The sequence below is a fragment of the Nocardia jiangxiensis NBRC 101359 genome, from assembly GCF_000308615.1.
GTDB lineage: Bacteria > Actinomycetota > Actinomycetes > Mycobacteriales > Mycobacteriaceae > Nocardia > Nocardia jiangxiensis.
The window spans coordinates 1-88,930 of the sequence record NZ_BAGB01000045.1; the positions used below are offsets into that span (position 1 = coordinate 1).

Genomic DNA, 88,930 nt, shown 5'->3' on the forward strand with positions numbered 1-88,930 from the left:
GGGTTAGGGCTGAGTCGGTGTGGCGGGGGTGAGCGGAAATGTTCGCCCCTGCTTTGCTGTGGCGGGGAGTAGGTAGCGGGTGTTCGCCTCCGCAGGCTCCGGCGGGGGTAGGTGAGGGGCTGGCGGCCTCCGCAAGCTCCGGCGGGAGTAGGTCTGTATTTTTGGCCTCCGCTTCGCTCCGGCGGGTTTTCGGCGTTGTAAGGCTCGTCGTTCAGCCCTCGAGACTCGGCCTTCGGCCATGCGCTTCGAGGGCTGAACGACGAGCCCGCGCCGAAAACCTTGGAGTTGGCCTTGCTGAGCCTTTCGCTTCGCGGGCGACTACCAGCGGGACGGAGACGCTTCGCCGCTGGGCACGCGGGAGGTGGCGGGGTGGGCTCGGTCCCTCACGTGGGAGGGGGCTCGCCTGCGGCATCGGGGATGCGGTGGCTCCGGGGGGTTAGAAGAGGGTGTGGCCTATTGTGTGCCAGCCGAGTACGGAATCTACTGCCAGGCCGCAGAATACGACGGCCAGGTAGTTGTTCGACTGTAGGAACAGGCGGAGGGGTTTGACCGATTCTCCGCGGCGGACGCCGGAGTACAGCTGGTGGGCCATGAGTAGGAACCAGGCACCTGCTACCAGGGCTACGGCTGCGTAGATGACGCCGGTCGCGGGGATCAGGGCCAGGGTGGCCAGGACGGTGAGCCAGGTGTAGATCACGATCTGTTTCGTGACGGCCTTCTCGGTGGCGACCACCGGCAGCATGGGGACTCCGGCGGCGCGGTAGTCCTCCTTGTAGCGCATGGCCAGGGCCCAGGTGTGTGGCGGCGTCCAGAAGAAGATCACCAGGAACAGCACTACTGCGGGCCAGCCGATCGTGCCGGTCACTGCCGACCAACCCACCAGCACCGGCATACATCCGGCCGCGCCGCCCCAGACCACGTTCTGTGCAGTGCGGCGCTTGAGGCCGAGGGTGTACACGAAGACGTAGAACAGGATCGTCGCGACGACCAGCAGGCCGGACAGCAGGTTCGCCTGCCACCACAGCCAGGCGAACGAGCCCGCGCCCAGCGTGACGCCGAAGACGAACGCGTTGCGCGTCGGCACCGCCTCGCGCGCCAGCGGGCGCTTCGAGGTCCGCTTCATGACCTTGTCGATGTCGGCGTCGGCCACACAGTTGAGGGTGTTCGCGCTCGCCGCGCCCATCCAGCCGCCGAACAGCGTCGCCAGGATCAGCCCGATGTCGACATGACCCCGATGCGCCAACAGCATCGTCGGGATCGTCGCGACCAACAACAGTTCGATGACGCGCGGTTTGGTCAGCGCGATGTAGGCCAGCACGCGTCGGGTGAACGCCGACAAAGGCCCGGTACCGGTGACTCGATCAGCGAGCACCGTCCCGGAGGAACCATGCGCGCCACCCGGCTGTTGCCCAATCCGCACTGTTTCTCCTCGCAGGTGGTGCTCGATCCGGTCACGGAACTCCAGCGCGCCCGGCTCGGCGGTATTACCCTGGACCAGGGCACACCACCGGCGGCGCGGCCGACTACTACACAAGATGGTAGACCCAGCCGTGATGCGCTCCGGCACCGCCCGCCGCGAATCATGCCCGGCCGCAGGCACGCCACGGCCACGAGACATCGCCGTCATCGCGGCGATCGCCCTCGCGCCGCAGTCGATTCGGACACGAACGCCGATCCAGCAGGGTTCCTGCCACACGCCGACACGCGGCCTCTAGGGTGGTGGGCACAACAGCCCGAACCCGCCGCTCAAGCAGACGAGAACGTCAGGAGAACTCCGGTCGTGTCAGTCACAGACGACATCCGCTCCCTCACCCAGCCGAACCACCCGGACGACTGGACCGAACTGGACACCAAGGCCGTCGACACGGTCCGCGTGCTCGCCGCGGATGCTGTGCAGCAGGCCGGAAATGGCCACCCCGGCACCGCGATGAGCCTCGCGCCGCTGGCGTACACGCTGTACCAGCGCGTCATGCGCCTGGACCCCAGCGATCCCGAATGGGTCGGCCGCGACCGGTTCGTCCTGTCCTGCGGACACTCCAGCCTCACCCAGTACATCCAGCTGTACCTGGCCGGCTTCGGACTCGAACTCGTCGACCTCGAGCACCTGCGCAAGTGGGGTTCGCTGACCCCGGGTCACCCGGAGTACCGGCACACCGCGGGCATCGAGATCACCACCGGCCCGCTGGGCCAGGGTCTGGCCTCCGCGGTCGGCATGGCGATGGCCGCACGCCGTGAGCGCGGCCTGTTCGATCCGGCCGCCGCCACCGGCGCCAGCCCGTTCGACCACTTCGTCTACGTCATCGCCTCCGACGGCGACATCGAAGAAGGCGTCACCGCCGAGGCGTCCTCGCTGGCGGGCACCCAGCAGCTGGGCAACCTGGTCGTGATCTACGACGACAACAAGATCTCCATCGAGGACGACACCACCATCGCCCTGTCCGAGGACACCGCCGCGCGCTACCGCGCCTACGGCTGGCACGTGCAGGTCGTCGAGGGCGGCGAGAACGTCGCGGGGATCGAGGCCGCGATCGAGGCCGCCAGGGCCGTCACCGATCAGCCCTCGTTCATCCTGCTGCGCACCATCATCGGCTACCCGGCCCCCACCAAGATGAACACCGGCTCCGCGCACGGCGCGGCCCTGGGCGCCGAAGAGGTCGCGGGCACCAAGCGGGCCCTGGGCTTCGACCCGGACAAGTCCTTCGACGTGGACGACGCGGTCATCGGCCACACCCGCAACAACGCCGCCGACCGCGCCAAGGCCGCCCGCGCCGCCTGGCAGGACTCCTTCGACGCCTGGGCGCAGGCCAACCCGGAGAACAAGGCGCTGTTCGACCGCCTGCAGGCCCGGCGGCTGCCCGAGGGCTGGGTCGAGACTCTGCCGTCCTGGGACGCCGACCCGAAGGGCACCTCCACCCGCAAGGCGTCGGGCAAGTCGCTCGCGGCCCTCGCGCCGGTGCTGCCCGAACTGTGGGGCGGTTCGGCCGACCTGGCCGAATCCAACAACACCACGATGCCCGAGACGCCGAGCTTCGGCCCGCAGTCGATCTCGACCGGGATGTGGAAGGCCGACCCGTACGGCCGCACCCTGCACTTCGGTGTGCGCGAGCACGCGATGGGCGCGATCCTCAACGGCATCGCCCTGCACGGGCCGACCCGCCCGTACGGCGGCACCTTCCTGGTGTTCTCCGACTACATGCGTCCCGCGGTGCGCCTGGCCGCGCTGATGCGCGTTCCGGCGATCTACGTGTGGACGCACGACTCCATCGGCCTGGGCGAGGACGGCCCCACCCATCAGCCGATCGAGCACCTCGCCGCGCTGCGCGCCATCCCCGGTCTGAACGTCGTGCGCCCCGGTGACGCGAACGAGACCGCGCACGCCTGGCGGACCATCCTCGAACTGGACAGCGCCGAGCGGCACTCGCACTTCACCCCCGCCGACGGCGCGCACATCGACGGCCCGTCCGCGCTGGCGCTGACCCGTCAGGACGTCCCGGTGCTCGAGGGCACCAGCTACGAAGGCGTCCGGCGCGGCGGCTACGTGCTGGCCGAATCCTCCACGGGCACACCGCAGGCCATCCTCATCGCGACCGGTTCGGAAGTTCAGCTCGCGGTCGAGGCGCGGACTAGGCTGGAGGCGCAGGGCATCGGCACCCGCGTGGTGTCCATGCCGTGTGTTGAGTGGTTCGACGCGCAGGACAAGACCTACCGCGACCAGGTACTGCCGCCGGAGGTCAAGGCCCGCGTCACCGTCGAGGCCGGAATCGCGATGCCGTGGCACCGGTTCTCGGGTGACGCCGGTGAGAACGTCTCGATCGAGCACTTCGGTGCCTCGGCCGACTACAAGACTCTGTTCCGCGAGTTCGGCATCACCGCCGACGCCGTGGTCGAGGCCGCTCAGCGTTCACTCGACAAGGTGAAGGGATAAGCGCAGTGACACAGAATGAGAACCTCGCCGCACTGTCCGCAGCGGGTGTGTCGGTGTGGCTCGACGATCTGTCACGGGACCGCATCCGGTCCGGTAACCTCGCCGACCTCATCGCCACCCGCAGCGTCGTCGGCGTCACCACCAATCCGACCATCTTCCAGGGCGCCCTGAGCAAGGGCAACGCGTACGACGACCAGGTCAAGGAGCTCGCGGCTCGCGGCGCGGACGTCGATTCCGCGATCCGCACCATCACCACCGACGACGTCCGCGCGGCCTGCGACTTGTTCGCCTCGACCTTCGAGGCCAGCGGCGGCGTCGACGGCCGGGTCTCCATCGAGGTCGACCCGCGCCTGGCCTTCGACACCGACCAGACCGTCGCGCAGGCGATCGAGCTGTGGAAGATCGTCGACCGGCCCAACCTGCTGATCAAGATCCCCGCGACCGAACCGGGCCTGCCCGCGATCACGAAGGTCATCGCCGAGGGCATCAGCGTCAACGTGACGCTCATCTTCTCGGTGCAGCGCTACATCAGCGTGATGGGCGCGTATCTGGACGGTCTGCGCAATGCGAAGATCGCCGGACACGATCTGGCCAAGATCCATTCCGTCGCTTCGTTCTTCGTCTCCCGCGTGGACTCCGAGATCGACAAGCGACTGGAGACCATCGGCACCCCCGAGGCGCTGGAGTTGCGCGGCAAGGCCGGAATCGCCAACGCGCGCTTGGCCTATGCCGCCTATCAGGACGTCTTCGACGGTGGCAAGCACACCTCGACCTTCGCGCATCTGGCCGCCTCGGGCGGCGCGAACGCACAGCGCCCCCTGTGGGCGTCCACAGGCGTGAAGAACCCGGACTACCCGGACACCATGTACATCACCGAACTCGTCGGCCCGAACACGGTGAACACCCTGCCGGAGAAGACCCTCGAGGCCTTCGCCGACCACGGCACCCTCGACGGTGACGCGGTCTCCGGCAAGGGCGCCGAGGCGCAGGAGATCTTCGACAAGCTCACCGTCGCCGGCGTCGACCTCGCCGACGTGTTCGACGTGCTCGAGCGCGAGGGCGTGGACAAGTTCGAGAAGTCCTGGGAGGAACTGCTCACCGCCACCACCGCCGAACTCGACGGGAACCGGTAGCACCGGTGGCCGGCCAGGAGACGACGGCCGTGCCGGGAAATCCGCTGCGCGAAGAGCGCGACAAGCGGCTGCCCCGGATCGCGGGTCCGTGCAGCATGGTGATCTTCGGTGTCACCGGTGACCTCTCACGCAAGAAACTCATGCCGGCCATCTACGATCTGGCGAACCGGGGGCTGCTGCCCCCGGGTTTCGCTCTGGTCGGCTTCGCCCGCCGCGACTACAAGGACGAGGATTTCGCCGAAGTCGTCCTGGACGCGGTGAAGGCGCATTCCCGCACCCCCTTCCGTCAGGAGGTGTGGGAGCAGCTGGCCGAGGGCATCCGCTTCGTCCAGGGCACGTTCGAGGACGACGCGGCCTTCTCCCAGCTCGCGACGACCCTCGCCCGGCTCGACCAGGAACGCGGCACGGGCGGCAATCACGCGTTCTACCTGTCGATTCCGCCCAACGCCTTCCCGCAGGTGCTCAAGCAGCTCTCCCGCACCGGCCTGGCCAAGGCCCAGGACCCGGGTCCGGGCAGGCCGCAGCCGTGGCGGCGAGTGGTCATCGAGAAGCCGTTCGGGCACGACCTGGAGAGCGCGAAGGAACTCAACGCGCTGGTCAACGAGGTGTTCCCGGAGGAGACGGTCTTCCGGATCGACCACTACCTCGGCAAGGAGACGGTGCAGAACCTGTTGGCGCTACGTTTCGCCAACGAACTGTTCGAGCCGATCTGGAACTCCAGCTACGTCGACCACGTGCAGATCACGATGGCCGAGGACATCGGATTGGGCGGGCGCGCAGGCTATTACGACGGTATCGGCGCGGCCCGCGACGTCATCCAGAACCATCTGCTGCAGCTCATGGCGCTGACCGCGATGGAGGATCCGATCAGCTTCCACCCGCGTCAGCTGCAGATCGAGAAGATCAAGGTGCTGCAGGCCGCGAAGCTGGTCGAACCGCTGGACGAGACCACCGCCCGCGGTCAGTACGCGGAGGGCTGGCAGGGCAGCGAGCACGTCGTCGGACTGCTCGACGAGGAGGGTTTCGACCCGCAGTCCAGCACCGAGACCTATGCGGCGATCACCCTGAACGTGGAGACCCGGCGCTGGGCGGGTGTGCCGTTCTACCTGCGCACCGGAAAACGCCTGGGCCGCAGGGTGACCGAGATCGCGGTGGTGTTCAAACGCGCGCCGCATCTGCCGTTCGACCAGACCATGACCGAGGAACTCGGGCAGAACGCGCTGGTGGTGCGGGTGCAGCCGGACGAGGGCATCACGCTGCGATTCGGGTCCAAGGTGCCCGGGTCGAGTATGGAAGTGCGCGACGTCAACATGGACTTCAGCTACGGCGAGGCGTTCACCGAATCCTCGCCGGAGGCGTACGAGCGGCTCATCCTGGACATGCTGCTGGGTGTGCCGTCGCTGTTCCCGGTCAACGAGGAGGTCGAATTGTCCTGGCGCATCCTCGATCCCGTGCTCGAGCGCTGGGCCGCGGACGGCAAACCCGAACCGTACGAGTCGGGCACCTGGGGTCCGTCCTCGGCCGATGAGATGCTCGCGCGCAGCGGGCGGGAATGGCGGCGTCCGTGATCGTCGACATGCCGGACACCGACACCCAGGCGGTCAACAAGCGTCTGATCAAACTGCGCGAGACCAGCGGCGTGGTGACCATGGGCCGGGTGCTCACGCTGGTGGTGTGCACGCTGGACAGCTCCGAGGCCGAGGACGCCATCGCCGCGGCCAACGACGCCAGCCGCGAACACCCCTGTCGCGTCATCGTGCTCGCCCGCGGGGACCGGTTCGCCGAGACCAAGCTGGACGCGCAGATCCGCGTCGGCGGTGATGCGGGCGCGGCCGAGGTGATAGTGCTCCGGCTGCAGGGTGAGCTGGTCAATCACGAATCCAGCATGGTGATCCCGTTCCTGCTGGCCGATACGCCGGTGGTGGCGTGGTGGCCGCGCGGGGCCCCGCAGTTCCCGTCGCAGGATTCGGTGGGGCGCTTGGCGATTCGGCGGATCACCGACTCCACCTTCGCCGCGGACCCGCAGGCCGCGATCAAGGGCCGGCTGCAGTCCTACGCCGACGGCGACACCGATCTGGCCTGGAGCCGGGTGACGTTCTGGCGCGCGCTGCTGGCCTCCGCGCTGGACGAGCCGCCGTTCGACCCCGTCGAATCGGTGACGGTGTCCGGCCTGCAGGAGGAGCCCGCGCTGGACATCCTGGCCGGATGGCTGGCCGCGCGGCTGGGCTGCCCGGTGCACCGCCGCATCGGTGAGCTGCGGGTGGAGTTGCACCGGCCGAGCGTGTCGATCGCGATCTCGCGGCCGCAGACCGGTCGCACCGCGACGCTGACCCGCACCGGCGAGCCCGGTCAGCGGTTCGCGCTGGCCCGTCGGGAGACCAACGACTGCCTGGCCGAGGAGCTGCGCCGCCTGGACTCCGACGAGACCTACGCCGAGGCCCTCGCGGGTATCGAGAAGGTCATCTACGAGTAGGTTTCCTTGCCCGGATCTGTTGCGGCACATGCGGTCTCGCAACAGTTCCGGGCGTCACCCACAACCGGAACCGAGAGGTGATCGATGACCGAACCGACCGTCGAAGTCCACGCGAGCACCGAGGATCTGGTGGCAGCCGCCGCGGCGCGTTTCGTGGCCGTGGTGACCGCGGCGCAGGCCGAACGAGGTGTCGCCTCGGTCGTGCTGACCGGTGGCGGCACCGGAATCGGGCTGCTCGAGGTGGTCCGCAAGGCCCCGGGCGGGATCGATTGGTCACGCCTGGAGGTGTTCTGGGGCGACGACCGGTTCGTCCCGGCGGGCGATGCGGAGCGCAACGATCTGCAGGCCCGCCAGGCCCTGCTCGATCATGTGCCGCTGGATCCCTCGCGGGTGCATCCGATGGCGGCCTCGGACGGCGAATATCCGGATCCGGTGGAGGCAGCGGCCGAGTACTCGGCGACCGTGCACGCCCACCTGACCGAATACGGCGCCTTCGATCTGCATCTGCTCGGCATGGGCGGTGAGGGACACGTCAATTCGCTGTTCCCGCACACCGATGCGGTCCGCGAGGAGCACGAACTCGTTGTGGCGGTGACGAATTCACCCAAACCGCCGCCGGTGCGCATCACCCTGACCCTGCCCGCGGTGCACCGCACCCGCCACGTCGTCCTGGTCGTCGGCGGCGCCGCGAAGGCCGAGGCGGTCGCCGCGGCCGTATCCGGCGCGAACCCGGTCGATATTCCGTCGGCCGGGGCCATCGGATCCGAGACGACCACCTGGTTGCTCGACGAGCCCGCCGCGGCGAATCTGCCGCGCTGATCGTCCGCTCCTATCGGGCGGGTGCGGTCCACCCCTACAGTGGCGACCACACCCGCCCGATTTCGTTCGCCGACAACGGCATTCGCTCTCCCCCGCACCGCATCGACTGTTGCCTGCCGACTCGACAGCCCGAGCGCGCTCCGTCTCAGCTGTGCGCCGGATCGAGGGCCTTCAGGTGACGAGTGAGGAATTCGTTCACCGCGTCGGTGCACTCCCATTGCACGAGATGTCCTGCGCCCGGGATCATTTCGACCGCGCGCAGGTCCGGCACGTTGGCGCGCAGCGTGGCCAGCGGGTCGCGACCGCTGAAACCCTCCATATCCGGGTCGTTCTCGCCGTAGAGGAAGTAGGCGGGCACCGGCACAGCGGTCGGCAGGTCGGCGGTCAGCTCCCAGTTGCGGTCCAGGGCGCGGTACCAGTTCAGGCCGCCGGTGAATCCGGTGCGCTCGAATTCCGCTACCTGGGCATCGAATTCGGCCTCGGACAACCACGACCACGGCAGGGCGGGAGCCTGCGGCAGTGCGTCGAGATAGCCGATGCCCGGCGGATTCTTCCAGGTGTCCAGGTAGTGGTAGTCGCCGCTGAGCGAGTAGTACACGCGGGCCAGGAATTCGCGCGGACGCGCGGCCAGTTCGGCGTCGGCGACGCCGGGTGCCTGGAAGTAGGACAGATGCAGGAAATGCTTTTCCGCGGCCCTGGTCCAGAACGCCGACGGCGGCCTGGGCGGACGCGGCGCGTACGGATTGTTCAGCACGAACACCGCCGCGACACGCTCGGGGGCGCGCAGGGACAGTTCCCACACCAGTTGCGCGCCGAAGTCCAGGCCGACGAAGACCGCGTGCTCGGCGCCGATGTCGTCCAGCAGACCGAGCAGATCACCGGCGACGGCCTGATTCGTGGTGGCCTCGGGCCACTCGGGGGCCTCGGTTCGGCCGTATCCGCGCAGGTCGGGGGCGATGGCATGGTATCCGGCCGCGGCCAGTGCCTCGAGCTGCCGTCGCCACACCGACCAGCCGTGCGGGAATCCGTGACAGAAGATCACCGGATATCCGGCGCCCTGCTCCGCGATGTGCATCCGGATTCCGTTGGTCTCCACCTGCCGATGTGTCGGCTCCACTCCGCCTCCATAACTAGAACGTGTTCTCATCTCAAGGTAGTGTCCTGAAGTCGTGAACGGAATACTCGCCGGAAAGGTCGCGGTCGTCACCGGTGCCAGCCGCGGCATCGGCAAGGGCATCGCACTGGAACTGGGCGCCGCGGGCGCGACGGTCTATCTCACCGGCCGATCTGCCACACCGGGCCGCCTGCCGGGCACCGTGGCGCAGACCGCGGCGGAGATCGGCGAACTCGGCGGCATCGGGGTGCCCTACGTGTGCGACCACGCCGCCGACGATGCGGTGCAGGCGCTGTTCGACAAGGTCCGCTCCGACGACGGCCGCCTCGACGTGCTGGTCAACAACGTCTACAACGCCCCCGCCTCCTCGCGCTGGCTGGGCCGCCCGTTCTGGGAGGTGCCCCCGCAGGCGTGGGACGAGAGTTTCGACATCGGCGTCCGGTCCCACTACGTGGCAAGCGTTTTCGCCGCGCCGGCGCTGATCGAATCGGGCGGCCTGATCGTGAACATCTCCTCCCCCGGCGCGGAGCACTACACCCACAACACCGTGTACGGCGTCGCGAAGTGCGCGGTGGACCGGCTCACCGCCGATATGGCCCACGATCTGGCCGATACCGATGTCACCGCGGTCTCGCTGTGGCCGGGCATCGTGAATACCGAACTGCTGCAGATGGTTCCGGCCGACGCGCAGGGCCGCCGGATGATCACGCTGCCCGGCGAGGGCACCTTCGACCTGAACGAAGCCGAGACGCCGCGTTTCCCGGGACGCGCCGTCGTCGCCCTCGCCGCCGATCCGGACCGTCGCGCCCGCACCGGAAAACCCTGGCGGGTACGCGATCTCGCCGACGCCTACGGTTTCACCGATGTCGACGGTCGGATCCCGCGGCTGGGCTGAAATTCCGCCCCGCACTTGACCTCCGACGCGGCGTCGGCTTAATCTGGCCCGCATGACTGCCGGGTCGGCTTCCAGCCGCGCACAGACAGGATTCCCGGCCGCGAAGTGATCGCGGCGCGGGCCAGAGGCCCGCCCTCCGAACGCGTCCCGTTGTACTTCCAGGGACTGCGAGAGGAGGTGAATCACATGTCCCACGAACCAGTTTCGCCATCGGAATGGGCGGCGTTCCGCGCCGCCCACACCCCGGGTGACGCACTCGCGGCGACCGTCGTCTCGGTTGTGCCGTTCGGTGCGTTCCTCGAGGTGGCTCCGGGCATCCACGGCCTGCTGCACACGCAGGAGTGGCGGGGCGAGCCGCAGGTCGGCGCCACCCTGAACGTCCGGATCCGGCAGCTCGACGACGAGAACCGCCGTCTGAGCCTGGCCCAGGCGTAGCAGTGCGGGTGTGGGGCCGGGATCCGTCCGGCCCCACACTTGTTCAGCGTAGAACCCGCTTCCCGCTGCTCGATCGGTGACCGGACCGCGTTCCCCGGGTGGTCCGATCGCATCCCGGTCCTGCGTCAGGATGAGAATTCCGCAGCCCGGGGTTACAGCTGAGGTGAATCCTGTGTCAGCGTTGCTCGATGCCGAACTCCACATCGCCGGATCGACCATCCTGTGGCGTGAGGTGGTCGGCAACGGTTTCGGCCTCGCCTCCGCGATCGGCGGGATGCGTCGGCGGGTGTGGGCCTGGCCGGTCGGGATCGCCGGGAACGCGCTGCTGTTCACCGTCTTCGTCGGGGGCGTGTTCAATACCCCGCAACACCTGAACATGGCCGGTCAGGCCGGACGACAGCTGATGTTCATCGCGGTCAGCGGCTACGGCTGGTGGGGGTGGTATCGGCATTCCCGGCGAGAAACCGGCCTCGAGCACCGCGCCGTGGTGCCGCGCTGGGCGAGCACCCGCGAACGCTGGATTCTGGTCGCCGCGATGATTCTGGGCACCCTGGCCTGCACGAAGCTGTTCGCCTGGCTCGGATCGTACGGACCGTGGGCCGAGGCGTGGATCTTCACCGGCTCGTTCCTGGCCACCTACGGTATGGCCCGTGGACTCGCCGAATTCTGGCTGCTGTGGATCGCGGTCGACCTGGTCGGTGTGCCGCTGCTGCTGCGGGCCGGGTACTACCCGTCGGCGGTGCTGTATCTCGTCTACGCGGGATTCGTGGCCTGGGGTTTCGCGGTGTGGGTGCGCACCATGCGCCGGGACGCGACCGTCGCGCCCGATACCCGGGCCCGCGAACCGCTGGGGATGTCGGAGTGAGCACCCGGCACGGTCACGCGATGTCGATGAAGCGCTGCACCGATCGCGGCGGGGCGGGTTTGGCACGCCAGACCAGATAGAGCCGGGACGGTGGCGCGTCCGGGACGTCCAGATACGTCACGCCCGGATGCGGTGCGCGGGTGCGAGCGAGTTCGGGTACCGCGCCGATGCCACGGCCGGCGGCGATCAGTTCGATCCACTCGTCGAAATTCGTGCAGGTGACGATCTCGCGACCGGAATCGTCCGCGGGCCAGGATGTTTCGTCGGTCGTTCCGGAGATCGTGTTGACCACGAGCGGATGCCCGGCCAGATCCTGCCAGCGCGGTGTGGCCCGCACCAGCGGCGAATCGGCCGCCACCGCCAGCACCCGGCGCTCGGTGGCGATCAACCGGGCCGCCGTCGTCGACGGGAGCCGAATATTCTTGCGGTACAGGGCGATATCGATCGCGCCCGAGGTCAAGGCCGCGATCGGATCATCGACGCGATGGATGGCCAACCGGCCGCCGATCTCCTCGAACCGGGTGCGAGCGGCGGCGAACCAGGTGTCGGGCAGCAACCAGGCGAAGCCGACGGCCACGGCCGCCCGTATCCGCAGATCGGCGCACACCGCGTCCACATCCGCGATGATGCGCCGCGCATGATCCGCCAATTCCGTTCCCTCCGAGGTCAATTCGAAGTGCCGGGAGCTGCGTTCGAGTAGCCGGGTGTCCAGGATGCGCTCGAGCTGCTGCATGGTGCGGGTGAGCGAGGGCTGGGTGATGTGCAACCGGGCGGCCGCGCGGGTGAAGTTCCGCTCCTCGCACAGCGCGAGGTAGGCACGCAGATGACGCAGCTCCAGATCCATGCGTCCAGCGTATACATCGTGCACAGGAAGCATTTCACAACCGTCGCATGAGGCAATAACGTCGCACGGTGTGACCACTGTTCTGACCAGCCGACCGGCCGTGAGCCCGTTGCGCGCCGCCGCCGGACTCGCCGCGGCCATGGGCGTCGGCCGATTCGTCTACACACCCCTGATGCCGGTGATGATCTCCGCGGGCCGCATCGACGCACGCGCGGGCGCGACCATCGCCGCGGCCAACTACGCGGGTTATCTGATCGGCGCGGTCCTGCTGGCACGCCGTCCCGATCTCAACGGCCGCACCGCATTTCGCACCGCGGCCGCCACACTGATACTCAGCGAGGCGCTCATGGCCTGGCCCGCGCCCGCCGCGGTGGCGGCCGTGCTGCGGCTGATCGCGGGCATCGCCAGCGCGGTGCTGTTCATCGGGTGCGCGAGTGTCGCGGCCGGGCACGAGAATCGCAGGCGCGCAGCGGGAATCGCATTCGGTGGCATCGGCGGCGGCATCGCGCTGACCGGCCTGCTCGCCATGGCGGCCGGGACCGCCGTGCCCTGGCAGGTGATGTGGCTGGGCACCGCAGCTCTGACGGCGCTGCTGCTCGCCCCCGCGCTACGGCTCGAGGTCCGGCCCGCGACCCGCGCCGCCGCTGCCGCCGCGCGATCCGTGCGAGCCTGGCGGCTGTTGCAGGGCACCTATTTCCTCGAGGGCCTGGGCTACATCGTCATCGGCACATTCCTGGTGGCCGCACTGCAATCCCCGGGACATCGATCGCTCGGCACCGCGATGTGGGTGGTGGTCGGCGTCGCCGCGGCACCCGCGACCCTGCTGTGGGATCTGATCGCCCGCCGCTGGTTCCCCGAGATCGCGCTGGTCCTCGCGCTGGCACTGCAATGCGTCTCGGCGATTCTGCCCGCCGCGTCCACCGGCATGGTGTCCGCGCTGATCTCCGCGGCGCTGTTCGGGGCGACGTTCACCGGAATCACCATGCTCGCGATCGAGGTGGGCGGCGAACTGACCGGCCCCGGCGCCGCCGCCACGCTCACCGCGGGCTACGGCCTGGGCCAGGTCCTCGGTCCATTGGTGGTGACGCCGGCGCTGGGCGACGGATACGGGACGGCCTTCGCGATCGCCGCGGTCATACTCGCCGTGGCGACCGCCGGGGCACTGCGGATCAAGCGAACTTGATCTCCAGGCCGATGCCCAGAATGGCGATCAGCCAGATCAGACCGGTGAAGATGGTGATGCGGTCGAGGTTCTTCTCGACGACGGTGGATCCGGACAGGCTCGACTGCACACCGCCGCCGAACAGGTTGGACAGGCCCCCGCCCTTCGCGCGGTGCAGCAGCACCAACAACACCAGCAACACACTGGTGATCACCAGGAGGATATCCAGGAACATGCGCATGCCCGACAGTTTATGCGCAACCCCGCAATACCCCCGCATCAGGTGATCCCCCGCACGGTCGACGACCCGATTCACACCCGCCCGACGCCACCGTGCCGGTCGACGACGGCTGCCCGGTCCGGGCCACAGGGCATCAGGAGTCGCGCTCGGCACGCCTGTTCGGTTGCCGGGCGACACCTGTCCTCGCCGGTACCATCGCGGCATGTCGGCCCCAGCGCGATCGCAGTCCCCCCGCCGAACAGGCCGAGCGGCCAGACTCTTGTGGACTCCGGTCATTCTCGTGTGCGGACTCCTGGCGGCCTGTTCGAGCGGATCCGGACCCGCACCGACGCCGATGGGGCACACCTACATCTCCACCGGAGTGCAGGGAACACCGATTCCGGGCGGCGGCCCCCTCACGCTGAGCTTCCAGGACGGCCGGGTCTCGGCCGATTCGGGATGTAACAGCGGCAGCGGACCGGTGACCTTCGACGGGTCCGTGCTGCGGGTCTCGCGGATGGCGACGACCATGATGGCCTGTGTCGGCGACAAATCGGGTGCGGACGGCTGGCAGACCGCGCTGTTGCAGTCCGCGCCGAAGTGGTCGCTGTCGGGCAGCACGCTGACTCTCACCGGTCACGACGTCACGGTCACCCTGCGGGACAAGCGCGTGCTGCATCCGGATCTGCCGTTGACCGGCACCGCGTGGGTCGTCACGACATTGCTCCGGCAGGAGGGGCAGGTCCGATCGCAAGCCTTGGACGCCGCGCGGCCCACCCTCACCATCGCCGCCGACGGCCAGGTCTCCGGCAGCGCCGGATGCAACCGGATGACCGGGACCGCCGAGATCTCCGGCTCGAACGTCACCTTCCATCTCGGCACCACCCGGATGATGTGCGCGCCCGATGTCATGCAGGTCGAACAGCAGGTGCTCGAAGCCCTCACCGGCGCGACCGAGGCCACCGTCGATTCGGACACCCTGACCATCCGCAACCGGGCGAACGACACCGGCCTGATCCTGCGCTCCGAGTGAAACCGGCACCCGGCGACCTGCCGAAGGGCAGCATGGGACGGTGATCAACGAACGGGAAGCAGAGCTCGATCGACGATTCCGCGCGGCAGTGGCAGCCGCGCGGCCCGGATCTCCCCGCGCCGCAACCGAATCCGTCCTACCGGGCAGCCCGTACACCGCGGGGGCGGTGCTGGAACTGTTCGAAGCGCAGGCCATCAGCCGACAGCTGGATCTGGCGGCCCGCGCACTCACCGCCGCCGGGCACGGGTACTACAGCATCGGATCGTCGGGGCACGAGGGCAATGCCGCACTCGCCGCGGTGCTGCGCCCCACCGATCCCGCACTGCTGCACTACCGTTCGGGTGCGTTCTTCGTCCACCGATGCCGCCGGATCGGCGGCACCGATCCCATCCGGGACGTACTGCTGGGCGTGGTCGCCGCGGCCGCGGATCCGATCTCGGGCGGACGACACAAGGTGTTCGGCAGTAAGGCCGCCGCCATTCTGCCGCAGACCTCGACCATCGCCTCACATCTGCCACGGGCGGTCGGGCTGGCGTTCGCGCTGGACCGGGCCACTCGGCTGGGCAGGTTCACGCCCTGGCCGTCCGATGCGGTGGTGCTGTGCACGTTCGGTGACGCATCGGCGAATCATTCGACCGCGGCCGGGGCGATCAACACCGCCGTGCACACCGCCCATCTGCAAGTACCGATGCCGGTGCTGTTCGTCTGCGAGGACAACGGGATCGGCCTGAGCGTGCCCACTCCCCCGGACTGGATCGCCCGCGCCTACGGAACCCGGCCCGGCCTGCGATATTTCGAGGTCGACGGTTCCGATACGCTTGCGGCGCTGACGATCTCGGCCGAGGCCGCGAACTGGGTGCGGGAGAATCGGCTCCCGGCCTTCCTGCGCCTGCGCACCACCCGGCTGCTCGGCCACGCGGGCTCGGACGTGGAGTCCGCGTATCGCCGGGCGGGCGATATGGCCGAGGAGTTGCGCCGCGACCCGGTCACCGCCACCGCGCGCCTGCTGGTCTCCTCGGGCAGTATCGGCGCGCCGGAACTCCTCGCCCGCTACGACGCCATCGCCACCGAGGTCGCGGCCGTCGCCGCACAGGTCACCGGTGAGCCGACGCTCGACTCCGCCGCCGCGGTCATCGCACCCCTCGCACCGGCCCACCCGGACCTCGTCCGCGCCGATGCGGTGCGCACCGAGCCACTGCCCGAATCCGCACCGCCGCCGGGAGTCCGCGTCTTCGACGCCCGCAAGCACGCACCGGCCGACTCCACGAAGCCGGATCGCGTCGGCGATGCCGACGACGCGGAACAGTCCTCTGAACATGCTGTGCCAGTGGAGAATTCACCCGAGGAAAAGCCGCTCACGACGCTCGCGCAGTCGATCAACCACACCCTGGCGCAGCTGCTCGAACGCGATGGCGACCTGCTCGTGTTCGGCGAGGACGTCGGCCGCAAGGGCGGGGTTTACGGGGTGACGAAAGGTCTGCAACGCCGATTCGGCGCGCGGCGAGTCTTCGATACGCTGCTGGACGAGCAGAGCATCCTGGGCACCGCACTCGGCGCCGGCCCGGCCGGATTCGTGCCGATTCCGGAAATCCAATATCTGGCCTATCTACACAATGCGCTCGACCAGATCCGGGGCGAGGCCGCCACCCAGCAGTTCTTCTCGGCCGGGCAGTACCGCAATCCGATGGTGGTGCGGATCGCCTCCTACGCCTATCAGAAGGGTTTCGGCGGACATTTCCACAACGACAATTCCGTGGCGGCCCTGCGGGACATCCCCGGAGTGGTGATCGCCTCCCCCGCCCGCCCCGACGACGCCGCGGCCATGCTGCGCACCTGCGTCGCCGCGGCCCGGGTCGACGGCCGGGTCTGCGTCTTCCTCGAGCCGATCGCCCTCTACCACACCCGCGACCTGCACGAATCCGGCGACGACGGCTGGCTCGCCACCCCGGAACAGGAATCGATCGATATCGGCCGCGCCCGAATCCACGGCGACGGAACCGATCTCACCATCGTCACCTTCGCCAACGGCCTGCGCATGAGCCTGCGCGCCGCACAACGCCTGTCCCAGCGCGGAATTCACGCCCGAGTCCTGGACCTGCGCTGGCTGGCGCCACTGCCCGTCGAAGACATCCTGCACCACGCCCGCGCCACCGGCCGGGTCCTCGTCGCCGATGAGACCCGCCGCACCGGCGGCATCTCCGAATCGGTCTGCACCGCCCTGATCGACGCCGGATTCACCGGTTCGATCGCCCGGGTCACCAGCGCGGACAGCTTCGTCCCGCTGGGCCCGGCCACCGCACACGTCCTGCTGGACGAGGCGACCATCGAAGACGCCGCCAGCTCACTGGTCACCGCTTCTTGATGAGGTAGCAGCCGAACGTGCGCGGTCATGGAGCCGACAGCGACCTGCCGTCAGCGTCGGGTGACCGTGGTGGGCAGGGCGGTGAAACCGCGGTTGTTCGAGGAGTGGATGCGGCGCAGTCCGGCCGGGTCCACCTCGAAGTCGGCGATGCGGGACACCATCTCCTGCAACGCGATACGCAATTCCAGCAGCCCGAGATTCGACCCCAGACAGTGGTGTCGGCCACTGCCGAAAGCCACCGCGTCGCCCGTATCGCGATCCAGATCGAACCGGTCCGGATTCTCGAACACCCGCGGATCGCGATTCGCCGAACCGCTCAACAGCAGAATCCGCGCGTCGGCGGGAATCTGCACCCCGTGCAACTCCACCGGCTCGGTGGTGGTCCGCAGAATCACCTGGTTCGACGGGTCGTACCGCATCGCCTCATCGATCCAGTCCTCGATCCGGCCAGCCGGTGACTGCGATCCGACACCCAACGCGAGGCGCCGCTGATCGGGATGCTGCCAGGCCGCGTGCCACAGATTGCCCAGGGTCAGCATGGCCGTCTCGATACCCGCCCCGACCAGCAGGATCACCACGCCGACGATCTCCTCCGGGGTGAGCCGGTCGTCACCGTCGGCTGCGCCGAGCAGGGCCGAGAGCAGATCGTCACCGCGGTTCGCGGCCCGTTCGATGGTCAACTCGGTGTAATAACCGACCAGGGCGCCGATCGCCTGCATGGCCTCGGGCCGCAGATCGGTGGACTCCTCCTCGGTGTACATGATCTCCATGCCGAGCTTGCGGACCATTGCCCGATCCGCCTCGGGCACTCCCACCAACTCGGAGATCACCTCGGTCGGGTAGGGTCCGGCGAAATCGGCCATCAGGTCGAAACTGCCGCCTTCGAGCAGCGGTTCGAGCAGACCGCCCGCGATCTCCCGCAGCCGCGGCTCGAGGGACTGCACGCGGTGCTGGGTGAACGCCCGCACCACCAGCCCGCGCATCCGTGTGTGCTTCGGCGGATCCATCGCCACGAAGGAGAAGAACCGCTCCGCCTGCGGCCCCCAGAACGCGGGCTCCATCCGAAGTCCGTTCGCGCTGGAGAAACGGTCCGAATCGCGCAGGGCTGCCAAGACGTCCGCGTGCCGGGACAACGCCCAGAAATCGTCCGTCTCGTTGCGGAACACCGGCGCCTGCTCGCGCAGCCGTTCGTAATACGGATACGGATCGTCGTGGACGTCGAAATCGTATGGGCTGTACTGCAACTGCATGAGGGAGCCTTCCGGACGGTGCGGCACAGCCGCTACCGGTTCACTATCCGAGCTGACATGATCACAGTAGTCGACAGGAAAGAGGACGTCGTGAACTCCGAAATCGCACCTGCCGGGATCGATGTCACCACGCCACATCCGGCCCGCCGCTACGACTACTGGCTCGGTGGCAAGAACAATTTCGAGGCCGATCGGGAATCGGCCGAACTCGTCGCCGAGGCATTTCCGACGATCCGCTTCGCCTGCCTGGAGAATCGCAAATTCCTGCGCCGTGCGGTCACCTATCTCACCGAGGAGGCCGGAATCCGGCAGTTCCTGGACATCGGTGCCGGGCTGCCCACCGCGGGCAACGTCCACGAGATCGCTCAGGCCATCGCGCCGGAGTCCCGCATCGTCTACGTGGACAACGACCCGATCGTGCTGATCCACGCGCGCACGCTGCTGGACAGCTCACCCGAGGGCGCCACCGCCTACCTCGATGCCGATGTGCGCGATCCGGCGAAAATCCTGTCCCATCCGGATCTGCTGTCCACCTTGGACCTGAGCCAACCCGTCGCGCTGATGCTGGTCGCGGTCATGCATTTCATCACCGACGAGGAGAAGCCGCAGGAACTGGTCCGGCAGCTGTGCGCGGCACTGCCGCCCGGCAGCTACCTGGTGATGACGCACGCCACCGACGACCACCTCACCCAGGAGGATCTGACCGAGACCCGCGAGGCCAACGAGCGCAGCGGGATCCCGTTCCGGTTACGTTCCAGCGCCGAATTCGAAAGTTTCTTCACCGGCCTGGATCTGGTGCCGCCCGGGATCGGCTCGGTGATGACATGGCGTCCGGAAACCTGGCGCGCGCACCCCCGGCCCGAGGCCGTCTCCATGCTCAGCGCGGTCGCGCGCATCGAGTAGGCCCGCTCACTTCCTGGACGTCGTACAGATAGTGACGGCTGCCTCGCCCCACGAGGGCGGGAAATACTCGGTCAGCAGATCTTCCGCGCCCGGCGGAAGGTCGCCGTTGATCGGATCGATGCCGAGCGAGAATGATTGCGCCGGTTGGTAATACAGCGCCCAATACACGCGCAGCCCCGGAGACTGCTCATCGGGGATGAGCATCAGCATGGGGGGCGTGGCCGCCGGGATATGTCACGGTGACGGTCCGGCGGCGCAGTTCGTCCGGCATCGTCGGCGGGAGTTCACCGACCGGATAGCCGCCCCGCCACAGCACGTAACCGGAGTATTCCGCCGTCGCGGCCGGATCGACCAGTGCGCGGGCGGCGGACCGATAACCGTCCGCCCCGATGACGACGTCGAACCGTTCGGCCGTGCCATCGGCGTGGTGCAGCGTGACCGCGTCGGCATCGGGTTCGATGCGAGTCACCGGAACACCGTCGCGATAGTCGGTACTCACCCCGCCCAACGCTCGACCCGGGAATGGTAGCAAGTCGAGCTGCGGCGAGATCGCCTGGGACACAACGGGATCACATCCCGTTGGTTGTGGCCCGGTCGCGACGAGCGCGACCGGGCCTCGCCCCTTACGGCAGCGGACCGCCCGCGGCGATCGCCGAGAGGGTGGCGAACTCGTCGCCCTTGAGTGAAGCGCCACCGACGAGTGCACCGTCGATATCGGTCTGCGAGACCAGCTCGCCGACGTTCTTGGCGTTCACCGAACCGCCGTACAGCACCCGAACCGAGGCTGCCACCTGCGGATTCGTCAGCTCGGCCAGCTCACCGCGAATCGCGCCGCACACTTCCTGCGCGTCCGCGGGGGTGGCGACCCGGCCGGTGCCGATAGCCCAGACCGGCTCGTAAGCGATGACGACCTTGGCGATCTCCTCGGCCGTGAGGCCCTTGAGCGAACCGCGCAGTTGCTCGAGGTTGTAGGCGACATGCTCGCTCACCTCGCGCACACCCAGGCCCTCGCCGATGCACACGATCGGGGTGATCCCGTGCTTGAGCGCCTGCTTGGCCTTCGCCAGCACCGTGGCGTCGTCCTCGTTGTGGTACTGCCGCCGCTCCGAATGCCCGACCACGACGAACGAGCACCCCAGTTTGGCCAGCATCGACGCGCTGATCTCACCGGTGTACGCGCCCGACTCGTGCACCGAGACGTCCTGGGCACCGTAGGTGACCAGCAACCGGTCGCCTTCCACCAGGGTCTGCACACTCCGGATGTCCACGAACGGCGGAATAACCGTCACGTCGACCTTGTCGAAGTACTTGTCCGGCAAGGCGAATGCGATCTTCTGCACCAGAGCGATGGCCTCGAGGTGATTGAGGTTCATCTTCCAGTTGCCCGCGATGAGCGGTTTCCGTGCCACCGGCTCAGCCCTCCAATACCGCGATACCGGGCAGTTCCTTGCCCTCCAGATATTCCAGCGACGCACCGCCGCCGGTGGAGATGTGCGAGAAACCGTCCTCGGGCAGACCCAACGTACGCACCGCGGCGGCCGAATCGCCGCCACCGACCACCGTGAAAGCGCCCTTCTCGGTGGCCTGCACGATCGACTCGGCGACCTTGCGGGTGCCGTCGGCGAACTTCTCGAACTCGAACACGCCCATCGGGCCGTTCCAGAACACTGTGCGCGCCTCGGTCAGCAGCGCGCCGAAGCGGTCCGCCGAATCCGGGCCGATGTCCAGGCCCATCCAGCCCTCGGGAATCTCGTTGGCGGACACCACCTTCGACTCCGCATCGGCGGCGAACTCGTCGGCCACCACGATGTCACGCGGCAGGTGGATGACGTCGGCGTACCGATCCAGCAGGCCGCGGCAGGTCTCGATCATCTCCTCCTGCAACAGCGAGGAACCGACCGGAAGACCCTGTGCGGCAAGGAAGGTGAAGCACATGCCGCCGCCGATGACCAGGGTGTCGACCTTCGGGGCCAGCGCCTCGATGACCGCCAGCTTGTCCGAGACCTTCGACCCGCCCAGCACGACCGCGTACGGCCGCTCGGTTTCGGTGGTCAGCTTGCGCAGCACCTCCACCTCGGCCGCGACCAACGTGCCCGCATAGTGCGGCAGCAGTTCGGCCACGTCGTAGACCGAGGCCTGCTTGCGGTGCACGACGCCGAAGCCGTCGGAGACGAATGCGCCGTCGTCGCCGACCAATTCGACCAGCGCGCGGGCCAGCTTGCCGCGTGCGGCGTCGTCCTTGCTGGTCTCACGCGGATCGAAACGGATGTTCTCCAGCAGCAGCACATCACCGTCGGTCAGGCCCTCCGAACGCGCCAGCGCGTCCTGGCCGACCACGTCACCGGCGAGCTGGACGTTGCGGCCCAGCTCGTGCGCCAGACGCTCGGCGACCGGCGCGAGCGACAGCGCCGGGTCGGGCTCGCCCTTGGGGCGGCCCAGGTGCGCGGTCAGCACGACCTTCGCGCCAGCCTCGACCAGCGCCTTGATCGTGGGAACCGAGGCGATGATCCGGCCCGGATCGGTGATGACCCCGTTGTCCAAGGGAACGTTCAGGTCGGAGCGCACGAGCACGCCCCGACCCTCGACACCCTCGGCCAGGAGATCCTGAAGTGTCTTGACCGTCATCTGATCAGAGCGACTTGCCGACGAGACCGATGAGGTCGGCGAGGCGGTTGGAGTAGCCCCACTCGTTGTCGTACCAGGACACGACCTTCACCTGATCGTCGATGACCTTGGTCAGCGGCGCGTCGTAGATCGACGAGTGCGGGTCGGTGACGATGTCGCTGGACACGATCGGGTCGGTGTTGTACTTCAGGATGCCCTTCAGCGGGCCGTCCGCGGCGGCCTTGAACGCCGCGTTGATCTCGTCGAGCGAGGCCTTGGTACGCAGGTTCGCGGTGAGGTCGGTGACCGAACCGGTCGGAACCGGCACGCGCAGCGCGTAACCGTCCAGCTTGCCCAGCAGGTCGGGCAGCACCAGGCCGATGGCCTTGGCCGCACCGGTGCCGGTCGGCACGATGTTCAGCGCGGCGGCACGGGCGCGACGCAGGTCGCTGTGCGGGCCGTCCTGCAGGTTCTGGTCCTGGGTGTAGGCGTGGATCGTGGTCATCAGGCCACGCTCGATGCCGAAGCTGTCGTTGAGCACCTTGGCCAGCGGGCCCAGGCAGTTGGTGGTGCACGACGCGTTGGAGATGATGTTCTGGCTGCCGTCGTACTTGTCGTCGTTGACGCCCATCACGACGGTCAGGTCCTCGCCCTTGGCGGGCGCGGAGATGATGACCTTCTTGGCACCGGCGGCGAGATGGCCCTTGGCCTTGGTCGCGTCGGTGAAGATGCCTGTCGACTCCACGACCACGTCGACGCCCAGCTCGCCCCACGGCAGGGCCGCCGGGCCCTCCTTGATGGCCAGCGCCTTGATGCGCTGATCGCCGACCACGATGGTGTCGTCGCCGTCGAGCGAGACATCCTGCGGCAGGCGACCCAGGATCGAGTCGTACTTGAGCAGAGTCGCCAGGGTGGCGTTGTCGGTGAGGTCGTTGACCGCGACGACCTCGATCTCCGTTGTGCCGAGCGCCTTCTGCGCTTCGACCGCCCTGAAGAAGTTGCGCCCGATGCGGCCGAAGCCGTTGATGCCTACCCGGACAGTCACGTTATCGCTCCTCAGCTTTCTGCGGATTCTTCTCCGTTGTCGATCCACCCTAATGCCCGGCCGTCATGTCACAGACACGCCCCTGGTCACGGTGAGAAAACCGAGCATCACCCGACCTCGCGACACTGCGAGGTTCGCCCCCGCAGGATACCGATCCGCACCGACAGAAGATCGGGCGATCCACGCAGAAGTGACGAAAGCCGCCGTGGTGCAAGGAAACTCGCACCACGACGGCTATCGGCCGGCGTACGCCTCAGGCGTCTTCGAGCAATTCGGCGGTGACCGCCGATTCGGTGTCCGGAATGCCGAGTTCCTTCGCACGGCGATCGGCCATCGACAACAGCCGCCGGATCCGGCCCGCGACCGCGTCCTTGGTCATCGGCGGATCGGCGAGCTGACCCAGCTCCTCGAGCGAGGCCTGACGATGCTCCACGCGCAGCTTCCCGGCCGCGGCCAGGTGGTCGGGCACATCGTCACCGAGAATCTCCAGCGCGCGTTCGACCCGCGCGGCCGCGGCCACCGCGGCCCGAGCCGACCGGCGCAGATTCGCGTCGTCGAAATTCGCCAGGCGATTGGCGGTCGCCCGGACCTCGCGGCGCATCCGCCGCTCCTCCCACGTCAACCGGGTGTCCTGCGCGCCCATCCGGGTCAGCAGCGCGCCGATGGCCTCACCGTCGCGCACCACCACCCGATCGGTGCCGCGAATCTCCCGATTACGGGCCTGGATGCCCATCCGGCGCGCCGCACCGACCAGGGCCAGGGCGGCCTCGGGTCCGGGGCAGCTCACCTCGAGCGCCGAGGATCGGCCGGGTTCGGTCAGCGAGCCGTGCGCGAGGAACGCACCCCGCCACGCGGCCTCCGAATCGGCGATACTGCCGCCCACGACCTGCGCGGGCAAACCGCGCACCGGGCGGCCGCGCACGTCCAGCAGACCGGTCTGGCGCGCGAGCGCCTCGCCCTCCTTGGACACCCGCACCACGTACCGGGACGTCTTGCGCAACCCGCCCGCGCCCAGTACGTGCACATCCGAGCCGTAGCCGTACAGCTCGAAGATCTCGCGACGCAGGCGGCGGGCGATCGAGCCCATGTCCACCTCCGCCTCGACGATCACCCGCCCGCCGACGATGTGCAGCCCGCCGGCGAACCGTAGTAGCGCCGACAATTCGGCCTTGCGAGATGAGACCTGCGAGACGGACAGACGGCTCAGCTCGTCTTTCACCTCGGCTGTCATCGCCACGAGACCCGCTCCTTTCCACCCAACGCGGACCGCACATCCTGGCCCATGTGCCGTCCTTCGACTCGAAGCCCTGCTGATTCCGGCCGAGGCGCTCGGATCACCTGATCCAGTGCGGCAGCCAACTTTCCAGGGTGGTGCCGGTCCGTCCCCGCCTCGGCGACATCAGCGAAGGTTACTCGCGCACGCAGCTGTTCGGCAGCTCTTGCCACATGTTCGCGTTCCCTACCCTCCGGTACGGACCCGGAGTCCACCACCACGTGGTCCACCGCGAAATCCGGTGCGTGCTGGGACAATACATGCAAATGGCGCTCGGCGGAGAATCCGGCCGTCTCGCCGGGTTCGGCAGCGAGGTTCAGTACCAGCACTTTTCGGGCGCGCGTATGCACCAGCGCCTCGTGCAGGCCCGGGACCAGCACATGCGGGATGACGCTGGTGAACCATGATCCGGGACCGAGAATCACCACGTCGGCGTGTTCGATCGCCGACGTCGCCTCGGGACTCGTCGGCGGGTCCGAGGGGATCAGACGCACCCGCCGCACCTTACCGGGCGTGGTGGCCACCGCGACCTGTCCGCGGATGCACCGGCTCACCCGGGGGTCGGCCTCGAGCCCGGACACGTCGGCCTCGATGGTGAGCGCGGCCGGGGACATCGGCAGCACCCGCCCGGTGCAGCGCAACAGCGTACCCACGGTGTCCAGTGCGGCAACGGGATCCCCGAGGACCTCGGTCAGCGCGGCCAGGATCAGATTCCCGGCCGAATGCCCTGCCAGCGCGCCGGTTCCGCCGAAACGGTGCTGGACGGTGCGCGCCCACGCCCCGTCGGTCTCCTCGGCCAGCGCCGCCAGCGCCATGCGTAGATCGCCCGGCGGCAGCATGCCCAGTTCCGCGCGCAGTCGCCCGGACGAGCCGCCGTCGTCGGCGACCGTCACCACCGCGGTGATATCCGAGGTCAGGCGTCGCGCCGCGGTCAGCGTCGCGTACAGCCCGTGCCCGCCGCCCATGGCGACCAGGGCCGAATCCGGCCCCTCCGCACTCATTCGCGCCCCAGGTCTCGATGCACCACGCGCACGGGGTCCGCGCTCGATTCGCCGAGCGCCTCACCCAGCGCCTCCGCTACGGCCACACTGCGGTGCTTGCCACCGGTGCAACCCACTGCCACGGTCATATAACGCTTCCCCTCTTGGCGGTAACCGTCGGTGGTCAGGTCGATCAGGTGACGGCAGGTCCGCAGATAGTCCTGTGCACCCGGACGGGACAGCACGTACTCGCTGACCACCGAGTCCTGTCCGGTGTGCTCACGTAACTCCGGTACCCAATGCGGGTTGGGCAGGAAACGCAAGTCGAACACCATATCCGCATCCAGCGGCACTCCGTACTTGAAACCGAAGGACTGGATGGTGACCTGCAGCGCCTTGGGCGCACCGCCGCCGTACGCCTCCTCCAATTTGCGATGCAGCTGATGCACCGACAGGGCGGTTGTATCGATCACCAGGTCGGCGGCTGTTTTCGCCGAGTCGAGCCGGGCACGCTCGGCGGCGATGCCCGCGGACAACGTGCCGTCGGCGCTCTCGCTCTGCAGCGGGTGCCGCCGCCGCGCGAAGCCGAACCGGCGGATGAGCACGTCGTCGGACGCCTCGAGGAACAGTACCCGGGTGCGCACGCCCCCGGACCGCAACTGCTCGGTGACCGCCGAGAGATTTCCGGTGAAGAAGCGACTGCGCACATCCATCACCAGCGCCAGGCGCCGGATCGGTGGATCCGCCGACACGCCCAGCTCGATCATCCGCTCGATCAGCTCCGGTGGCAGGTTGTCCGCGACGTACCAGCCCAGATCCTCGAGCACCCGCGCCGCGGTGCCGCGGCCCGCACCGGACAACCCGGTGACGATGACGACCTCGACTCCCGCCGAATCGGGCGCGGGTGAGGACGCCGACGTATCCGCCGCACTACCGTTCGATTCCACGCTGGTCATGTCCTACCGGATCCGTTGCTGGCGCTCATGCGATCATCCTGCCTTTTTCCCATATCCGGCGCCGGATACGCGCGCCGGGCGACATCGAGACGTAACCGTGCCATCAGATTGACAGGCGGCGACTATTCGCCGTGCAGCGCCGCGAGCACCGCCTTCGCTGTTGCCACCCCGATGCCCGGAACCTGTGTGATCTCCTCCACCGTAGCCTGCTCGAGCCGGGCGACGGACCCGAAGTGCGTGACCAGCGCGGTGCGGCGCGTCTCACCGAGGCCGGGAACCGCGTCCAGCGCCGAGGCCGTCATGCGCCGGGAACGTTTGCTGCGATGGAAGGTGATGGCGAATCGGTGCGCCTCGTCGCGCACGCGCTGCAGCAGGTACAGCGACTCGCTGTTGCGGGGCATGATCACCGGATCCGGCTCGCCCGGGACCCACACCTCCTCCAGGCGCTTGGCCAGTCCGATCACCGCGACGTCGGTGATGCCGAGATCGTCCAGCACCTCCGCGGCGGCCGCGACCTGCGGCGCGCCGCCGTCGACGACGTACAGGTTGGGCGGATAGGAGAATTTGCGGGGTTTACCGGTCTTCGGATCGATGCCCGGCGTGGGATTGTCCTCGGCCTCGAACAGCTCCTGGTCGCGGCGCAGTCGCTGGAACCGGCGGCGGGTGACCTCCGCGATACTCGCGACGTCGTCCGAGCGGCCCTCGCCCGCGGCCTCCTTGATCGCGTAGTGCCGGTATTCGGATTTGCGCGCGAGCCCGTCCTCGAAGACGACCAGGGAGGCGACGACGTCGGTGCCCTGCACATGGCTGATGTCCACGCACTCGATCCGCAGGGGTGCGGAGTCGAGGTCCAGCGCCTCCTGAATACCTTGCAGCGCAGCCGATCTCGCGGTCAGATCGCCGGCGCGCTTGAGCTTGTGCTGCGCCAGCGCCTCGGCGGCATTGCGTTGGACGGTCTCCATCAGCGCCTTCTTGTCCCCGCGCTGGGGCACCCGCAGCTGGACCGCCGAACCGCGCAGACCCGAGAGCCAGCCCTGTACCTGTTCGGCGTCACCGGGCAGCGCGGGTACCAGGACCTCGCGCGGCACGACCGTGCCCGCGGGCTCCGCGCCGGCCTGGTCGGCGAACGCGGCCTGCTCACCGTAGAACTGCATGAGGAACTGCTCGACCAGCGCGGCCAGTTCGCCGCTGGACTCCGCCACGGCGTTCTCGCCGCCCGATTCGGCATCATCACCGGGCTCCGCGGAATCCGGGACGTCAGCGGAGCCCGCAGATGCCTGATCCGCACCGGAGTCCGCAGCCCGGCCGTCGCCGGGCTCGGCGGCGTCCTGCGCGACCAGATCGACCGCGTCACCGGATTTGTCGACCACCCAGCCACGCTGACCGCGGACCCGGCCGTCGCGCACGTGGAAGATCTGCACGGCGGCCTCGAGTTCATCGGTGGCGAAGGCGACCACATCGGCATCGGTGCCCGTGCCCAGCACCACCGCCTGCTTCTCCAGCGCGCGGCGCAGCGCCTGCACGTCGTCGCGCAGGCGAGCGGCGGTCTCGAAGTCCAATTCCTCTGCCGCGGCGTGCATCCGGCGTTCCAGCTCGCGCACCATGCGATCGGTCTTACCGGCCAGGAAATCGCAGAAGTCCTCGGCGATGCGACGGTGTTCCTCGGCGCTGACCCGGTCGATGCACGGCGCGGAACACTTGTCGATGTAGCCCAGCAGACACGGGCGGCCGATCTGACTGTGCCGCTTGAAGACTCCGGCCGAGCAGGTACGCACCGGGAACACCCGCAGCAGCAGATCCACCGTCTCACGGATCGCCCACGCGTGCGCGTACGGGCCGAAGTACCGCACCCCCTTCTTACGCGGGCCGCGATAGACGAATACCCGCGGGTACTCCTCGTTCATACTCACCGCGAGCATGGGGTAGGTCTTGTCGTCGCGGTAGCGGACGTTGAACCGCGGATCGAACTCCTTGATCCAGTTGTATTCCAGCTGAAGGGCTTCCACCTCCGTGGACACCACGGTCCACTCCACGCTCGCGGCCGTGGTCACCATCTGGCGGGTGCGCGGATGCAGCGCGGCGATATCGGCGAAATACGAATTCAACCGGCTGCGCAGACTCTTGGCCTTGCCGACGTAGATGACCTGCCCGAAGGAATCCCGGAACTTGTACACACCGGGATCTACAGGAATGGTGCCCGGCGCAGGCCGGTACGTCGCTGGATCTGCCACGCGACCAGATTAGCGAGAAGCACCGACAGGCGATCGGGCCCACTGCGGCCCGCTCATCCGGTACGGCGGGACAGGGACGCGTGCTCGCGCCGGGCGCCCGCCTCGATCGCATCGCACAGCGCCCGCTCCGGCTCGGACAACCGGCTGCGGCGGCGCAGCAGCACGAACTCCAGATCTCCCAGTTTCGGCAGCCGATCGTCCGCCACGGCGAAAAGCCCTGCGGGAAGCAGACTTTCCGCATGGACGATGACACCCAGCCCGGCCAGCACCGCCGCCCGCAAGCCCAGTTGACTATCGCTCACGCAGGCGATCCGCCAGGTGCGCCCCTCCCGTTCGAGCGCCTGCAGCGCCGCCTGCCGGGTCATACTCGGCTGCGGATAAGTCACCAGCGGCACCGGGTCGGTGAAACCCGTCGCTCCCGAGCGCCCCGCCCACACCAGCCGGTCGCGCCAGAGCAACTCACCGTGCTGCTCCCCCGGCCGCCGCTTGGCCACCATCAGATCCAGTTCCCCGGCCTCGAGCCGGGTCCGCAGCGTCTCACTGAGCCCGACGGTCAACTCCAGGTCCACGCCCGGATGGCTGCGCTGGAATTCCAGCAGCACATCGGGCAGTTCGCGAGCCATCAGATCGTCCGAGGCGCCGAGCCGGATCAGCCCGGACAGCCTCGACTCGGAGAAATAGCGTTCGGCGTGCGCCTGGGCATCGAGGATGCTGCGCGCGAAGCCGACCATCGCCGCACCGTCCGCGGTGAGTGCCAGATTGCGGGTGTCCCGGCGGAACAGCGCCCGCCCGGCCGCCTGTTCGAGTTTGGCGATATGCCCGCTGACGGTGGATTGGCGCAGGCCCAGGATGCGCCCCGCAGCGGTGAACCCACCGGCCCGCTCCACGGCGAGGAAGGTGCGCAACTGATCCGGATCGAACATATTCATCACGATACTCGTTCAGAGATATCAAATCGAACGACTTTCGCGATCATTCATCCGGAACGTATCGTTCATCTGTGCAGCTTCTCGCCAAATTCCGGATCGACGCCTTCATGCTCGGCCTGCTCGCCGCCGTGCTGGTCGCCGTAGTCCTGCCCGCTCGCGGCGATGCCGCCGGCGTCTTGAGCTGGGCCACCAAGATCGCGATCGGGATCCTGTTCCTGCTCTACGGCGCGCGATTGAAGCCGCGCGAGGCGCTGGACGGGCTCAAGCACTGGCGACTGCACTCGAGCGTGCTGGCGGTGACCTACCTGGTCTTCCCGCTGATCGGTCTGGCGCTGCGACTGCTGGTCCCCTCGGTACTGACCGACGACCTGTACACCGGGGTGCTCTACCTGTGCCTGCTGCCCTCGACCGTGCAGTCCTCGATCGCCTTCACCTCGATCGCGCGAGGCAATGTGGCCGGTGCGGTGGTGAGCGCGTCACTGTCCAATCTGCTCGGCGTCTTCGTCACGCCGCTGCTGGTCATGCTGCTGATGGACACCACCGGCCAGGCGACGGTGTCGATGGGATCGATCGTGGCGATCGTGTTGCAGCTGCTGCTGCCGTTCCTGGCCGGACAGGTGCTGCGCAAGCCGCTGCAGGTACTCATGCGTCACGCCACCGTCACCAAGGTGGTCGATCGAGGTTCGGTCTACCTGGTCGTCTACTCCGCGTTCAGCGACAGCATGGTGGAACACATCTGGGGCGGGATTTCGCTGCTGTCCCTGCTGGCGGTGGTCGTGGTGTGCGTCGCGGTGCTCGCTGCGGTGCTGGCGCTGACCACGGTCGCGAGCCGCCTGCTCGGATTCGATCGCGGCGATCGCATCGTGATGATCTTCTGCGGTTCCAAGAAGAGCCTGGCCAGCGGCCTGCCGATGGCCACGGTCCTGTTCGCCGGGCACCCGATCGGCCTGATCGTGCTACCGCTGATGATCTTCCACCAGATCCAGCTGTTCGTCTGCGCCTGGCTCGCCGGACGGTGGGAGCGGCAGGCCGATGCCGCCGCGGAGTCCGAACCCGCGGACGAGGAATCGGTCGCGACCGAGGTCGCCTGACGCTATCTCGTTGCGTCCATGGGGAATCGGCTCGATGCGGCGCCACCCGCCGGGATGATCGGCAGCACCACCGACGACGGATGGTCCGCGTCGTGCAGGATGGTCTGGGTCGCGATCCGGGTATCGGCACTCGCACCGAACGGCTGACCGGTATTGGGATTCGGGGCGAACTGCGGATAGTCGCTGCTGGAGATCTCCACGCGGATACGCGAACCGACCTTCACCAGATAGCTGGTCGGCCAGATCTTTATCGTGTACTGATACGGCTGGCCGGGCACCGTCGGGGTGGGATTGTCCAGTGAATCCCGGAACGGGGTGCGGATGATTCCGTCGTTCAGGTTGACCGTGGCCCCATCCGGTGCGACGGCGACCAGTTTCGCGGTGAAGTCGGTGTCCGGCGCGGTGGACGACGCCCACAGTTTCACTTCGGTCGGCCCGGTCAACTCGGTGTCCGCGGACATCGGGGCGGTGGTGTAGGTCAGCACATCCGAGCGCTGCTCGACGACGTACTGGTCGTAGGGCCCCTGCGGCCCCGAGGACGCGCCGCAGCAGGAGTGCCCACCGGCGCTGGGCACCGGATCGAGCGGATCGTAATAGTAGGTGTCGGGCTGCTGCGGATCCTTCGGCGGCGTGGCGCTCAGCGCGCCCACTCGGCCGGACAGCCCGTTGGCACCGCTGCCGGACAGGTAGTAGGTGGTCCAGCGGGTGTTGGGCAGCGGCCACGCGGTCGCGGTCTTCCACTTGTTCGCACCCATGAGGAAGTAGTCCACCGTGGGCTGCCCGGCGACCTTGTTGTCCTGCCCCTTCAGGAAGTGGTCGAACCAGGCCGGCATCAGATCGTTGACCGGGCTGTCTCCCGCGGCTCCGGCGGCGGCGAGCATCGGCGCGGAGACGCCGCTGCCCGGACGTCCCCAGCCCACGTGATCCCACGGCCCGATGACCAGCCGCTGATTACTGCGGGCCTGCGGGGTGCCGCCGTGGTGCACCATACCGCTGAAATTCTCGGTTCCACCGGCCAGGAACGCGTCGTACCAGCCCTCGAAATCGAGCACCGGAACCTGCACGTTCGGATAGTGGTCGCGAATGCTCCACTGCTTCCAGTAGTCGTCGCGCGCGGAATGCCGTATCCAGTCGAAGAACCACGGCGCGACCGCCGGATCGTCCGGATGCATCGGCGGGAACTGCTGATACGGCCGATATCCCATCCACCGGGTGTACTGCGACTGGTCGGCGGCCAGCTGTTTCGCGGTGCCGGTATCGCCGCGGTTGATCGCGGCGGTCTGCGCGATCGTTCCCATCGCCCAGGGCTCGACGAAGGCGAGCCGGAATTCCCCGCCCTCGTAGGTCCAGCCGTCGTAGTAGTCCGAGGCGGTGTTCGAGGGCACGATGGTGACCAGGTGCGGTGGCGCGGTGACCGCCGAAAGCCATTGTGTGGCACCCACATACGACGATCCGTACATGCCGACCTTGCCGTTGGAGCCGGGCAGCCGCGCGGCCCATTCGACCGAGTCGTATCCGTCGTTCCGGTCGTTGCCGAATTCGGTGAAGGTGCCGCCCGAGGCGCCTTGCCCCCGGATGTCCTGCACGACAACGAGATAGCAGTGCGAGGCGAACCAGTCCGGCGACTGGTAGCGATACGGCTTCACTTGTGCTTCGGCCTTGCCGTACTGGGTGCGCATCAGGATCACCGGCACCGGATCGGCGGTCTTCGGGCGGTACACGTCGGCCTTCAGTACGACGCCGTCGCGCATGGTCGCGGGGACGTTCTCCTGCTCGGCGACCGCACATTTCCCGCGCCCCTGCGACGGCGGCCACGCACCGGATACGGAGTGGCCGTCCGAGGGCGCGCTCGGTGATCCGCTACAACCGCTCAGGACCAGTGTCGCGGCGGCCAACAGCGCGCCTCCGCGCAGAATTCGATTGCGCCGCCCCCGATTCCACGACATTCACCGACGTTAGCACCGGGCGGCGGTGGGCATGATCGGGTTCGGCCGACCGGTCATGCGACTGCCGTCAGCAGAGCCGCCAGATCCCCGCGCTCCCCCACCTCGATCGTGTCCAATTCCAACCAGTCGGCGAGTTCCCGCAGGGACCGCGCCAGTTCGGCCGCGACGTGCGGGGTGTCCCGATCCGGCTCGGCGAAGGCACCGGGCACCAGCAGCCGCCCGGACGCCCGCTCGGCACGCAGATCCACCCGCGCCACCAATTCCCCGTCCAGCAGGAAGGCGAAGACGTAATAGCCGTGCACGCGTTTGTGTTCAGGGGTGTAGATCTCGATCCGGTAGTGGAAGTCGAAGATCCGCTCGGTGCGTGGGCGGAAGAAGATCAGCGGATCGAACGGGCACAGCAGCGCGGCCCCGGTGATCCGCCGTGGCACCCGCGCACCGGCACGCAGATACGCCGGGCGATCCCAGCCGTCCACCTGAATCTGTTCCAGCTCACCGGAATCCACCAGATCGGCGATGGCCGGTTCGGTCTGGCTGCGATGCAGCCGGTAGTAGTCGCGCAGATCCGGTTCGGTGCCGATGCCCAGGGCCGTGGCCGAACGGCGGACGAGTTCGCGCACCGCCTCGGACTCATCGAGCTCACGGGCGAGCGCCTGCGGCGGCAGAACTCGCTCGGTCAGGTCGTAGTGCCGCTGGAATCCGACCCGCTTGCCCACCGACAACTCACCGGTGGCGAACAACTGCTCGCACACGACCTTGGTATCGCTGTAGTTCCAGCCCCAGTGGTCCTTACTGCGCGGGCGGTCCAGTTCGAGATGCTTCTCCACCTCCCCCGCGGTGCTCGGACCGAATTCGCGGACGACTTCGAGCACATCCTTGGGCAGCGACGGATTGCGTTCGAGCACCTGACGTGCACCGCCCCACCGGCCGTTCCGGTACCGCGCCATCCGCCAGCGCAGCAGCGGCCAGTCCTCGACCGGCAGCATCGCGGCCTCGTGCGCCCAGTACTCCACCAGCCGACGGGGACGTCGCGCGGTGTGACTCCAGGCGGCCTCGTCCAGCAGCGTCCGATCGTAGGGGCCGATGCGGCTGAACACGGGCGCGTAGTGCGCCCGCACCACCGCCGACACCGAATCCAGTTGCAGCACCTGCGTTTTCTCCAGGACGCGCAGCACGGTCCGGCGATCGGGCGAGGCGGGGCGCGCCGCGCCGAAGCCCTGGGCGGCCAGGGCGGTCCGGCGGGCCGCGGCGGCGGTCATCGTACGCACCCGAAGAACCATGCCATGTGGTACCGACATTTTTCGCGGGGACCGCTCGCCACCTGCTCGGATCCGCACGCGCCGGACCTCGGAACCGGGTAACCGCGGCCGCTGGTCTGCTAGGTTGGGGACGAGCTCGATACATTCATGTATCCGATGCGCGGCGACCCGCCCGCGCGCACCCGACCCGGAGGAGTTCCCGTGGCATCGTCACCGCAGCCGGACGCCATCGTCATCGGGGCCGGTCTAGCCGGACTCGTGGCCACCTACGAACTCACCCGCGCCGGACGCCGGGTGCTCGTGCTGGACCAGGAGAATCGCAACAACCTGGGCGGACAGGCGTTCTGGTCGCTGGGCGGACTGTTCTTCGTGGACAGTCCCGAGCAACGCCGCCTCGGCATCAAGGATTCGTTCGAACTGGCCTGGCAGGACTGGCAGGGCTCGGCCGGATTCGACCGCGAGGACGAGGATCTGTGGGGCCGGCGCTGGGCCCGCGCCTACGTCGAGTTCGCCGCCACCGAGAAGCGGCAGTACCTGCACGATCTGGGTCTGCGGGTGACCCCGCTGGTGGGCTGGGCCGAACGCGGCGGATCCACCGCGGACGGGCACGGCAACTCGGTGCCGCGCTTCCACCTCACCTGGGGCACCGGACCGGAGGTTGTGCGGGTCTTCCTGGAACCGGTCCTGGCGGCCGAACGGCGCGGCCTGGTCGAATTCGCCTTCCGGCACCGGGTGGACGAACTGATCGTCGAGGACGGCGCGGTGGTCGGCGCGCGCGGCGGGATCCTCGAACCCACCGATCTGGACCGCGGCAAGGCCTCCTCGCGGAACGTGGTGGGCGAGTTCGAGTTCCGCGCGCCCGCGGTGCTGGTCTCCTCCGGCGGCATCGGTCACAACCACGATCTGATCCGCCGCAACTGGCCCACCGAACGGCTCGGCCCCTGTCCGGAGACGATGATTCCTGGCGTCCCTGCCCACGTCGACGGGCGGATGCTGGGCATCACCGAACAGGCGGGCGGGCGGATCGTGAACCGCGACCGCATGTGGCACTACACCGAGGGCCTGCACAACTGGGACCCGATCTGGCCCGACCACGCTATCCGGATCATCCCCGGACCGTCCTCGATGTGGTTCGACGCCAACGGAAAACGCCTGCCCGCACCGTCCTTCCCCGGCTTCGACACCAACGCCTCGATGCGCGACATCCTGGCCACCGGATACGACTACTCGTGGTTCGTGCTGAACCAGTCGATCGTGGAGAAGGAGTTCATGCTCTCGGGTTCGGAGCAGAACCCCGACATCACCGGCAAGGACCGCAGGCTGCTGGTCGAGAGTCGCCTCAAGAAGGGCGCGACCCCGCCCGTCGACGCGTTCCTGCGGCACGGCGTGGACTTCGTCGTCGCCGATACGCTGCCCGAACTCGTCGCGGGCATGAACAAGCTCGCCCGTGGCCCGCAGCTCGAGCTCGCCGACCTCGAGCGTCAGATCGTCGCGCGGGACCGGCAGGTGGCGAACAAGTACGCCAAGGACGCCCAGATCATGGCCATCGCCAACGCCCGCCGGGCGCTCGGGGACAAGATCGCCCGCGTCGCATCCCCGCATCGCATCCTGGACCCCGCGCACGGCCCGCTGATCGGCGTCCGGCTCAACATCCTGACCCGAAAAACCCTGGGCGGCATCCAGACCGATCTCGACTCACAGGTGATCGATTCGGCCGGAACACCTTTCGCGGGGCTGTACGCCGCGGGTGAGGTCGCCGGATTCGGCGGTGGCGGCGTCCACGGCTACAACGCCCTGGAAGGCACCTTCCTGGGCGGATGCATCTTCTCCGGACGTTCGGCCGGACGCGCGATGGCCCGCCTGCCGCGCTGAGCCCGCAGGTGGCCGGGCGGTCGTGCCGGACGAATACCATCCATGCCATGACCGACCGGCGCGCAGCGTATTTCCGCGGAACGGGTGCCGAGAACCGGACCGGCGAGTGGATCAGCGTCGCGTCGATCTATCGCACGGTGACATCGCGGGGTCAGAGCACGTCGTGGCGGGCCAGGGCATCGAGTAGACCGGTCCGGCGGTCGGCGGTGGGCGCCGGGTCCACCCATTCGTAGGCGCAGCCGAGTGCGGTTGCGGCGCCGTCGTTCTCGCGGCTGTCGCCCACCATCAGCGCGTCCTCCGGCGGGATGCCGAGGCGATCGAGCGTCCATTCGAAGATCGGCGGATCCGGTTTGACCGCACCGAGTTCGAACGACAGCGCGTACACATCGACGTACCGGTCCCAGTCGTGGTCGAGGAAGGCCGGTCGGATGTCGAACGGGATGTTGCTGACCACCGCGACGGGGATTCCGTTGCCCGACAACGCCTCCAGCACCTTGCCGGTGTCCGGATAGGGCGTCCACAGCGACGGGTCCACCATGCGGGCGTACAGCCGCCGGGCCGGATCCCCCTCGACGCCGCTCTGTCGCAGCACCTCCCGATACACCTCGCGGTGCTTGGCCGGATCCAGATCCCGCTGCCCCCAGGCGTGCTGATGGTGGGCGTCGAATTGCACCGCCTGATGAACCGGCGTGGTCATCCGGTCCAGGATCTCAGCCGATTCGGCCTCGTCGAAGGGACGGCCCTGGGCCGTCACCAGATCTGTGGCCCAGCTCTCGTCGGCCTCGAGCCGGAACAACGTTCCCGAGAAATCGAACAGCACCGCGCGAATCGTCACGCCGCACAGCGTACCGAAGTCATCCCATGACCCAGATCACCTATCAGCTTGTCTGAGGACTTGTTACCGTGGACACATGGTCGAGTCCCCTATCCTGCAGGTCGGCGCAGTCGATTTCGTGCGCAACGGCAACGCCATCCTGGCCGATATCTCGCTCACGGTGCACGCGGGCGAGCACTGGGCGCTGCTGGGCCCCAACGGCGCGGGTAAGACCACCCTGCTGAAGATGGCCGGCGCGTTCGAACATCCCACCCGCGGCACGGTCGAGGTACTCGGCAAGCGACTGGGCCGAGTGGACATGCGCCAACTGCGCACCTCGATCGGACATGTGGATCCGCGGCACACCCTGCCCTATCCGCTGCGGGTGTACGAGGTCGTGCTGACGGGTCTGACCAACACCGCCGATCTCCAGCAGCGCTGGACGCCGACCGCCGAGCAGATCGTCGAGGCGGACCGACTGGTCGAGCTGCTGGGCCTCGCCCACCGCCGCGACGCGCGCTGGCCCACGCTGTCTCAGGGTGAGCGCGGCCGCGCGCTGATCGCCCGCGCCCTGATGGCCGACCCGAGCCTGCTGCTGCTGGACGAACCCGCCACCGGACTCGACGTGGCCGGGCGCGAACAACTCATCGACCGGATCGACCGCCTGCAGGCCGCCCATCCGGACCTGGCCTCGATCCTGGTCACCCACCACCTCGAGGAGCTGCCGCCCGGCATCACGCACGCCATGCTGCTGCGCGACGGCCGCCGGATCGCCGCGGGCCCCGTCGACGACGTGCTGACCAGCGAGAACATCAGCGCCTGCTTCGACCATCCGATCCGGCTGACCCGGACCGACGGCCGCTGGCAGGTCCGCACCGACCGCAGCGTCCTGGCCTAGCGCTCCTCCCCGTCGACGGGGATGTTGGCGACGACGGGGAACTCCCCGGTGTACCCCTCGCGCTGGTGCGCGATGGCCAGCACCCGTTTGCGCGCGGCGAACCAGCCGATGACCAGCGCCGGGACGATGATCACGAGACTGGCCACGGTCCAGGTCCCGACCGGATAGTCGAAGGCGGTCAGCACCAGCACGGCCGCCAGGAACAGCAGCGTGGCGATTCCGGAGTAGGGCGCGCCGAACATCCGGAACTGGGGCCGTTCCACCCGCCCGGCGCGCGACCACCGCCACATCTGCAACTGGCACAGCACGATCGTCGCCCAGGACGCGAGGATGCCGAGCGAGGCCACGTTCAGCACGATCTCGAACGCCTGCGAGGGCACCAGATAGTTGAGCCCGATGCCGAACAGCGCGATCACCGCGGTCAGCAGGATGCCGCCGTAGGGCACGCCGCGCCCGTTCATCACGCTGGTGAACTTCGGTGCGCTGCCGTTCATCGACATCGAGCGCAGGATGCGGCCGGTGGAGTACAGCCCGGCGTTGAGGCTGGAGAAGGCGGCGGTCAGCACCACGAAGTTCATCACCGAACCGGCATGCGGCACACCGAGTTTGGAGAAGAAGGTGACGAACGGGCTCTCGTCCTTCGAGTAGGCGGTGTAGGGCAGCAGCAGCGCCAGCAGAATCAGCGAACCCACGTAGAACACCGCGATACGCATGATCACCGAGTTGATCGCCCGCGGCATGATCTTCAGCGGGTCCGCGGTCTCACCGGCCGCGGTGCCGACCATTTCCACTGCGGCATAAGCGAATACGACACCGGAGGTCACGGTCACCAGCGGCAGCGCGCCGGTCGGGAACCAGCCGCCGCTGTGGTTGATCACGCCCAGCCCGGTGGCGGCCCCCTGGATCGTGAACCGACCGGCCAGGAACACCACGCCCACGCCGAGGAAGGCCACCAGCGCGACGACCTTCACCAGCGCGGCCCAGAACTCCAGCTCACCGAACCACTTCACCGACACCAGGTTGATGCTCAGCACGATGACCAGCGCGATCAGCGCGAGGAGCCACTGCGCGACGGACCGGAACCCGCCCCAGTAGTGGAAGTAGGTCGCGATGGCGGTGGTGTCCACGATCCCGGTCATCGACCAGTTCAGGAAGTACATCCACCCCGCGACGAAGGCCGCCTTCTCCCCGTAGAACTCGCGGGCGTAGGAGACGAACGAGCCGGACGAGGGCCGGTGTAGTACCAGCTCGCCCAGCGCTCGCAGGATGAAGAAGACGAAGATGCCACAGATGCCGTAGACCAGGAACAATCCCGGCCCGGCACTGGCGAGACGACCACCGGCACCCAGGAACAACCCGGTGCCGATCGCTCCGCCGATGGCGATCATCTGCAATTGACGCGGTTTGAGGCTCTTGTGATAGCCGCTGTCCTCCGCGCCGAGGAATTCCTTACCCCGTACCTCGGTCATATGACAGTTGGGTCCTTCGCGGTCGATGGTCGACGCAGAGGTTACCCGGCCGATAGCCAGGCGCCACATATCGGCCTCTGCCGAGCGCAGCCACCGCCCGATGACAGTGGTGGCGGCGGTGAATTACGTCCGCACAAAAGTAGCCGAGCGCCAACACAATCGGCTTCCCGATGCTGGCAGCACCGCGACGACGACTCCCGCTACAGTCCGAGCATGACGCGCACTCGGTACCTCACCAGTGCAGCCGCGGCCGCCCTGCTGCTCATCGCAGGTCTGCTGACAGGTTGCTCGGATCAGTCCAACGGGGCGAGCGGTCCGTGTGCCGACCCGCAGAACGGCACCCACGTCACCGCGGCCGCGCCGACCGCTTCCGGCGATATCGCGAACAATCCGGAGGTCGGCACCGGATATCGCACCGATATGACCCCGGTCCGCACGCACACCTACGCCGTCTCGGCCGCCAATCCCATTGCCACCCAGGCAGCTTGCCGAGTGCTCGCCTCCGGCGGCACCGCCGCCGACGCACTGGTCGCGGTGCAGATGGTGCTGGGCCTGGTGGAGCCGCAGGCCACCGGCATCGGCGGCGGCGCGTTCCTGCTCTACTACGACGCCAAGACCAGGACCATCGACGCGTACGACGGCCGCGAGACCGCACCCGCCGCCGCGACGGAGAACTATCTGCGCTGGGTGAGTGACACCGATCAGACCACGCCGCAACCCAGCACCCGGGCCAGCGGCCGGTCGATCGGCGTACCGGGCGTCCTGCGACTGCTCGAGCGGGCGCACACCGATCACGGCAAACAGCCCTGGCACGACCTGTTCACCCCAGCGATCGATCTGGCCGACCACGGCTTCGCGATCAGCCCGCGGATGGCCGCCGAAATCTCCGCCTCCGCGTCGGATCTGGCCCGGGACGACAACGCCAAGGCGTATTTCCTGCGACCCGACGGCTCGCCCAAACCGGCCGGCACCACCATCACCAACCCGGGAATGGCCAAGACGCTGGGAGCGATCGCCGACGACGGCGCGAACGCCTTCTACACCGGCCCGATCGCCCGGGACATCGTGGCGGCCGCCACGACCACCTCGGCCGGACGCACTCCCAGCCAGCTCACGCTCGCGGATCTGAGCGACTACCAGGCGAAGAAACGCACGGCGATCTGCACGAACTACCGCACGCACGAGCTGTGCGGTATGCCCGGCCCGTCCTCCGGCGGCATCACCGTGGGCGCAACGCTGGGCATCCTGCAGAACTTCGACATGGCCTCGCTGGCGCCACAGCATCTCGATCGCAACGGCGGAATTCCCACCGCCCGCGCGGTGCACCTGATCTCCGAAGCCGAACGGCTCGCGTACGCCGACCGCGACAAGTACGTCGCCGATCCCGACTTCGTCCCGCTGCCGGGGAACTCGCCGGACACCCTGCTGAACGAGAACTATCTGAAACAGCGTGCGGCACTGATCGATCCGACGCACAGCATGGGCGCCGCACAGCCCGGTGACTTCGGACCGGTCCCCGTGGCGGCCGGACCGCAACAGCCCGAACACGGTACGAGCCACATCTCGGTGGTGGATCGATACGGCAATGCCGCCACCATGACCACCACCGTCGAATCGGCGTTCGGCTCGTTCCACGTCGTCGACGGATTCGTGCTCAACAACCAGCTCACCGATTTCAGCGCGACTCCCACCGCCGCCGACGGCACCCCCGTCGCCAACCGGATCCAACCCGGTAAGCGCCCGCGCAGCTCGATGAGCCCCACCCTGGTCTTCGAGCGCAATCCGGACGGATCCCGCGGCCGGCTCAGCTACGTCACGGGTTCACCGGGTGGCGGTATGATCCCGCAGTTCGTCGTGAAAACGCTTGTCGGATTGCTGGATTGGGGCCTGGACCCGCAGCAGGCGGTATCCCTGGCCGATTTCGGCGCGGCCAACACACCCGTCACCGGGATCGGCGGCGAGGATCCGGACATCGACGCCACATCCAACGGCGAGCACAACCCGCTGGTCGAGCAGCTGCGCGCCATGGGACATCAGGTCTCGGTCGTCCAGCAGTCCAGCGGACTCAGCGCCCTGAAACGAACACCGGACGGCTGGATCGGCGGGGCCGATCCGCGACGCGAGGGTGCGGTCATGGGCGACTCCAACTGATCGGTCACCCTGCATACGTCGCGCCCCGGGCGAACAGCACAGACATACCGAACGCCCGGGCGCGGCGTCCACCGGGATCGCAGTCGTTCCACCCGGACGCTGTCTCTTCCCGCGACCACGCCACACAGCAGCGATATCCAGATCGCGGATGCCACGGCTCAGCCTCGAATCAGGCCGTCCGGGATGGCATCCGGCGAATCAGCCGTCGTTCGCGCTCACTTGTCCTGGGCGGCAGTGTATTTCGCGCCGAGCTCGCGGAAGCGCTCCAACGACTGCGCGGCGTAGTCCTTGTCGTTGACCCGGATCGCCAGCATGGGCACGTACTCGTCGCCCACCAATTCCAGCCTGGCCCAGGCCTTCTTGTCCGGGATCGACACCCCGAGGATGTCCTTCCAGGCGAACTCGTTGTCCCCCAGGATGTTGCGCACGACCACACCCCGAGCGCCGACCCGCACGCGCGGCCGGGTCAGCAGCAGCACCGCGGCGGCCAGCAGCAGGCCGAACACGATCACCGCCGCCTGATCGGCGCCGCGGAAATTCACCCCGGTGCGGCTGTGGTTCGACAGCACCCCGGCCAGGACGAACACGATCGCGATCACCGCGGCGACGATCCGGGAGGTCCGCACCGCGCGATGCGGGCGCACCTCCAGATCCCAACCGGCATCGGCGGTTTCGGGCGCCGCCTGCGGTGTGCGCTTCCAGATTCGGACGACCGGCGTCATCGGATCAGACTGCCTGCCGCAGCGCGCGCAACGTCAGCGCCGCATCCAGAGCGGCCGCGGCGGCCTGCTCGCCCTTGTTCTCCGCCGAATCGGGCAGTCCGGCCCGGTCCAGGGCCTGCGCCTCGGTGTTCACCGTCAGCACGCCGTTGGTGACCGGGGTGCTCTCGTCCAGCGAGACGCGGGTGAGCCCGGCGGTCACCGCATCGCAGACGTACTCGAAATGCGGTGTCTCACCACGGATCACGACGCCCAGCGCGATCACCGCGTCGTGGGTGCGGGCCAGCGCCTGCGCGACGACCGGAAGTTCCATCGCCCCGGCGCAGCGCACCACGGTCAGCTGATCGACGCCCGCCTTGCGCGCCACCTGCTCGGCGTTCGCGAGCAGGGTGTCGCAGATCGTGCTGTGCCACCGCGACGCGACGACGCCGACCTTCAGGTCCTTGGCGTCGTCGAGATCGAAGGCCGGTACTCCGGTACCGCTCACGACTCCGCCTCGCTGGCGCTCGGCTCCGTCGTGCGCGGTGCGCACGGCGTCCATGATTCGCTCCGCTGCGCTGCGCTCATCGGATTCCTTTCCGTAGCCGTCACCGCCCGACGCGGCACGGCGGTTCTACTGTGCGGTCTCGCCCAGGTCCAGGTCGTCGAGCCCGACCAGATCGTGGCCCATGCGGTCGCGCTTGGTGCGCAGGTATCGCAGGTTCTCGGCGTTGGCGCGCACCGGCATCGGCACCCGCTCGGTGATGCTCAGACCGTAGCCGTCCAGGCCGACGCGCTTGGCCGGATTGTTGGTCAGCAGGCGCATCGAGGCGATGCCGAGATCGACCAGGATCTGCGCGCCGGTGCCGTAGTCGCGCGCGTCGGCGGGCAGGCCCAGCTCGATATTCGCATCGACGGTGTCGTGTCCGTTGTCCTGCAGCTGATAGGCCTGCAGCTTGTGCATCAGGCCGATGCCGCGGCCCTCGTGCCCGCGCATGTAGAGCACCACGCCGCGGCCTTCGGCGGCGACCATCTCCATCGCCGCGTGCAACTGCGGGCCGCAGTCGCACCGCAGCGAGCCGAACACGTCGCCGGTGAGGCACTCCGAATGCACCCGCACCAGGACGTCCTCGCCGCCGTCCACCGCGACGTCACCGAGTACCAGCGCGACGTGTTCGACCTCGTCGTAGATGCTCTTGTAGCCGACGGCCTTGAAATCGCCGTAGCGAGTGGGGATCCGCGCCTCGGCGATCCGCTCCACCTGCTTCTCGTGCTTGCGCCGCCAGGCGATCATGTCGGCGATGGAGATCAGCGCCAGCTCGTGCTCGTCGGCGAAGACCCGCAACTCCTCGGTGCGGGCCATATCGCCCTCGTTCTTCTGACTGACGATCTCGCAGATCACGCCCGCCGGGGAGAGCCCGGCCAGGCGGGCCAGATCCACCGCGGCCTCGGTGTGCCCGGGGCGGCGCAGCACGCCACCTTCCTTGGCGCGCAACGGAACCACGTGCCCGGGACGGTTGAACTGATCGGCGGTGGCCGACGGGTCGGCGAGCAGGCGCATGGTCCGCGCGCGGTCGGCGCCGGAGATACCCGTGGTGACGCCCTCGCGCGCATCCACCGACACGGTGTAGGCGGTGCCGTGCTTGTCCTGGTTGATCGAGTACATCGGCGGCAGGCCCAGACGGTCGCAGTCGATGCCGGTCAGCGGCACACAGATGTAACCGGAGGTGTAGCGGATCATGAAGGCCACCAGTTCGGGGGTGGCCTTCTCCGCGGCGAAGATGAGGTCGCCCTCGTTCTCGCGGCCCTCGTCGTCGACGACGACGACCGCTTTACCGGCGGCGATATCGGCGACTGCGCGCTCGATGGTGTCGAACCTGGTCACGTCTGCTGTGCTCCGTCTCGATATGGATGCCAATTACAGTACGGCGTCGGGCAGCTGGGTTGTTCGCCACCCGAACTATCCGCGCTGCATGAGCCGCTCCACGTATTTCGCGATGATGTCCACCTCGAGGTTGACCGTGGCCCCTACCGGCGCGGACCCCAGCGTGGTGAGTTCACGGGTCGTCGGGATGAGCGAGACCTCGAGCCAGTCGAGGTGACCAGCCTCACCCTCGGTATCCGTGCCGATACCCGACACCGTCAGCGAGATGCCGTCGATGGTGATCGAGCCCTTCTCCACGACGTAGCGGGCCAGCGCATCGGGCACCGAGACGCGCACGACCTCCCAGTTCTCCTGCGGGCTGCGCGAGAGGATGACGCCGGTGCCGTCGACGTGGCCCTGCACGATGTGCCCGCCGAGGCGGCTGTCGACCGCCGCGGCGCGCTCGAGGTTGACGTTCGCGCCGAGATCGAGTGTGCCGATGCTGGATCGGTTGAGCGTCTCGCCCATCACGTCGGTGGTGAAGCTGTCGCCGTCGACGACGTCGACGACGGTCAGGCACACACCGTTCACCGCGATGGAGTCGCCGTGCCGGGCATCGGAGGTCACGAGCTTGCCTCGAATGGTCAGCCGCGCCGCATCGGCCAGCGGCTCGACCGCCACGATTTCGCCGAGTTCCTCGACGATGCCTGTGAACATGCCCGCTCTCCTTCTCACCCGGTACCCGCCTTCGGCAACACCCCGGACCGCGGGCGATATTCCCTGCCGGACCGGTGCGTCCTCAGCCTAACCAGGCGGATCCGGCCGCGGTACCTCGCCGTCCCGCTCCACGGACTCCGGACCGCCAGACCGGCGGATCCGGCCGGAAGCCGACACCACGACCGGACCGATACCGGCAGGCCGAACATCGCTGCGGAATTCGTGGCGGAATCGGGAAATACCCATGCGAATTCTGCGCGAATTATGATGATCGGTATCAATCGCGGCAATTTATCGAAGCATCCGATCGATATACCGGGCCGGACAACGGCTCAGCAGCCCTATGTACCCATTTCGCGACGCGCTCACACCTCAGGCTTGCGTTTCGATCCGATCGGCAGCAGCATTGTTATGCAGTTGATTCCCACGGTTCATTTCACGTTCCGGCCGGAGGGAAATCGGGGTTCGCCCAGGCCGGAGCAGGGTTGACCGACTACACAGACGGGGGTGCGGCGTGACAATTATTCTCGATTCGACACTCGAAATTCGGTGTGTGCAATATTGCTCTGAATCCCACCTGCCCGCCTGGGTCGACCCGGCGTCGCACCACATCCTGCTCGAGGTCGGCTCCCGCTACGGCGCCATCACCATGCCGGCAGACCTCGGCGAACGCGTTCAACAGCGGCTCGAACGGGACGGCGTCGCCGGACCGGTCGTCCACCATCCCCGCGCCCGCCGCTGGACGTTCATCACCGGTCCGGGCAGCCCGAGTACCGCGGTCGCGGCCGAATTGTTCCGGCTCTACACGACGGTGGCCTGCGCGGGCAGCCCAGTGGTGCTGCCCTCGGCGGACGACGAGCGCACCGGATACCGGGTCTGGGTCCAGCCACCGGGCGGGGGCGATGCGGTGCCGCCGCTGGAGACGGTGATCGAGGCCGCGCGGACCGAGTCCGGCGCGGCGGGTCGAGCGCAGCGTCCGTGAGTCCGCCGGTCGGCTAGCGTCCGGCCTGGATCGCCTTGCGGCGCAACGCTTCCACGGTCGCGGCCCGATCGGTGGTGCCGTAGACCGCGGATCCGGCGACGAAACAATCCACGCCCGCCTCGGCGGACTGCTCGATGGTGTCCATATTGATGCCGCCGTCGATCTCCACCACCAGGCGCAGCTCGCCGGAGTCCACCAGACGACGCACGGTGCGCGCCTTGTCCAGGACGTGCGCGATGAACGATTGGCCGCCGAAACCGGGCTCGACGCTCATCACCAGCAGGGTGTCGAAATTCCGCAGGATCTCCAGATACGGCTCGATCGGGGTGTTCGGCTTGACCGCCAGCCCCGCCTTGCCGCCCGCCGCGTGGATATCGCGCGCCACCGCGACCGGATCGTCGGTCGCCTCGGCGTGGAAGGTGACGTTGTACACTCCCGCCTCCGCGTACGGCGGGGCCCAACGACCCGGGTCGGTGATCATCAGATGGCAGTCCAGCGGCAGGTCCGTCGCCTTCAGCAGGCTCTGCACCACGGGCAGGCCCAGGGTCAGATTCGGCACGAAGTGGTTGTCCATCACATCGACGTGCACCCAGTCCGCACCCACGATCTCCGCGGTATCCCTGGCGAGATTCGCGAAGTCGGCGGACAGGATCGAGGGCGCGATCATCGGGGCCGGACGGTGGAACTCCGTCTCGGTGCGCGGGGCGGTGTCGGTACTGGAAGCGTCGGAGGCGGGCACAGCGCGAAGTGTAGCGGCCCGGCATCACCCGCCGGGCCCGGCCGCCGCAGCCCGACCCTTGCATCGGCCGTATGCGACGGCACACCTTTCACCCCGCTCACGAGTACCGCGAATTCGGCCACGGATTCGATTGTGGCCGGGTTGTTTGGGTAGCCTTCACCTTGTGATCAATATTTCGGCGGAACAGGGACTGCGCGGCACCCCGGTGGAGATCGGCGTGGCTGCGGCCGTGTCGCAACTCCCGATTGTGCGCGGGCTCGCCGAAACCCTGGTTCTCCTCAGCGATTTCACCCTCGACGAGGTGGCCGACGTGCGCCTGGCGGTCGACGAGGTGTGCTCGACACTGATCGGCCTCGCAGCCCCCGACACCACCCTGCAGTGCCGATTCTCCGTCGGCGATACGGATCTGGTTGTGCGCGTGCGCGGTATCGCCGCCCTGGAGGGCCTACCCGACCAGCGCAGCTTCGGCTGGCACGTGCTGCGCACCCTCACCGACCAGGTGCAGGCCACGCAGGATCCCTTCGACCAGCTCGCTTCCGGCTACCCGACGATCGTGGAATTCCGGCGGGCCCGGGGGAAGGCATAGTGGCGGACGAGGACACCGTGTTCGAATCCGACGACGCCGTGGCATCTCCCGATCCGCAAGCCCCGAAGGACACGACCCCCGCCGGCGACCGCAAGCCTGGGGAGCCCGAGGAGACCACGTCCGAGGAGGAGGTGGCCGCCGACGAGGTCGAGGAGGTCACCCAGTCCGTTTCCGGATACGACGACGTCGCAATCCTTTTCGAGCGACTGGCCGCTACCGAGGAGGGCAGCGCGCGGCACGGGGAGTTGCGTTCCCAGCTGATCAGCCGGTGCATCCCGCTGGCCGATCACATCGCGCGCAAGTTCAGCGGTCGCGGTGAGCCTTTCGACGATCTGACCCAGGTCGCCCGGGTCGGGCTGGTGCACGCGGTGGACCGGTTCGACATCTCGCGCGGCTCGAACTTCCTGTCCTTCGCGGTGCCCACGATCATGGGCGAGGTGCGGCGCTATTTCCGCGACAACACCTGGGCGATGCGAGTTCCCCGCCGGGTCAAGGAGACTCATCTGCGCATCGGCTCGGCGATCGACGCGCTGTCGCAGTCGCTGGGCCGCTCCCCCACCGCCAAGGAGATCGCCGCCGAACTCGACATCGATCCGGACGAGGTGACCCAGGCGGTCATCGCCGGTAATGCGTACCAGCCCAGTTCGATCGACGCGGTGTCGGTGGGCCGCGACACCGAGGCATCGCTGCTGGACACCCTCGGCGAGGAGGAGTCCCAGTTCGACCGGGTCGAGGAGTACGTGGCCATCCGGCCGCTGCTGGCCGGACTCCCCGAACGCGAGCGCCGCATCCTGACCATGCGTTTCTTCGAGTCGATGACCCAGACGCAGATCGCCCAGCGGATGGGCATCTCACAGATGCACGTCTCCCGCATCCTCGCGAAAACCCTTGCGCGCCTGCGGGAACAGACCTCCCGCGAATAGTGGCTCCCCCTCTCCGCGCCGTCAGAGCGCGTCGGAGAGTTCGTTCATCAGGCGGCGTTTGGAGCGGGCGCCGACCAGGGTGCGGATCGGGGCGCCGTTGCGGAACAGCATGAGGGTGGGCATGGACAGCACGGCGTAGGCCGCGGTCGTGACGGGGTTGGCGTCGACGTCGAGTTGGACGACCGTGAGGCGGCCGGACTGTTCGGCGGCGATCTCGGTCAGGACCGGCTCGATCATCCGGCAGGGCGGGCACCAGTGCGCGGTGAACTCGACCAGGACCGGGAGCGAGGCGTCCAGCACCGTCCGGGCGAAGGTCGCGTCGGACACGGCGGTCAGGCCGGTGGTCGTATCAGTGTTCGTCATCATCTTCTCCGGGTATCGGTGTATTCGAGGGTTGACGGTCGCAATCGGAGGCGGACAGCGGCGGGCCGAACTCGCATCGCGGCAGTTCGGGGGCCGCTGATTCGACACCGGCCAACTGGGCGGCGATCCAACCCCGCACCCCGTGCAACTGCCCGATCAGCTCGTCCAGTTCGCTCAGCTTGCGGCGGTAGACCTCCGCCGAGGACGGACACGCATCACCCGTCGGGTGGCCCGCGCGCAGGCAGTCCACGAACGGCCGGATGTCCTCCAGCTCGAATCCGCAGTCCTGCAACGTGCGGATCTGCCGCAGGATCGTCAGATCCGCCTCGTCGTAGCTGCGGTACCCGCTGGCGTCGCGCCGCGTGGTCAGCAGGCCGCGTGATTCGTAGTAGCGCAACGCCCGCGGCGTCGTGGACGCCCGCCGGGCCAGTTCGCCGATCCGCATTCGTACTCCTCCCGGCCCGCATCCACCTGCGATGCGGCGCCGTATCCGACGGTAGAGGTTGACGCCGAGGTCAACGCAACCGCTCGGGTGCCGTAGATTTCAGCACGATCATGATCACCGCACCGCGGGTAAGGGGTTGTGGAATGCAGCTGCCGTTCGATTCGCTGTACCGGCACGGATTCGCCCGGGTGGCGGTGGCGGTGCCGCCGGTGCGGGTCGCCGATCCGGCCCACAACGCCGAGCAGACCCTCGCGCTCGCACGGCGCGCGGCCGCGGACGGGGTGGTGCTGACCGTCTTCCCCGAACTCGGACTGTCCACCTACACCGCCGACGACCTGTTCCATTCCGACGCTCTGGATCACGCCGTCGAGCAGGCGCTGCGGCGGATCGTCGAGGAGAGCACCGGTATCGACACGGTGCTCGTGGTGGGTGCGCCGGTGCGCGCGCAGGGGCGATTGTTCAACTGCGGGATCGTGATCGACCGCGGCCGGATCCTGGGTGTCGCGCCCAAGAGCTACCTGCCCAATTATCGTGAGTTCTACGAGAAGCGGCAGTTCGCGGCGGCGCGTGAGTCGCTCGAGGATCGGATCACCGTGGCGGGACAGCGCGTTCCGTTCGGCGCGGATCTGCTGTTCACCGCGACGAACGTACCGGGATTCGTCTTCCACCTGGAGATCTGCGAGGACGGCTGGGTTCCCTTGCCGCCCAGCGGTTTCGCCGCTCTCGCGGGAGCCACGGTGCTGGTGAACCTGTCGGCGAGCAATATCGTCGTCGGCAAGGCCGACTATCGCCGACAATTGTGCGCTTCGCATTCCGCGCGCTATATCGCGGCCTATCTGTATTCGGCAGCCGGATACGGCGAATCCACCACCGATATGGCCTGGGACGGTCAGGCGCTGGTGTGCGAGAACGGCGAATTGCTCGCCGAGGGCGCGCGTTTCACCGAGAGCCCGCAACTGGTGACCGCCGACGTGGATCTGCGCCGACTGGCCGCGGACCGGCTGCGGATGACCAGTTTCGCCGACACCGTGCACGACCACCACGACCGGCTGGCGAGCATGCGGCGCATCGACATCGAATTGCCGATCCCGGCGAAGGCGGTGACGTTGCGGCGCACCGTTCCTCGATTCCCTTATGTCCCGGCCGATTCCGCGGTGCGCAACGAACGCTGCGCGGAAGTGCACCACATCCAGGTGGCGGGCCTGAGCACCCGGCTGGCCGCGACCGGATCACAGCGTGTGGTGATCGGCGTGTCCGGCGGATTGGATTCGACGCTGGCACTGATCGTCGCGGTGCAGACGATGGACCGGCTGGGCCTGCCGCGCTCGAATGTACTGGCGTACACCATGCCCGGCTTCGCCACCGGTTCGCGCACCCGCACCGACGCGCATCGGCTGATGCGGGCGCTGGGCGTCTCGGCACACGAGGTCGATATCAGGCCCTCGGCCACCCAGATGCTGCACGATCTGAATCATCCTGCGGCCCAGGGCGTTCCGCAGTACGACGTGACCTACGAGAACGTACAGGCGGGCGAGCGCACCTCACATCTGTTCCGGCTGGCCAATCAGAACGGCGCGATAGTCATCGGCACCGGTGATCTGAGCGAACTGGCGCTGGGCTGGTGCACCTTCGGCGTCGGGGACCACATGGCGCACTACAGCGTCAACGCCTCGGTGCCCAAGACCCTGATCAAATATCTGATCGCCTGGACGGTACAGACCGGCGATCTCGGCCCGGACGCGGACGAGGTGTTGCGCTCGATCCTGCGGACCGAGATCTCCCCCGAACTCGTACCCGTTGCGGCACAAGACGATCCGGCGTCGCAGGACCAGCCCGGCCAGAGTTCCGAGGCGGTGGTGGGCCCGTACGAACTACAGGACTTCCACCTGTACTACCTGCTGCGATTCGGCTATCTGCCCAGCCGCATCGCCTATCTGGCCCGGCACGCCTGGTCCGACCACACCCGCGGGCCGTGGCCGGATCTGATTCCCGAGGACGACCGGCACGAATACGATCTGCCGACGATCAAGCACTGGCTGGCGGAATTCCTGCGCCGCTTCGTGCAGACCAGCCAGTTCAAACGCTCGACGCTGCCCAACGCGCCGAAGGTCGGTTCGGGTGGTTCACTGTCCCCGCGCGGTGACTGGCGCGCGCCCAGCGATGCCGTCGCGACCGCGTGGCTGGACGAACTGGCGCAGAACGTCCCCGACGCCTGAGCCCGGTCGCGCGACGATCCGCTACCTCGTCGCGCCGGGCGCGGGTAGCTCCGGCAGCGCGGTCTCGTACAACCAGCGGTTCCACAGTGGCCGCAGCGACGCGGTGCTGTAGCGTCCGGCCAGATCGGCGAACTCCTCGGTGCTGACCGTCGAATGCCGGTAGCGCGCAGTCCATTCCCGCAGCAGCCCGAGGAATCCGGGATCGCCCAGCGACAGTCGCAGGGCGTGCAGGGTCAGCGCGCCGCGCTTGTAGACGCGGTCGTCGAACATCAGCCGCGGGCCCGGATCGCCGACCACGATGTCCTGCGGCGAACGAGCCAGGTTCTGCCGTGCCGCGCGGGCCAGGTCGTCGGCCTCGGGGCCGCCGCTGGCCTCCGACCAGATCCACTCGGCGTAACAGGCGAACCCCTCGTGCAACCAGATGTCGCGCCACTGCCCCACGGTGAGGCTGTTGCCGAACCACTGATGCGCCAGCTCGTGTGCGACCAGGCGTTCCGCGCCACGCCGCCCGTCGCAGTGGTTCGCACCGAAGATGGACATCCCCTGCGCCTCGATCGGAATCTCGAGGTCGTCGTCGGTGACCACGACCGTGTACGACCCGAACGGATACGGCCCGAACCGCTCGGCGAACTCGGCCATCATCCGAGGCTGCCGGGCGAAGTCGTAATCGAAGTTCGCCCGCAGCCGCGCGGGCAGGATGGCCTGCATCGGCACGGCGTCGTCGTGCACCGAACCGACCCGGTACTTGCGATACGGCCCGATCTGAATCGTCGCCAGATAGCTGGCCATCGGCTCGGGCTGGTCGTACACCCAGGTGGTCTGGCTGGCCTTGGTCTGCTTGCGGACCAGCGCGCCGTTGGCGACGGCGTAGTAGGGCGAGTCGGTGGTGATCGAAATCCGGTAGCTGGCCTTGGAACTCGGGTGGTCGTCACACGGGAACCAGGATGCGGCCCCGTTGGGCTGACTGGCCACGAGCGCACCCTCGGTCAGCTCCTCCCAACCGACCTCGCCCCACTGCCCGCGCACCGGTGTGGGTGTGCCCGCGTACTGGACCGCGACGACCAGGGCGCCGCCCGAGGGCACCTTGTGCGCGGGAGTGACCGTGAGCTTGCCGCGATGGTGCGTATACTTCGCCGCCTTGGACCCGTTCACGAAAACCTTGGTCACACCGAGGGATTGGGACAGATCCAGCGCGAACCGCGGCTGCACCGCGGTGGTCACCGCGGTGATCGTCGCGCGGCCGGACAGCCGGTTGCTGGACACCTTGTAGACCAGGTCCAATTCGTACCGGGAGACCCGGTAACCGCGATTGCCGTTCTGGGGTAGGTACTCGTCGATGGGCGGTGCGTAGAACTTGTCCGCCATCAACGGCGCCCCTGCCGATCCGGCCACGGCGCGATCGGGTTGCCCTGCCACCGGGTCGAGTCGGGAACCGTGTCACCACGCATCACCAGGGAGGCCGGTCCGACCGTCGCGCCGGCGCCGATCCGCGCCGCGGGCAGCGCCACGCAGTGCGGGCCCAGGGTGGACCCCGCCTCGAGTCTCACCGTATCCATGGACATGATCCGATCATGAAACAGGTGCGTCTGCACGACACATCCGCGTTCCACCGTCGCGCCGTCGCCGAGCGTCACCAGATCGGCCTCGGGGAGCCAATAGGATTCGCACCACACGCCGCGGCCGATCTTCGCGCCCAGACCGCGCAACCAGATGTTCATCACCGGAGTGCCGGTGGCCGCGCGCGCGAACCACGGCGCGGCGACGGTTTCCACGAACGCGTCGGACACCTCGTTGCGCCAGACGAACGAGCTCCACAGCGGATGTTCCACCTGCTCGATCCGGCCGACCAGCAGCCATTTCGCGGTCACCGCGCAGCCGCCCGCGAAGACGCCCGCGACCAGCAGAACCACACCGGAAACCAGTGCGGCGAACCAGTATCCGACCGTCGCGGCCGCCCACGCCAGGGTGAACAGCACCCCCAGCCCGATGCCGAAGGTCACCATCACCGGCAGCAACCGGCAGGTCTCGACGACGGCGCGGGCCACCCGCAGTCGCGCGGGCGGGTCGAAGGTGCGCGCGGTATCGGAGTCACCGGCGGTGCGCCGCAATCGAACCGGCGGGCTGCCCAGCCACGACGAACCCGCCTTGGCCTTCTCCGGCGCGGCCGACAGCACCGCGACCAGACCGTTCTTCGGCACCCGGCGACCCGGTGCGGTCATCCCGGAGTTGCCCAGGAAGGCCCGCTTGCCCACCTTCGCCTCACCGACGCGCATCCAGCCGCCGCCGAGTTCGTAACTGGCGATCATGGTGTCGTCGGCGAGGAACGCGCCGTCCGCGACGGTGGTGAACTTCGGCAGCAGCAGCACCGTCGAGGCTTCCACGCCCTTGCCGATCTGCGCGCCCAGCAGGCGCAGCCACACCGGCGTCAGCAGGCTCGCGTACAGCGGGAACAGGAACGTCCGCGCGGAGTCCATCAGCCGTTCGGTGGTCCACACCTGCCAGCCGACCCGGCTGCGGACCGGGTAGTAGCCCTCGTGCAGGCCGATGCTCAGCAGCCGCACCGCGATCACCGTCACCGCGGCGAAGACCGCCAGACTCAGCACCGTGGCGACCGGCAGCATCGCATACGCGTGCCCGAGCGCGGCCGCGCCGGTGCGATCGTCCCGAATCCACCAGGCCAGCAGCACACCGCCGACAGCCAGCCCCAGCACCGGCAGCGCGGCCAGCGCCATCGAGGTCAGACCGAAGGCGATCACCCAGTGCGCGGCCCGCGGGGGCGTGCGCGGCGGCCACGGATGTTCGGCCTTGCCGACCTTCACCGCGGGCGAACCGGCCCACTCCTGCGCCGCCTTCACCTTGCCGAAGACCGCGGACCCCGGCGCCACCACCGCATTCTTGCCGACCACGGCACCGGGCAGCAGCGTCGAGCGTGAACCGATCACCGCACCCGCGCCGATCCGGATACTGCCGATGTGCACCACGTCGCCGTCGATCCAGTGCCCGGCCAGATCCACCTCGGGTTCGACGCTGCAACCGTCGCCGAGCTCGAGCATGCCGGTGACCGGCGGCAGCGTGTGCAGGTCCACGCCCTTGCCGACCTTCGCGCCCAGGGCGCGTGCGAACGGCACCATCCACGGCGCGCCGGACAGATTCTCCGCACCGCTGGCCTCGGACAGCCGCACCGCGGCCCACAGTCGCAGATGGACCGTTCCGCCGCGTGGATAACTGCCGGGCCGCACACCCCAGAGCAACGTCCGGGCGCCGGCCACGCAGATCGCCATGCGACCGAGCGGGGAGATGAACAAGACGAATGCGAGCAGCAGCCACCACCACGACAACACCGGCAGCCACGGCAGCGAACCGGACCAGCTGGCGATATCGGTGACGATGCCGAGCCAGGTCAGCCACTGCAATCCGGTCAGCGTGGTCAGCGGAACCCCCGCGAGCACCTGCGTCCACTGTGCAAGGCGCGGTGTGGGTTTCACGAAACGCGGCAGCACGGTGGCGGCCGGTGCGGCGGCGTCGAGCCGCTCGGCCAGCGCGCCCAGCCGCGGATGGTCGTACAGGTCCGCGACGGTCACCTCGGGAAAACGCTCACGTAGCCCGGTCACCAGTTGCGCGGCCGAGAGCGAGCCGCCGCCGAGGTCGAAGAAGTCGGCCTGCAGGTCGGTGACCTCCGCGCCGAGGATCGCATTCCACAGTCCGGCAAGCCATTGCGCGGTGCCTTCGAGTTCGTCGGAGGATTCGGGGGCCGAGCCCGCGTCCGGCAGCGGCCAGGGCAGCGCGTCGCGGTCGACCTTGCCCGAGGTGCGGGTGGGCAGTTCCGGCAGCAATGCCAGGCGCGGCACCAGAGGTGCGGGCAGTTGCTCGGCCAGCAGGGCACGGGCGGCCTGGACGTCGAAATCCGGATCGGCGCTGGCGAGGTAGCCGACCAGAATCCGGTTGCCCGCCTTGGTGGTTCGCACCGCGCACGCCGCACCGCTGACGCCCGGCAGATTCTGTAGCGCGGTATCGATCTCGCCGAGCTCGATCCGGCGGCCACCGATCTTGACCTGATCGTCCGCGCGGCCCAGGAACAGCAGCCCGGTGCCGTCGAAGCGGACCAGGTCACCGCTGCGATAGGCCCGCTGCCAGCCGAGAGTCGGCATGGGCGCGTACTTCTCGGCGTCCTTGGCGGCATCGAGATAGCGCGCCAGGCCGACGCCGCCGATCACGAGTTCGCCGGAATCCCCTTCGGCCACCGGCCTTCCCGAGGCCGGATCGACCACGGCCAGATCCCAGCCATCCAGCGGCAATCCGATCCGCACGGGCCCCTCGCCGGTCAGCAGGGCCGCGCAGGCCACCACGGCGGCCTCGGTGGGGCCGTAGGTGTTCCACACCTCCCGCTCGCCGCTGCCCGCGAGCCGCTCGGCCAGGTCCGGCGGGACGGCCTCGCCGCCGAAGATCAACAGCCGCACCGCATCCAACGCCTCGGCGGGCCACATCGCGGCCAGCGTCGGAACCGTGGACACCACGCTGATCTCGCGGCGCACCAGCCACGGACCCAGGTCCATGCCGCTGCGCACCAGCGCGCGGGGTGCGGGCACCAGGCACGCGCCGTGCCGCCAGGCCAGCCACATCTCCTCGCAGGAGGCGTCGAAGGCGACCGAGAGTCCGGCCAGCACGCGATCGCCGGGACCGATCGGCTTGTCCTGCAGGAACATCCGGGCTTCGGCGTCGACGAAGGCGGCAGCGTTGCGGTGGGTGACCGCCACACCCTTCGGCGTTCCTGTGGATCCCGAGGTGAAGATGATCCAGGCGTCGTCGCCGGGCTCGGGTGCGGCATCCGGTGCGGGCCGGGCCGCGCTCGCGACGCCCGTCGCGGCGATTCCGGTGGCCGTCACGATCGCGCTGACGCGGGCCTCGCCGAAGACGAGCTGGGCGCGTTCGTCCGGATCGTCGGCGTCGACCGGGACGTACGCGGCCCCGGCGTACAGCACCGCGAGGATGGTCGCGTACAACTCGGCGGTGCCCGAGGGAATCCGGACCCCGACCCGGTCGCCCCGGCGGACCCCGGCCGCGCGCAGGCGGTCGGCGGTGTCGTCGACCTCCGCGAGCAGTTCGGCATAGGTGAGCACATCGCCACCGTCGTCGAGGGCGGGCGCATCGGGATGTTCCCCGGCGGTCGCGGCCAGGACGTCGACGAGGGTGCGTGGCGGCGCGGCGTGCGCGGATCGCAGCAAGGGCGAGGACGGCGAGCCCTGCGTGCCCGGGACCTGCGGCCGTGAAACGTCCCACTGGAGCGTCACGTACTGTCCACCTTTCCGGATCGGCGCCGAGAGCGCGCAAACCGTTGTCTCACGTCAGGGTTACCGGTGCGCAAACGCGAAACTTCCGTTCGGCTCACCCTTCACCGGAAGCGGAGGGTCCCTGCCGGGCCAATCGTCGCGATTTGCCGCAGCTATTGTCCCAGGTCGTCGGAAGGGCTGCGGCGGAGGGTTGTCCCGGACCGCGCTACCGACGGCGAGTCCGGGCTCGGATTCGAGGTTGCTCGGACGCAGCTTTTCCCGCCGCCGGCGAATCCCGATACGAACACCTGATTTCGCACGAACATGGGTAACTCACCGGGAACGCCCAAAACCTAGCCACCCTCCCAACGGTCGGCCCGAAGCCCAACTGTGTCGGCACCCAACGACCCGCTGAAGTCCCGGAGAGGCGGGGGAGCCAGAGATCAGCTCACACAGGTAGCACCGGATGAATTCTCACGACGCTCCCAGCAACGGCCCGGATGCTCGGGGAACACGAGCCGAACGATGCGCTCGCACGAGTGAACAGGAATGCGATGACGTCATCGGATCCCGGCCGCCGGGCCGGTCGCACCGCGACCCGGGTGCTGGCGGCGCTCGGCGTCGCCGGAACCATCGGCGCGGCCGCCCTGGCCTACACGGACACCCACACCGCGAGCGCGAGCACCACCGGCAATGACAGCAGTACGAGCACGAATCAGAACAGCGTCTCCTCGACCGATTCCGGCACGTCGTCCGGGACCGGAACCGTCCCGCAGGTCGGGACCGGGTCGGGCGAATCGCACGCACAATCGGCCGGATCATGACCGCCCCCACACTGGAACCGGACCGCGTCGCGACCGCCGACTGGTCGGTGTGGAATACGCGCGCCCGGCTGGTGGTCACCGATCCCGCGCATCTGGCCGGGGCCCGGGAGGCGATGTGCGAATATCTCGACGCCGTCGATCGCGCCTGCAGCCGGTTCCGTGACGATTCCGAACTCAGTGGCCTGAGCGCACATCCGGGTCGTCCGGTCGTCATCGGGCCCCTGTTCGCGGAGTATCTGCGCACGGCGCTCGCGGTGGCCGAGAGCACGGCGGGAGACGTGGATCCCACGGTCGGTGCGGCACTCGAACGGCTGGGTTACGACCGGGATTACGCGCTCGTCGCGAACACGGATACGGCCACCCCGATTCCGGTGGTGTTCACCCCGCGCACGGACTGGACGACGGTGCTGCTCGACGAGCGAACCGTGACGGTACCGCGCGGTGTCCGGCTGGATCTGGGCGCCACCGCCAAGGCGATCGCGGCCGACCGCTGCGCACACCTGATCGCCGAACGCTTCGGCTGCGGAACGCTCGTGAGCCTCGGGGGCGATATCGCCACCGCTGGTGCGGCACCCGACGGCGGCTGGCAGATCGAGGTTCGCGACGGGCCGGGCGAGCCCGGCTGCCGGATCAGCCTCCCCGCGGGCGCGGCGCTGGCCACCTCCAGCACCGTGCGGCGACGGTGGAAGCGCGGCGGGCATCTGGTCCATCACATCGTCGATCCGCGAACCGGCGTCGCCGCCGAAACCGTGTGGCGCACAGTCTCGGTCGCCGCGAACACCTGCCTGGCGGCCAATGCGGCCGCGACGGCCGCCGTCGTGCGCGGACGCGACGCGCTCGAACCGCTGCATCGGTCCGGATCGCCCGCGCGGTTGGTCGATCGCGCGGGGCGGATCACCACTCTCGGCGGCTGGCCCGCGGAACAGTAGGGGACATCATGGGACATTCGGCCATGACAGAGGCGCTGTGGGCCTTCGGCCGCGGCAGCGGGATCGCCGCGGTGGCGGTGTTGACCGTCGCGGTCGTCGCCGGCATCGCGGCGCGCTCGGGACGCGCGATCACCTTGCCCCGCACCGCGATCGCCGATCTGCATCGAGGTGCGTCGCTCATCGCGTGCACACTCGTCGGCATCCACGTGCTGAGCCTGCTCGCCGATCCGGACGCACAGTTGCGGCTGATCGACATCGTGGTGCCCTTCGCCGCGAACTACCGACCCATGTGGATGGGCCTGGGAACCGTCGCGGTCGATCTGTTCATCGCGGTGGTCGTCTCGGCGCTGCTGCGGCACCGGCTCGGCCCGCGCACATTCCGCCTGATCCATTGGGCCGCATACGGTCTGTGGCCGGTCGCGCTGATCCACGCACTGGGAACCGGCACCGACGCGGCCCGGCCATGGCTGCTCACGGTTGCCGGGGCCTGCATTCTCGCCGTCGCCGCCGCCGTGACCTGGCGGACCGCAAGCAATTTCACCGAATTCGGACGGATACAGCGAAGGAGTGCACGATGAGCACGACGACCACAATCATCGAGCCCGCCGCGCCGACCGGCGTTCGGCGGCTACTGCTTGCAGGGCCCGAATTAGCCTCGCATACGAAGTGTTTCGGGTCTGCACCTACCGGGGGCACCGCATTTCTGGACGCCGTAACCGCCTCCGGGTTGAGCGGCCGGGGCGGAGCGGCCTTCCCGGCCGCACGCAAACTCGCCGCGGTCGCCGCCGGACGCCGAGCAGTCGTCGTCGCCAACGGCGCCGAGGGTGAGCCCGCCAGCAGCAAGGATGCCGTATTGCTCTCCCGCGCACCGCATCTGGTGCTGGACGGGCTCGGCATCGCCGCGGATGCCGTGGGCGCGCGGGAATGCCATCTCTACGCGCCCGCGCCCCTCCTCGACGGTGTCCGTCGCGCACTCGACGAACGCCGGGCATCCGGCTACGACCGGCGTACGGTCCGGCTCACCGCGTCGGCGGAGACCTTCCTGTCCGGGGAGAAGACCGCCGTCATCAACCGGATCGCGGCTTTGCCCGCGCTGCCCGGCGATCAGCTCATCAGCACGTCGCAGGCCGGATTGCGCGGTCGTCCGACGCTGGTGCACAACGTGGAGACCCTCGCGCATCTGGCCCTCATCGCCCGCTACGGACCCCGGTGGTTCCGCACCGCGGGCACCCCCGACGAACCCGGCACCATGCTGGTCACCCTGTCCGGAACCACGGCAACCGGCGTCGTCGAGGTACCCCTGGGCATTCCGCTCCTGGATCTGATCGCCCGCCATGGACGAACCGATCCGCGCACCGTGCGCGCCATCCTCGTCGGCGGCTACCACGGCGCCTGGATCCCCGCCGCCGCACTGCACCGGGCCGCCCTGTCGTCCGCCGCACTGCGTCCCCTGCACGCGTCACCCGGCGCGGGGGTGGTCCGGGTGCTCTCCCGAACCGAATGCGGTCTTCGAGCATCCGCCGACATCATCACCTACCTCGCCGCGCAGAGCGCCCGTCAGTGTGGTCCCTGCCGCAACGGCCTTCCCGCCCTCGCCGAGACATTCGCGCCGCTCGCCGCAGGCCATCCGGTCGATCCCCGCGAAATCGCCCGGCTCGCGAATCTGGTCGACGGCCGCGGCGCATGCGCACATCCCGATGGCACCGCGCGCCTGGTCCGCTCGGCGCTCGACGTGTTCGCGCAGGACGTCGCGCTACACCTGCACGGCCGATGCCAGGTCGCCGGGCGCGATCAAGGCGTGGCCACACCCCGCACCGCGACCGACACCGCCGCAGGAAGTTCCACGACGCGCATCGACACGGACCGCACCCGGCCGATGCGCTCGGTATCGAAGGTCGTCTCCGAACACGGGGCAGCGTCGTGAGTTGTGCCGAGCAAGAGCAGGGCGAGTCGCGATTGCACATCGACTGGACTCGCTGTGATGGGCGGGGTGTGTGTAGCGAACTACTGCCGGAGGTTCTCGGGCGTGACGATTGGGGTTATCCACTCACGCACGACCATCGCGACCCGGTCGTCGGGCCGAACCGGATCGCCGCCGCCCGTGACGCTGTCGAACTGTGCCCGCGGCTGGCGCTGCGCCTGGACCGGATGCGGCGGGGTTGATCGGGGACCGGAGGATCCTCGTGTCGGGGGATCCTCCGGTCCGCGGCTCACAGCGGTTTGCGTAGGGCCGCCACGAACATCGCGTCGGTGCCGTGCCGGTGCGGCCACAGTTGGGCGGCGGGGCCGTCGCCCAGATCCGTCACATCGGGCAGCAGCGGGCGGGTGTCGAGTTCCTCCGCGCCCGTGCGGCGCACGACGTCGGCGACCACCGCGACAGTTTCGGGCAGATGCGGCGAGCAGGTCGAGTACACGACCACCCCGCCGGGGCGCAGCAGATCCCATGCGGCGGTGAGCAATTCGCGTTGCAGGACGGTGAGTTCGCGCACATCGGCCGGGGTGCGCCGCCAGCGCGCCTCCGGGCGACGACGCAGCGCGCCCAGGCCGGTGCAGGGTGCGTCGACCAGGATGCGGTCGTAGCCCGGGGGCAGCCCACTGTCGCGGCCGTCGGCGACGTGAACGGTCACCGGCAGGTCGCGGGTCGCGGTGCGCACCAGTTCGGCCCGATGCTCGGCGGGTTCGACCGCATCGACCTGGTAACCATCGATATCCGCCAGGGATCCCAGCAGTGCGGCCTTACCGCCTGGACCCGCACACAGGTCGAGCCAGCGGCCGCTGTCCGGACCGAGCAGTTCGGCGCGGGTGAGCGCGAGCGCCACCAGCTGACTGCCCTCGTCCTGCACACCGGCCAGCCCCTCGCGCACCGGTTCCAACGCACCCGGATCGCCGCCCTCGAGGTACACCGCATAGGGCGACCAGCGGCCCGGCTCACCACCGGTCACCAGCGCCAACTCCTCGGCGGTGATCGCACCGGGCCGCGCCACCAGATGGACAGCCGGGCGCTCGTCGTCGGCGGCCAGCAGTTCGTGCAACTCCCCCGCCGACGCACCGAGCGCATCGGCGAAAGCCTGCGCGATCCACACCGGATGCGCGTACTCGAACGCCATCCGCCCCACCGGATCCGTCGGGGCGAGCGAATTCACCCACGCCTGCTGATCGCGCTCACCCGCCCGGCGCAGCACGGCGTTCACGAAACCTGCCTTGCCGGAACCGAATTCGGTCCGAACCAGCTCCACCGACGTGTCCACCGCGGCATGCGCACCGACGCGCGTCCGCAACAACTGGTACACACCCAGGCGCAACACGTCCAGCAGCGCGCCGTCGATCTCGTCGACCGGACGTCCGGCACCTGCCTCGATCACCGCGTCGAGCAGCCCGAGCGACCGGCACGCCCCGTACGCCAACTCGGTCGCGAACGCCGCATCCCGCCCCGACACCCGCCGCTCCCGAAGCAACGCGGGCAGTACGAGATTCGCGTACGCGTCCCGCTCCCGCACCGCCCGCAACACATCCCGCGCCACCTCCCGTGGCGCGTCCACCACGGCCTTGCGCCCGCCCTCCCGACGGGCGCGCCCTGCCCCCTCCCCCGCCCGGGCACGATTCTCCTGCCCCCGTGAAGCGCCCTGCGCAGGACGCTTGCCCGGCCGACCACCGCCCTGCCCGCCCCCGGCACGAACCGACGAATCCGCATCGCCGGAATCACGCCGCCCTCTCGCTCCCGGCCGTCCCTGCGAATCCGACCGGTACGCATCGCTTTTCGCCCGACCTCGCGCCGTCGACGCCTGATCCGACGCCTGCGAACCTCCCACTCGCCGAGTCCCCGAACGATCAGAATCGGCACGCCGCGCGCCGTCCTCGCCTCGGCGCGCGCCTCGACGGCCGCCGACGCGTTCGCCCTGTTCGCCACCGGCTCGACGGCGGTCCGAATCCGCCGTTCGACTTCCGCGACCCGCATCACCCGACCGACGCCCGGCAGAAGACACATCCCTACTATCGGAGTTGCGGCCCGAATCACTTTGGCGCGCATTACGGTTCGAATATCCTGCACGTCCGGCCCCGGCACCGCCGCGACGGCGATCGTCCCCGGAGTCGCGTGAACCGCCCGCCGCACCCCGACGCGGCGAACCCGAAAACTCGTCGTCCCCGTCCCGCTTCGGGCGGGTCATCCGATCACCGCGCCGGGCTCGAGGCGAGCGCCGCGCGCCCAGTCGAGGGCGGGCATCATGCGTTTGCCGGGCGGCTGAATCTGATCCAGCCGGACCGCGGTGGTCGCGGTGCCGACGAAAACGCCCGATTTGCGGACCTCGATCACGCGCGGCGGCAGCACCTCCTCCACCAGTTCCACCGGACCGAGTTTGATTCGCTTACCGTCGATTTCGGTCCATGCGCCCGGCGCGGGAGTGACCGAGCGGATGCGCCGGTTCACCGCCAGCGCGGGCTGATCCCAGCGGACGTGCGCGGCCTCCACATCGACCTTCGGCGCGTACGACACCCCCTCGCCGGCCTGCGGAACGGCCTGCAGCACACCGTCCTCGATCCCGTCCATGGTCGAATCCAGCAGTCGCGCACCGGATTCGGCGAGACGATCGAGCAACGCCCCGGCGGTGTCGCCGACGCCGATCTTCTCGGTGAGCACGCCGAAGACGGGCCCGGTGTCCAGCCCCTTCTCGATCCGGAAGGTGCACGCGCCGGTGATCTCGTCCCCGGCCAGAATCGCGGCCTGCACCGGCGCGGCCCCGCGCCAGGCGGGCAGCAGGGAGAAATGCAGATTCACCCAGCCGTACCGTGGGATGTCGAGCACCTGCTGCGGCAGCAGCGCGCCGTAGGCCACCACCGGACAGCAGTCCGGGGCCAACTCGGTGAGCTGCGCGACGAATTCGGGATCCGCGGGCTTGTGCGGGGTGAGCACCGGAATCCCGTGCTCGTCGGCCAGGCGGCCGATCGGCGAACGCGACACCTTCCGGCCGCGGCCCGAGACGGCGTCCGGACGGGTCACCACCGCGACCACCTCGTGCCGCGTGGACTCGATCAGCCGCCGCAGCGAGGGCGCGGCGGGCTCGGGCGTCCCGGCGAAGATCAGCCGCATCAGTCCCCCTGTCCCGCCGAGGCCACGCGGGCCTCGGCCACCTCGGCCGCCGACATGACGGTCTTGCCCGCACCGAACCACTCGGATTCGCGCACCTCGCGCAGCGCCGCCTTGCGTGCGGCCGGGTCGAGCCGGTCGAGATAGAGCACGCCGTCGAGGTGGTCGAACTCGTGCTGCACGCAGCGCGCCAGCAGCCCCTCGGCCTCGAATTCCACCGGTGCGCCGTCCACGTCGACGCCCCGGGCCCGCACCCGCAGCGAGCGGGTGACGTCGTAGCGCAGTCCCGGAATCGACAGGCATCCCTCCGCGCCGGTCTGCTCCTCGTCACCGAGTACCTCGTACGACGGGTTGATCAGATGTCCGGCACGAGGCGTCCCGGCGCGGGTCGCGGCGACCGTGTCGTAGACGAAAACCCGCAGGCCGACGCCGATCTGCGGCGCCGCCATGCCGACGCCGCCGCTGGCGTGCATGGTGTCGGTCAGGTCGGTCACCAGTTGACGCAACTCCCGGTCGTAGGAGGTGGCCTCGTCCGCGCGGGCGCGCAGGACGGGGTCGCCGAACAGGCGAACGGGTTGGACGGTCACGGTAACTCCCCGAGGCGATGAAAGAATGCGGTCGCCCTATTTTACGGATCGCCCAACTCAGGTGTGCGCGCCCAGGATCACCTCGGGAATTCCGGTGCCCAGCGGCACGAACCGGCAGTCCGGGGTGCGCACGTGCGACGGGTCGAGCACATTGCGCAGCAGCTGCTGCGCGTACGGGTCGTACACCATGTGGAAATGCCCGGTCAGATCGACCGGGCACAGATCCTGCAGCACGAGATTACGCGCGCGCGGACCGCGTAGTCGCATACTGTCGAAGGGCTGGATCATCTCGTCGACGCGGCTGATGATCGTGGTGTAGTCCACGCCCGGCACGGTGTCGCCGCCGGCATTCATCTGCCGGATGAACGGGGCGCCCGCGGCCTGCTGAATCGCGGCCAGCGAGGTGAGGTCCCGGTAGAACGGCCACAGTCCGGGCAGCGCATCCGCCAGCGGCACCAATCCGTACATGATCCCGCCGTTCGTCGGCGAGGCGAGCCCGACCCAGCGCGCGACCTTGGCCGCGCCGCCGAGCTTGTCGATGTAGTACCGGGTCACGTTGGCGCCCTGGGAGAATCCGACCAGGTCGACCTGTCGCGCACCGGTCGCGGCCAGCACCTGGTCGACGAATTCGCCGATCTGCCGGGACGAGAGCCACAGATCCTCGGTGCCGTAGAAGTCCGCGCCGGGTCTACCGCCGTAATCCGGTGCGAAGACACAGAATCCGGCCTGCACGAGCTGCGGTCCGATCGCCGCCCAATCGGTGTAGGCCGAGGCGTCGGTGCCGTGCGCCAGGATCACCGGACGCGGATGCTCGGCGGTGGGGTGGCAGCGAAAGTCGTTGGCGCCCTGCGGAGTCGCGCCGGGATGAGCTTGCTGATAACGCACCGCACCCAGATGTTCCACCTGTGGCGGGCCCGGCTCGGTGGGCACGACGGCCGGTCGATATCCGGGCGGCCGCGGCGGTTCGGACCGAGCGGGCGTACCGATCCCGAGGATCAGCACGCCCGCCAGTGCCGCCGCCGCGGCCGCCCGACATGATCGGTTCCGGCGACGCGATCGTCTCGGTGACCGGTCCCGATCACTGTGGCGCCCGCACTGTGCCATATCTCGATCATCGCGCACCCCGGACCCGACATTCGCGCCTGCGCAGAAGATGTCACCGGTCCGAGATCACGGCTCACTTGTCCTTCTCGCCGGTCTCGTCGTCGGCGAGGATCCGGTAGAGCGAGCGACGGGCCTCGGTGAGTACCTCGGCCGCCTTGGCCGCCTGCTCCGCGGTGCCCGCACGAGCCACCTGCGCGACCGCACCCATCAGCTGTCCGACGAGTTCGCGCAGATCCAGGGCCTGATCCCCGACGCCGTCGCGGACCTCCTGCCAGGGATCGCCGAGTTCGGCCGCGTGCTGCTCGACGTATTCGACGCCGGACTCGGTGAGCTTGGCGGTCTTGCGACCGGCCACCTTGTCGATGAGCACCAGCCCCTCGTCCTCGAGCTGGGACAGCGCCGGGTAGATCGATCCCGGGCTGGGCCGCCAGACGTCGCCGCTACGCTCGCGGATCTGCTGGATGAGCTCGTAGCCGTGCATCGGACGATCCCGCAGCAACAGCAGGATCGCCGCACGCACGTCACCGCGCCGGCCCCGTCCGCCACGACCCCGGCCGCGACCGAAACCACGACCGAAGCCGGGACCGAAATCGCCGCCGAACGGGCCGAATTCCGGACCGAAGCCGGGACCGCCGCCGTGCGGGTGCCGACGGAAGTGCTCGCGACCACCCGGGCCGCGGCCCTCGAATCGGCGATCACCGGAGCGCGGGCCGCCTCGACGACCGCGCATATTCATGTTCTCCATGTTTTCCATGGCAGCCTCCTCAGGCTTGTTCTTACGATTACGTCATCGACGATATATCGACAATGCATCTTAGACAAGTGTGAGGTAGGCCACGAACCGACCGTTCGCTCAGTTCGAGGGGATCCAGTTGCCGTGGAATCCGGTGGGCACCCGGTGCGGCAACGCGATACTCGCCACCGTCTCGAGGGTTCCGGCATCGAGGATGGCCAGCTCGCTCCGGTCGGTCGCCGCGTCCTGGACGAACCCCATCAGCACACCCTCGTCCTCGGCGGCATCCGGCGAGGCGGGCTCGAAGACGAACTCCCCCAGACCTTTTCCGGTGCCGAAGGAACGTTCCGTGGTGTTTCCGGTGCGCAGATCGTGCTTGTACAGCGTCGCGCCGCTCTCCAGATCGCTCCCGACCGCGGGCGCGTAGCCGTATCGGTGCCGCTGCCCCACGAGACGCTCGTCCACCCGCGGAAACTCCTGCGGACGGTCGTCCAGGCGGGACTGCCGAACCTTGCCCGCCCCCAGATCGACCTCCCAGCGATCCAGGGCCGCACGCCCGGACGGACCGCGATGCCCCTGCTCGAACATCGTGTCGTAGCGGACCACGTCCAGCACGATCACGCCGTCCTCGTCGTAGGCGTTCATCGGGTGGAACACGTAGCACGGCTCGATGTCGAACCACCGCACGTCCGCGGAGCCGCCGTCGCGCGGCATCACCCCGATCCGCGCCGGATACTTCGGATCCCAGCTGTACGGCATCCGCCGATCCCGCGCCGGCGTGGGCGAACCCGGGGTCGGCGGCGTCGGCACCCGGACCCGGCCGACCATGGCCGAGAGCATCAGCCGGGCCGGCAGCTGCAGCCCGCGCGGCACGCTCATCTCCGCGGCGATCCGCGCATCGAAGGTGACCGGCAGGTCGTAGAAGACCACATAGCTCTCGGTGAGCGAGAAATCGTGCATCATCGGTGACCCGCCGACCTCGATGTCGACCGTGTGCCGCGCCCGGCCGTCGACGCCGATCACCGAGTACTGCACGCGATTTCCACGCAGGAACGAATACGAGACCGCATGCAGCTCGCCGGTGGCCGGATCACGTTTGGGATGTGCGGTGTATCCACCGGTCAGCGTGCCGTCGAAATCGCAGGGACCGACCGTGTCGAGTTCGTCGGTGAGTTCGTACGCCGATCCACCGCCCTCGACGATGGCCACCGTCCGCCCGGCGACCGCGATCACGCTGGTGTTCGGCCCCTCCCCTCCGGTGGCCGACATACCGGCGAGCGGCTCCTCACCGAGTGCGACCGAGGTCATCGGGCCGCGCACCCAGCGATTGCGGTACCACTCGGCGCGGCCGTCGCGCAGGCGCACGCCGTGCACCATGCCGTCGCCGCGGAACCAGTGATACAGCTCCGGATCCAGTTCACCGGCCGGATTCGGGCCGTTGCGCAGATATCTGCCGTCGAGGTGATCGGGAATCGTGCCGGTCACCGGCAGATCCGTGAGGGTGAATTCCTGGTGGAGCGGCGCGAAGCCGCCCTCGAGATAGCGATTTGCCATGCCCGGTTCCTCCCATATAACAGCGTTATATGGACTAGAATAACCCCGTTATGGAGGTGTGGCAACAGTGAGTTCTCATCCCCGCCAATCGAATCGGCGGACCGGCGCACATATGCGCGAACAACTGATCGACGCGGGAACCCGGCTGCTCGAGGAGGTCGGCCCCGAGGCGCTGCAGGCGCGCCGGGTCGCCGCGGAGGCGGGTACGTCGACGATGGCCGTCTACACCCATTTCGAGGGCATGCCCGGACTGGTCTCGGCCATCGTCGCGGAGGCGTTCATCCAGTTCGGCGCGGCTCTGGAGGCGGTCGCGCCGACCGAGGATCCGACCGCCGATTTCCTGGTGATGGGCGCGGCCTACCGCCAGTACGCCCTGGCCAGCCCGCAGCGCTACCGGCTGATGTTCGGGCTGACCTCACTGCACACCGGTTCGGTGCACGACTTCACCGCCGAACCCCTGCGGGAGGGAACCGACACCGCGACGTATCAGCAGCTCGTCACGGTCGTGCAGCGGATGATCGACGCGGGGCGCATCCGCGCCGATCCGACCCGGCAGGTGGCCGCGCGGCTATGGGGACTCATCCACGGCGTCGTCCTGCTGGAGCTGACCGGACATCTCGGCACCCAGGGCCAGGCCCTGACCGCCGTGCTCGGCCCGGCAACCATCGACCTGTTGACCGGAATGGGCAGCGACACAGCGGAATTGGAGGTTTCGATGCAGCGCGCCCTGGGGACGATCATCGAAACCTTCGGGCTCACCCTCGACCCCGGCAGCGCGGGAACCGAATAGGACCGCGGCCGACCGGTCGGCGGATCCCGCTCAGGCTGCCAGCGAATCGATCCAGTTCTCGAGCCGACGCCCCTCCGCGACCATCAGCTCCGGATCACGAAAAGTATTGGTGAGCAGCGAAATTCCCTGATAGGCGGCGACCAGCGCCACCGCGAGCTCGGCGGCGTCCTCCCGCCCCATCGCCGCGAACTGTGCACGGACCCAGTCGATCAGCTCCCGCATGACCACGGCCAGCTCACGATCGAGCCCGTCGTCGCGCTTGTCCAGCTCGGCGGCCAGAGTCCCCGAGGGACAACCGAACCGGGCCGCGAGGTCGCGCCCGCCGACCCACGCCCGGACGAGTTCCTTCAGGCGGTCGGCCGGGACCTCGTTGCGCTCGAGTTCCGCGACCACGTTCCGCAGACCCTCCGCATGCGCGCCGATGGCGGCCTGGACGAGCTGATCCTTGGTCTTGAAGTAGTAGTAGACGTTCCCGACCGGCACATCCGCGGCTCGCGCGATATCGGCGATGGTCGTCTTCTCCACGCCTTGCTCGTGAAAGATCCGCGCGGCGGCCGCGGCGAGCCGTTCACGCTTGCCCACCCGCTTCGGCTCGTCCGAGTCAGTCATGCAACTAACTATAGACAACGCCGGGTCACGGGCCGTATTCTGCTTTAGTCAGCCAACTAACTAAGGAGATGACGATGTTCGTGGTGACCGGAGCGACCGGCAATGTCGGCGAAGCACTCGTGCAGACCCTGGCCGGGCAGGGCGAGAAGGTGGTGGCGATCTCCCGGGGTGCGAAGCAGAGCCGCCCTCGGGAGGGCGTCGAGTACCGGCGCGCCGACCTGTCCGATCCGGACGCACTCGCGGCGGCCGCCGCCGGTGGCGACGCACTGTTTTTGCTGCTGTCCGGGGAACAGGGCGTCGCCGGACCTCCGCCCGTCGATGTGCTGCGCGCGCTCGAGCGGGCCGGAATCGGGAAAGTGGTGTTGCTGGGTTCCCAGTCGGCGCACACCCGTCCCGGGAACGCCGCGGCCCCGCGGATCACCGCTTTCGAAGCCGCACTGCAGGATTCGGATCTGACCTGGACGGTGCTGCGGCCGGGCGGATTCTTCTCGAACACCTTCGCCTGGGTCGAGTCTGTCCGCACCCAGCGGGCGGTGTACTGGCCGTTCGGCGATATCGCACTGCCCCAGGTCGATCCGTCCGACATCGCCGAGGTGGCAGCCACCGCGCTGCGTTCGGACGAGCACGCCGGACGTGCCTACACCCTCACCGGCCCCGAACTCATCACCCCGCGCGAACAGGTCCGCGCGCTGTCCGAGGTACTCGGTGAGTCGATCGCCTTCCACGAACTCACTCGCGCCCAAGCGCTTTCGGCCATGACCGAGTACATGCCCGAACCCGTCGCCGAGGTCACCCTGTCCATCCTGGGGACTCCCACCCCTGAGGAACAGCAGGTCGGTCCGGACGTCGAGAAGGTTCTCGGCCGCACTGCCACCCCGTTCGCCACCTGGGCAGCTCGTCACGCGGACGTCTTCCGCTGACCGTTCACCGTCCCGCACCGCATGTCGGGGTGCTGCGGGCAGAGTCGACTGCGGCTCAGCCCGTTCGGCCCTGGACCACCCATCGGCGGACGTCTTCCGCTGACCACCCGCCGTCCCGCACCGCATGTCGGGGCGCTGCGGGGCGGAGTCAGCTGTGGCTCAGCCTATTTCGCCCTGGGCCGGCCGTCCGCGGACATCCTCGACCGACCTTCCGCGTTGCCGCACCACACCTCGGGGGGGCAATGCGGAGCGGGGTCCGCGGCTGTGGCTCAGCCGATGTCGATGGGATCGATCTGTACGCGCAGCGGATCACCCGAACGGTGGGTGCTGCGGACGGCGAGGGCGGCGGTCAGGGCACGGGACATGGCTGCCGCCTGGCCCCGGTCGGCGCGCAGGATCATCCGCTCGATCTCGGTCGGGGCGTCACCGGCGGAGAACGGGGTGCGGGCGCCGGGCGGGAGCGGTACCGGGCCCAGCACTTCCACACCGGCGGGAAGTTGTGTCTCACCGAGCAATTCGGCGATGGAATCGGTGGTTCCGTCGAGCGCGGCGAGGCGGACCGCGGGCGGGAAACGGACCTCCGCCCGCGCCGCCAGTTCGAAATCCGCGTGCGTCACCGGATCCCAGCGAACCAGCGCCTGCACGGTCGGCAGCGACGGCTCCGCCATCACGATCACCTGACCGGACGAGCGGACCAGCGCGGCGGCGGACATCCAGCGCCGCAACGCATCCTCGGCCGCACGCAGGTCGGCGCGCCCGAGCAGCGCCCAACCGTCCAGCAGTAGCGCGACACCGTAGCCGCCCGGCACACTCGGCTCCGCGCCGATGGTGGACACGACCACCTGCGGTCCTTCGGAGATCGAATCCAGCACGGTCGCACCGCCGGACCCCCGGATCGGCACGCCCGGGAAAGCCCGCCCCAGTTCCTCCGCCGTGCGCGCGGCGCCGATGACCACCGCCCGCAACGCCCGTGCACCACAGGCGCCGCAGCGGAAGGCCGCATCGGTCCGGCCGCACCAGCGACACCGGGGACTGTGCGCGATCTCCTCGGATCGGTTGCGCGACAACGCAACCCCCAACTCCCGTGCCGAACCCGGGCGGCCCGCGTCCTCGACGGGACGAGCCGCGGCTGATTCACCGGGTAGCGCAAGCGGCCCGTTGCAGTGCCGGCATCGTGCGGGCGTGCGGCACCGCGCGCACGACAGCGCGGGGACGTAGCCGCGCCGCGGTACCTGCACCAGCACCGGATCTCCGGCGGCAAGGGCCTTGCGCGCCGCGGTGAAGGCCACCGCGGGAATCCGGACCGCCCGCGCGACCGGATCCCGTTCCAGCGCAACGTCACTGTCCCCGGGCGCGCTGATCCGCGGCGCGTACTGCCGCACCACGGCTCGATCCGCGACCAGATCGTGTGCCCACCCCGACGCGACGACGGCCTGGATCTCCGCGGTCCGCGCGAATCCGCCCGCGAGGAAGGCCGCGCCGGTCTCGTGCGCGCGCAGCATCGCGACCTCGCGGGCGTGCGGATACGGCGACCGCGGTTCGGCATAGGTGTCATCGCCGTCGTCCCAGATCACGATCAGTCCCAGATCGTGCACCGGCGCGAATACCGAACTGCGCGTTCCCACCACGATTCGCGCGGTCCCCCGCAACGCCGCCAGCCACCGCCGATACCGCGCCGAGGGCCCCAGTCCCGCGGCCAGCCCCACCGCGGCCTCCCCCACCAGTTCCGTGCAGGCGGCCAGCACCCGATCCAGGTCCCGCTGATCCGGAACCATCACCACGACACTGCGTCCGCTCTCGGCCACCACGGCCGCCAACTCCGCCAGCCGCCGCGCCCAGTCCTCTCCCGGCAACGCCTGCCACGCCGCCCGAGGTCCCTTCCCCGCTGCCAACGCACCGAGGAACGACGTCCCATGCCGATAGCGGGACCACTCCGAAAGTTCCGAAACAGCAATTCCCGCAACGCCATTCACGGGCGTAGACCGATCCGCGACGGATTCCTCCGGCCCACTCAGAGCCTTCCCTTCGGGCTCGGACACCCGACTGTCGGTGGTCGGCTCGAGGTCAGGCGTCGACTGTTCATCGACTCCAGCTGTCACATCATCGACAGCTCGGTCGTTTCCGGTGACGGGATCGAGCGGAGGCGAGGTTCGGTCACCTCCAGCAGCCAGATCAGACGCAGACGAGGTTCGGTCACCCCCAGCAGCCAGATCAGGAGCAGCCGAAGTTCGGTCACCCACAGCAGCCGAATCGAGCGCAGGCAAGGTTCCGCCGCCCCCAGCAGCCGGATCAGGCGGGGGCGAGGTGGCGGTCGTCGCTGTATCGGCTGGTCTCGGTGATTCGGGCCAGGCTTCCGCAGCAACTTTGTGCGGCGACGAGACCTCAACGGGCCGAGGGGAATCCGAGGTCACCTCGGTTGTTGTGCCGTCAGCCTCAGGTTGTGCGCCCGTATCAGGATGTGCGGAGCCGCGGCCTGCCGACGAATCATCCGTAGCGGCAGGCTCGGAAAGGTCCGGCGCGTCGAGTGCTACGGCCGGATCCGCCGCGACCGTTGTCTCAGCGGAGGTTTCCGCATCCGGCTCCCGTGCGACCTGGTCCTTCTTCGAACGTGCCGGCCCCATTTCGGTTCGCGCGTGTCGCGGTGGGATCGCCAGACGCAGGAGGTCGGCTCGGGTCCCGGCGTACCGGGCGGCGACGGCGGTGATCAGCCGCAGGATCTCCGGGGTGAGTACGCGTTCCCCGGACACGACGCGTTCCAGGCGCATCAGAGTGCCGGTGTGGTCCGAACGTTCGAGTCGCTCGAGCAGGAAACCATCGATGAGACGACCCGAAAAACGCACGCGCACACGCACACCCGGCTGAGCGAGCTCGTCCATCTCGGACGGCACGAGATAGTCGAAGTCACGATCGAGATGGGCCGGTTCCAACATCGGCAGAACCCGCGCGACAGGGTGTGAGACGGCCGCCTCGGTCGCGGACGCCCCCGCTCGTTTCCCGCGCCGCTTCCCCGCACCCGCCGCATCGGAGGCGGATCCGGCGGCTCCCGCGGGCACCGTGGCCTCGGCCAATTACTGTCCGGTGGCCGCGCGCACCGAACTCACGCGCGATCCGACGCGGCCTCCCACGCACACCGCACGGCCGCACCGCGTTTCACGGTGCGGCCGTGCGGAGCCGATGCAGTGTGCCAATGGCCTACAGACCTGCCGCGGCACGGAGCTTGTCGGCACGATCGGTGTGCTCCCAGGGCAGATCGATGTCGGTGCGGCCGAAGTGGCCGTACGCGGCGGTCGGTGCGTAGATGGGGCGCAGCAGATCCAGATCGCGGATGATCGCGCCCGGACGCAGGTCGAAGACCTCGCCGATGGCCGCGGAGATCGCGATCGGGTCGACCTTCTCGGTGCCGAAGGTCTCGACGAACAGACCCACCGGGGCAGCCTTGCCGATCGCGTAGGCGACCTGCACCTCGACCCGCTCGGCCAGATCGGCCGCGACGACGTTCTTGGCGACCCAGCGCATGGCGTACGCGGCCGAACGGTCCACCTTCGACGGGTCCTTACCGGAGAACGCGCCACCACCGTGCCGGGCCATACCGCCGTAGGTGTCGACGATGATCTTGCGACCGGTCAGACCCGCATCGCCCATCGGCCCGCCGAGCACGAACTTGCCCGTCGGGTTCACCAGCAGCCGGAAATCGGAGGTGTCCAGCGGGTTGGGCAGCTCCAGCTCGCCCAGCACCGCCTGCACGACCTTCTCACGGATGTCGGGGGCCAGCAGGTTGTCCAGATCGATGTCGGCGGCGTGCTGGGTGGACAGCACGACCGTGTCCAGGCGCACCGGCTGCGCACCCTCGTATTCGATGGTCACCTGGGTCTTGCCGTCCGGACGCAGATACGGCAGCACACCGGACTTGCGCACCTCGGTAAGACGCCGCGACAGGCGGTGCGCCAGCGCGATCGGCAGCGGCATCAGCTCGGGGGTCTCCTTGGTGGCGTACCCGAACATCAGGCCCTGATCACCGGCGCCCTGGCGCTCGATCTCGTCGTCGGAACCGCCGACGCGGGCCTCGTGCGAATGGTCGACACCCTGCGCGATATCGGGCGACTGCGCGCCGATCGCGATGTTCACACCGCAGGACGCACCGTCGAAACCCTTTGCCGAGGAGTCGTATCCGATCTCCAGGACCTTCTCCCGCACGATCGTGGGGATGTCCGCGTAGGCCTCGGTGGTCACCTCACCGGCGACGTGCACCTGACCCGTGGTCACCAAGGTCTCGACCGCCACCCGGCTGTGCGGATCCTGCGCGAGCAGGGCGTCGAGAACGGAATCGCTGATAGCGTCACAGATCTTGTCCGGATGGCCCTCGGTCACGGACTCACTGGTGAATAGGCGGCTGCCACTCGTGCCCACAGTTCTCCCTCTCCCTCAACGGGTTTCTCGTCACTATTCCAAACCACCGACGCAGTGGGGTCTCGCATGGCGCCGCAAGGACGCCCGCACCAGCCACAACGCCTCCACAGGGCCCCGTTTTGGCGATCGGTGAAACCGTGCACCCGATGCCGTGGAGCATCGTGTGCCTTCTTGCAGGATAGGCCGAATCCGCCGACTGCTCAGCGCAGCAGCGGACCGAGCGCATCCAGCACCCGGCTGGCCAGCAATGCCTTCGATCCGTGATCGAGGGCCTGTTCGGTGCCGTCGGCACCCAGCAGCCAGCCGTCGTTGTGGTCGACCTCGAAGGCCTTGCCCTCGCCGACCGCGTTCACTACCAACAGATCACACCCCTTGCGCTTGAGTTTCGCGCGCGCGTGGGTGAGGACGTCGCCGTGTTCGTCACCGGTCTCGGCGGCGAATCCGACGATCGCGGTCCCGGTCAGCTGACCGTCCCGGCGAGCCTGCACCAGACCCGCCAGAATGTCTTCGGTTTTGGTCAGCTCGATCGAATTGGGTTCCCCGGCGCCTTTTTTGATTTTCGCGGCGGCGACGTTGACCGGACGGAAGTCTGCCACCGCGGCGGCCATGATCACCGCATCCGCGCCGGTGGCGTGCTTGTCGACCGCGACACGCAGCTGTTCGGCGGTGGTCACGTGCACCAGCTCCACCGCGGCCGGGGCGTCCAGGCCGATCGTATTTCCGGCGATCAGGGTCACCCGTGCACCACGCTGCGCCGCCAGGCGCGCCAGGGCGAAACCCTGCTTGCCCGAACTGCGATTGCCTAGGAAACGCACCGGATCCAACGGCTCACGGGTACCGCCCGCCGACACCACGACGCGACGACCCTCGAGATCGCGCGGGATCGCGTCGTCGCGTTCGAGCAGCAGCGAGGCCAGCGCGAAGATCTCCTCCGCCTCGGGCAGCCGCCCGGGACCGGTGTCCGCGCCGGTCAGCCGCCCCGAGGCCGGTTCGGCGACGATCGCCCCGTGCGCACGCAACGTGCGCACATTGGCGACCGTGGCCGGGTGTTCCCACATCTCGGTGTGCATGGCCGGGGCGAACAGGATCGGACATCGCGCGGTCAGCAGCGTCGCGGTCAGCAGGTCGTCGGCGCGACCCATCGCGGCGCGCGCCATCAGATCGGCCGTCGCGGGGGCGATGACGACCAGATCGGCCTCCTGGCCGAGGCGCACGTGCGGAACCTCGGGCACATCGGCGAAGACGCCGGTGTGCACCGGATTGCCCGACAGGGCCTCGAAGGTGGCCTTGCCGATGAACTGCAACGCCGACTCGGTCGGAATCACCCGGACGTCGTGTCCGGTCTCGGTGAATTTACGAACGAGCGAGCAGGCCTTGTAGGCGGCGATCCCGCCGCCTACGCCGACAACGATCCGCATACCTCATGCCTCTTCGGTGCGTCGGGTCACTGTGCCTCGCGGCGCTGACTCACTCGCCTTCGGTGTGTTCGAGCAGGTCGGAATGGATCTCCCGCATGGCCACCGAGAGCGGCTTCTCCTGCAGGCCGGGCTCGACCAGGGGACCGACGTACTCGAGGATCCCGTCGCCGAGCTGGTTGTAGTAGTCGTTGATCTGGCGCGCCCGCTTGGCCGCGTAGATGACCAGCGCATACTTGGACGACGTGCGCTCGAGCAGTTCGTCGATCGGCGGGTTGGTGAGGCCGACCGGGGTGTCGTACGCGGGCACGGTCTTGGTGTCGCTCACTGGTGAGGCTCCTGCGGGTCTGTGTAGTGGTCTGGTGGACAGAGCCGCCGCCCGGACATCGGGCGGGCTCTATCGCGAATTTGTGCTAACGAACAACGATACCAACTGCTCACAGGCGGCAGTCACCTCGTCGTTCACGATCACTGTGTCGAACTCGTCACATGCGGCGAGTTCGGTCTTGGCGGTCAGCAATCGGCGTTCGATCACCTCGGGCGATTCGGTGCCACGCGAGGTCAGCCGGGCGACCAGCTCCTCCCAGCTGGGCGGCGCCAGGAATACCAGCAGCGCCTGGGGTATCGCGGCGCGAATGGAGCGCGCACCCGCGAGGTCCACTTCCACGAGAACCGATTTCCCGGCGGCCAGCGCCGCCCGAATCGGTGCGGCCGGTGTCCCGGACCGCTGCAGGCCGCCGTGGATATCGGCCCACTCGAGCATCTCCCCCTTTTCGATCATGGTGTCGAATTCGGCCCTGGTCACGAACCGGTAGTCCCGGCCGTCGACCTCCCCGGGCCGCGGGGCCCGGGTGGTGGCCGACACACTGAACACCAATTCCGGCAGCCGCTCGCGGACGCAGCGCACCACGGTGGACTTCCCGACGGCCGAGGGGCCGACCAGTACTACCAGCCGACCCGTCTTCGTGTGCTCGACCACCCTCGGATCAGGCTTCGAAGTCGAACTTCGCCAACAGCGCCTTGCGCTGACGGTCGCCCAGGCCACGCAGGCGGCGGGTCGGCGCGATCTCGAGTTCGGTCATGATCTCCGCCGCCTTGACCTTGCCAACCTTCGGCAGGGCCTCCAACAGTGCGGACACCTTCATCTTGCCCAGAACCTCATCGGTCTCGGCATCCTTCAGGACCGTCTTCAGGTCGGTGCCGCCACGCTTCAGGCGCTCCTTGAGCTCTGCCCGAGCGCGGCGAGCGGCAGCCGCCTTCTCCAAAGCAGCGGCGCGCTGCTCGTCAGTCAGCTGGGGAAGGGCCACGGTTCCTCCGTCTCATCGTTCATTGCATGATCTACCCCCGGTAACCCGGCGGTCTCAGCGACCGTACCCACGCGGCCTGCCGATTGCGAACCCACCCCCCAGGTCAGCGGGTGATTCGGGCGCTTGCAGGGGCGTTCGAGCGAGGTGCGGCCAGGATTTCGGGCGATCTGGCGACGACCCGCGGAAAAATCATGAAAAGCCGTCTGACCAGCAGCTTCTTCACCAGATACGGGGTACTCGCGGTACCGGATGAACCGGCCGGACAACTCGTAACCGCGCCGTTATCGCCCGACCAGGAATTTTCTGGAATTTATCCGCGTGTCGTACATTTTTACGCAGCGTGTCGCCTTCGACAACCACCGCGGCGAGCCATCCGGCGAGCACACGCTCGGCACATCACGCCCGCGCGGACGAGCGGCGGCACCGGATTGCCACGCAACGGCCCCGCACCGCCGCCCCAGCGCCACTCTGACGGCGTAAAGCGCATTGTCGCGATTCCTGGCCCGACACCCGCATCCAATGGCTCAGTGCGGCTTTCACAGAAAACGGACCGGTCGCCCCGCCGTGCGGGGCCACCGGTCCGATCGTCGAGGTCACCGCAGCGTTCACCGCCGCGGCCGAACTCAGTTCTGCAGGAAGGCGAATTCGTCGGCGAGCTGGGTCACCCTCGTTCGCAGGGCCGCCACCGACGGTCCCTCGCCCAGCACCTCCCGCGAGACGTTGGGCACCACGGCCCCCAGGCTCTGCGCGGGCACCAGGGCGCGAATCGAATCCGCTCCCCCGCCCTGCGCGCCGACGCCGGGCATCAGGATCGGGCCGTTGAGGCGGCTCGGATCGGGAGCCTCGGCCAGGGTGGCGCCGATGACGACGCCGACCGAGCCGAATTCCGCGCCCGCATTACGCGCGGCGGCCTCGTCGACCATGGTCTGCGCGATGCTGCGCCCCTCGGCAGCTGAGGCGCGCTGCACCTGCGCGCCTTCGGGATTGGACGTCGCCGCCAGCACGAACAGCCCGCGGCCGTTCGCCGCGGCCAGCTCCAGCGCGGGCGCCAGCGAGCCGAAACCGAGATACGGCGAGACGGTCAGCGCGTCGCTGGCCAGCGGTCCGTCCGCCAGCCAGGCCTGCGCATACGCGGCCATGGTCGAGCCGATATCGCCGCGTTTCGCGTCGGCGAGTACCAGCGTGCCCGCCTCGCGCAAGGCCGCGATGGTGTCCTCCAACACGACGATGCCGCCCGAGCCGTAACTCTCGAAGAACGCCACCTGCGGCTTCACCAGCGCGACCCGACCGGCGAAGGCGTCCACGCAGGCATCGGCGAATCGCTTCAGCCCCTCGACGTCCTCGGCGAGCTCCCAGGCGCGCAGCAGTTGCGGATGCGGGTCGATGCCGACGCACACCGGACCGTGCCGGCCCATCGCATCGCGCAGCCGGACACCGAACGGCTTCACCGTGACTCCGCCGCCGAACCGGCCGCAGCGGGCTCACGCGGCTCGGCCAGCGCCCCCTTGACGGCCAGATCACGTTTCGCGGCGGCCAGCTCGCGGTCGATGGCCTCGAGCTCACGCTCGAACTCCGACTGCTCCGCGGGCTCCGGGGCCCGGGTGCGATCGATCGGCGGGTTGGCGCGGAAGCCGACGGTGCTGTACCCGCCGACCTTGCGCATCACCCGGATATCACCACCCGGCACCCGTACCTCGCCGAGACCGGTTCGCCGCCGACGCGGCATCCCCGGCCGGGGTCCCGCACCAAAACCCATGGCTCCCACCGTTTTCGTTCCTCTCTCAGCTGTTCTCGATGGCGGCGTCACCGGGCGCCTGATGATCACGCTCGCTACCGCCTGCCGGTCGGTCGCTGGCACCGGCCCGCAGGACGGCGTGCAGCTCCTGGAGGGATCGCACACCGATCCCACCATTGATTGTCGCCTCGATACCCTGCACGGCAGCGGCCGCACCCTGCACCGTCGTGATACACGGGATATTCGCGCCCACGGCGGCGGTGCGGATCTCGTAGCCGTCGACTCGAGGTCCGGAATTACCGTACGGGGTGTTGAACACTATATCGATTTCGCCGTCCTTGATCTGGTCGACGATCGAGGGCCCGGCGATTTCCCCGGAGCTTCCACCGACCTCACCGACGAACGCCGGATCGGACTGCTTGCGCACGCGCTCGCACGGAATTCCGTTGCGCCGCAACATCTCCGCGGTCCCATCGGTGGCCAGGATGCGGAATCCCAAGTCGTGCAGGCGCTTGACCGGGAAAACCATGGCGCGCTTGTCCCGGTTCGCGATCGAGACGAACGCGGTTCCCTCGGTGGGCAGCGAACCGTAGGCCGCGCTCTGCGATTTGGCGAAGGCGGTGCCGAAATCCGCGTCGATGCCCATGACTTCACCGGTGGACTTCATCTCCGGCGAGAGCAGCGAGTCGATACCGGTGCCGTCCGGGCGGCGGAACCGGTGGAACGGCAGCACGGCCTCCTTGACCGCGACCGGAGCCTCGATCGGCGCGTACCCGCCGTCGCCCTCCGCGGGCAGCAGACCCTCCTTGCGCAGTCCGGCGATGGTGGCGCCCAGCGCGATTCGCGCCGCGGCCTTGGCCAGCGGCACCGCGGTGGCCTTGGACACGAACGGCACGGTGCGGCTGGCGCGCGGATTGGCCTCGAGGACGTACAGCACGTCGTCCTTGAGCGCGTACTGCACGTTCAGCAGGCCCTGCACGCCGATTCCCCTGGCGAGTGCGGCGGTCGAGCGGCGCACCGCCTCGATATCGCTGCGCCCCAACGTGATCGGCGGCAGCGCGCAGGCCGAGTCGCCGGAGTGGATACCGGCCTCCTCGATATGTTCCATGACGCCGCCGAGGTAGACCTCCTCGCCGTCGCACAGCGCGTCGACGTCGATCTCGATGGCGTCCTCCAGGAACCGGTCGACCAGCACCGGGTGATCCGGGGTGATCTCGGTGGCGCGAGAGATGTAGTCCGCCAGCGACTTCTCGTCGTAGACGATCTCCATACCGCGACCGCCCAGCACGTACGACGGACGCACCAGCACCGGGTAGCCGATCGCGGCGGCGATCTTCTTCGCCTGCGCGAAGGTGGTGGCGGTGCCGTACTTGGGTGCGGGCAGTCCGGCCGCCGTCAGCACCTCACCGAACTCACCGCGATCCTCCGCCAGGTCGATGGCCTTGGCCGAGGTGCCGACCACGGGCACGCCCGCATCGGTCAGCCGCTGCGCCAGGCCCAGCGGGGTCTGCCCGCCCAGCTGGCAGATCACGCCGGCCACGGTGCCCGATCCGGACTCCGCGTGGTAGACCTCGAGCACGTCCTCGAAGGTGAGCGGCTCGAAGTAGAGGCGGTCGGCGGTGTCGTAGTCGGTCGAGACGGTCTCCGGATTGCAGTTGACCATGATGGTCTCGAATCCGGCGGCCGAAAGCGTCTGCGCCGCATGCACACACGAGTAGTCGAATTCGATGCCCTGACCGATGCGGTTCGGGCCCGACCCCAGGATGATGACCTTCTCGCGCTCCCGCTGCGGAGCCACCTCGGACTCCGCCGCCGGATCCAGCTCGTAGGCCGAGTAGTGGTACGGCGTCTTGGCCTCGAATTCGGCGGCACAGGTGTCCACGGTCTTGAACACCGGGCGGATGTCCAGCCGATGACGCAGCTCGCGCACCCCGCCCTCACCCGCGAGTTCGGGTCGCAGCGCGGCGATCTGGCGATCGGACAGGCCGTAGTGCTTGGCGGTGCGCAGCAGCGGCTCGTCCAGTACCGGCGCGTCGATGATCTCCTGCCGCAGCTCGACCAGACCCGCGACCTCGGCCACGAACCACGGGTCCACCCCCGAGGCCGCCGCGACGTCCTCGATGCTCGCGCCCAACCGCAGCGCGCGCTCGACCTGGTAGATCCGTCCCTCGGTCGGGACCTTCAGATCGTCCAGGACGGCCTGCACGTCGGTCCACTCGCCGTCGCTCTGGGTCCAGAAGCCCGCCGACTTGGTCTCCAGCGAGCGCAGCACCTTGCCCAGCGCCTCGGAGAAGTTGCGGCCCAACGACATCGCCTCGCCGACCGACTTCATGGTCGTGGTCAGCGTCGGGTCCGCACCCGGGAACTTCTCGAACGCGAACCGCGGCGCCTTCACGACCACGTAGTCGAGCGTGGGCTCGAAACAGGCCGGAGTCTCCTTGGTGATGTCGTTGACGATCTCGTCCAGGGTGTAGCCGATGGCCAGCTTCGCGGCGATCTTCGCGATCGGGAAACCCGTTGCCTTGGAAGCCAATGCGGACGAGCGCGAAACGCGCGGATTCATCTCGATCACGATGAGGCGACCGTCGGCAGGGTCCACCGCGAACTGGATGTTGCAGCCGCCGGTGTCGACGCCGACCTCGCGCAGGATCGCGATGCCCAGATCGCGCATCTTCTGATACTCGCGATCGGTGAGGGTCATGGCCGGGGCGACGGTCATCGAGTCGCCGGTGTGCACGCCCATCGGGTCGACGTTCTCGATCGAGCAGACGATCACCACGTTGTCGCGGCGGTCGCGCATCAGCTCGAGCTCGAATTCCTTCCAGCCCAGGATGGATTCCTCGATCAGCACGTTGGCCGTGGGCGAGGCGGCCAGGCCGCCACCGGCGATGCGGTCCAGATCGTCGTCGTCGTAGGCCATGCCCGAACCGAGCCCGCCCATGGTGAACGACGGCCGCACGACCACCGGGAAGCCGAGTTCGGCAACGGTTTCGCGGACTTCGTCCATGGTGTAGCAGACCCTGGAGCGCGCGCTCTCGCCGCCGACCTTCGCGACGATGTCCTTGAACTTCTGCCGGTCCTCACCGCGCTGGATGGCGTCGAAGTCGGCGCCGATCATCTCCACGCCGTACTTGGCCAGCACACCCCGTTCGTGCAGGGCCACAGCGGTATTGAGCGCGGTCTGCCCGCCGAGGGTCGCCAGGATCGCGTCGGGGCGTTCCTTGTCGATGACCTTCTCGACGAATTCCGGGGTGATCGGCTCGACGTAGGTGGAGTCGGCGAATTCCGGATCGGTCATGATCGTGGCCGGGTTCGAGTTGACCAGCGACACCCGCAGTCCCTCGGACCGCAGCACCCGGCACGCCTGTGTGCCGGAGTAGTCGAATTCGCAGGCCTGGCCGATCACGATCGGGCCCGAGCCGATCACCAGGATGTGGCGTAGATCCTCGCGGCGAGGCATCAGGCTCCTTCCATCAGACCGGCGAAACGGTCGAAGAGATATGCGGCATCGTGCGGCCCGGCGGCGGCCTCGGGGTGGTACTGCACCGAGAAGGCGCGGCCTGCTTCTCCGGCTGGACCGACCAGCCGCACACCTTCCACCGTGCCGTCGTTGGCGCAGGTGTGGCTGACCTCGGCGGTGCCGAACGGGGTGTCGAAACGCTGCCCGGCCTCACCTTCGAGCGCGAATCCGTGATTCTGCGCGGTGATCGAGATCTGCCCCGTGGCATGGTCCACCACCGGCACGTTGATGCCGCGGTGGCCGAACTTCATCTTGTAGGTCTTCAAACCCAGTGCGCGCCCGAGGATCTGGTTGCCGAAGCAGATGCCGAACAGCGGAAGCCCTTCGCCCAGAATGCCCTTGGTCAGCGCGACCGCGTCGTCCTGAGTGGCCGGGTCGCCGGGGCCGTTGGATAGGAACACCCCGTCCGGCTTCAGCTCCTTGATCTGGTCGAGGGTGACGTTCGAGGGCACCACGTGCACCCGCATGCCACGCTCGGCGAACATCCGCGGGGTGTTGGTCTTGATGCCGAGATCGACTGCGACAACGGTGAATCGGCGCTCACCGGTGGGTTCGATCGTGTACAGCTGATCGGTGCTGACCTGTTCGGCCAGATCCGCGCCCAGCATCGAGGGCTGACCGTTCACACGGGCCAGCAGTTCCTCCACCGACGCCGCCGCGGCCTCGCCGGAGAAGATCCCGGCCTTCATCGAACCGCGGGTGCGCAGGTGGCGCACCAGCGCGCGGGTGTCGATCCCCGCGATGCCGACCACGTCCTGCCGGACCAGTTCGTCCTGCAGCGTGGTGGTGGCGCGCCAGTTCGAGGCCCGGCGCGCGGGATCGCGCACCGCGTATCCGGCCACCCAGATCTGCTTGGACTCGTCGTCCTCGTCGTTCCAGCCCGTGTTGCCGATCTGCGGGGCCGTGGCCACCACGATCTGGCGGTGGTAACTCGGATCGGTCAGCGTCTCCTGATAACCCGTCATCGCGGTGCAGAACACCGCCTCACCCAGGGTCTGTCCCTCGGCGCCGAAGGACGAGCCGCGGAAAACCCGCCCGTCCTCGAGCACCATCATCGCGCTCTGCCCGGTCACGTCGTCTCTTCTCCCGTCTTCGTGCTGGTCGCCGCGGCAACCCACGCCGGATACACCGTCTTGTCGTCGCCGCGGAAACCGGTGTCCACCTCGGTTCCCGTCGGCAGCTTCCAGCGAATTACCAGCACACCATCTTGTGTCATCACCTTGCCCGCATGACCGCGTTCGGTGCGCACCGCGGTGATGGACTCCTGCGGAATCCACAGCACCTCGGCGCCGTCGCGCTCGAGCAGGATGCCGCGTTCGAAGCGGGTCAGCTCCGCCGCGGCCCGGAAACCCAGATCGCCCACCGCGATCCGGTTCTGCCAGCTGGGCGCGAGGGTCGTACCGGTGTACAGACCCGTCGTCGGTTCCAGCACCTGCGCGCCCAGTTCGGCAGGCACCGGCGGCAGCTCGCCGACCGCCTCGGCCTGCCGCCGGGCCTTCTTCTGCCACGCCCGGTACATCAGCCACAGGCACAGGCAGAACAGTACGAGTAGCAGGGCGACCTGCAGTGTCCGCTCCATCAGGACGCTCCCGTGGTCTCGTCGCGCGGTTCGGGTTTGCCCTCGCGCGCGGTGACCCGGCCACGCAGGAAGGTGGCGCTCACCCGCGCGGGCAGGGTCATCGAGTCGAAGGGCGTGTTCTCGGAGATGCTCGCGAGTTCGCTCGCGTGCACCGTCCAGGTCGTATCCGGGTCGATCAGCACCAGATTCGCCGGCTCGCCGACCGCGAGCGGCCGACCCTGATCGTCCAGGCCCGCGATCCGCGCCGGATTCTCGCTCATCACCCGGGCCACCCCGCGCCAGTCCAGCAGGCCGGGCGCGACCATGGTCTGCACGATGACCGACAGCGCGGTCTCCAGTCCCAGCATGCCGGGGCGGGCGGCGGCGAATTCGCAGCACTTGTCCTGTTCGGCATGCGGCGCGTGATCGGTTGCCACACAGTCGATCACGCCGTCGGCGAGGGCGCGGCGCAGAGCCTGCGCATCGGAGGCTTCGCGCAGCGGCGGATTCACCTTGTTGACCGCGTCGTAGGTCTCCAGCCGCGAATCGTCCAGCAGCAGATGATGCGGGGTGACCTCGGCGGTGATCGAAATCCCCTGCCCCTTGGCCCATTTCACCAGTTCGACGGTTCCGGCGGTGGACGCGTGGCAGATGTGCACGCGCGCGCCGGCGTCGCGGGCCAGCAGCGCGTCGCGGGCCACGATCGACTCCTCCGCCGCGCGCGGCCAGCCGGCCAGGCCGAGCCGGGCGGCATTGGGGCCCTCGTGTGCGACCGCGCCCGCGGTCAGCCGCGGTTCCTCGGCGTGCTGGGCGATCAGTACGCCGAGTGAGCGCGCGTATTCCAGGGCCCGCCGCATGATCAGCGGGTCGTGGACGCAGTGTCCGTCGTCGGAGAACATCCGCACCCGCGCCTCACCGGCGGCCATGGTGCCCATCTCGGCGAGCTGCGCACCGGCCAGGCCGACGGTGACCGCGCCGACCGGGTAGACGTCCACCAGTCCGATCTCCCGGCCGCGCCGCCACACGTGGTCGGTGACCACGACCGAGTCCGCGACCGGAGTCGTGTTGGCCATCGCGAAGACCGCGGTGTAGCCGCCCAGAGCCGCTGCGGCGGAACCGGATTCGATGGTCTCGGTGTCCTCGCGGCCCGGTTCGCGCAGATGCGTGTGCAGATCCACGAAGCCGGGCAGCAGGTATTTGCCCGAGCCGTCCACGACCTCGGCATCACCGGCATCGAGCGCGGGGCCGATCTCCCGGATCTCGCCCTCGCCGAGCCGCACGTCGACCGCGTCGCCGTCGCCGTAGAGGCGCACATTCCGGATCAGGACGTCGTTCATCGGGCTCCTATCCCTTCGCCTCGCACGGACGACCGGTCATCCCGGGTCGTCGTGCGTTCGCGGTGTCCGCGCTCGCCGCGCTGTTCGGCCGTCCGGCTGCTCACGCGGGCTCCCCCGCCCCGACCAGCAGGCGGAACAGCACCGCCATGCGCATGTGCACACCGTTGGTGACCTGTTGCAGCACAGCGGCTTTCGGCGAATCCGCCACCTGCGGCGCGATCTCCATACCGCGCAGCATCGGACCCGGATGCAGCACCACCGCGTCGTCGTCCAGCAGCGCCATGCGCCGCTCGTTCAGCCCGTACCGCACCGAGTACTCACGCGCCGAGGGGAAGAAACCGCCGTTCATCCGTTCGGCCTGCACCCGCAGCATCATCACCGCGTCCGCGCCGGGAAGTTCGGCGTCGAGCGAATGCGCGATGCGCACCGGCCACTGCTCCACGCCCACCGGCAGCAGCGTGCGCGGCGCGACCAGCACCACCTCCGCGCCCAGGATGCTCAGCAGCAGGGCGTTCGAGCGGGCGACGCGGCTGTGCAGGATGTCGCCGACGATCACCACCCGCTTACCGTCCAGCGAGCCCAGGCGCTGCCGCAGCGTCAGCGCGTCCAGCAGCGCCTGGGTCGGATGCTCGTGCATCCCGTCCCCGGCATTGATCACCGCCGGGCCGGGTCCGGCGAATCCGCCTGCGCCACTGTCCATCTCACCGAACCAGCGGGCGATCTGATGCGCCGCGCCCGAGGCCGGATGCCGCACGATCAGCGCATCGGCGCCCGCGGCGTGCAGGGTCAGCGCGGTATCGCGCAGCGATTCACCCTTGGAGACCGAGGAACTCGACGCGCTGACGTTGATCACGTCGGCGCTCATCCACTTCCCCGCCACCTCGAACGACACCCGGGTGCGGGTGGAATTCTCGAAGAAGACCGTCATCACGGTGCGTCCGCGCAACGTCGGTAGTTTGCGCACCTCACGCCCGAGCAGGGCCTGCTCGAAACGCTGTGCGTCGTCCAGGAGTTCGGTGGCCGCGTCGCGATCCAGATCGGTCACCGACAGCAGATGCCTCACGCGCGCCCTCCTCGCGCCTCGTCGGCGGACGTCCTCACGCCTGAACCTCCTGATGCAGGTAGACGCCGTCCCGGCCGTCGTATTCGGTCAGCAGCACCGAGATGTCCTCACTGCGCGAGGTGGGCACGTTCTTGCCCACGTAGTCCGCGCGGATGGGTAGTTCGCGATGGCCGCGGTCGATCAGCACCGCCAGCTGCACCGCGCGGGGGCGGCCCAGATCGCGCAGGCCGTCCAGGGCCGATCGCACGCTGCGACCGGAGAACAGCACGTCGTCGACCAGCACCACGAGCGCGTCGTCGATGCCTCCCTCGGGGACCGAGGTCCGTTCGAGCGGGCGGTGCGGGCGGTTGCGCAGATCGTCGCGGTAGAGGGTGATGTCCAGGGAGCCGAGCGGGGGGCGCACACCGGAGAACTCGTGGATGCGCTCGGTGAGCCGTTCGGCGAGAGTGGCTCCGCGGGTGGGGATTCCGATCAGCACCACGCGCGGGGACTCCGGATCGGTGGAATCCAGCGCGGTCTTCTCGATGATCTGATGGGCCATTCGGGCGATGGTCCGGCCGACATCCTGGGCGGACAGCAACTCACGCCCGGCCCGAACCCATTCGGGATCGTGCCGCTGCGAATACTCGGCAGCGTTCGACCTGACTGACCCGTCTTCGGGCACAGCCATGCCGACCTCCTTCCCCGCCTCACGGGACGGTCCGTTAAAGGATGTCTTTCGGGTGCCGAGCTTAGCAGTTCGGCGGGTTCACACCCGCACCGCACCCCGTGGGCAATCGATACCTCGCACTGCCGGTTCGATGCTGCGACACGCCCCACCGGCTCGATATTCCGCAACGCTCCGACCAGCGTCTTCACCTCGATGCTCACGTGGCCGGTCGGCGTTTTCAGGCAAATGTGCGGTTATCACATCGGCGGGTGCAGCGTTCGACACGGACGTCCACGCCTCGCGGTGGGAGCAACCTCACACGTGCGATCCCGGTTCCCGGCGCAGCGCGATCTCGCGAACCGTGGGATCGGTGCAAGATCGGCAATGCCGCATGCAGTACCCATCTTCATACGCCGTATATCGGAGTGTGCGATGCTCGATGGGTGAGCAACGATGCCGAATTCAGCGAGCCGCGCCGTGTGAGCTTCCGTGGCCAGGGTGGGATCACCCTGGCCGGGGAGAGTTGGGGACCCGACAACGGGCCGCTGGCGGTATTCCTGCACGGCGGCGGTCAGACCCGGCACTCCTGGAAGGATTCCGGGGCCGCGCTGGCCAAGGTCGGTTTGCAGGCGCTGCTGCTGGACGCGCGCGGACACGGCGAGAGCGACTGGGCGCCCGACGGCGACTACTCGCGCGAATCGATGACCGCCGACCTGCTCGGCATCCTCGCCGAACTGGACCGCCCCGCGATCGTCGTCGGCGCGAGCATGGGCGGGCTGACCGCGCTGCTGGCCACCGACCGTCCCGGCAGTGAGCGGATCGCCGGACTGGTCATGGTCGACGTCGTGCCGCGCCCGGAACACGAGGGCGTGGAACGGGTGCTGAACTTCCTCGGCGGACATCAGGACGGTTTCGCCACCCTGGACGAGGCCGCCGACGCCGTCGCGGAATATCTGCCGCACCGCACCCGTCCTCGCAGCAGCGACGGCCTGCGCCGCAACCTGCGACTGCGCGAGGACGGCCGCTGGTACTGGCACTGGGATCCGGCGATGATGTCGGGCAAGGTCGAGGACATCGAGGCGCACACCGTCGCCCTGGAGGAAGCCGCCCGCCAGCTCGACATTCCGGTTCTGCTGGTTCGCGGTCGCCTGTCCGACGTGGTCAGCGAACAGGGCGTCGCGGATTTCCGCACCCTGGTCCCGCAGCTGGAATACGTGGAGATCAGCGCCGCCGCGCACACCGCGGCGAGCGACGTCAACGACGAATTCTCCGATGCCGTGGTCGATTTCGTGCGCGCGCACCTCGGCGAACAGCAGAGCTGAGCCCCGCGAACCTCGATCTCACTCCCTTTTTCGGTCGGGCTGTACCGAAAGACCCGCGAGGAGTACGTCGACCATGTGGCGGGCACGGTAGTCGGGAAAGGTTCCGGCTCCGATGCACAGGTTGCCGATGGCGATCATCAGGTCCAGGGGGCGTACGTCCGCGCGGAACCGACCGGCGTCGACACCGGCCCGCAGCAGATCGCCGAGCACCGGCACGAGCCGATCGACGAATTCGGCGTGCAGGCTCTCGAACCCGGCCTGGTCGGAATGCAGCGCCTCGGCCAGGCCGTGTTTGGTCACCAGGAAGTCCGTGAACCGCGCCACCCAGGAGCGCAAGGCCACTTCCGGAGCATCCGAGGTGACGGTCTCGGCGGCGAGCCCGTCGACCTGATGGCGGAAGACCGCGACCACCAGGTCCGGGCGGGTGGGGAAATGCCGATAGACGGTCCCCATGCCGACGCCCGCTTCCGCGGCGATGTCCCGCACCGGAGCGTCGACCCCCGCGCGCGCGAAGACGGCCGCGGCGGCATCCAGAACGGTCTGCGCGTTCCGGCGCGCGTCGGACCGCTTGCGCCGGCCGGCCCCGGCTTCTTCATCGGCCGATGACATGGCGGACACCTCCCAGGTTGCCAAGCGGAGCGGCGCTCCGTATATTTCTAATCGGAGCGTTGCTCCGGAATTCATTTTGCCAGATCACCATTTCCGGCATCGCCATCTCCGATCCACGAGTGAGGACCCACTCCCATGCATGACATCGCCGCACGCCCGGCCGCCGTCGTCTCGGTCACACCCATCACGCTCGCGGCCCCCAATCGCGGCCGGGAGCTGTCGGTGCGAGTCAGCGCGCCGACAACCGGTCACGACCTGCCGATCGTCGTCTTCTCGCACGGCATGACTCTGGATATGGACGATTACGCACCGCTGGCCCGATTCTGGGCCGCCCACGGTTTCGTCGTCGTCCAGCCCACCCATCTCGACTCTCTCGGCCTCGCGCCCGACGACCCGCGCACCCCGCTCATCTGGCGAATCCGAACCAACGACCTGACCGGCATCCTGGACCAGCTCGATGCAGTCGAAGCAGGGGTGCCCGGACTGAGCGGGCGCATCGACCGTGAGCGCATCGCGGTCGCCGGACACTCGTGGGGCGCACAGACCGCGAGCACGGTGGCGGGTGCGCGAATTCTCGACGACGGCACGCCCGGCGAGAGTATGGCCGACTCGCGAGTCGGCGCGGCGGTACTGCTCAGTCTGCCCGGCACCGGCGGTGCGGACCTGTCGCCGATGGCCGCCGAATACTTCCCGTTCATGAGTCCCGATTTCGACGACATGAAGACGCCGAGCCTGATCGTCGCCGGAGATAACGACCGGTCCCCGCTGACCGTGCGCGGTCCGGACTGGTTCACCGACGGCTACCGCCTCGCACCGGGCGCCACCGATCTGCTGACGCTCTTCGGCGCGGAACACGGACTCGGCGGCATCCAGGGCGCTCACGACACTCGGACCACCGACGAAAATCCGGAGCGCGTCGCACTGGTACAACTCGCCACGCTCGCATATCTGCGCACTACGTTGGGGCTCGACGACACTGCCTGGCCCGCCGTTCGGGCCGCCTCGGCGTCGGCCTCCGAGCCACTGGGCCGGATCGATTCGAAGTAAGCACAACCCGGGCCGGTGCATTCGCGCGAATACCTGTCGCGGACGACCGTGATCACCTGTCGCGCAGCGACATCGTC

At 68.6% G+C, this 88,930-nt stretch carries 79 protein-coding genes and 2 pseudogenes; 29 read left to right on the plus strand and 52 right to left on the minus strand.

The window, feature by feature from the left end; genetic code table 11:
- Positions 1-436: 436 nt before the first annotated feature.
- Complete coding sequence (locus tag ON40_RS19140) at positions 437-1,420, minus strand: heme o synthase (protein ID WP_040824930.1); 984 nt, start codon at positions 1,418-1,420, stop codon at positions 437-439.
- A gap of 360 nt (positions 1,421-1,780) precedes the next feature.
- Here ON40_RS19140 and tkt point away from each other — a divergent pair, with 360 nt between their 5' ends.
- From tkt to pgl, 5 genes are all read left to right on the plus strand, one after another.
- Entirely contained in the window at positions 1,781-3,925 is a 2,145-nt protein-coding gene (tkt, locus tag ON40_RS19145; RefSeq protein WP_040824931.1) for a transketolase, read from the plus strand.
- Between the two features lie 5 nt (positions 3,926-3,930).
- Positions 3,931-5,058 (plus strand): transaldolase, encoded by a 1,128-nt coding sequence (gene tal, locus ON40_RS19150; protein WP_040824932.1) that lies wholly within the window; start codon positions 3,931-3,933, stop codon positions 5,056-5,058.
- A 95-nt stretch (positions 5,059-5,153) separates the two neighbouring features.
- A complete protein-coding gene (gene zwf, locus ON40_RS19155) occupies positions 5,154-6,626 on the plus strand; it encodes a glucose-6-phosphate dehydrogenase (RefSeq protein WP_218008821.1) in 1,473 nt (490 codons plus the stop codon).
- Positions 6,623-7,531 (plus strand): glucose-6-phosphate dehydrogenase assembly protein OpcA, encoded by a 909-nt coding sequence (gene opcA, locus ON40_RS19160; RefSeq protein WP_174435052.1) that lies wholly within the window; start codon positions 6,623-6,625, stop codon positions 7,529-7,531. Before zwf ends, opcA begins: the two co-directional genes overlap by 4 nt.
- 84 nt (positions 7,532-7,615) lie before the next feature.
- Complete coding sequence (gene pgl / locus ON40_RS19165) at positions 7,616-8,350, plus strand: 6-phosphogluconolactonase (protein WP_040824935.1); 735 nt, start codon at positions 7,616-7,618, stop codon at positions 8,348-8,350.
- Positions 8,351-8,495: 145 nt separating this feature from the next.
- Here the strand turns inward: pgl and ON40_RS19170 are convergent, their stop codons facing one another.
- Positions 8,496-9,497 (minus strand): alpha/beta fold hydrolase, encoded by a 1,002-nt coding sequence (locus ON40_RS19170; RefSeq protein WP_051193301.1) that lies wholly within the window; start codon positions 9,495-9,497, stop codon positions 8,496-8,498.
- A 22-nt stretch (positions 9,498-9,519) separates the two neighbouring features.
- Between ON40_RS19170 and ON40_RS19175 the strand changes: the two genes are divergently transcribed.
- From ON40_RS19175 to pnuC, 3 genes are all read left to right on the plus strand, one after another.
- Positions 9,520-10,359, plus strand: a complete 840-nt coding sequence (locus ON40_RS19175) for an SDR family NAD(P)-dependent oxidoreductase (protein WP_040824937.1) — start codon at positions 9,520-9,522, stop codon at positions 10,357-10,359.
- A gap of 186 nt (positions 10,360-10,545) precedes the next feature.
- Complete coding sequence (locus ON40_RS19180; RefSeq protein WP_040824987.1) at positions 10,546-10,794, plus strand: S1 RNA-binding domain-containing protein; 249 nt, start codon at positions 10,546-10,548, stop codon at positions 10,792-10,794.
- A gap of 163 nt (positions 10,795-10,957) precedes the next feature.
- Positions 10,958-11,659 (plus strand): nicotinamide riboside transporter PnuC, encoded by a 702-nt coding sequence (pnuC, locus tag ON40_RS19185; protein WP_040824938.1) that lies wholly within the window; start codon positions 10,958-10,960, stop codon positions 11,657-11,659.
- Between the two features lie 13 nt (positions 11,660-11,672).
- Here pnuC and ON40_RS19190 read toward each other — a convergent pair whose 3' ends face one another.
- A complete protein-coding gene (locus ON40_RS19190; protein WP_040824939.1) occupies positions 11,673-12,503 on the minus strand; it encodes a LysR family transcriptional regulator in 831 nt (276 codons plus the stop codon).
- Positions 12,504-12,573: 70 nt separating this feature from the next.
- Here ON40_RS19190 and ON40_RS19195 point away from each other — a divergent pair, with 70 nt between their 5' ends.
- Positions 12,574-13,686: a YbfB/YjiJ family MFS transporter gene (locus ON40_RS19195; protein ID WP_245567889.1), complete on the plus strand. Its 1,113-nt coding sequence runs from the start codon at positions 12,574-12,576 to the stop codon at positions 13,684-13,686.
- On the opposite strand, the gene secG is transcribed toward ON40_RS19195, so the two are convergent.
- Entirely contained in the window at positions 13,673-13,906 is a 234-nt protein-coding gene (gene secG / locus ON40_RS19200; protein WP_040824989.1) for a preprotein translocase subunit SecG, read from the minus strand. The genes ON40_RS19195 and secG overlap by 14 nt on opposite strands.
- A 280-nt stretch (positions 13,907-14,186) precedes the next feature.
- Between secG and ON40_RS19205 the strand changes: the two genes are divergently transcribed.
- Together ON40_RS19205 and ON40_RS19210 are read left to right on the plus strand one after the other, a co-directional pair.
- Positions 14,187-14,918: an META domain-containing protein gene (locus ON40_RS19205; RefSeq protein WP_245567890.1), complete on the plus strand. Its 732-nt coding sequence runs from the start codon at positions 14,187-14,189 to the stop codon at positions 14,916-14,918.
- Positions 14,919-14,958: 40 nt separating this feature from the next.
- Positions 14,959-17,280 carry a thiamine pyrophosphate-dependent enzyme gene (locus tag ON40_RS19210; protein WP_040824941.1) on the plus strand — a complete coding sequence of 774 codons (2,322 nt, stop codon included), beginning with the start codon at positions 14,959-14,961 and terminating at the stop codon, positions 17,278-17,280.
- A gap of 50 nt (positions 17,281-17,330) precedes the next feature.
- Here ON40_RS19210 and ON40_RS19215 read toward each other — a convergent pair whose 3' ends face one another.
- On the minus strand, positions 17,331-18,530 hold the full coding sequence (locus ON40_RS19215) for a cytochrome P450 (RefSeq protein ID WP_040824942.1): 1,200 nt from the start codon (positions 18,528-18,530) through the stop codon (positions 17,331-17,333).
- A gap of 90 nt (positions 18,531-18,620) precedes the next feature.
- Between ON40_RS19215 and ON40_RS19220 the strand changes: the two genes are divergently transcribed.
- The gene (locus ON40_RS19220; protein ID WP_040824943.1) at positions 18,621-19,433 is read left to right on the plus strand and encodes an SAM-dependent methyltransferase; all 813 of its coding nucleotides are present in this window, start codon (positions 18,621-18,623) and stop codon (positions 19,431-19,433) included.
- 6 nt (positions 19,434-19,439) lie between these two features.
- Here the strand turns inward: ON40_RS19220 and ON40_RS19225 are convergent, their stop codons facing one another.
- The 10 genes from ON40_RS19225 to ON40_RS19270 form a co-directional block, all read right to left on the minus strand.
- On the minus strand, positions 19,440-19,643 hold the full coding sequence (locus tag ON40_RS19225; protein ID WP_040824944.1) for a hypothetical protein: 204 nt from the start codon (positions 19,641-19,643) through the stop codon (positions 19,440-19,442).
- Positions 19,621-19,932 (minus strand): Rossmann-fold NAD(P)-binding domain-containing protein, encoded by a 312-nt coding sequence (locus tag ON40_RS19230; protein WP_040824945.1) that lies wholly within the window; start codon positions 19,930-19,932, stop codon positions 19,621-19,623. The genes ON40_RS19225 and ON40_RS19230 overlap by 23 nt, the downstream gene beginning before the upstream one ends.
- 124 nt (positions 19,933-20,056) lie before the next feature.
- Positions 20,057-20,842, minus strand: coding sequence for a triose-phosphate isomerase (tpiA, locus tag ON40_RS19235; RefSeq protein ID WP_040824946.1), 786 nt, complete (start codon positions 20,840-20,842; stop codon positions 20,057-20,059).
- Between the two features lie 4 nt (positions 20,843-20,846).
- The gene (locus ON40_RS19240) at positions 20,847-22,058 is read right to left on the minus strand and encodes a phosphoglycerate kinase (protein WP_040824947.1); all 1,212 of its coding nucleotides are present in this window, start codon (positions 22,056-22,058) and stop codon (positions 20,847-20,849) included.
- A 4-nt stretch (positions 22,059-22,062) separates the two neighbouring features.
- On the minus strand, positions 22,063-23,082 hold the full coding sequence (gap, locus tag ON40_RS19245) for a type I glyceraldehyde-3-phosphate dehydrogenase (RefSeq protein WP_040824948.1): 1,020 nt from the start codon (positions 23,080-23,082) through the stop codon (positions 22,063-22,065).
- A gap of 253 nt (positions 23,083-23,335) precedes the next feature.
- A complete protein-coding gene (gene whiA, locus ON40_RS19250) occupies positions 23,336-24,313 on the minus strand; it encodes a DNA-binding protein WhiA (protein ID WP_153411812.1) in 978 nt (325 codons plus the stop codon).
- Entirely contained in the window at positions 24,310-25,356 is a 1,047-nt protein-coding gene (locus tag ON40_RS19255; RefSeq protein ID WP_040824950.1) for a gluconeogenesis factor YvcK family protein, read from the minus strand. The genes whiA and ON40_RS19255 overlap by 4 nt, the downstream gene beginning before the upstream one ends.
- Positions 25,353-26,291 carry an RNase adapter RapZ gene (rapZ, locus tag ON40_RS19260; protein WP_040824951.1) on the minus strand — a complete coding sequence of 313 codons (939 nt, stop codon included), beginning with the start codon at positions 26,289-26,291 and terminating at the stop codon, positions 25,353-25,355. The genes ON40_RS19255 and rapZ overlap by 4 nt, the downstream gene beginning before the upstream one ends.
- Before the next feature lie 122 nt (positions 26,292-26,413).
- Positions 26,414-28,522 carry an excinuclease ABC subunit UvrC gene (gene uvrC / locus ON40_RS19265; protein ID WP_040824952.1) on the minus strand — a complete coding sequence of 703 codons (2,109 nt, stop codon included), beginning with the start codon at positions 28,520-28,522 and terminating at the stop codon, positions 26,414-26,416.
- A gap of 53 nt (positions 28,523-28,575) precedes the next feature.
- Positions 28,576-29,445, minus strand: a complete 870-nt coding sequence (locus ON40_RS19270) for a LysR substrate-binding domain-containing protein (protein ID WP_085997749.1) — start codon at positions 29,443-29,445, stop codon at positions 28,576-28,578.
- A 77-nt stretch (positions 29,446-29,522) separates the two neighbouring features.
- On the opposite strand from ON40_RS19270, the gene ON40_RS19275 reads away from it, so the two are divergent.
- Positions 29,523-30,542, plus strand: a complete 1,020-nt coding sequence (locus tag ON40_RS19275; protein WP_040824953.1) for a bile acid:sodium symporter family protein — start codon at positions 29,523-29,525, stop codon at positions 30,540-30,542.
- Positions 30,543-30,544: 2 nt separating this feature from the next.
- Here the strand turns inward: ON40_RS19275 and ON40_RS19280 are convergent, their stop codons facing one another.
- Both ON40_RS19280 and ON40_RS19285 read right to left on the minus strand, forming a co-directional pair.
- Positions 30,545-32,488 (minus strand): CocE/NonD family hydrolase, encoded by a 1,944-nt coding sequence (locus ON40_RS19280; protein WP_083895779.1) that lies wholly within the window; start codon positions 32,486-32,488, stop codon positions 30,545-30,547.
- Between the two features lie 53 nt (positions 32,489-32,541).
- Entirely contained in the window at positions 32,542-33,756 is a 1,215-nt protein-coding gene (locus tag ON40_RS19285; RefSeq protein WP_040824992.1) for a winged helix-turn-helix domain-containing protein, read from the minus strand.
- A 147-nt stretch (positions 33,757-33,903) separates the two neighbouring features.
- Between ON40_RS19285 and ON40_RS19290 the strand changes: the two genes are divergently transcribed.
- Positions 33,904-35,619: an FAD-binding dehydrogenase gene (locus ON40_RS19290; protein WP_083895785.1), complete on the plus strand. Its 1,716-nt coding sequence runs from the start codon at positions 33,904-33,906 to the stop codon at positions 35,617-35,619.
- A gap of 151 nt (positions 35,620-35,770) precedes the next feature.
- Here the strand turns inward: ON40_RS19290 and ON40_RS19295 are convergent, their stop codons facing one another.
- Complete coding sequence (locus ON40_RS19295) at positions 35,771-36,454, minus strand: HAD family hydrolase (protein WP_040824954.1); 684 nt, start codon at positions 36,452-36,454, stop codon at positions 35,771-35,773.
- A 76-nt stretch (positions 36,455-36,530) separates the two neighbouring features.
- On the opposite strand from ON40_RS19295, the gene ON40_RS19300 reads away from it, so the two are divergent.
- Entirely contained in the window at positions 36,531-37,331 is an 801-nt protein-coding gene (locus ON40_RS19300; RefSeq protein ID WP_040824955.1) for an ABC transporter ATP-binding protein, read from the plus strand.
- Here ON40_RS19300 and ON40_RS19305 read toward each other — a convergent pair.
- Positions 37,328-38,800, minus strand: a complete 1,473-nt coding sequence (locus tag ON40_RS19305; protein WP_040824956.1) for an amino acid permease — start codon at positions 38,798-38,800, stop codon at positions 37,328-37,330. The genes ON40_RS19300 and ON40_RS19305 overlap by 4 nt on opposite strands.
- Before the next feature lie 213 nt (positions 38,801-39,013).
- Between ON40_RS19305 and ON40_RS19310 the strand changes: the two genes are divergently transcribed.
- On the plus strand, positions 39,014-40,951 hold the full coding sequence (locus ON40_RS19310; protein WP_040824957.1) for a gamma-glutamyltransferase family protein: 1,938 nt from the start codon (positions 39,014-39,016) through the stop codon (positions 40,949-40,951).
- 215 nt (positions 40,952-41,166) lie between these two features.
- Here ON40_RS19310 and ON40_RS19315 read toward each other — a convergent pair whose 3' ends face one another.
- The 4 genes from ON40_RS19315 to ON40_RS19330 all read right to left on the minus strand — a co-directional run bounded on the left by ON40_RS19315 (position 41,167) and on the right by ON40_RS19330 (position 44,230).
- Positions 41,167-41,673, minus strand: coding sequence for a PH domain-containing protein (locus ON40_RS19315; RefSeq protein ID WP_051193305.1), 507 nt, complete (start codon positions 41,671-41,673; stop codon positions 41,167-41,169).
- Positions 41,674-41,677: 4 nt separating this feature from the next.
- Positions 41,678-42,157, minus strand: a complete 480-nt coding sequence (ribH, locus tag ON40_RS19320) for a 6,7-dimethyl-8-ribityllumazine synthase (RefSeq protein WP_040824995.1) — start codon at positions 42,155-42,157, stop codon at positions 41,678-41,680.
- A gap of 126 nt (positions 42,158-42,283) precedes the next feature.
- Positions 42,284-43,534 carry a bifunctional 3,4-dihydroxy-2-butanone-4-phosphate synthase/GTP cyclohydrolase II gene (locus tag ON40_RS19325; protein ID WP_040824958.1) on the minus strand — a complete coding sequence of 417 codons (1,251 nt, stop codon included), beginning with the start codon at positions 43,532-43,534 and terminating at the stop codon, positions 42,284-42,286.
- Between the two features lie 75 nt (positions 43,535-43,609).
- On the minus strand, positions 43,610-44,230 hold the full coding sequence (locus tag ON40_RS19330) for a riboflavin synthase (protein ID WP_040824959.1): 621 nt from the start codon (positions 44,228-44,230) through the stop codon (positions 43,610-43,612).
- Positions 44,231-44,783: 553 nt separating this feature from the next.
- Between ON40_RS19330 and ON40_RS19335 the strand changes: the two genes are divergently transcribed.
- Positions 44,784-45,212 carry a hypothetical protein gene (locus ON40_RS19335; protein ID WP_245567891.1) on the plus strand — a complete coding sequence of 143 codons (429 nt, stop codon included), beginning with the start codon at positions 44,784-44,786 and terminating at the stop codon, positions 45,210-45,212.
- A gap of 13 nt (positions 45,213-45,225) precedes the next feature.
- Here the strand turns inward: ON40_RS19335 and rpe are convergent, their stop codons facing one another.
- Entirely contained in the window at positions 45,226-45,879 is a 654-nt protein-coding gene (rpe, locus tag ON40_RS19340) for a ribulose-phosphate 3-epimerase (RefSeq protein WP_040824996.1), read from the minus strand.
- 235 nt (positions 45,880-46,114) lie between these two features.
- On the opposite strand from rpe, the gene ON40_RS19345 reads away from it, so the two are divergent.
- Together ON40_RS19345 and ON40_RS19350 are read left to right on the plus strand one after the other, a co-directional pair.
- Positions 46,115-46,537, plus strand: a complete 423-nt coding sequence (locus ON40_RS19345) for an ATP-binding protein (RefSeq protein WP_040824961.1) — start codon at positions 46,115-46,117, stop codon at positions 46,535-46,537.
- Complete coding sequence (locus ON40_RS19350) at positions 46,537-47,460, plus strand: SigB/SigF/SigG family RNA polymerase sigma factor (protein WP_040824962.1); 924 nt, start codon at positions 46,537-46,539, stop codon at positions 47,458-47,460. The genes ON40_RS19345 and ON40_RS19350 overlap by 1 nt, the downstream gene beginning before the upstream one ends.
- Positions 47,461-47,481: 21 nt before the next feature.
- Here ON40_RS19350 and ON40_RS19355 read toward each other — a convergent pair whose 3' ends face one another.
- Entirely contained in the window at positions 47,482-47,823 is a 342-nt protein-coding gene (locus ON40_RS19355) for a thioredoxin family protein (protein WP_051193306.1), read from the minus strand.
- The gene (locus ON40_RS19360; protein WP_051193307.1) at positions 47,810-48,268 is read right to left on the minus strand and encodes a MerR family transcriptional regulator; all 459 of its coding nucleotides are present in this window, start codon (positions 48,266-48,268) and stop codon (positions 47,810-47,812) included. The genes ON40_RS19355 and ON40_RS19360 overlap by 14 nt, the downstream gene beginning before the upstream one ends.
- 143 nt (positions 48,269-48,411) lie before the next feature.
- On the opposite strand from ON40_RS19360, the gene ON40_RS19365 reads away from it, so the two are divergent.
- On the plus strand, positions 48,412-50,484 hold the full coding sequence (locus ON40_RS19365) for an NAD(+) synthase (protein ID WP_040824963.1): 2,073 nt from the start codon (positions 48,412-48,414) through the stop codon (positions 50,482-50,484).
- Between the two features lie 21 nt (positions 50,485-50,505).
- Here ON40_RS19365 and ON40_RS19370 read toward each other — a convergent pair whose 3' ends face one another.
- Together ON40_RS19370 and ON40_RS19375 are read right to left on the minus strand one after the other, a co-directional pair.
- Positions 50,506-51,849: a M1 family metallopeptidase gene (locus ON40_RS19370; protein ID WP_083895786.1), complete on the minus strand. Its 1,344-nt coding sequence runs from the start codon at positions 51,847-51,849 to the stop codon at positions 50,506-50,508.
- Positions 51,849-55,706 carry a Pls/PosA family non-ribosomal peptide synthetase gene (locus ON40_RS19375; RefSeq protein WP_085997750.1) on the minus strand — a complete coding sequence of 1,286 codons (3,858 nt, stop codon included), beginning with the start codon at positions 55,704-55,706 and terminating at the stop codon, positions 51,849-51,851. The genes ON40_RS19370 and ON40_RS19375 overlap by 1 nt, the downstream gene beginning before the upstream one ends.
- Before the next feature lie 599 nt (positions 55,707-56,305).
- Here ON40_RS19375 and ON40_RS19380 point away from each other — a divergent pair.
- The 5 genes from ON40_RS19380 to ON40_RS53260 are packed head-to-tail and all read left to right on the plus strand — an operon-like array spanning position 56,306 to position 59,667.
- Positions 56,306-56,575: a hypothetical protein gene (locus ON40_RS19380; protein ID WP_157186346.1), complete on the plus strand. Its 270-nt coding sequence runs from the start codon at positions 56,306-56,308 to the stop codon at positions 56,573-56,575.
- Positions 56,572-57,504, plus strand: a complete 933-nt coding sequence (locus tag ON40_RS19385; protein WP_040824966.1) for an FAD:protein FMN transferase — start codon at positions 56,572-56,574, stop codon at positions 57,502-57,504. The genes ON40_RS19380 and ON40_RS19385 overlap by 4 nt, the downstream gene beginning before the upstream one ends.
- 8 nt (positions 57,505-57,512) lie before the next feature.
- A complete protein-coding gene (locus ON40_RS19390) occupies positions 57,513-58,082 on the plus strand; it encodes a ferric reductase-like transmembrane domain-containing protein (protein ID WP_245567892.1) in 570 nt (189 codons plus the stop codon).
- On the plus strand, positions 58,079-59,428 hold the full coding sequence (locus ON40_RS19395) for an NADH-ubiquinone oxidoreductase-F iron-sulfur binding region domain-containing protein (protein ID WP_083895780.1): 1,350 nt from the start codon (positions 58,079-58,081) through the stop codon (positions 59,426-59,428). Before ON40_RS19390 ends, ON40_RS19395 begins: the two co-directional genes overlap by 4 nt.
- Positions 59,425-59,667 (plus strand): ferredoxin, encoded by a 243-nt coding sequence (locus tag ON40_RS53260; RefSeq protein ID WP_051193308.1) that lies wholly within the window; start codon positions 59,425-59,427, stop codon positions 59,665-59,667. Before ON40_RS19395 ends, ON40_RS53260 begins: the two co-directional genes overlap by 4 nt.
- A gap of 47 nt (positions 59,668-59,714) precedes the next feature.
- Here ON40_RS53260 and ON40_RS19405 read toward each other — a convergent pair whose 3' ends face one another.
- The 6 genes from ON40_RS19405 to ON40_RS19430 all read right to left on the minus strand — a co-directional run bounded on the left by ON40_RS19405 (position 59,715) and on the right by ON40_RS19430 (position 66,565).
- Complete coding sequence (locus ON40_RS19405) at positions 59,715-61,046, minus strand: RsmB/NOP family class I SAM-dependent RNA methyltransferase (RefSeq protein ID WP_373281935.1); 1,332 nt, start codon at positions 61,044-61,046, stop codon at positions 59,715-59,717.
- Positions 61,047-61,666: 620 nt separating this feature from the next.
- Positions 61,667-62,590 (minus strand): methionyl-tRNA formyltransferase, encoded by a 924-nt coding sequence (fmt, locus tag ON40_RS19410; RefSeq protein WP_040824968.1) that lies wholly within the window; start codon positions 62,588-62,590, stop codon positions 61,667-61,669.
- The gene (def, locus tag ON40_RS19415; RefSeq protein WP_040824969.1) at positions 62,590-63,174 is read right to left on the minus strand and encodes a peptide deformylase; all 585 of its coding nucleotides are present in this window, start codon (positions 63,172-63,174) and stop codon (positions 62,590-62,592) included. The genes fmt and def overlap by 1 nt, the downstream gene beginning before the upstream one ends.
- A gap of 57 nt (positions 63,175-63,231) precedes the next feature.
- A complete protein-coding gene (locus ON40_RS19420) occupies positions 63,232-64,104 on the minus strand; it encodes an esterase/lipase family protein (RefSeq protein WP_245567893.1) in 873 nt (290 codons plus the stop codon).
- 247 nt (positions 64,105-64,351) lie between these two features.
- Entirely contained in the window at positions 64,352-65,023 is a 672-nt protein-coding gene (locus tag ON40_RS19425; protein ID WP_040825004.1) for a PadR family transcriptional regulator, read from the minus strand.
- Between the two features lie 108 nt (positions 65,024-65,131).
- Complete coding sequence (locus tag ON40_RS19430) at positions 65,132-66,565, minus strand: carotenoid oxygenase family protein (RefSeq protein ID WP_040824970.1); 1,434 nt, start codon at positions 66,563-66,565, stop codon at positions 65,132-65,134.
- 67 nt (positions 66,566-66,632) lie between these two features.
- Between ON40_RS19430 and ON40_RS19435 the strand changes: the two genes are divergently transcribed.
- A complete protein-coding gene (locus ON40_RS19435) occupies positions 66,633-67,355 on the plus strand; it encodes a TetR/AcrR family transcriptional regulator (protein ID WP_245567894.1) in 723 nt (240 codons plus the stop codon).
- A gap of 30 nt (positions 67,356-67,385) precedes the next feature.
- On the opposite strand, the gene ON40_RS19440 is transcribed toward ON40_RS19435, so the two are convergent.
- Complete coding sequence (locus tag ON40_RS19440; RefSeq protein ID WP_040824971.1) at positions 67,386-67,964, minus strand: TetR/AcrR family transcriptional regulator; 579 nt, start codon at positions 67,962-67,964, stop codon at positions 67,386-67,388.
- A 74-nt stretch (positions 67,965-68,038) separates the two neighbouring features.
- Between ON40_RS19440 and ON40_RS19445 the strand changes: the two genes are divergently transcribed.
- Positions 68,039-68,884: an NAD(P)H-binding protein gene (locus tag ON40_RS19445; protein WP_040825006.1), complete on the plus strand. Its 846-nt coding sequence runs from the start codon at positions 68,039-68,041 to the stop codon at positions 68,882-68,884.
- A gap of 269 nt (positions 68,885-69,153) precedes the next feature.
- Here the strand turns inward: ON40_RS19445 and ON40_RS56505 are convergent, their stop codons facing one another.
- From ON40_RS56505 to pyrR, 16 genes and pseudogenes are all read right to left on the minus strand, one after another.
- Positions 69,154-70,857, minus strand: coding sequence for a primosomal protein N' (locus tag ON40_RS56505; RefSeq protein ID WP_040824972.1), 1,704 nt, complete (start codon positions 70,855-70,857; stop codon positions 69,154-69,156).
- 122 nt (positions 70,858-70,979) lie between these two features.
- Entirely contained in the window at positions 70,980-71,120 is a 141-nt protein-coding gene (locus ON40_RS56510) for a hypothetical protein (protein WP_157186347.1), read from the minus strand.
- A 385-nt stretch (positions 71,121-71,505) separates the two neighbouring features.
- A pseudogene (locus ON40_RS56515) lies at positions 71,506-71,814 on the minus strand (primosomal protein N' family DNA-binding protein); the annotation flags it as partial.
- A gap of 262 nt (positions 71,815-72,076) precedes the next feature.
- A complete protein-coding gene (gene metK / locus ON40_RS19460; RefSeq protein WP_040824974.1) occupies positions 72,077-73,291 on the minus strand; it encodes a methionine adenosyltransferase in 1,215 nt (404 codons plus the stop codon).
- Positions 73,292-73,491: 200 nt separating this feature from the next.
- Positions 73,492-74,709: a bifunctional phosphopantothenoylcysteine decarboxylase/phosphopantothenate--cysteine ligase CoaBC gene (gene coaBC / locus ON40_RS19465; RefSeq protein ID WP_040824975.1), complete on the minus strand. Its 1,218-nt coding sequence runs from the start codon at positions 74,707-74,709 to the stop codon at positions 73,492-73,494.
- A 49-nt stretch (positions 74,710-74,758) separates the two neighbouring features.
- The gene (rpoZ, locus tag ON40_RS19470; protein WP_025350704.1) at positions 74,759-75,034 is read right to left on the minus strand and encodes a DNA-directed RNA polymerase subunit omega; all 276 of its coding nucleotides are present in this window, start codon (positions 75,032-75,034) and stop codon (positions 74,759-74,761) included.
- Positions 75,035-75,103: 69 nt separating this feature from the next.
- Positions 75,104-75,685 (minus strand): guanylate kinase, encoded by a 582-nt coding sequence (gmk, locus tag ON40_RS19475; protein ID WP_040824976.1) that lies wholly within the window; start codon positions 75,683-75,685, stop codon positions 75,104-75,106.
- A gap of 7 nt (positions 75,686-75,692) precedes the next feature.
- Positions 75,693-76,013 (minus strand): integration host factor, actinobacterial type, encoded by a 321-nt coding sequence (mihF, locus tag ON40_RS19480; RefSeq protein WP_040824977.1) that lies wholly within the window; start codon positions 76,011-76,013, stop codon positions 75,693-75,695.
- A gap of 623 nt (positions 76,014-76,636) precedes the next feature.
- The gene (gene pyrF, locus ON40_RS19485; protein ID WP_040824978.1) at positions 76,637-77,461 is read right to left on the minus strand and encodes an orotidine-5'-phosphate decarboxylase; all 825 of its coding nucleotides are present in this window, start codon (positions 77,459-77,461) and stop codon (positions 76,637-76,639) included.
- The gene (locus ON40_RS19490) at positions 77,458-77,769 is read right to left on the minus strand and encodes a hypothetical protein (protein WP_157186348.1); all 312 of its coding nucleotides are present in this window, start codon (positions 77,767-77,769) and stop codon (positions 77,458-77,460) included. The genes pyrF and ON40_RS19490 overlap by 4 nt, the downstream gene beginning before the upstream one ends.
- A 106-nt stretch (positions 77,770-77,875) precedes the next feature.
- Positions 77,876-81,208 (minus strand): annotated as a pseudogene (carB, locus tag ON40_RS19495) (carbamoyl-phosphate synthase large subunit); the annotation flags it as partial.
- Positions 81,208-82,323 carry a glutamine-hydrolyzing carbamoyl-phosphate synthase small subunit gene (gene carA / locus ON40_RS19500; RefSeq protein ID WP_085997751.1) on the minus strand — a complete coding sequence of 372 codons (1,116 nt, stop codon included), beginning with the start codon at positions 82,321-82,323 and terminating at the stop codon, positions 81,208-81,210. The gene carA and the pseudogene carB, both read right to left, overlap by 1 nt.
- A gap of 14 nt (positions 82,324-82,337) precedes the next feature.
- Positions 82,338-82,847, minus strand: a complete 510-nt coding sequence (locus tag ON40_RS19505) for a PH-like domain-containing protein (protein WP_040824981.1) — start codon at positions 82,845-82,847, stop codon at positions 82,338-82,340.
- Positions 82,847-84,163, minus strand: a complete 1,317-nt coding sequence (locus ON40_RS19510) for a dihydroorotase (protein WP_040824982.1) — start codon at positions 84,161-84,163, stop codon at positions 82,847-82,849. Before ON40_RS19510 ends, ON40_RS19505 begins: the two co-directional genes overlap by 1 nt.
- Positions 84,164-84,263: 100 nt before the next feature.
- A complete protein-coding gene (locus tag ON40_RS19515; protein WP_040824983.1) occupies positions 84,264-85,226 on the minus strand; it encodes an aspartate carbamoyltransferase catalytic subunit in 963 nt (320 codons plus the stop codon).
- Positions 85,227-85,260: 34 nt separating this feature from the next.
- Complete coding sequence (gene pyrR / locus ON40_RS19520; protein WP_040824984.1) at positions 85,261-85,896, minus strand: bifunctional pyr operon transcriptional regulator/uracil phosphoribosyltransferase PyrR; 636 nt, start codon at positions 85,894-85,896, stop codon at positions 85,261-85,263.
- Positions 85,897-86,318: 422 nt separating this feature from the next.
- Here pyrR and ON40_RS19525 point away from each other — a divergent pair, with 422 nt between their 5' ends.
- Positions 86,319-87,197 carry an alpha/beta fold hydrolase gene (locus ON40_RS19525; RefSeq protein WP_040824985.1) on the plus strand — a complete coding sequence of 293 codons (879 nt, stop codon included), beginning with the start codon at positions 86,319-86,321 and terminating at the stop codon, positions 87,195-87,197.
- A gap of 18 nt (positions 87,198-87,215) precedes the next feature.
- Here ON40_RS19525 and ON40_RS19530 read toward each other — a convergent pair whose 3' ends face one another.
- Entirely contained in the window at positions 87,216-87,806 is a 591-nt protein-coding gene (locus ON40_RS19530) for a TetR/AcrR family transcriptional regulator (RefSeq protein WP_040825008.1), read from the minus strand.
- Between the two features lie 135 nt (positions 87,807-87,941).
- On the opposite strand from ON40_RS19530, the gene ON40_RS19535 reads away from it, so the two are divergent.
- Positions 87,942-88,853 carry an alpha/beta hydrolase family protein gene (locus ON40_RS19535; RefSeq protein WP_040824986.1) on the plus strand — a complete coding sequence of 304 codons (912 nt, stop codon included), beginning with the start codon at positions 87,942-87,944 and terminating at the stop codon, positions 88,851-88,853.
- Positions 88,854-88,930 lie beyond the last annotated feature (77 nt).

Excerpts from the sequence above, each read along its gene's own strand:
- secG (WP_040824989.1), bottom strand. The coding sequence starts at position 13,906 with ATGCGCATGTTCCTGGATATCCTCCTGGTGATCACCAGTGTGTTGCTG.
- ON40_RS19305 (WP_040824956.1), bottom strand. The coding sequence starts at position 38,800 with ATGACCGAGGTACGGGGTAAGGAATTCCTCGGCGCGGAGGACAGCGGC.
- ON40_RS19180 (WP_040824987.1), top strand. The coding sequence starts at position 10,546 with ATGTCCCACGAACCAGTTTCGCCATCGGAATGGGCGGCGTTCCGCGCC.
- ON40_RS19505 (WP_040824981.1), bottom strand. The coding sequence starts at position 82,847 with ATGGAGCGGACACTGCAGGTCGCCCTGCTACTCGTACTGTTCTGCCTG.
- ON40_RS19355 (WP_051193306.1), bottom strand. The coding sequence starts at position 47,823 with ATGACGAACACTGATACGACCACCGGCCTGACCGCCGTGTCCGACGCG.
- ON40_RS19370 (WP_083895786.1), bottom strand. The coding sequence starts at position 51,849 with ATGGCGGACAAGTTCTACGCACCGCCCATCGACGAGTACCTACCCCAG.
- ON40_RS19390 (WP_245567892.1), top strand. The coding sequence starts at position 57,513 with ATGGGACATTCGGCCATGACAGAGGCGCTGTGGGCCTTCGGCCGCGGC.
- ON40_RS19535 (WP_040824986.1), top strand. The coding sequence starts at position 87,942 with ATGCATGACATCGCCGCACGCCCGGCCGCCGTCGTCTCGGTCACACCC.
- ON40_RS19395 (WP_083895780.1), top strand. The coding sequence starts at position 58,079 with ATGAGCACGACGACCACAATCATCGAGCCCGCCGCGCCGACCGGCGTT.
- ON40_RS19430 (WP_040824970.1), bottom strand. The coding sequence starts at position 66,565 with ATGGCAAATCGCTATCTCGAGGGCGGCTTCGCGCCGCTCCACCAGGAA.
- ON40_RS19270 (WP_085997749.1), bottom strand. The coding sequence starts at position 29,445 with ATGTTCGATCCGGATCAGTTGCGCACCTTCCTCGCCGTGGAGCGGGCC.
- ON40_RS19315 (WP_051193305.1), bottom strand. The coding sequence starts at position 41,673 with ATGACGCCGGTCGTCCGAATCTGGAAGCGCACACCGCAGGCGGCGCCC.
- ON40_RS19425 (WP_040825004.1), bottom strand. The coding sequence starts at position 65,023 with ATGGAGAACATGAATATGCGCGGTCGTCGAGGCGGCCCGCGCTCCGGT.
- ON40_RS19445 (WP_040825006.1), top strand. The coding sequence starts at position 68,039 with ATGTTCGTGGTGACCGGAGCGACCGGCAATGTCGGCGAAGCACTCGTG.
- ON40_RS19490 (WP_157186348.1), bottom strand. The coding sequence starts at position 77,769 with ATGGGTTTTGGTGCGGGACCCCGGCCGGGGATGCCGCGTCGGCGGCGA.
- pgl (WP_040824935.1), top strand. The coding sequence starts at position 7,616 with ATGACCGAACCGACCGTCGAAGTCCACGCGAGCACCGAGGATCTGGTG.
- ON40_RS19255 (WP_040824950.1), bottom strand. The coding sequence starts at position 25,356 with ATGAGTGCGGAGGGGCCGGATTCGGCCCTGGTCGCCATGGGCGGCGGG.
- whiA (WP_153411812.1), bottom strand. The coding sequence starts at position 24,313 with ATGACAGCCGAGGTGAAAGACGAGCTGAGCCGTCTGTCCGTCTCGCAG.
- ON40_RS19300 (WP_040824955.1), top strand. The coding sequence starts at position 36,531 with ATGGTCGAGTCCCCTATCCTGCAGGTCGGCGCAGTCGATTTCGTGCGC.
- ON40_RS19240 (WP_040824947.1), bottom strand. The coding sequence starts at position 22,058 with ATGACGGTCAAGACACTTCAGGATCTCCTGGCCGAGGGTGTCGAGGGT.
- ON40_RS19530 (WP_040825008.1), bottom strand. The coding sequence starts at position 87,806 with ATGTCATCGGCCGATGAAGAAGCCGGGGCCGGCCGGCGCAAGCGGTCC.
- ON40_RS19225 (WP_040824944.1), bottom strand. The coding sequence starts at position 19,643 with ATGCTGATGCTCATCCCCGATGAGCAGTCTCCGGGGCTGCGCGTGTAT.
- ON40_RS19365 (WP_040824963.1), top strand. The coding sequence starts at position 48,412 with ATGCAGCTGCCGTTCGATTCGCTGTACCGGCACGGATTCGCCCGGGTG.
- ON40_RS19380 (WP_157186346.1), top strand. The coding sequence starts at position 56,306 with ATGACGTCATCGGATCCCGGCCGCCGGGCCGGTCGCACCGCGACCCGG.
- ON40_RS19510 (WP_040824982.1), bottom strand. The coding sequence starts at position 84,163 with ATGAACGACGTCCTGATCCGGAATGTGCGCCTCTACGGCGACGGCGAC.
- ON40_RS19280 (WP_083895779.1), bottom strand. The coding sequence starts at position 32,488 with ATGTCGTGGAATCGGGGGCGGCGCAATCGAATTCTGCGCGGAGGCGCG.
- rapZ (WP_040824951.1), bottom strand. The coding sequence starts at position 26,291 with ATGACCAGCGTGGAATCGAACGGTAGTGCGGCGGATACGTCGGCGTCC.
- ON40_RS19170 (WP_051193301.1), bottom strand. The coding sequence starts at position 9,497 with ATGAGAACACGTTCTAGTTATGGAGGCGGAGTGGAGCCGACACATCGG.
- ON40_RS19190 (WP_040824939.1), bottom strand. The coding sequence starts at position 12,503 with ATGGATCTGGAGCTGCGTCATCTGCGTGCCTACCTCGCGCTGTGCGAG.
- carA (WP_085997751.1), bottom strand. The coding sequence starts at position 82,323 with ATGATGGTGCTCGAGGACGGGCGGGTTTTCCGCGGCTCGTCCTTCGGC.
- fmt (WP_040824968.1), bottom strand. The coding sequence starts at position 62,590 with ATGCGGCTGATCTTCGCCGGGACGCCCGAGCCCGCCGCGCCCTCGCTG.
- ON40_RS19215 (WP_040824942.1), bottom strand. The coding sequence starts at position 18,530 with ATGCAGTTGCAGTACAGCCCATACGATTTCGACGTCCACGACGATCCG.
- ON40_RS19330 (WP_040824959.1), bottom strand. The coding sequence starts at position 44,230 with ATGTTCACAGGCATCGTCGAGGAACTCGGCGAAATCGTGGCGGTCGAG.
- ON40_RS19360 (WP_051193307.1), bottom strand. The coding sequence starts at position 48,268 with ATGCGGATCGGCGAACTGGCCCGGCGGGCGTCCACGACGCCGCGGGCG.
- ON40_RS19290 (WP_083895785.1), top strand. The coding sequence starts at position 33,904 with ATGCGCGGCGACCCGCCCGCGCGCACCCGACCCGGAGGAGTTCCCGTG.
- rpe (WP_040824996.1), bottom strand. The coding sequence starts at position 45,879 with ATGATCGCGCCCTCGATCCTGTCCGCCGACTTCGCGAATCTCGCCAGG.
- ON40_RS19385 (WP_040824966.1), top strand. The coding sequence starts at position 56,572 with ATGACCGCCCCCACACTGGAACCGGACCGCGTCGCGACCGCCGACTGG.
- ON40_RS19310 (WP_040824957.1), top strand. The coding sequence starts at position 39,014 with ATGACGCGCACTCGGTACCTCACCAGTGCAGCCGCGGCCGCCCTGCTG.
- ON40_RS19440 (WP_040824971.1), bottom strand. The coding sequence starts at position 67,964 with ATGACTGACTCGGACGAGCCGAAGCGGGTGGGCAAGCGTGAACGGCTC.
- zwf (WP_218008821.1), top strand. The coding sequence starts at position 5,154 with ATGGTGATCTTCGGTGTCACCGGTGACCTCTCACGCAAGAAACTCATG.
- pyrR (WP_040824984.1), bottom strand. The coding sequence starts at position 85,896 with ATGGCTGTGCCCGAAGACGGGTCAGTCAGGTCGAACGCTGCCGAGTAT.
- coaBC (WP_040824975.1), bottom strand. The coding sequence starts at position 74,709 with ATGCGGATCGTTGTCGGCGTAGGCGGCGGGATCGCCGCCTACAAGGCC.